The sequence below is a fragment of the Halolamina litorea genome (assembly GCF_026616205.1).
Classification (GTDB): domain Archaea; phylum Halobacteriota; class Halobacteria; order Halobacteriales; family Haloferacaceae; genus Halolamina; species Halolamina litorea.
Map to the genome: position 1 here is coordinate 1,883,469 of NZ_JANHGR010000001.1, position 110,751 is coordinate 1,994,219.

At 68.8% G+C, this 110,751-nt stretch carries 117 protein-coding genes and 3 tRNA genes (1 of these 120 cut by a window edge); 86 read left to right on the plus strand and 34 right to left on the minus strand.

The features are described 5' to 3' along the window. The 17 genes from NO998_RS09715 to NO998_RS09795 form a co-directional block, all read left to right on the plus strand. Window positions 1-296, plus strand: partial view of a 30S ribosomal protein S4e gene (locus NO998_RS09715; protein WP_267646924.1) — the final stretch only. 409 nt of this gene lie to the left of the window's left edge; only the last 296 of its 705 coding nucleotides appear in the window; the start codon falls outside the window, past its left edge; its stop codon occupies window positions 294-296. Further along, window positions 289-810: a 50S ribosomal protein L5 gene (locus tag NO998_RS09720; RefSeq protein WP_267646926.1), complete on the plus strand. Its 522-nt coding sequence runs from the start codon at window positions 289-291 to the stop codon at window positions 808-810. Before NO998_RS09715 ends, NO998_RS09720 begins: the two co-directional genes overlap by 8 nt. Next, on the plus strand, window positions 807-998 hold the full coding sequence (locus NO998_RS09725; protein ID WP_209491791.1) for a 30S ribosomal protein S14: 192 nt from the start codon (window positions 807-809) through the stop codon (window positions 996-998). The genes NO998_RS09720 and NO998_RS09725 overlap by 4 nt, the downstream gene beginning before the upstream one ends. Window positions 999-1,000: 2 nt before the next feature. Further along, on the plus strand, window positions 1,001-1,393 hold the full coding sequence (locus NO998_RS09730; protein WP_267646927.1) for a 30S ribosomal protein S8: 393 nt from the start codon (window positions 1,001-1,003) through the stop codon (window positions 1,391-1,393). Next, on the plus strand, window positions 1,393-1,929 hold the full coding sequence (locus NO998_RS09735; RefSeq protein WP_267646928.1) for a 50S ribosomal protein L6: 537 nt from the start codon (window positions 1,393-1,395) through the stop codon (window positions 1,927-1,929). The genes NO998_RS09730 and NO998_RS09735 overlap by 1 nt, the downstream gene beginning before the upstream one ends. After that, window positions 1,929-2,633 (plus strand): 50S ribosomal protein L32e, encoded by a 705-nt coding sequence (locus NO998_RS09740; protein WP_267646929.1) that lies wholly within the window; start codon window positions 1,929-1,931, stop codon window positions 2,631-2,633. Before NO998_RS09735 ends, NO998_RS09740 begins: the two co-directional genes overlap by 1 nt. Continuing rightward, on the plus strand, window positions 2,630-3,097 hold the full coding sequence (locus tag NO998_RS09745) for a 50S ribosomal protein L19e (RefSeq protein WP_267646930.1): 468 nt from the start codon (window positions 2,630-2,632) through the stop codon (window positions 3,095-3,097). Before NO998_RS09740 ends, NO998_RS09745 begins: the two co-directional genes overlap by 4 nt. Then, entirely contained in the window at window positions 3,097-3,654 is a 558-nt protein-coding gene (locus tag NO998_RS09750; RefSeq protein ID WP_267646931.1) for a 50S ribosomal protein L18, read from the plus strand. The genes NO998_RS09745 and NO998_RS09750 overlap by 1 nt, the downstream gene beginning before the upstream one ends. Next, window positions 3,651-4,298 (plus strand): 30S ribosomal protein S5, encoded by a 648-nt coding sequence (locus tag NO998_RS09755; RefSeq protein WP_267646932.1) that lies wholly within the window; start codon window positions 3,651-3,653, stop codon window positions 4,296-4,298. The genes NO998_RS09750 and NO998_RS09755 overlap by 4 nt, the downstream gene beginning before the upstream one ends. Then, complete coding sequence (locus tag NO998_RS09760) at window positions 4,298-4,756, plus strand: 50S ribosomal protein L30 (RefSeq protein ID WP_267646933.1); 459 nt, start codon at window positions 4,298-4,300, stop codon at window positions 4,754-4,756. The genes NO998_RS09755 and NO998_RS09760 overlap by 1 nt, the downstream gene beginning before the upstream one ends. Continuing rightward, a complete protein-coding gene (locus NO998_RS09765; protein ID WP_267647205.1) occupies window positions 4,753-5,256 on the plus strand; it encodes an uL15m family ribosomal protein in 504 nt (167 codons plus the stop codon). The genes NO998_RS09760 and NO998_RS09765 overlap by 4 nt, the downstream gene beginning before the upstream one ends. Window positions 5,257-5,258: 2 nt before the next feature. Next, window positions 5,259-6,743 carry a preprotein translocase subunit SecY gene (secY, locus tag NO998_RS09770; protein ID WP_267646934.1) on the plus strand — a complete coding sequence of 495 codons (1,485 nt, stop codon included), beginning with the start codon at window positions 5,259-5,261 and terminating at the stop codon, window positions 6,741-6,743. Window positions 6,744-7,061: 318 nt separating this feature from the next. Next, window positions 7,062-7,298, plus strand: coding sequence for a UPF0058 family protein (locus NO998_RS09775; RefSeq protein ID WP_267646935.1), 237 nt, complete (start codon window positions 7,062-7,064; stop codon window positions 7,296-7,298). A gap of 159 nt (window positions 7,299-7,457) precedes the next feature. Beyond that, the gene (locus NO998_RS09780) at window positions 7,458-7,643 is read left to right on the plus strand and encodes a hypothetical protein (protein WP_267646936.1); all 186 of its coding nucleotides are present in this window, start codon (window positions 7,458-7,460) and stop codon (window positions 7,641-7,643) included. 59 nt (window positions 7,644-7,702) lie between these two features. After that, the gene (locus tag NO998_RS09785; RefSeq protein ID WP_267646937.1) at window positions 7,703-9,979 is read left to right on the plus strand and encodes an APC family permease; all 2,277 of its coding nucleotides are present in this window, start codon (window positions 7,703-7,705) and stop codon (window positions 9,977-9,979) included. Window positions 9,980-10,037: 58 nt separating this feature from the next. Beyond that, window positions 10,038-10,463: a universal stress protein gene (locus NO998_RS09790; protein ID WP_267646938.1), complete on the plus strand. Its 426-nt coding sequence runs from the start codon at window positions 10,038-10,040 to the stop codon at window positions 10,461-10,463. Next, window positions 10,460-12,694 carry an amino acid permease gene (locus NO998_RS09795; protein ID WP_267646939.1) on the plus strand — a complete coding sequence of 745 codons (2,235 nt, stop codon included), beginning with the start codon at window positions 10,460-10,462 and terminating at the stop codon, window positions 12,692-12,694. The genes NO998_RS09790 and NO998_RS09795 overlap by 4 nt, the downstream gene beginning before the upstream one ends. Here NO998_RS09795 and NO998_RS09800 read toward each other — a convergent pair whose 3' ends face one another. Further along, window positions 12,695-13,585, minus strand: coding sequence for a winged helix-turn-helix domain-containing protein (locus NO998_RS09800; RefSeq protein WP_267646940.1), 891 nt, complete (start codon window positions 13,583-13,585; stop codon window positions 12,695-12,697). It abuts the gene before it with no gap. A gap of 343 nt (window positions 13,586-13,928) precedes the next feature. Here NO998_RS09800 and NO998_RS09805 point away from each other — a divergent pair, with 343 nt between their 5' ends. The 3 genes from NO998_RS09805 to NO998_RS09815 are packed head-to-tail and all read left to right on the plus strand — an operon-like array spanning window position 13,929 to window position 16,246. Next, window positions 13,929-14,870 carry an alpha/beta hydrolase family protein gene (locus NO998_RS09805; RefSeq protein WP_267646941.1) on the plus strand — a complete coding sequence of 314 codons (942 nt, stop codon included), beginning with the start codon at window positions 13,929-13,931 and terminating at the stop codon, window positions 14,868-14,870. A 21-nt stretch (window positions 14,871-14,891) separates the two neighbouring features. Continuing rightward, window positions 14,892-15,896 (plus strand): DUF7490 domain-containing protein, encoded by a 1,005-nt coding sequence (locus NO998_RS09810; RefSeq protein WP_267646942.1) that lies wholly within the window; start codon window positions 14,892-14,894, stop codon window positions 15,894-15,896. Next, window positions 15,893-16,246 carry a DUF8060 family membrane protein gene (locus tag NO998_RS09815; RefSeq protein ID WP_267646944.1) on the plus strand — a complete coding sequence of 118 codons (354 nt, stop codon included), beginning with the start codon at window positions 15,893-15,895 and terminating at the stop codon, window positions 16,244-16,246. The genes NO998_RS09810 and NO998_RS09815 overlap by 4 nt, the downstream gene beginning before the upstream one ends. Before the next feature lie 24 nt (window positions 16,247-16,270). Here NO998_RS09815 and NO998_RS09820 read toward each other — a convergent pair whose 3' ends face one another. Further along, window positions 16,271-17,125 carry a ZIP family metal transporter gene (locus tag NO998_RS09820; protein WP_267646945.1) on the minus strand — a complete coding sequence of 285 codons (855 nt, stop codon included), beginning with the start codon at window positions 17,123-17,125 and terminating at the stop codon, window positions 16,271-16,273. Window positions 17,126-17,176: 51 nt separating this feature from the next. Next, window positions 17,177-18,409 carry a hypothetical protein gene (locus NO998_RS09825; protein ID WP_267646946.1) on the minus strand — a complete coding sequence of 411 codons (1,233 nt, stop codon included), beginning with the start codon at window positions 18,407-18,409 and terminating at the stop codon, window positions 17,177-17,179. An 84-nt stretch (window positions 18,410-18,493) separates the two neighbouring features. On the opposite strand from NO998_RS09825, the gene NO998_RS09830 reads away from it, so the two are divergent. Together NO998_RS09830 and udk are read left to right on the plus strand one after the other, a co-directional pair. Next, on the plus strand, window positions 18,494-19,756 hold the full coding sequence (locus tag NO998_RS09830; RefSeq protein WP_267646947.1) for a geranylgeranylglyceryl/heptaprenylglyceryl phosphate synthase: 1,263 nt from the start codon (window positions 18,494-18,496) through the stop codon (window positions 19,754-19,756). 200 nt (window positions 19,757-19,956) lie between these two features. Continuing rightward, complete coding sequence (udk, locus tag NO998_RS09835; protein ID WP_267646949.1) at window positions 19,957-20,646, plus strand: uridine kinase; 690 nt, start codon at window positions 19,957-19,959, stop codon at window positions 20,644-20,646. 42 nt (window positions 20,647-20,688) lie between these two features. Here udk and NO998_RS09840 read toward each other — a convergent pair whose 3' ends face one another. The 4 genes from NO998_RS09840 to NO998_RS09855 form a co-directional block, all read right to left on the minus strand. After that, complete coding sequence (locus tag NO998_RS09840) at window positions 20,689-20,991, minus strand: DUF7552 domain-containing protein (RefSeq protein WP_267646950.1); 303 nt, start codon at window positions 20,989-20,991, stop codon at window positions 20,689-20,691. Window positions 20,992-21,211: 220 nt separating this feature from the next. Continuing rightward, window positions 21,212-21,535, minus strand: a complete 324-nt coding sequence (locus tag NO998_RS09845) for a DUF5785 family protein (protein ID WP_267646951.1) — start codon at window positions 21,533-21,535, stop codon at window positions 21,212-21,214. Between the two features lie 88 nt (window positions 21,536-21,623). Continuing rightward, a tRNA-Ser gene (locus NO998_RS09850) sits at window positions 21,624-21,705 on the minus strand. Between the two features lie 53 nt (window positions 21,706-21,758). Continuing rightward, a complete protein-coding gene (locus NO998_RS09855) occupies window positions 21,759-22,508 on the minus strand; it encodes a hypothetical protein (protein ID WP_267646952.1) in 750 nt (249 codons plus the stop codon). A 138-nt stretch (window positions 22,509-22,646) separates the two neighbouring features. On the opposite strand from NO998_RS09855, the gene NO998_RS09860 reads away from it, so the two are divergent. After that, window positions 22,647-22,850 carry a hypothetical protein gene (locus tag NO998_RS09860; RefSeq protein ID WP_267646954.1) on the plus strand — a complete coding sequence of 68 codons (204 nt, stop codon included), beginning with the start codon at window positions 22,647-22,649 and terminating at the stop codon, window positions 22,848-22,850. On the opposite strand, the gene NO998_RS09865 is transcribed toward NO998_RS09860, so the two are convergent. Genes NO998_RS09865 through NO998_RS09880 form a run of 4 tightly spaced genes read right to left on the minus strand, consistent with a single transcriptional unit; the run spans window position 22,851 to window position 25,117 of the window. After that, window positions 22,851-23,087, minus strand: a complete 237-nt coding sequence (locus NO998_RS09865; RefSeq protein ID WP_267646955.1) for a hypothetical protein — start codon at window positions 23,085-23,087, stop codon at window positions 22,851-22,853. Between the two features lie 5 nt (window positions 23,088-23,092). Then, on the minus strand, window positions 23,093-23,728 hold the full coding sequence (locus NO998_RS09870; RefSeq protein ID WP_379822062.1) for a uracil-DNA glycosylase: 636 nt from the start codon (window positions 23,726-23,728) through the stop codon (window positions 23,093-23,095). A 44-nt stretch (window positions 23,729-23,772) separates the two neighbouring features. Then, complete coding sequence (locus tag NO998_RS09875; protein WP_267646956.1) at window positions 23,773-24,084, minus strand: DUF7976 family protein; 312 nt, start codon at window positions 24,082-24,084, stop codon at window positions 23,773-23,775. Beyond that, window positions 24,074-25,117 carry an Mrp/NBP35 family ATP-binding protein gene (locus NO998_RS09880; RefSeq protein ID WP_303648168.1) on the minus strand — a complete coding sequence of 348 codons (1,044 nt, stop codon included), beginning with the start codon at window positions 25,115-25,117 and terminating at the stop codon, window positions 24,074-24,076. The genes NO998_RS09875 and NO998_RS09880 overlap by 11 nt, the downstream gene beginning before the upstream one ends. Window positions 25,118-25,357: 240 nt before the next feature. On the opposite strand from NO998_RS09880, the gene moaA reads away from it, so the two are divergent. Next, the gene (gene moaA / locus NO998_RS09890) at window positions 25,358-26,392 is read left to right on the plus strand and encodes a GTP 3',8-cyclase MoaA (RefSeq protein WP_379822059.1); all 1,035 of its coding nucleotides are present in this window, start codon (window positions 25,358-25,360) and stop codon (window positions 26,390-26,392) included. A gap of 3 nt (window positions 26,393-26,395) precedes the next feature. Here moaA and NO998_RS09895 read toward each other — a convergent pair whose 3' ends face one another. Further along, a complete protein-coding gene (locus NO998_RS09895; RefSeq protein WP_267646957.1) occupies window positions 26,396-27,934 on the minus strand; it encodes a lipopolysaccharide biosynthesis protein in 1,539 nt (512 codons plus the stop codon). A gap of 199 nt (window positions 27,935-28,133) precedes the next feature. Here NO998_RS09895 and NO998_RS09900 point away from each other — a divergent pair, with 199 nt between their 5' ends. The 28 genes from NO998_RS09900 (at window position 28,134) to NO998_RS10035 (ending at window position 48,601) form a co-directional block, all read left to right on the plus strand. Continuing rightward, a complete protein-coding gene (locus NO998_RS09900; RefSeq protein WP_267646958.1) occupies window positions 28,134-28,397 on the plus strand; it encodes a hypothetical protein in 264 nt (87 codons plus the stop codon). After that, window positions 28,394-29,230 carry a beta-keto acid cleavage family enzyme gene (locus NO998_RS09905; RefSeq protein ID WP_267646959.1) on the plus strand — a complete coding sequence of 279 codons (837 nt, stop codon included), beginning with the start codon at window positions 28,394-28,396 and terminating at the stop codon, window positions 29,228-29,230. Before NO998_RS09900 ends, NO998_RS09905 begins: the two co-directional genes overlap by 4 nt. 210 nt (window positions 29,231-29,440) lie before the next feature. Then, window positions 29,441-29,525, plus strand: a tRNA-Ser gene (locus NO998_RS09910). A gap of 22 nt (window positions 29,526-29,547) precedes the next feature. Further along, the gene (locus NO998_RS09915) at window positions 29,548-30,060 is read left to right on the plus strand and encodes a 30S ribosomal protein S13 (protein WP_267646960.1); all 513 of its coding nucleotides are present in this window, start codon (window positions 29,548-29,550) and stop codon (window positions 30,058-30,060) included. After that, window positions 30,060-30,587 carry a 30S ribosomal protein S4 gene (locus NO998_RS09920; protein ID WP_267646961.1) on the plus strand — a complete coding sequence of 176 codons (528 nt, stop codon included), beginning with the start codon at window positions 30,060-30,062 and terminating at the stop codon, window positions 30,585-30,587. Before NO998_RS09915 ends, NO998_RS09920 begins: the two co-directional genes overlap by 1 nt. Next, window positions 30,584-30,985, plus strand: a complete 402-nt coding sequence (locus NO998_RS09925) for a 30S ribosomal protein S11 (RefSeq protein WP_267646962.1) — start codon at window positions 30,584-30,586, stop codon at window positions 30,983-30,985. Before NO998_RS09920 ends, NO998_RS09925 begins: the two co-directional genes overlap by 4 nt. A 3-nt stretch (window positions 30,986-30,988) precedes the next feature. Then, a complete protein-coding gene (locus NO998_RS09930; protein ID WP_267646963.1) occupies window positions 30,989-31,750 on the plus strand; it encodes a DNA-directed RNA polymerase subunit D in 762 nt (253 codons plus the stop codon). Between the two features lie 117 nt (window positions 31,751-31,867). Further along, a tRNA-Leu gene (locus NO998_RS09935) sits at window positions 31,868-31,952 on the plus strand. Beyond that, entirely contained in the window at window positions 31,941-32,351 is a 411-nt protein-coding gene (locus NO998_RS09940) for a 50S ribosomal protein L18e (protein WP_345781131.1), read from the plus strand. Before NO998_RS09935 ends, NO998_RS09940 begins: the two co-directional genes overlap by 12 nt. After that, window positions 32,348-32,785, plus strand: coding sequence for a 50S ribosomal protein L13 (locus tag NO998_RS09945; protein WP_267646965.1), 438 nt, complete (start codon window positions 32,348-32,350; stop codon window positions 32,783-32,785). The genes NO998_RS09940 and NO998_RS09945 overlap by 4 nt, the downstream gene beginning before the upstream one ends. Beyond that, window positions 32,779-33,177: a 30S ribosomal protein S9 gene (locus tag NO998_RS09950; protein ID WP_267646966.1), complete on the plus strand. Its 399-nt coding sequence runs from the start codon at window positions 32,779-32,781 to the stop codon at window positions 33,175-33,177. The genes NO998_RS09945 and NO998_RS09950 overlap by 7 nt, the downstream gene beginning before the upstream one ends. A 12-nt stretch (window positions 33,178-33,189) precedes the next feature. Continuing rightward, window positions 33,190-33,384, plus strand: a complete 195-nt coding sequence (locus tag NO998_RS09955) for a DNA-directed RNA polymerase subunit N (protein ID WP_267646967.1) — start codon at window positions 33,190-33,192, stop codon at window positions 33,382-33,384. Next, complete coding sequence (locus NO998_RS09960) at window positions 33,381-33,557, plus strand: DNA-directed RNA polymerase subunit K (protein WP_267646968.1); 177 nt, start codon at window positions 33,381-33,383, stop codon at window positions 33,555-33,557. The genes NO998_RS09955 and NO998_RS09960 overlap by 4 nt, the downstream gene beginning before the upstream one ends. Beyond that, window positions 33,554-34,753 carry a phosphopyruvate hydratase gene (eno, locus tag NO998_RS09965; protein WP_267646969.1) on the plus strand — a complete coding sequence of 400 codons (1,200 nt, stop codon included), beginning with the start codon at window positions 33,554-33,556 and terminating at the stop codon, window positions 34,751-34,753. The genes NO998_RS09960 and eno overlap by 4 nt, the downstream gene beginning before the upstream one ends. After that, window positions 34,750-35,481 (plus strand): 30S ribosomal protein S2, encoded by a 732-nt coding sequence (gene rpsB / locus NO998_RS09970; protein WP_267646970.1) that lies wholly within the window; start codon window positions 34,750-34,752, stop codon window positions 35,479-35,481. Before eno ends, rpsB begins: the two co-directional genes overlap by 4 nt. A 109-nt stretch (window positions 35,482-35,590) precedes the next feature. After that, window positions 35,591-35,968: a cupin domain-containing protein gene (locus NO998_RS09975; protein WP_267646971.1), complete on the plus strand. Its 378-nt coding sequence runs from the start codon at window positions 35,591-35,593 to the stop codon at window positions 35,966-35,968. A 41-nt stretch (window positions 35,969-36,009) separates the two neighbouring features. Continuing rightward, window positions 36,010-37,020 carry a mevalonate kinase gene (gene mvk / locus NO998_RS09980; protein WP_267646973.1) on the plus strand — a complete coding sequence of 337 codons (1,011 nt, stop codon included), beginning with the start codon at window positions 36,010-36,012 and terminating at the stop codon, window positions 37,018-37,020. Further along, window positions 37,017-37,778, plus strand: coding sequence for an isopentenyl phosphate kinase (locus tag NO998_RS09985; protein ID WP_267646975.1), 762 nt, complete (start codon window positions 37,017-37,019; stop codon window positions 37,776-37,778). The genes mvk and NO998_RS09985 overlap by 4 nt, the downstream gene beginning before the upstream one ends. A gap of 213 nt (window positions 37,779-37,991) precedes the next feature. Further along, on the plus strand, window positions 37,992-39,035 hold the full coding sequence (locus NO998_RS09990) for an ATP-binding protein (protein WP_267646977.1): 1,044 nt from the start codon (window positions 37,992-37,994) through the stop codon (window positions 39,033-39,035). Between the two features lie 73 nt (window positions 39,036-39,108). Continuing rightward, window positions 39,109-39,696 carry a thymidine kinase gene (locus NO998_RS09995; RefSeq protein WP_267646978.1) on the plus strand — a complete coding sequence of 196 codons (588 nt, stop codon included), beginning with the start codon at window positions 39,109-39,111 and terminating at the stop codon, window positions 39,694-39,696. A gap of 31 nt (window positions 39,697-39,727) precedes the next feature. Next, window positions 39,728-40,330 carry a YIP1 family protein gene (locus NO998_RS10000; protein WP_267646979.1) on the plus strand — a complete coding sequence of 201 codons (603 nt, stop codon included), beginning with the start codon at window positions 39,728-39,730 and terminating at the stop codon, window positions 40,328-40,330. A 57-nt stretch (window positions 40,331-40,387) separates the two neighbouring features. After that, window positions 40,388-42,556, plus strand: coding sequence for a DHH family phosphoesterase (locus NO998_RS10005; RefSeq protein WP_267646980.1), 2,169 nt, complete (start codon window positions 40,388-40,390; stop codon window positions 42,554-42,556). A 513-nt stretch (window positions 42,557-43,069) separates the two neighbouring features. Continuing rightward, window positions 43,070-44,740 (plus strand): tRNA uridine(34) 5-carboxymethylaminomethyl modification radical SAM/GNAT enzyme Elp3, encoded by a 1,671-nt coding sequence (locus NO998_RS10010; protein ID WP_267646981.1) that lies wholly within the window; start codon window positions 43,070-43,072, stop codon window positions 44,738-44,740. Window positions 44,741-44,780: 40 nt separating this feature from the next. Continuing rightward, complete coding sequence (locus NO998_RS10015; protein WP_267646982.1) at window positions 44,781-45,224, plus strand: SHOCT domain-containing protein; 444 nt, start codon at window positions 44,781-44,783, stop codon at window positions 45,222-45,224. A gap of 200 nt (window positions 45,225-45,424) precedes the next feature. After that, a complete protein-coding gene (locus NO998_RS10020; protein ID WP_267646983.1) occupies window positions 45,425-45,553 on the plus strand; it encodes a hypothetical protein in 129 nt (42 codons plus the stop codon). A gap of 130 nt (window positions 45,554-45,683) precedes the next feature. Continuing rightward, entirely contained in the window at window positions 45,684-46,121 is a 438-nt protein-coding gene (locus NO998_RS10025) for a hypothetical protein (RefSeq protein ID WP_267646984.1), read from the plus strand. 87 nt (window positions 46,122-46,208) lie between these two features. Then, complete coding sequence (rqcH, locus tag NO998_RS10030; protein ID WP_267646985.1) at window positions 46,209-48,362, plus strand: ribosome rescue protein RqcH; 2,154 nt, start codon at window positions 46,209-46,211, stop codon at window positions 48,360-48,362. A gap of 62 nt (window positions 48,363-48,424) precedes the next feature. Then, a complete protein-coding gene (locus NO998_RS10035; RefSeq protein ID WP_267646986.1) occupies window positions 48,425-48,601 on the plus strand; it encodes a hypothetical protein in 177 nt (58 codons plus the stop codon). On the opposite strand, the gene NO998_RS10040 is transcribed toward NO998_RS10035, so the two are convergent. Then, a complete protein-coding gene (locus NO998_RS10040) occupies window positions 48,602-49,279 on the minus strand; it encodes a 6-hydroxymethylpterin diphosphokinase MptE-like protein (protein WP_267646987.1) in 678 nt (225 codons plus the stop codon). Window positions 49,280-49,525: 246 nt separating this feature from the next. Between NO998_RS10040 and NO998_RS10045 the strand changes: the two genes are divergently transcribed. The 6 genes from NO998_RS10045 (at window position 49,526) to NO998_RS10070 (ending at window position 59,023) form a co-directional block, all read left to right on the plus strand. Then, the gene (locus NO998_RS10045; protein WP_267646989.1) at window positions 49,526-50,680 is read left to right on the plus strand and encodes a hypothetical protein; all 1,155 of its coding nucleotides are present in this window, start codon (window positions 49,526-49,528) and stop codon (window positions 50,678-50,680) included. 80 nt (window positions 50,681-50,760) lie between these two features. Continuing rightward, complete coding sequence (locus tag NO998_RS10050; protein WP_267646990.1) at window positions 50,761-51,831, plus strand: mRNA surveillance protein pelota; 1,071 nt, start codon at window positions 50,761-50,763, stop codon at window positions 51,829-51,831. Window positions 51,832-51,906: 75 nt separating this feature from the next. Further along, the gene (locus NO998_RS10055) at window positions 51,907-54,309 is read left to right on the plus strand and encodes a penicillin acylase family protein (RefSeq protein ID WP_267646991.1); all 2,403 of its coding nucleotides are present in this window, start codon (window positions 51,907-51,909) and stop codon (window positions 54,307-54,309) included. Beyond that, window positions 54,306-54,641: a hypothetical protein gene (locus NO998_RS10060; protein ID WP_267646993.1), complete on the plus strand. Its 336-nt coding sequence runs from the start codon at window positions 54,306-54,308 to the stop codon at window positions 54,639-54,641. Before NO998_RS10055 ends, NO998_RS10060 begins: the two co-directional genes overlap by 4 nt. Window positions 54,642-54,684: 43 nt before the next feature. Further along, window positions 54,685-58,035 carry a PAS domain S-box protein gene (locus NO998_RS10065; RefSeq protein WP_267646994.1) on the plus strand — a complete coding sequence of 1,117 codons (3,351 nt, stop codon included), beginning with the start codon at window positions 54,685-54,687 and terminating at the stop codon, window positions 58,033-58,035. Window positions 58,036-58,084: 49 nt separating this feature from the next. Continuing rightward, entirely contained in the window at window positions 58,085-59,023 is a 939-nt protein-coding gene (locus NO998_RS10070; RefSeq protein ID WP_267646995.1) for an HFX_2341 family transcriptional regulator, read from the plus strand. Here NO998_RS10070 and NO998_RS15785 read toward each other — a convergent pair. From NO998_RS15785 to NO998_RS10095, 5 genes are all read right to left on the minus strand, one after another. Beyond that, a complete protein-coding gene (locus NO998_RS15785; protein ID WP_267646997.1) occupies window positions 59,020-60,372 on the minus strand; it encodes a S8 family serine peptidase in 1,353 nt (450 codons plus the stop codon). The genes NO998_RS10070 and NO998_RS15785 overlap by 4 nt on opposite strands. 26 nt (window positions 60,373-60,398) lie before the next feature. Next, entirely contained in the window at window positions 60,399-61,004 is a 606-nt protein-coding gene (locus NO998_RS10080; RefSeq protein ID WP_267646998.1) for an ArsR/SmtB family transcription factor, read from the minus strand. A 66-nt stretch (window positions 61,005-61,070) separates the two neighbouring features. Then, window positions 61,071-63,293, minus strand: coding sequence for a transglutaminase TgpA family protein (locus NO998_RS10085; RefSeq protein ID WP_267646999.1), 2,223 nt, complete (start codon window positions 63,291-63,293; stop codon window positions 61,071-61,073). Next, window positions 63,290-64,360 carry a DUF58 domain-containing protein gene (locus tag NO998_RS10090; protein ID WP_267647000.1) on the minus strand — a complete coding sequence of 357 codons (1,071 nt, stop codon included), beginning with the start codon at window positions 64,358-64,360 and terminating at the stop codon, window positions 63,290-63,292. The genes NO998_RS10085 and NO998_RS10090 overlap by 4 nt, the downstream gene beginning before the upstream one ends. Further along, window positions 64,360-65,364, minus strand: a complete 1,005-nt coding sequence (locus NO998_RS10095; RefSeq protein ID WP_267647001.1) for an AAA family ATPase — start codon at window positions 65,362-65,364, stop codon at window positions 64,360-64,362. Before NO998_RS10095 ends, NO998_RS10090 begins: the two co-directional genes overlap by 1 nt. Before the next feature lie 159 nt (window positions 65,365-65,523). Here NO998_RS10095 and NO998_RS10100 point away from each other — a divergent pair, with 159 nt between their 5' ends. From NO998_RS10100 to NO998_RS10120, 5 genes are all read left to right on the plus strand, one after another. After that, window positions 65,524-67,923 carry an Eco57I restriction-modification methylase domain-containing protein gene (locus tag NO998_RS10100; protein ID WP_267647002.1) on the plus strand — a complete coding sequence of 800 codons (2,400 nt, stop codon included), beginning with the start codon at window positions 65,524-65,526 and terminating at the stop codon, window positions 67,921-67,923. Window positions 67,924-67,980: 57 nt separating this feature from the next. Continuing rightward, a complete protein-coding gene (locus tag NO998_RS10105) occupies window positions 67,981-69,195 on the plus strand; it encodes a threonine synthase (RefSeq protein ID WP_267647003.1) in 1,215 nt (404 codons plus the stop codon). Between the two features lie 69 nt (window positions 69,196-69,264). Next, window positions 69,265-70,497: an HD domain-containing protein gene (locus tag NO998_RS10110; protein WP_267647004.1), complete on the plus strand. Its 1,233-nt coding sequence runs from the start codon at window positions 69,265-69,267 to the stop codon at window positions 70,495-70,497. A gap of 60 nt (window positions 70,498-70,557) precedes the next feature. Further along, window positions 70,558-71,031 (plus strand): MOSC domain-containing protein, encoded by a 474-nt coding sequence (locus NO998_RS10115; protein WP_267647005.1) that lies wholly within the window; start codon window positions 70,558-70,560, stop codon window positions 71,029-71,031. Beyond that, window positions 71,028-71,216 carry a DUF7987 family protein gene (locus tag NO998_RS10120; RefSeq protein ID WP_267647006.1) on the plus strand — a complete coding sequence of 63 codons (189 nt, stop codon included), beginning with the start codon at window positions 71,028-71,030 and terminating at the stop codon, window positions 71,214-71,216. Before NO998_RS10115 ends, NO998_RS10120 begins: the two co-directional genes overlap by 4 nt. Here the strand turns inward: NO998_RS10120 and NO998_RS15740 are convergent. Together NO998_RS15740 and NO998_RS10130 are read right to left on the minus strand one after the other, a co-directional pair. Next, on the minus strand, window positions 71,213-71,548 hold the full coding sequence (locus NO998_RS15740; RefSeq protein ID WP_303648169.1) for a DUF8022 family protein: 336 nt from the start codon (window positions 71,546-71,548) through the stop codon (window positions 71,213-71,215). The two genes, NO998_RS10120 and NO998_RS15740, sit on opposite strands and share 4 nt — an antisense overlap. Continuing rightward, entirely contained in the window at window positions 71,545-73,089 is a 1,545-nt protein-coding gene (locus tag NO998_RS10130) for an acyl-CoA carboxylase subunit beta (protein ID WP_267647007.1), read from the minus strand. The genes NO998_RS15740 and NO998_RS10130 overlap by 4 nt, the downstream gene beginning before the upstream one ends. Before the next feature lie 210 nt (window positions 73,090-73,299). On the opposite strand from NO998_RS10130, the gene NO998_RS10135 reads away from it, so the two are divergent. Then, window positions 73,300-74,244 carry a biotin--[acetyl-CoA-carboxylase] ligase gene (locus NO998_RS10135; RefSeq protein WP_267647008.1) on the plus strand — a complete coding sequence of 315 codons (945 nt, stop codon included), beginning with the start codon at window positions 73,300-73,302 and terminating at the stop codon, window positions 74,242-74,244. A 6-nt stretch (window positions 74,245-74,250) separates the two neighbouring features. Here the strand turns inward: NO998_RS10135 and NO998_RS10140 are convergent, their stop codons facing one another. Continuing rightward, window positions 74,251-74,400 (minus strand): hypothetical protein, encoded by a 150-nt coding sequence (locus tag NO998_RS10140; protein WP_267647010.1) that lies wholly within the window; start codon window positions 74,398-74,400, stop codon window positions 74,251-74,253. Window positions 74,401-74,527: 127 nt separating this feature from the next. Here NO998_RS10140 and hemE point away from each other — a divergent pair, with 127 nt between their 5' ends. Then, complete coding sequence (hemE, locus tag NO998_RS10145) at window positions 74,528-75,538, plus strand: uroporphyrinogen decarboxylase (RefSeq protein ID WP_267647011.1); 1,011 nt, start codon at window positions 74,528-74,530, stop codon at window positions 75,536-75,538. Window positions 75,539-75,558: 20 nt separating this feature from the next. On the opposite strand, the gene hemG is transcribed toward hemE, so the two are convergent. The 5 genes from hemG to NO998_RS10170 form a co-directional block, all read right to left on the minus strand. Next, window positions 75,559-76,887, minus strand: coding sequence for a protoporphyrinogen oxidase (hemG, locus tag NO998_RS10150; protein ID WP_267647012.1), 1,329 nt, complete (start codon window positions 76,885-76,887; stop codon window positions 75,559-75,561). Then, entirely contained in the window at window positions 76,884-77,930 is a 1,047-nt protein-coding gene (gene hemH / locus NO998_RS10155; protein ID WP_267647013.1) for a ferrochelatase, read from the minus strand. The genes hemG and hemH overlap by 4 nt, the downstream gene beginning before the upstream one ends. A gap of 61 nt (window positions 77,931-77,991) precedes the next feature. Further along, window positions 77,992-79,017 carry a mechanosensitive ion channel family protein gene (locus NO998_RS10160; protein WP_267647014.1) on the minus strand — a complete coding sequence of 342 codons (1,026 nt, stop codon included), beginning with the start codon at window positions 79,015-79,017 and terminating at the stop codon, window positions 77,992-77,994. Window positions 79,018-79,067: 50 nt separating this feature from the next. Next, window positions 79,068-79,448 carry a DUF7993 family protein gene (locus NO998_RS10165; RefSeq protein ID WP_267647015.1) on the minus strand — a complete coding sequence of 127 codons (381 nt, stop codon included), beginning with the start codon at window positions 79,446-79,448 and terminating at the stop codon, window positions 79,068-79,070. Next, window positions 79,445-79,894 (minus strand): DUF2240 family protein, encoded by a 450-nt coding sequence (locus NO998_RS10170; protein ID WP_267647016.1) that lies wholly within the window; start codon window positions 79,892-79,894, stop codon window positions 79,445-79,447. Before NO998_RS10170 ends, NO998_RS10165 begins: the two co-directional genes overlap by 4 nt. Before the next feature lie 211 nt (window positions 79,895-80,105). Here NO998_RS10170 and NO998_RS10175 point away from each other — a divergent pair, with 211 nt between their 5' ends. Beyond that, window positions 80,106-80,480 (plus strand): 30S ribosomal protein S8e, encoded by a 375-nt coding sequence (locus NO998_RS10175; RefSeq protein WP_267647017.1) that lies wholly within the window; start codon window positions 80,106-80,108, stop codon window positions 80,478-80,480. An 82-nt stretch (window positions 80,481-80,562) separates the two neighbouring features. Here the strand turns inward: NO998_RS10175 and NO998_RS10180 are convergent, their stop codons facing one another. Together NO998_RS10180 and NO998_RS10185 are read right to left on the minus strand one after the other, a co-directional pair. Continuing rightward, the gene (locus tag NO998_RS10180; protein WP_379822030.1) at window positions 80,563-80,781 is read right to left on the minus strand and encodes a twin-arginine translocase TatA/TatE family subunit; all 219 of its coding nucleotides are present in this window, start codon (window positions 80,779-80,781) and stop codon (window positions 80,563-80,565) included. Between the two features lie 75 nt (window positions 80,782-80,856). Then, a complete protein-coding gene (locus NO998_RS10185) occupies window positions 80,857-81,474 on the minus strand; it encodes a DUF7344 domain-containing protein (RefSeq protein ID WP_267647018.1) in 618 nt (205 codons plus the stop codon). A 225-nt stretch (window positions 81,475-81,699) separates the two neighbouring features. Between NO998_RS10185 and NO998_RS10190 the strand changes: the two genes are divergently transcribed. Continuing rightward, window positions 81,700-82,587 (plus strand): DUF8054 domain-containing protein, encoded by an 888-nt coding sequence (locus tag NO998_RS10190; RefSeq protein WP_267647019.1) that lies wholly within the window; start codon window positions 81,700-81,702, stop codon window positions 82,585-82,587. A gap of 198 nt (window positions 82,588-82,785) precedes the next feature. On the opposite strand, the gene NO998_RS10195 is transcribed toward NO998_RS10190, so the two are convergent. Beyond that, on the minus strand, window positions 82,786-83,337 hold the full coding sequence (locus tag NO998_RS10195; protein WP_425601456.1) for a DUF7344 domain-containing protein: 552 nt from the start codon (window positions 83,335-83,337) through the stop codon (window positions 82,786-82,788). A gap of 376 nt (window positions 83,338-83,713) precedes the next feature. Here NO998_RS10195 and NO998_RS10200 point away from each other — a divergent pair, with 376 nt between their 5' ends. The 7 genes from NO998_RS10200 (at window position 83,714) to NO998_RS10230 (ending at window position 92,603) form a co-directional block, all read left to right on the plus strand. Beyond that, window positions 83,714-85,165: a vWA domain-containing protein gene (locus tag NO998_RS10200; protein ID WP_267647021.1), complete on the plus strand. Its 1,452-nt coding sequence runs from the start codon at window positions 83,714-83,716 to the stop codon at window positions 85,163-85,165. 136 nt (window positions 85,166-85,301) lie between these two features. Beyond that, entirely contained in the window at window positions 85,302-86,834 is a 1,533-nt protein-coding gene (locus NO998_RS10205; protein ID WP_267647022.1) for a vWA domain-containing protein, read from the plus strand. Window positions 86,835-87,066: 232 nt separating this feature from the next. Next, on the plus strand, window positions 87,067-87,873 hold the full coding sequence (locus NO998_RS10210) for a hypothetical protein (protein WP_267647023.1): 807 nt from the start codon (window positions 87,067-87,069) through the stop codon (window positions 87,871-87,873). Beyond that, window positions 87,870-89,021, plus strand: coding sequence for a hypothetical protein (locus tag NO998_RS10215; protein ID WP_267647024.1), 1,152 nt, complete (start codon window positions 87,870-87,872; stop codon window positions 89,019-89,021). The genes NO998_RS10210 and NO998_RS10215 overlap by 4 nt, the downstream gene beginning before the upstream one ends. Next, window positions 89,018-90,097, plus strand: a complete 1,080-nt coding sequence (locus tag NO998_RS10220; protein WP_267647026.1) for a signal peptidase I — start codon at window positions 89,018-89,020, stop codon at window positions 90,095-90,097. Before NO998_RS10215 ends, NO998_RS10220 begins: the two co-directional genes overlap by 4 nt. After that, a complete protein-coding gene (locus NO998_RS10225) occupies window positions 90,087-91,019 on the plus strand; it encodes a putative sodium/potassium/calcium exchanger (protein WP_267647027.1) in 933 nt (310 codons plus the stop codon). Before NO998_RS10220 ends, NO998_RS10225 begins: the two co-directional genes overlap by 11 nt. A 162-nt stretch (window positions 91,020-91,181) precedes the next feature. Further along, window positions 91,182-92,603, plus strand: coding sequence for a SipW-dependent-type signal peptide-containing protein (locus NO998_RS10230; protein WP_267647028.1), 1,422 nt, complete (start codon window positions 91,182-91,184; stop codon window positions 92,601-92,603). Between the two features lie 121 nt (window positions 92,604-92,724). Here the strand turns inward: NO998_RS10230 and NO998_RS10235 are convergent, their stop codons facing one another. Continuing rightward, window positions 92,725-93,726: a phosphate signaling complex PhoU family protein gene (locus NO998_RS10235; protein ID WP_267647029.1), complete on the minus strand. Its 1,002-nt coding sequence runs from the start codon at window positions 93,724-93,726 to the stop codon at window positions 92,725-92,727. Between the two features lie 283 nt (window positions 93,727-94,009). On the opposite strand from NO998_RS10235, the gene NO998_RS10240 reads away from it, so the two are divergent. The 5 genes from NO998_RS10240 (at window position 94,010) to phoU (ending at window position 99,332) form a co-directional block, all read left to right on the plus strand. Beyond that, window positions 94,010-95,005: a PstS family phosphate ABC transporter substrate-binding protein gene (locus tag NO998_RS10240; protein WP_267647030.1), complete on the plus strand. Its 996-nt coding sequence runs from the start codon at window positions 94,010-94,012 to the stop codon at window positions 95,003-95,005. A 61-nt stretch (window positions 95,006-95,066) separates the two neighbouring features. Continuing rightward, window positions 95,067-96,056 (plus strand): phosphate ABC transporter permease subunit PstC, encoded by a 990-nt coding sequence (gene pstC / locus NO998_RS10245; protein ID WP_267647031.1) that lies wholly within the window; start codon window positions 95,067-95,069, stop codon window positions 96,054-96,056. After that, entirely contained in the window at window positions 96,053-97,642 is a 1,590-nt protein-coding gene (gene pstA / locus NO998_RS10250) for a phosphate ABC transporter permease PstA (protein ID WP_267647032.1), read from the plus strand. The genes pstC and pstA overlap by 4 nt, the downstream gene beginning before the upstream one ends. After that, entirely contained in the window at window positions 97,629-98,489 is an 861-nt protein-coding gene (pstB, locus tag NO998_RS10255; RefSeq protein ID WP_379822018.1) for a phosphate ABC transporter ATP-binding protein PstB, read from the plus strand. Before pstA ends, pstB begins: the two co-directional genes overlap by 14 nt. Before the next feature lie 171 nt (window positions 98,490-98,660). Continuing rightward, on the plus strand, window positions 98,661-99,332 hold the full coding sequence (gene phoU, locus NO998_RS10260; protein ID WP_267647034.1) for a phosphate signaling complex protein PhoU: 672 nt from the start codon (window positions 98,661-98,663) through the stop codon (window positions 99,330-99,332). 15 nt (window positions 99,333-99,347) lie between these two features. Here phoU and NO998_RS10265 read toward each other — a convergent pair whose 3' ends face one another. Beyond that, window positions 99,348-100,184, minus strand: a complete 837-nt coding sequence (locus NO998_RS10265) for an aldo/keto reductase (RefSeq protein ID WP_267647035.1) — start codon at window positions 100,182-100,184, stop codon at window positions 99,348-99,350. Window positions 100,185-100,283: 99 nt separating this feature from the next. After that, window positions 100,284-102,506, minus strand: a complete 2,223-nt coding sequence (locus NO998_RS10270; protein WP_267647036.1) for a CDC48 family AAA ATPase — start codon at window positions 102,504-102,506, stop codon at window positions 100,284-100,286. Between the two features lie 240 nt (window positions 102,507-102,746). On the opposite strand from NO998_RS10270, the gene radB reads away from it, so the two are divergent. Next, the gene (radB, locus tag NO998_RS10275; protein ID WP_267647037.1) at window positions 102,747-103,442 is read left to right on the plus strand and encodes a DNA repair and recombination protein RadB; all 696 of its coding nucleotides are present in this window, start codon (window positions 102,747-102,749) and stop codon (window positions 103,440-103,442) included. A 123-nt stretch (window positions 103,443-103,565) separates the two neighbouring features. Here radB and NO998_RS10280 read toward each other — a convergent pair whose 3' ends face one another. Next, window positions 103,566-104,726 carry a CBS domain-containing protein gene (locus NO998_RS10280; protein ID WP_267647038.1) on the minus strand — a complete coding sequence of 387 codons (1,161 nt, stop codon included), beginning with the start codon at window positions 104,724-104,726 and terminating at the stop codon, window positions 103,566-103,568. A 395-nt stretch (window positions 104,727-105,121) separates the two neighbouring features. Between NO998_RS10280 and NO998_RS10285 the strand changes: the two genes are divergently transcribed. From NO998_RS10285 to NO998_RS10305, 5 genes are all read left to right on the plus strand, one after another. After that, on the plus strand, window positions 105,122-105,994 hold the full coding sequence (locus NO998_RS10285) for a DUF2182 domain-containing protein (protein ID WP_267647039.1): 873 nt from the start codon (window positions 105,122-105,124) through the stop codon (window positions 105,992-105,994). Window positions 105,995-106,191: 197 nt separating this feature from the next. Beyond that, complete coding sequence (locus NO998_RS10290) at window positions 106,192-107,055, plus strand: copper chaperone (RefSeq protein ID WP_267647040.1); 864 nt, start codon at window positions 106,192-106,194, stop codon at window positions 107,053-107,055. Window positions 107,056-107,101: 46 nt separating this feature from the next. Continuing rightward, the gene (locus NO998_RS10295; RefSeq protein ID WP_267647041.1) at window positions 107,102-107,692 is read left to right on the plus strand and encodes a winged helix-turn-helix transcriptional regulator; all 591 of its coding nucleotides are present in this window, start codon (window positions 107,102-107,104) and stop codon (window positions 107,690-107,692) included. 108 nt (window positions 107,693-107,800) lie between these two features. Then, a complete protein-coding gene (locus tag NO998_RS10300; RefSeq protein WP_267647042.1) occupies window positions 107,801-108,601 on the plus strand; it encodes an inositol monophosphatase family protein in 801 nt (266 codons plus the stop codon). 59 nt (window positions 108,602-108,660) lie between these two features. After that, the gene (locus NO998_RS10305; protein ID WP_267647043.1) at window positions 108,661-109,110 is read left to right on the plus strand and encodes an Lrp/AsnC family transcriptional regulator; all 450 of its coding nucleotides are present in this window, start codon (window positions 108,661-108,663) and stop codon (window positions 109,108-109,110) included. Between the two features lie 24 nt (window positions 109,111-109,134). On the opposite strand, the gene NO998_RS10310 is transcribed toward NO998_RS10305, so the two are convergent. Then, entirely contained in the window at window positions 109,135-109,512 is a 378-nt protein-coding gene (locus NO998_RS10310) for a hypothetical protein (protein WP_267647044.1), read from the minus strand. 90 nt (window positions 109,513-109,602) lie between these two features. Between NO998_RS10310 and NO998_RS10315 the strand changes: the two genes are divergently transcribed. Further along, window positions 109,603-110,697, plus strand: a complete 1,095-nt coding sequence (locus tag NO998_RS10315; protein WP_267647045.1) for a DUF63 family protein — start codon at window positions 109,603-109,605, stop codon at window positions 110,695-110,697. Window positions 110,698-110,751: the final 54 nt, after the last annotated feature.

Here is a 110,751-nt window from a genome sequence, read left to right on the forward strand (position 1 = left end):
ACGACGGCTCCACGATCCAGATCGAGGACGCCGACGAGTACAGCGTCGGCGACTCGCTCGTGGTCGACAACGAGGACAAGGAGATCGTCGCGCACTTCGAGTACGGCGAGGGCGCCCTCGTCACCGCCGTCGACGGTCAGCACGCCGGCGAGATCGGCGAGGTCGACGAGATCCTCGTCACCCCCGGCTCCGGCCGCAACTCGGTCACCGTCACGACCGACGACGGCGCCTTCGAGACCGTCGAGGAGTACGTCGTCACCATCGACGAGAACTTCGTGGGTGATGACGATGAGTGAGGCCGCCGAGTTCCACCCGATGCGCGAACCGCGCATCGAGAAGGTCGTCGTCCACATGGGCGTCGGCCAGGGTGGCCGCGACCTCGGGAACGCCGAGAACATCATCGAGGAGATCACGGGCCAGGAGTCGGTCCGAACGAGCGCCAAGCGCACCGTGCAGGCGTTCGACATCCGCGAGGGCGACCCGATCGGCACGAAGGTCACGCTGCGTGAGGACGACGCCGAGGAGTTCCTCGCGACGGCGCTGCCCCTCGCCGACATCTCGGGTTCGCAGTTCGACGACGCCGGCAACGTCAGCTTCGGCGTCGACGAACACACCGCGTTCCCCAGCCAGGAGTACGACCCCAACACCGGGATCTACGGGCTCGACGTGACCGTCACGCTCGTCCGACCGGGCTACCGCGTCGCCAAGCGCGACCAGGTGACCCGATCGATCCCGGACGGACACCGAATGACCGCCGAGGACGCCATCACGTTCCTCGAGAACGAGTTCGACGTGGAGATCGACGAATGAGTGAACTAGACGGCGAACACACCGGCAACGAAGAAACCGGCGAGCACGCCACCCAAGGGAGCACGCAGGAGCGGGAGTGCCGACGCTGCGAGCGCACCGAGGGCCTGGTGAGCAAGTACGGGGTCTTCGTCTGTCGACAGTGTTTCCGAGAGATCGCCCGCAGCATGGGCTTCCGGAAGTATCGATAACTATGGCAGGAAACGACCCACTGGTGAGTGCCCTCTCCGGCATCGACAACGCCGAGAGCGTCGGGCACCTTGACCACACGGTAGCACCCGCCTCGAACGTGATCGGCAGTATCCTCGAGGTCTTCTACGACCGCGGGTACATCGGCGGCTTCGAGTTCGTCGAGGACGGCCGAGCAGGCAAGTTCGAGGTCGAACTGAGCGGCGCCATCAACGACTGCGGGGCGGTCAAGCCCCGTTACTCGGTCGGCGCTGACGAGTACGAGCAGTGGGAGAAGCGGTTCCTCCCGGCCCGAGACTACGGGTCGCTCATCGTCACGACCAGCCACGGCGTCATGAGCCACTACGAGGCCCGCGAACAGGGCATCGGTGGCCAAGTCATCGCATACGTCTACTGATGAGCAGGACTGAACTCACAATCCCGGACGACGTCTCCGCGGAGATCGACCACCTCGACCTGACCGTCGAAGGGCCCAACGGGACCGTCACGCGACGGCTCTGGTACCCCAACGTGACTGTCACCGTCGAGGACGGCAACGTGGTCATCGAAGCGCCCGAGGACTCGGACGCAAAGACCCGTGCCACGGTCGGCACCTTCGAGAGTCACATCCGGAACATGTTCCACGGCGTGACCGAGGGATGGACCTACGAGATGGAGGTCTTTTACGCTCACTTCCCGATGCAGGTGGAAGTACAGGGCGAGGAGCTCGTCATCGAGAACTTCCTCGGCGAGCGTGCCCCCCGACGGACGCCGATTCGGGGCGACACGCAGGTCGAAGTCGACGGCGAAGAGCTCACGCTTTCGGGCTCGGACAAGGAGGCCGTCGGTCAGACCGCAGCGGACATCGAACAGCTCACGCGGGTCAGCGACAAGGACAACCGCGTGTTCCAGGACGGCGTGTACATCACGCAGAAGCCCACGGGTGATGCCTGATGGCTGACGACGCCCCCGAAGAGATCGAGGACATCAGCGGTGTCGGCCCGTCGAAGGCCGAGACCCTGAGCGAGGCCGGCTACGACTCCATCGAGGACCTCAAGGCCGCTTCGCAGTCCGAGCTCGCGGACGTCGAAGGCATCGGTAACGCGCTCGCGGCCCGAATCAAGGCGGACGTCGGTGGCCTCGAAGTCGAAGAGGAGACCGAAGCCGAGATCGAGGACGAGAGCGAGGAGGAGGCCGAGGAAGAGGAGGAGGTCGAGACCGAACTCCAGCCTCGCGGCCACACCGAGAAGACGCCGACCCTCGACGACGACACCGCGGCCGCACTCGCACAGAAGCACCGCGAGGGCAAGCCGCAGTTCAACCGTCAGGACTACCACAAGAAAAAGCGCGTCCCCACCTCGTGGCGGCGACCACGCGGCGGCCTGTCGAAGCAGCGCCGCGGCATCAAGGGTAAGGGCGACACGGTCGAGGCGGGCTTCCGCTCGCCGAAGGCCGCCCGTGGCCTGCACCCCAGCGGCTTCGAGGAAGTGCGCGTCCACAACGTCGACGACCTCGACGGCGTCGACGGCGACACCGAGGCGGTCCGTATCGCCTCGAAGGTCGGCGCCCGCAAGCGCGAGCGCATCGAGGAGGAGTGTGAGGACGCGGAGATCCGCGTTCTCAACCCCACCTACGTCGAAGTGGAGGTAGAGGAATGACGGACCTGAGCGCACAGAAGCGACTCGCCGCCGACGAACTCGACGTTGGCGAGGATCGCGTTTGGTTCGACCCGGAGGCACAGAGCGAGCTCGCGGAGGCGATCACCCGCGAGGACATCCGCGACCTGATCGCGGACGGAACGATCCGCACGGAGGACGCTCAGTCCAACTCCCGTGGCCGCGCCCGCGAACGAGACGCCAAGCGCGACTACGGTCACCGCACCGGCGCCGGCTCCCGCAAAGGGAAGGCTGGCGCCCGGCGGAACAAGAAGGACGAGTGGGTCAGCCGGATCCGCGCCCAGCGCTCCCGGCTGAAGGAGCTTCGCGACGACGAAGAGGTCCTCGACCGGACCCAGTACCGCGAGCTCTACAACAAGGCCAGCGGCGGCGAGTTCGACAGCGTCGCCCGACTCGAGGCCTTCGCGGAGAACAACTACGACGTCGACATCGGAGGCGACGACTAATGGCAACAGGACCACGATACAAAGTGCCGATGCGTCGTCGCCGTGAGGTCCGGACGGACTACCATCAGCGGTTGCGCCTGCTGAAATCCGGCAAGCCTCGCCTGGTCGCCCGGGTGAGCAACAAGCACGTCAGGGCGCAGCTGACCAGTCCCGGACCCAACGGCGACGAGATCCACGCCGCAGCGTCCAGCGAGGACCTGTCGGAGTACGGCTGGGAAGCCCCCACGGGCAACCTCCCGAGCGCGTACCTGACGGGGTACCTCGTCGGCCTGCGGGCCCTCGAAGCCGGCCTCGACGAGGCCGTGCTCGACCTGGGTCTCAACACGGCGACGCCCGGCAACAAGGTGTTCGCAGTACAGGAAGGTGCAATCGACGCAGGGCTCGAAATCCCCCACAGCGAGAGCGTGCTGGCGGACTGGTCGCGTAACCGCGGCGAGCACATCGCCGAGTACGCAGAGCAGGTAGAGGGTGACCTCTACAGCGGGGAGTTCGACGCCACGGAGCTGCCCGCCCACTTCGACGAAGTGCGTGAGGCGCTCCAGGAGGACTACGAATGAGCCACAACGACGGCTGGGAGCCGGTGACCCGGCTCGGCAAGAAGGTACAGGAAGGCGAGATCACCTCGATGGAGGAGGCCCTGCAGTCGGGCCTGCCCCTGAAGGAACACGAGATCGTGGACCAGCTCCTCCCCGGCATGGAGGACGAGGTGCTCGACATCAACATGGTCCAGCGGATGACCGACTCCGGCCGGCGGGTGAAGTTCCGCTGTGTCTGTGTGGTCGGCAACCGCGACGGCTACCTCGGCTACGCCGAGGGTCGTGACGACCAGGTCGGCGGCGCCATCCAGAAGGCCATCGAGGTCGCCAAGCTGAACGTCATCAGCGTCGACCGCGGCTCGGGCTCCTGGGAGGACCAGGCCGGCGGCCTGAACTCCCTGACCCGGAAGGCCGAGGGGAAGGCCGGCTCGGTTACCGTCGACGTCATCCCGGCCCCCCAGGGGCTCGGGCTGGCCGGCGCGGAGACCGTTCGGAACATCCTCGAACTCGCGGGCGTCCAGGACGCGTGGACCCGTTCTGACGGGAACACGCGTACCACGGTCAACCTCGCGAAGGCGACGTTCAACGCACTCGAGAACGCCTCGCAGGCACGAACGCCGGACCGCGCGAAGCGTGTCCAGCGAGAAGCCGAGGGTGGTCACTGATGCGGGCGATCGTTCAGCTGCGCGGTGAGGTCGACATGACCTCCGGCCAGCGCGACACGCTCGACATGCTCAACATCGGCCGCGTCAACCACGCGGCACTCGTCCCCGAGACCGACACCTACAACGGGATGGTCGCGAAGGTCAACGACTTCGTGGCCCACGGCGAGCCGTCCGCGGAGACGCTGGCGCTCGTCCTCGAGAAGCGCGCGGAAGCGCTCGAGAGTCAGGAGAACGTCGACGAGGAGTACCTCGCCGAGGAGACCGACTACGAGAGCTTCGAGGCACTGGCGGAGGCACTGATCGACGAGGAGACGACGCTGCGAGAGCAGGGTCTCTCCCCGACGCTCCGCCTGCACGCGCCCCGTGGCGGTCACGACGGCATCAAGCACCCCGACAGCACCGGCGGCGAACTCGGTCCCCACGAGGACATCGATCCGCTCCTGGAGGCGATGCGATAATGTCCAAGAAACGACGACAGCGCGGGTCCCGAACCCACGGCGGCGGGAGCCACAAGAACCGGCGCGGTGCCGGGCACCGTGGCGGCCGCGGCAAGGCCGGGAGTCGCAAACACGAGATGCACCACTACGGGCCGTGGGCGAAGCACGGCTTCACCCAGCCCGAGGAGGCACAGGACAGCGTCGCGGAGGTCCGTGTCCAGAAGATCGACGAGGACGCCGCGCTGCTGGCGGCTGAGGACCTCGCCGAGAACGACGACGGCGCGTACACCATCGACGCACGCGACGTCGCCGAGGACGGCTGGGAGGTCGACGTGGTGAAGGTGCTCGGTAACGGGCAGGTCCGTCAGGAACTGCACGTCACCGCCGACGCCTTCAGCGACTCGGCCACCGAGCTCATCGAGGACGCTGGCGGTTCGACGACCGTCTCCGAGCGCGCCCAGGAGCGCGCCGAGCGTGAGGCCGAGCAGGCCGCGGAAGCCGAAGAAGCTAGCGAGGACTGACAATGGGTTGGAAGGAGACCGCCGAACCGGTGCTCACGCGGATGCCCACGGTCGCGCGGCCGGAGGGCCACGTCTCGTTCAGGCGAAAGCTGACGTGGACTGCCGGCATCCTCGTGATGTACTTCTTCCTGACGAACGTCACCCTCTACGGGCTTCGAACGGGTCAGGGTGACTTCTACGGGCAGTTCCGATCGATCCTCGCCGGTTCGTCCGGGTCGATCCTCCAACTGGGGATCGGGCCGATCGTGACGGCGTCGATCGTGCTCCAACTGCTGGGCGGGGCGGACCTGCTCGGGCTGGACACCGAGAACGACCCGCGCGACCAGGTCCTCTATCAGGGGCTCCAGAAGCTGCTGGTGGGCGTGATGATCGTCCTGACCGGCGCGCCGATGGTCTTCGCGAGCCCGATCCTGAGTGCCGACCCGGCGGTCGTGCAGTCGCTCGGGATCGGCGTCCGCGGGGTCGAGGCGCTGCTGTTCGTCCAGATCGCGATCGGTGGGATCCTCCTGCTGTTCATGGACGAGATCGTGAGCAAGTGGGGGGTCGGTTCCGGGGTGGGGCTGTTCATCATCGCCGGCGTGAGCCAGCGACTGGTGGGTGGCCTGTTCTCCTGGAGCGGCCTGACCAGCGGCTCCAGTGACGGCTTCTTCGCCGTCTGGATCGGGATCCTCACCGGCAGCCAGCCGCTCTCGAGCTCGCCGCTCACCAGCGAGGGGCTCTCGACGATCTTCCTCGGCCGCGGGATGATCCTCGCGATGATCACGACGGTGCTGATCTTCGTCGTGGTCGTCTACGCCGAGAGCGTTCGGATCGAGATCCCGCTCTCACACGCCCGCGTGAAGGGCGCCCGCGGGAAGTTCCCCGTGAAGCTCATCTACGCGAGCGTCCTGCCGATGATCCTCGTTCGGGCGCTGCAGGCGAACCTGCAGTTCCTCGGACAGATCCTCCACAGCCAGTGGGCCGGCATGCCCGCGATGCTGGGGGAGTACAACGATCAGGGGCAGGTCACCGAGGGGTTCTTCTGGCTCATCAAGCCGATCCAGAGTCCCCAGGAGTGGATGTGGTTCACCGGCGCGACGGTCACCCAGGATTGGTACTTGGTGCTCGCCCGGATCGGGATCGACCTGACGTTCATGATCCTCGGCGGGGCCGTGTTCGCGATCTTCTGGGTGGAAACCACCGGGATGGGCCCGGAGGCGACCGCAAAGCAGATCCAGAACTCCGGGATGCAGATCCCCGGCTTCCGTCGAAACCCGCAGGTGATCGAGAAGGTGATGGAGCGGTACATCCCGCAGGTCACCGTCATCGGAGGTGCCCTCGTCGGGCTGCTCGCCGTCATGGCGAACATGCTCGGCACCATCGGCCAAGTCTCCGGAACGGGGCTGCTGCTGACGGTCTCCATTACGTACAAGCTGTACGAGGAGATCGCCGAGGAGCAACTCATGGAGATGCACCCGATGATGCGCCAGATGTTCGGTTCGGAGTAACACGGTAGTCCGCGCCCGGCCCGCCGGGCGTCCCCTTCTCGCGTCGGAACCGTCCGACGGCTACGGGCGGTACCGTAGACTCCTTCCATTCTCTCGTGACTCGACGAACAACGCGCCGGCCGCCGCGGCGCCGACGCCGATAGAGACTGAACCAGCGGCGTCACTACCACCGGGTTCCAGCCGAGTTGAGTCAACTAGACATCACGAGTCGGCCGGAGAGACGAAAGAGACCGTCAACGCTGTGACAGCAGGCCTCAGACCTTGGTACACCGACTCAGAGTAAGGTTATAACCCTCCAGGCGATACAGTCGTTGTCCCATGAAGAAGCAGGAGCTCATCCACCTGCACGGTCTTCTCGCCGAACTCCAGAGCCAGTTCGACGCCGCGGGAGAGACCGTCTCCGAGGAGTACCGAGAGCTCGGTGTCCAGCCGACGTCCATTCACCGTTCGAAGACCGACCACAAAGCCGCCGTGTTCGCGCTGATCCACGGGGTTACCGACGAACTCGAAGGCGAGGAAGCGGAGGCCGAAGCGGTCGCCGCCACAGCCGACTGACTCCTCGACGCGCAGCTCTGTGACGACTGTCCTCACGACTGCCAGCGACGCGTCCCGGCGGGGCGAACGTGTCCGGTCCCCGACTGAAGCGTTTATCCGTCTCTCTTCCGTATCGGGAAATAAGGCGCGCCGGGCAACCGCGCTGGGGAACGGGAAACAATGAGTGTACGTCAGTCACATCCGGGCGACCTGCTGGAATCGTACCCCGACTTCGGGCTGAGCTGCCTGTATGACGACGAGGACGACCCCTCGGAAGTCACGGTGTTCCCTGGGGAGGAAGCATCGACCACCGAGTGGGTCACCGCCGACGTGGAGAACGCGGTGGCACTCGACGACGTGCGGTAGTCGGGGCTCCTTTCTCGGTCACGTCCTACCATTAAGTGCCGCGGTCGTGTTACGACGACATGACTGCGACCGAACTCGACCGCGACGTCGGTCTCGGGGGCGCCGTCGCCCTCGGAGTCGGCACGATGATCGCAGCCGGCATCTTCGTACTCTCGGGGGTCGCGGTGGGAACCGTCGGCGCCATGGCGGTCGCCGCGTTCCTCCTCGCGGCGATCACGGCCGGCCTGACCGCGTTGGCGTACGCGGAGTTCGCCGGGCGCTACCCCGAGAGCGGCGGCGGGTACGCCTACGTCGCCAACGTGTTCGACAGCGACCTCACGTACGTCGTCGGCTGGGCGATGGCGCTCGGCTACCCGGCGACGGCCGCGTTCTACCTCGCCTCGTTCTCCGAGTGGGCCGATCGCTTCCTCGTCCCCGCCCTCTCGCTGTCCAGCGGGGTCCCCTACTGGGCGTTCGGACTGGCGGTCCTCGGCGGGCTGCTCTGGCTGAACCTCCTCGGCACCCGCGAGAGCGCGCTGTTCCAACTCGCGGTGGTCCTGCTCAAACTGGCCGCGATCGGCGCGTTCCTCTACGGCGCACTCAGCGCCGTCGATCCGGCCGTCGTCGCCGACTCGGTACGGGCGAACGCCGGGACGCTGGCGGAGTTCCGCGGGCTGTTGTTCACCAGCGGACTGGTGTTCGTGACCTTCTTCGGCTTCGAGACGATCGCCGCCACCGCCGAGGAGGTCGAACGGCCCGAGCGAACCGTCCCGCGAGCCATCTTCATCTCGCTCGGGCTGGTCGTGGCGGTGTACGCCCTCGTCGTCCTCGGGATGGTGGCGGCCGTCGAGAACCCGGAGTTCGTCGCCTACCTCACGACGGAACTCGGTCTCACCAGCGCCGACGCCGCGCGGGCGTTCGTTGCCGACAGCGGGGCGGTGACGATGGGCTACGCCGCCCAGTTCGTCCTCGACTCGATCGGCGACTGGGCGTACCTCGCGGTCGTGGCCGGCGCGCTACTGTCGATGGTGTCGGCGGCCAACGCCACCGTCATGGCCGGGAGCCGCGTGAAGCTGGCGATGGCACGCCGCGGCCACCTGCCCGAGTGGGTCGGACGACTCCACCCGCGGGCGGATACTCCGTACGCCGCGGTACTGCTCACCGGCGGGGCCATCGTCACGTTCGTCGTGTCGTTCACCGTGCTCTTCGGCGGCCGTGTCGGTGCCGAAGCGGGGCCGCTGGGACTGACGACGCTTGCGGGCGTCGCGAACGTGATGCTACTCCTCGGACTCTCCGCCGTCAACGTCGCCCTGGTCGCCTCCCGGTGGAAGGCGCCAGACGCGGATCGAGCGTTTCGCGTGCCGTTGGTGCCGCTGGTTCCGGTTCTCGCCGTCCTCCTGAACCTCCTGCTCCTGGTGGGGTTGCAGATCGAAGCGACGCTGTTGGGGGTCGGGACCCTGACGGCGGCGACGGTCGTCGGCTGGCCCCTCCTCGACCCGGACTCGCCGTCGACGACGCCGTCCGAGCAGCCCCCGGCCGGCGACGAGGACGTGACGGTGTTGGCCCCGGTCCGGGACGAGTCAGACCGATCGCTCGTGACCGTCGGCGGCGCGCTCGCTGCCGGGACCGGCGGCCAGGTGATGCCGGTGAGCGTCGTCGAGGTCCCGGCACAGACTCCACCGAGTGCGGCTGAACGCCGTGCCGAGCAGGAGCACGAACTGCTCGAACGGGTCTCGACCGGCGTCAGCGACGAGTACGTCGAGGGCCGGGTGCGTGCCACCCACGACTTCGGCCACGCGGTCCGGGCGGCCGCCGAGGAGCACGACCCCGACGTGTTGTTGCTCTCCCCGGCGGACGCCGTCGAGGTGTGTCTGTTCGGCGGCGGGCGCACCCTGCTGTCGAGCTTAGAGGAGACCTTCGAGTGTGACGTTGGCGTCTATCGGCCGGGGTCGCTCCGGGAGATCGATTCGGTGTTCGTCGGCGCCGCCGACGGCCCGCACGCCGAAACGGCCATCGCCGCCTCCGCGGCCATCGCCCGCGCCACGGGCGCTCGACTCGACCTCTACCGTGCAGTCCCCTCGGGGACGAGCGACGAGGCACTCAGGACCGCCCACGAGGAACTGGAGGCGAACGCGGGGTCGCTCCGGGACGTGGACACGCGAACGCTGGTCGAGCCGACCGCCGAACCACAGCAGGCGTTCCTCGACCGCTCCGAGTCGGCCGACCTCGTGGTTCTCGGGTCGACCGACGGTCGGGACCAGGACGTGAGCGTCGCCGGCGCTCTGCTCCGGGAGCGCGACGACCCGACGCTGGTGATCCAGTCGGGTGAGGGGGAGGTCCACCTCCCTCTGTTCTGAGCGCCGGGCGCTCTCCACAGAAGGTAGGGTTAAACGGGTGGCGGCAGTACGCCACTCCATGAGCGACGAATCGTCAGCATCCCTTATCACACATCTGCTCGTTCCGGTTGCGACAGAAAAGGACGCCCGCGAGACGGCGGCCGCACTGGCGCCGTACGCCCCCGAACGGGTGACGGTCGTCCACGTCGTCGAGAAGGGTGACGGCGTGCCCGACAAGACCCCCGTCGAACAGTCCGAATCGGTCGCCGAGGCCGCCTTCGAGGCGTTCCGCGAGCGGTTCCCCGACGTCGAGACCGAGACGGCCTACCGGCGGAACGTCGTCGACGGGATCACCGACGTAGCCGCCACCATCGGCGTCAGCGCCATCGCGTTCCAGCCCCGGAAGGGGAGTCGCCTCGAACAGTTCCTCTCCGGTGACCGTACGCTCCGCCTCGTGACGGAAGCCGATCGCCCCGTGATCACGCTGCCCGGTCGCACCGAATGAGCGACGAAGAACTCGCCAAGGACCTCGGCCCGCTGGCCGCACTGACCATCGGGGTCGGGACGATGATCGGTGCCGGGATCTTCGTGCTGCCCGGCGACGCCATCGAGGGGGCCGGCTCGTTCGCGGTTCTCTCGTTCCTGATCGGCGGCGCGATCGCGCTGCTGACCGCGCTGTCGGCCAGCGAACTCGGGACGGCGATGCCCCGTTCCGGCGGCGCGTACTTCTACGTTAACAAGGCGCTTGGGCCGCTGTTCGGCAGCGTCGCCGGGTGGGCGAACTGGCTCGGTCTCGCCTTCGCCAGCGCGTTCTACATGGTCGGCTTCGGCGACTACGTCGTCAACATCGCGGGGCTGCCCGACGGCTTCGTCGTCGCCGGCTTCACCGTGCCCTGGATCAAGTTCATCGCCTTCCTCGGCGCGTCGCTGTTCATCCTCATCAACTACGTCGGCGCCAAGGAGACCGGAAAGCTCCAGAACGTGATCGTGGCCCTGCTCGTGGCGATCCTCGCGGTGTTCACGGTGTTCGGGCTGACGGAGGCCCAGCCTGCGAACATCCCCGCCTCACAGGGGCTGACGGCGACCCTCGAGACGACCGGGCTGATCTTCGTCTCCTACCTCGGGTTCGTTCAGATCACGAGCGTCGCCGAGGAGATCAAGGAGCCGGGGAAGAACCTCCCCCGCGCGGTCATCGGCTCGGTCGTGATCGTGACGCTCATCTACGCGCTGGTGTTGCTGGTCATGAGCGCGGCGGTGCCGGAGGGGTTCATCGCCGAGCAGTCGGCGATGGACCGGATCGCCATCGTCGAGGTCGCCCGGCTGGTGATGGGGCCGGCGGGCGCGGTGGCGATGCTCTTTGCGGGGCTGCTGGCGACGGCGTCGTCGGCGAACGCGTCGATCCTCGCCTCCTCGCGAATCAACTTCGCGATGGGTCGTGAGCGGATCGTCACGCCCGACCTGAACGAGATCCACCCCCGGTTCGGCACGCCGTACCGTTCGATCGCCCTGACGGGCGCGTTCATCCTCGTGTTCATCGTCGCGATCTCGAACATCACGACGCTGTCGGACATCGCCAGCTTCCTCCACCTCGTGATCTACGGGCTGCTCAACGTCGCGCTGGTCGTGATGCGTGAAACCGACGCCACCGAGTACGAGCCCGACTTCGAGGTACCGCTGTACCCGATCACGCCGATCGTCGGCGGGATCCTCTCGTTCGCGCTGATCTACTACATCCCCGGGCTTGCACAGCTCATCGGCGCCGTTATCGTGCTCTTCGCCGCCGTCTGGTACCTGCTCTACGCCCGCAGCCGTACCGATCAGCAAGGGATGTTGAGCGAGTACATCCTCGAACGGCCCGACGAGATGCCCGACGCCGCCGTCGACGCCGCCGAGAGCGTCCAGCCGACCGGCGATAACGAGTACCGCGTGATGGTGCCGCTGGCCAACCCCGCCCACGAGAAGGAACTGATCACCCTCGCCAGCGCGATCGCGAAACAGCGTGGCGGCAAACTCGATGCCGTTCACGTCATCACCGTCCCCGATCAGACCTCGCTGAGCTACGCCGCCGAGCACGTGAACACGCTGGAGGAGAACCACCACTCCGTGCTCGACGACGCGAAGGCCGACGCCGAGACGTTCGGCGTCGACGTGGACACCCACACCATCATCTCCCATCGCGGGATCGAGGAGGTGTTCGACGCCGCCGCCGACTACGGCGCTGACCTCGTCGTGATGGGCTGGGGCCCCGACAGCGGGAGCCGCGTCGAAGGCGCCGTCGGCGAGCTCACGGGCGACCTGCCCTGTGACTTCCTCATGCTCAAAGACCGGGGCTTCGACGCCGAGCGCGTCCTGATCCCGACGGCGGGCGGTCCCGACTCGGAGCTCTCCGTCGAGGTCGGGAAGCTCCTCCAGGCGGAGTTCGGCGCCGAACTCACGCTGCTGCACGTCGCCGACGACGAGGCCGAGGGGCGGGCGTTCCTCGAGTCGTGGGCCGACGAACAGGACGTGGACGCGGAACTCCGCGTCGAGACCGGTGACCCCGAGACGGCCATCGAGCGCGCGGCCGGCGACGCCTCGCTGCTGATCCTCGGGGCTAGCGAACGTGGCCTGATCTCGCGGCTCCTGACCGGCTCGCTGGTTCCGAGCATCGTCGACGACGTGGAGTGTTCGGTGCTGATGGCCGAACGAAAACGGAGTCGCGGGGTGCTCGAACGGCTCCGCGGGCTCCTGCGGTAGTCAGCGCTGCGGAGCCGCGAGCAGTTCCGTCTCGACGACCCGCACGTCGTCGTCGACGACCAGCCGGAGCACGTCGCCGTCGATCCGGCAGCGCACTTCGACGCGCCACGGATCGCGGTCGAGAACCTCGTCCTCGGCGTACTGGTAGATCGACCACGGGTGTCGCTCGAAGATGGCCTCGCCGTGGTCCTCGAAGAAGCCGATCACCGCGGGCTCGGTGTTCATTGCGAAGGGAACCCCCGAGTGCATCGACCAGCCACAGCGCTCGCAGACGAACTTCGCGACCGCGGAGTAGACCCGTTCGTTGAACTCCTCGATCTCGCCGCCCTCCTCGATGAGTTCGCGTTCGATCTGTCCCGCACAGTACGGACAGATCCCCTGACGCGTGGACACCTGGTCGCGGAGGATGTAAGCGCCGCCGGCCCGGAGCAGCGACTCGGGGTCGTCGCGGTCGAAGCTGGCCGGCGGGATGATGTAGCGGATGACGAGGTTGTCACAGGCGCTACAGCCGAGGTGGAAGCGGCTGTCGTCGTACCACGCTGCCGCCTCGGCGCCGCAGTACGGGCAGTGTTCGCCCTCGACGGGGACCGGGTCGGTTCCGCGGTCGTCCGTGTACAGCCCGGAAACGATGGCCTGATAGATGTGGGTCCCGGGTGGTTTGAGTTCGTAACCCCCCTCGCGCTTGGCGACCAGTTGGCCGGTCAGCTCCGAGAGGTGGTAGTTGAACCGCCCGTTGTCCTCGACGCCGACGCGTCGCTGGAGTTCGGTGAACGTGAGCGGCAACTCGTCGTCGCCGGCCATCGCCTCACCCAGCGTTCGGAGGATGTCCAACCGAACCTCGTTCGACAGGAGGTCGAACGCCTCGATCGACCCGTCGGCGTCGTCGCTCATCCGGACAGAACGGTGAGCGCAACGGGTTTATAGCTTCTGTCGTCGAGCCGATGTTAGTGAACGGCAACGAACGATCGCTGTTCAGTCCCGACTCGTTACAGCGATTTCCCTAGGCGAAGTTAGTGAAGTGGGTTTCACCGAGTGCTTTTGGGAGCGTGGCGCGAACAGTAAATCGCGTGCGAGTGGGTGCCACTGCCTCTGACAATCTACCCCCCGCACGAGAGGCCCTTCACACTCCTTCCCGTGAAGGGCCACCGGATCACGGGAACGCTTTACTCCCCGCCAGCGCAAGCGCCCCCATGCACCGAACTCGTTCCGACCGGCAGCGCCGACGAAGGCGGCCGTGACGGGGAGCCATGCGCGTCGCGGGAAGCCGACACGGTATGATTTCTCGACCCGCAGTATCGGCTTCGATGACCGCCGAGGCCACCTGTTCGTCCCGGACCGGCCCGCCGACGCTCCGGTCGTCGTGCTCGCGCCCGGGGCGGGCCTGCAGTGGCGACCGACCCTCGAAGCCACCGCCGAGCGACTCGCGGCGCGGGGCTACGCCGTCGTCGTGTTCGACCACCGCGGCTTCGAGACCATCGACGGCGACGGACTGCTCTCGCCCAGTCGCCAGCGCGCCGACCTCGACGCGGCCATCGAGGCTGCTCGTGACGCCCCCGAGGTCGACGGCGACCGACTGGCGCTCTGGGGAATGGACCTCTCTGCGGGCACCGCCCTCGCGGCGGCGGCGGAGACGTTCCACGTCGACGCTGTGGTCGCCAGGTTCCCCGTACTGACCGGGAAGGCACTCCTGCCAGCGTGGGTTCGCCCCCGACTCGCCGGACTGGCCCGCGGGTTCGTCGACTACCCCGTCTCGCTGATCGATCGGATTCGGGGCGTCGAGGAGTCCGACCGTGGACTGCGCGTTCCGCTGTTCGGCGAACCGGGGGAGGTAGCCGCCATCGCCGCCCCCGGCGCCGAGCGCGGAATGCGGGCCGTGACTGGGCGCGAATCCCGGACCACGCCGGCCCGCTCGCTCGTGAAACTCTCCCGCCACGACCGACACGATGTCCTCGGAGAGCTGACGTGTCCGACGCTGTTCGTCGCCGGCGCCGACGACGAACTGGCACCGCCGGAGACGGTCGCTGCCGCCAGCGAGCAGGTGGCCGACGCTTCGCTCGTGCGCGTGCCGACCGACCACTACGGTGCCCTCGATGGCGAGGGGCTCGAACGGACCCTCAACCACGAACTCGCCTTCCTCGACGCCGAACTCGGCGACCGCGACACAAAGCTCTTGTAGACTGTCCGAGAGTTGTCCGGTATGGACAGCAAACGAGTCCTCGCCGGCGGCGCCGTCGTCGTCGTCGTCGTCGCCCTCCTCGCGGCGGTCGCGGTCCCCGAGGCCGTCGCGTCGCCGCGCGACGATCGGCCGGTCAGACCCGGGCCGGTGAACGTCGTCGACGCCGACATCGCCACCGGGGAGATCACTGGACAGACCGCCGAACTGGAACTGTTCGCCACGCTCGACCACCGCGGGAACCCCGCGGAGAACGTCACCGTCCTGTTCAAGGCGACCGACGCCGAGTCGGGTCTGCTCGAAGCCGAACGGGAGGTGGCCGTCGGGGACCTGACCGCCGAGGGCGAGCGACGCGTCTCGACGGTACTACGGGTCCCCCGTGAGGGTGGCTACCGACTGGAGGGGATCGTCTACCGGAACGACACGCGCGTGGACCGCTTCACCCGCGAGGTCAGCGGCGTCGAGGCGCTCACCCCCGCGTACGCCCGGGCGAACGTGAGCTTCGTTGAGGACCCCGTGCTCGAACCGGTGTCGGTTGCCATCACCGACGCCGGCGAGAACCGGACGACGCTCGAACTGGGGGGCTGGCTCACCGCGACCGGGCCCACCGAGGCCGACTCGCTCTCGGTAACGTTCATCCTCCGGCAGGCCGAGTCGAACGTCGTCGCCGCCCGCACGACCGTCGACGCCGGGAGCCTGCGTGAGGGACGCAGCGAGACCGTCAGCGCCGACGTGGCGGTGCCCAGCGAGTACAACTACTACGTCGACGCGGTGCTCACCCGCGACGGCGTAATCATCGACACCGCCGGCGGCGTGGTCAACCTCGACCCCAGCGAGACCATCGACCGCAACGAGACCCGCCGGGAAGTCGAGTTCGACGCCAGCGACTTCGAGGGCGACGACGGTGAGCGCCCAGATCGACCGGAGACGACCGACGCGGAGACGGCCGTCTCCCAGCCCGGATTCGGGCCGGTGGTCGCCATCGCCGCGCTTCTCGGCGCGGGCCTACTTGCACGGAGGCGACGATGAGCGACGACGGACACGGCGAGCGCGAGAGGGAACACGAGGACGACCGACCCCAGACGGAGGCCACCATGACCGAGCAACCGACGACCGACACCGACCCGACCGAGGACCGCACCGACGACCGGACCGACGACGGCAGCGACCTCCGGCGGACGCTCAACTACGTCCTGTTGGGTGGGCTGGCGCTGCTTGGCCTGATCGCCACGATCCAACTGTATCTCAACGTCTCCTCGGCGATCAACCAGTGGATCACCTACGAGTACCGCTCGCTGTTCCAGGCCGCGTTCAACCTCGTGGTGCTGTTGCTGGTGGGCGTGGGGATGCTCTGGCAGGTACAGCGGCTACGGGACTGAGGAACTGCCCCCTTTTCGTCCGGGTTAGACGCCGGGGCTGGCGAACCACCACGCGAGGAACACCACGACCCCGCCGAGTACCGTCGAGGCCACCGCGTGGAGTCGGAGGCGGTCGAGCGTCTCGTGGGCGTCGGCGTCGACGCTCAACGCATCGTGAACCTCGCTCCCGAGTTCACAGCGCGGGAGAAAGTCCATCGCCACGTGGAGGAACACGCCGGTGGCGAAGCCGAACACGACCCCGTTGATCCGCGGGTCCGCCGGTAGCGTGACCGTGCTCGCGAGCACCGCGACGACGCCGACGCCCGCCGCAGGGAGCAACACAGGGAACCACGAACGGCCGTTGCGGGTCAGTCGGTCGGCCGCCGCGTAGCCCGCCGGCCCCTTGTGGGAGACGATTGCGATGCCGAGTAGCAGCCCCACGTCGGGCATGTTGCCGTAGACGATGCCGATGATCGCACCCGCCGCGGCCGCGTGGGCGGTCAGCTGTGCGACCGTCGAGTCCATCGGCATGTCGACGTGGGAGAGCCGGTGGCCGATCGTGTGGGCACCGAAGCCGACGATGATCCCCAGAGCGACTCCGAGCCCGCCGAACCGGAGGTGGTGACCGAGCGCGTCGGGAAGGAGGAAGAGGCCGACGCTGGTCACCATCGCGCCGCTGGCGAGCCCCCCGCCCCAGACGAGCGCGCCCGCTTGCTCGTTCGTCCGAAGTGCCAGCCAGACCCCGCCGGTCATCGCGGCGAAGGCGACCCAGCCGATCTGGATCGGCTTCCACGCCCCCGTCACGGCCGCGATTCCGGTGGCCGCGACCAGCAACAGCACGCCCGCGGCCCCGACCAGCCGCTCCCCGCGGAGTGGCTGCTGCGATACCTGAGTAGCCATCTATTGTGAAGTAGCTGTTTCGCGTTAATAAGTCCTCGCAGTCGGTCCGACTCAGCGCGGGAGCTTCTCCGGCTCGCCGTCCTGTCGGATGTACTCGACGGCGATCCCCGTGATCGGCGCGTCGGAGGCCATCGCCGCCTCGCGGGCGGCGTCGAGGTACGCCTCCGTGATCGAGACCGTCGCGTCGTAGGCCGCGGCGTCGGTGTCGGCGAGCAGGTACTCGGCGGTAACGGGAGTGAGTTGGCCCTCGCGTACGTCGGCCGCAAAGTCGTCCACGTCGTCGAGCCAGATCTGGGCGCCGATGATCGAGAGCACCACCGCACGCTCGAACTCCGCGGAGAGGGGGACGCCCGCCTCGCGGAACATCTCGACCATCCCGTGGTAGATGACGCCGACCCGGCCGTACTGGGTGAGCAGGTACGGGAGGTCGAGTTCGGCCGTCTCGAACAGCGCCGGCGGGTCCTCGAAGGCGGGGTGTTTGTACTCCTCGCGGAGCGCGTCGCGGGCGGCCTCGGCGTCGACCTCGTCGGTGTCGGCCCCGTTCCGGAGGTCGGCGACTGTGTCGGCCTCGGCGGCGGCGACGGCCTCGCTCATGAGCTCGCGGAAGCGCGGGTCCCGGTCCTGGTGGGCCTCCGAGCGCTCGACGGCGGCGTCGTAGGCCGCCCGGACCGAGTCGGGGAACGCGGCGAACTGCTCCTGTACCGCGGCCTGCAGCACCTCCTGTGCGATCCCGGCGACGCGGGCGCGATCCCCGGACGCCAGTTCGAAGTCGACGGCGAAGTCCTCGTACTCGCCGTCGTTGATGGCGTCGCGCATGTCGCCGTCGAGCAGGGCGACGACGACCAACTCAGCCACCTCGCAGGCGCGGCGGGTCTCGCGGACGAGGTCGGCGGCGTCGACGTCGCTGTCGGCGCGTCGGCGGCGGAGTTTCGCGATCGGATCGGTCGCGCGCCGCCCCGAGACGGGATCGACGCCGGGGGGTGCTGCGGCCGTGGCTCGGCGGTAGACGTGTGCGAGCGTCAGTTCGACCGGGAGGGTCAGCTTGGTGTCGTAGGCGAACTCGACCGACTCGCGACCGAACTCGTCGGCCAGGGCGGCCTCGACGTCGGTGTAGGCGTCGTCGACGATCCCCTCGATCTCGGCTTCGACGCGGCGCTGGAGGCGGATCGCGGCCAGTTCGAGCGAGCCGCCCGCGCCGTAGTGACTGAACACCGCACGGGCGGGCGTCGGCAGGGCGTCGACGCTCGCGAGGCTGTCGGCGAACCCGCGGAGCGGTCCGGACATGGCTTTCGGTGGGCCGACCAGCGGTTTGAAGCTGTCCATCCCCGAACCGACCGGGTTTTTGCTACCCGGCAGCGAGGAGTCTGTATGCGACGGCATCTCGCGGCGCGGGGCGAGCGGGTCGCCGACCTCGCTCGGCTGCTCGCCCGGAGTGCGCTCGACACCAACCCGGTTCCCGACTGGGATCACGTGACGAAAGTCGACCCCGAGGGGGCGAAGAAGCTCCCGCTGCTGTACCCGCTCTGGCTCGCGGAGACCGACGCCGTCTCCGTCGGCGGCTCCGCCGACGTGACGCCCGAAAACACCGCGGCGGCGTTCGACCTGTTGACCCCGCTGTCGACGCCGGTCTGTCACGAACCCAGCGGCGCCGACCACGTCACTGAGGAGAGCCACGACGCCGCCGACCTGTTGCTCGTACCGGAAGTGCTCAACGGCGACAGCGAGGCGCTCGTCGGCACCCTCGGCGCCGCCGTCGAGAGCGTCCGCGAACGACTGGCCCCGGACCTGATCGCGCGGAAGGCGCCGTGGCTCCCCGACCGGGTCGCCGACTGGCTGGCGAGCGTGGCGACCTCGGTGATGCTCTCCGACGCCGCCTTCGAGGCGTACATCGTCCAGAACCCCGACAGCGCCGCCGCTCGGGAGTCCGGCGTCGGCCCCGACGACGTGCTCGACGCGCGGGAAGCCAAACGGCGGGCGATGGCCGCCGACCGGCATCTGGAGTCCGAGATCCTCTATCTGGAGTACTCCGGAACGTTCGGCGGCGACGAGGCCGTCGAGGCACTCGAACTCATCGACGGGGCGATGGAACGCTCGCGGGTCTGGTACGGCGGCGGCCTCGCCGACCGTGAGGACGTCCGGACCGTCCGCGAGGCGGGGGCCGACACCGTCGTCGTCGGCGACGCGTTCCACCGCGTGGCCGAACGGGAGGCCGAGATCCTGCAGGCGGCGGAGGCCGACCTCGACCCCGACACCGATCCGGAGCGAATCCGGGAGTGGGTCGCCGACCGCGTCGGCGCCGACGGCCCCGGTGCCCGGTACCTCTCGACGGTGCCGGGCGTCGACGACCCGCTCGGACTGGCGCGGGAGTACACCGGCGCGACAGTCCGGTCGTGGCTCGAACTCCGTGCACGGCGTGAGCGGGCACGGGAACGCGGCGAGGGGGTGCCGGTGATCGACATACAGCGGACCGCGCTGCGCGCGGCGCTCGCGCCGGTGGTCGAGGACCCCGATACGGTGGCGGCGACGGTCGCTCGGGCCGCCCTCTCGGGGCGGGGCGCGGGCAACGGCGACGGCTCCCACGGCTCCGAACAGCTCAGCCTCTCGCTGTTCGCCGACGGGACGGCAAACTAAGTTCTTGCCGGCCTCTGAACACGGGTATTGTGGATACGTTCGAAGCCGGTGATCGCGTTCTGGCCGACGGTTCTCACCCTCGGGACCGCCACCGTGTTCCTGTCGATCGAAGAACGGTAACCACCGGGCTGACCCCTCCGAGCGGGCGGCGAAGACCCAAAACAGCAGTTTGAAACGCGGCGCTCTCCTCGGATCGTCCGATGACCATCCCCTCGTTCGTGGTCGGCATCGCCGGCGGCACCGGCGCCGGCAAGACGACGGTCTCCCGCCTCATCACCGAGAGCGTCGGGGAGTCCGTGACCCGGATCCCCATCGACAACTACTACGAGGACCTGAGCCACCTCGACATGGCCGAGCGCCAGGAGGTCAACTACGACCACCCACAGGCGTTCGAGTGGGACCTCCTGCGTGAGCACCTCCGACAGCTCTCGGAGGGGCAGGTAGTGGAGATGCCCCAGTACGACTTCGAGCGACACAACCGCAAGGACGAACCCATGACCGTCGCGCCGACGGACGTGATCATCGTCGAGGGCATCCTCGCGCTGTACGACGAGGAGATCAACGGGATGCTCGACCTGCGGCTGTACGTCGAGACCGACGCCGACGTGCGGATCCTCCGCCGGATCAAGCGGGACGTGATCCAGCGCGGCCGGGAACTCGAGGACGTGATCGACCAGTACCTCTCGACGGTGAAGCCGATGCACGAACAGTTCATCGAGCCGAGCAAGAAACACGCCGACCTGATCATCCCCGAGGGGGCCAACTCGGTGGCGGTCAATCTGCTCGAAGAGAAGATCCAGGCCGAGGTCGAGGGCGAGGGGACTCGGACGTGGGAGCGCGGTGCGATCGAACAGCAGGTCGGCGAGCGGATGTCCTTAGAGGAGGAGTAGCGGCGTCGCGCCCGGGGTCGACACAGCCACCGTCTGCCGTGCTCACCGCTCCGCTTCTGCTGTCGAGCCGTCGCCGCCCGATCGGGACCCCACAGTCCCGAACTCGGGCGTCCGTCGGACGACGATGTCGTACCGTGGAAGCTCGGGGTCGTACCCCCGGAGCACCGCGCGGTACTCCTCGGTCAGTCGGGCCGCCTCACAGGCCGTCGAGCGGTTCTCGAAGCGACAGCCGGCAGCCGGTACCGGGCGGTCCCCGTAGCGCCCACAGACGAGGTAGTACTCCCCGCGCTCGGACGCGAGGGCCTCGATCCGCTCGCGGAGCGGGCAGAGCTTCCCGTCGGTCATCGATCACCACCGCTCCGCCGTCGGAGCCCTTCCACGCCCCGTTCACGGCTGGATCGACGCCAGATGTCCGCCGCCAGTCCGAAACCAGTGCCAGCGTGTCGCACATCCTTTAGGCCGGCCTAAAACCATATAGTCGTTTCGGCGTTTGGGCTCACGGACACCGGCCGCCAGCGAGCCGCGGGGCTGGTGGGGTGGGAACAACCGGAGGGTGGACGCCTGCTCAGGCGTCGACGAACTGCTCGGATCCCTCGTAGAACCAGTAGCCGTTCTCACGCATCGCCGCCCCGAGGACGCGGTGGAACTCGACGAAGTCCGCGAACTCCTCGTGGTCGACGCTCTCGAAGATCTCCGCGACCGAGACGACCTGCTCGTAGCTGATCCGAACGGGGTCGTCGCCGTACTCCGCCACGTACTCGGCGGCCGAGAGCGGGAAGTCCTCCTCCTCGTCGATCTTCTTTGCGAGTATCGCGTGGCCGTACTTGCGCCGGCCTTCGCTGCCGTGCTCGCCGTCCGGGTCGTGGGGCCAGTCCTCGGCGTCGCTCATTAGTCAGGGGTTCGCCCGACCGGCCCAAAGCCTTTGCGTTCGACGCGATGATGCGGGACGCGTCGCTCCGACGGGCGGGTACGAAAGGCGGTGGGACTGGGATTCGAACCCAGGAGGCTGACGCCACCGGTTTTCAAGACCGGCGCAATAGGCCACTCTGCCATCCCACCGCTACGCCCGCACCTACTTGCCGGGGTGGGTTGAAGCTACCGCTCTGTGGCGATCAGTCGTTCCGGACCAGCCCCTCCTCGCCGTCGACGATCAGGCTGAACTCCTCGATCAGCGCGGCGGTGAACTGCGGGACGACACGGCCGGCGGCGACGCGGGCGCGGACCTCTGCGACCACGCTCGCGAGGTCGTCGCCGGTCCGGACGGTCGGTTGGGTCGGGATGAACTCGGTGTCGTGGCCGGCGCCGCGGGCCAGTTCTGCGAGCGTGTTGAGTACGGGTGGGGCCATCGCGTCGGTGAAGTCGACGGTGTCGGTGAAGCCGGCGAAGTACACCGAGCCACCGGCGCCCGGGCCGAGGACGACCTCGTTGCTCCGGAGCTTCATCGCCGAGGAGTCGATCCCCGTCCGGGTGATGAATGGGGTGTTCCCGGGCAGCACCACGACCGATCCTGCCTCCTCGTCGCGCAGCAGGTGCGTGACCGTGTTCCCGACGCGGGCACTCGGGGTGGAGCCGACCTGGGGCTCGAAGCGAACGCTCCCAACGTCCTCGACGGCGTCGGCGGCGAGGGCGCGGACCTCGGCCTCGGGCGACACGCCAGTGCGGTGTTCCTCCGCGAGCAGGTCGTCGGGGAGGTAGTTCACCAGCAGGCTCGCCCCGGATCGCTCGACGGCCCGCATGGCGTCCTTGTCCATCGCGGCAGCGAGTTCGGCGACCTCGCCTTCGTTCAGCGGGCTGGTCGCCGGGAGTTCGGGGAAGCGGACGCCGGGACGTGGGGGGTGAGCCAACAGGGCGACGACTGTCATCGTCGACCATCGGCCCGCGGCGCGCTTGAATCCGGCGAGTCGGGCTTGGCGGGTCGGTGGGTCCGAGTCGATCGGCCCGGGTCGTGCCCGCGCCGTCCGAGCGCCGCGCTTAAGCGCCGCCCGCCCGACCGCTCGGGTATGTTCGGCTCCCGCACCGCGCTCCTCGTCGCCGGCGTCGTCTCCGCGATCTCTCTCGGCGGGCTGGCGACGTTCCTCCGACTGCTCCCCGACTCGACGTCGATGGTCCCGAGCGCGGCGACGTTCGCACTCGTCGTGGCCACCGTCGCGGTCGGCGTCGTCGTCGGCAGCCGGGGCGTCCCGGACGAGACGAGCTACTGGTAGTCACTCCTCCCGATCGAGCCCGTAGTCGGCAGGGTCGTACGCGTCGGTGACGCTGAGAAGGATCAACACCAGCGACGACGCGATGACGAGCCAGTAGGCGTCGACGCGGAGCGGCCCGAGCACCACGTCGTGCGTCCCCGGTTCGCCGAGAACGACCGCCGCGAGGAGCATGCCGATGCCGACGACCGGGTAGTGGTAGTGGTGGAACCGAGTCAAGCGCGCGAGCCAGTCACCCACGGCGCTCACCGGCTCCGGCGGCCCTTCGTCTGGCGGTAGTCCCGCGGGAAGACGTTCTCCGTCAGGTGTTCGACGAACGCGGTCTCCTGTTCGTCAGTCTGTTCCTCAGGGAGAAGCATCGGCACCAGTTCGAACCCGCGACCGCGCACCGTCGTCGCGTGTTCGTCGGCGGCGTCGAAGCTCTCTGGGGCACGGGTAGTGTACTCGATGGCCAACTCCCGGAGGGCTCTGGTGCCGACCGGGACGATGATCTCGGGGTTGATCATCCGCAGTTCGGCGTTGAGGAACGGCTCGCAGGTGCGCACTTCCTCGTCGGTCGCGTCCCGGTCGGGGTGGCGACAGCGCGAGAGGTAGGTCAGATAGACGTTCTGGAGGTCGGGCTCCGGCGAATCGGCCGGCGAACGCGAGAAGCCGAGTTCGCCGAGGATGCGCTGAACGCGCTCACCCGCCGGGTCGCCGGTGAAGGGGACGCCGGTCGCTTCGGCGCCCGCCGAGGGACCCTCGCCGACGAAGACGAACTCCGCGCCCGCGTCGCCGTAGCCGTGGACGACGCGCTCGCGGCAGTCGGCCAGCGCCGGACAGTTCCGGCAGTCCTCGTCCATGTTGAACGGGTTGGTGAGCGTCTCTTGGTGCGCGGTCACGGTTGCCGAAAGGTGGGTGTCGGCGAGGAAAACGGTTCGGGTCGCTACTCGTCGCGGCCGCGGTTCAGCCCGCCCTGGGCCTTGATGTCCATGATGTGGCGCATGTTCAGGTAGATCTCCGCGGGCGAGGTCTCCTCGCCTTCCTTGTAGAGGTCAGAGACCCGGTAGAGGAACGCCGAGACCTGCGACGCCTCCGAGGAGTCGTCGCGGGCACGGACCTCCTCGGCGACCTCGCGGAGCAGTTCGCGCTTCTCGGCGTCCTCGGGGAACGTCGAGTCGCTGTCGGGTGCCATCTGCCAGTCCGGTTCGTCCCCGGCGCTCGACCCGTCGCCGCCCTCGTCGTCCTCACCGGCCATGCTGCTGGACACCCTGTCGGCGGATCACGCCGATGTTGTTGGCGACGTTCTCGGTCAGCACGCGGAACGCGTCGGCCGTCTCGCCCTCCGTGAGTACGACCGGCTTCCCCTCGTCGCCGCCGGCGCGGATCTCGGGGTCGAGCGGAACGCCGCCGAGGAAGGGGAGGTCGCTCTCGTCGGCGAGTTCGCGGCCGCCGCCCTCGCCGAATATCTCGTGTTGGCTCCCGCAGTCCGGACAGCGGAACGAGGACATGTTCTCGGCGATGCCAAGCACCGGCGTCTCGTGTTTGCCGAACATCCGCAGCCCCTTTCGGGCGTCGTCGACGGCGACGCCCTGCGGCGTCGTGACGATGACGGAGCCGGTGAGCGGGAGCGTCTGGAGGATAGTCAGCTGGGTGTCGCCCGTCCCCGGCGGGAGGTCGAGCACCATGTAGTCGAGTTCGCCCCACTCCACGTCCTCGACCAACTGGGTCAGGAGCTTGTGGACCATCGGGCCACGCCAGATGACGGGGTCGTCCTCGCCGGAGAGGAACGCCATCGACATCAGCTTCACGCCGAACTTCTCCGGCGGGATGATGGTGTCCTGCTCGGTGGCCCGTGGCGCCTCGTCGGCGTCGAGCATCCGGGGGACGTTCGGCCCGTACACGTCGGCGTCGAACAGGCCGACGCGGGCGCCCAGCTTCGAGAGCCCGGCGGCGATGTTGACCGCCATCGTCGACTTCCCGACACCGCCCTTCCCGGAGGCGACGGCGATGATGTTCTTCACGCCCGGAAGGACCTGGTCCTCCTCGGCGGTGTCGTTGGGGATGTTGGCCGAGAGGTCGACCTCCAGGCCGGCGTCGTTGAGCGTCTCCCGGACCTCGGCGGCGATGGCCGACTCGTGGGGGGCGTAGGGTGCCCCCAGCGCGAGCGAGACCCGAGCGGTCCCGTCCTCGACCTCGATCGCGTTGACCAGTCCGAGCGAGACGAGGTCGTCGCCCAACGCCGGGTCCTCGACCTCCGCGAGCAGGTCGCGTACGGCGGCTTCGTCCATAGCTTACGGAGACGCGTTTCGCTAATAGGGGTTTTGAAGGCGCGATAGAGCGGGGCTGCCTTCGGGAGTCACTCCGTCCCAGTCCCGCCGGGCGTCGGCACCGGCACGGCCGGGGAACTGGAAAAGTCGGACGGCCGACCGATATGCCCTTGTCGACATATCCAACGAAACCGTATTCGGTTTCGTGTTGCGGTAGTTGTACCCGCCAATTTAAGCCCATCCGGTCACTTTACACTGGAAATGACGCTCTCGGACGACTTCGGCCGCGAGGTAACTGGCGTCCGGGTCTCCCTCACCGACCGGTGCAACTTCGACTGCGTGTACTGTCACAACGAGGGGCTCGGCGACACCCGTGGCCCGATGGAGCCCGGCGACGACGAGATGGACACCGACGACGTGGTGCGCTTTTTGGAGGTCGTCTCGGAGTACGGCGTCGACTCCGTGAAGCTCACCGGCGGCGAACCGATGCTCCGACAGGACTTAGAGGAGATCATCCGCCGAACCCCGGACTCGATGGAGGTGTCGATGACCACCAACGGGACGTTCCTCCCCGGGCGCGCCGAGGACCTGAAGGAAACCGGGCTCGACCGCGTGAACGTCTCACAGGACGCCCTCGACCCCGACGAGTTCGCCGAGATCACGAAGTCCGGCGCCTACGACAAGGTGATGGAGGGCGTGCAGGCCGCCGTCGACGCCGGGCTGGCGCCGGTGAAGCTCAACATGGTCGTCTTCGAGCACACCGCGGGCTACGTCGAGGGCATGGTCGAGCACGTCGCCGAGAACGAGGGGCTCCAGCTCCAGCTGATCGAGTACATGCCCGAACTGACCGGGAAACCGGAGTGGAACATCGACATCCAGCGCGTCCACGACTGGCTCGCGGACATCGCCGAGCACGTCGAACACCGCGAGATGCACGACCGCAAGCGCTACTACGTCAACCCCGAGGCCGCCGAGTCCGTCGCTGCCACGCCCGAGCCCGCCGACATCGAGGAGTTCCAGGGCGGGATGGTCGAGATCGTCGACCCCGTCGAGAACGCCGACTTCTGTGCCAACTGCGGCCGGGTCCGCGTGACCCACGAGGGCTACCTCAAGGGCTGTCTCAACCGCAACGACGACCTGAAGTCGATGGGGGAGATGAGCCGCGAGGAGATCGCCGAAGCGTTCGAGGAAGTCGTCGCCGAACGGGTGCCCTACTACGGCGAGTACCTCGTGGAGAACGAGCGCGGCGAGTACGAGATCAACGACGAGTACATCTCGACCGGCACCGCGGACTGAGGCTCACCGACCCGGTACCAACTCACCGTACCGCTCGACCAACGTTGACGCCAGCCGGCGCTCCACCGGCGTGAACCCCAGCAGCTTCATCGTCGCCGCGAACACGGCCAGCCCCAGCAGCGTCCCCACGACGGCGCCGACGACGCCCGGCGCGAGCACGTAGGCGCCGAGCGCGACGGCGGCGTAGGGTACCGCCGCGATGAGGGGGTAGCTGTGCCGCTTCGTGAACGGCTGGAGCCCTTCGAGGTGGTAGAGCACCGCCACCTCGATCCCGTTGTTGAGCGTGAGCATCAGCAGGTAGGTCCAGACCACGCCCGCGAGACCGTACTGGACCGTGAGCGGGACGGCGACGGCCGCGAGCACCGTGGTGATCACGACGTTGGTCACGAGCAGCGCCTGCTGGTGGTCGGTCATGCGCAGGAGGATCCCCACGCTACCGGCGGCACACGCCGCGATCTGGGCGAACACGAAGAGAGTCAACAGCGGCGCGTACTCGGTGAACGTCGGGCCGAAGGCCGCCATCACCGTCTCCCGATAAACGACGACCGGCACCGCGGCGGCGACGACGCCGACGAGGACGAGGCGGCTGGTGACGTGGTAGAGCCGCGAGAGGGCGTCCTCGTGGCCCTCCTCGTTGAGCGCGGCGGCGACCGGCGGGATGAACTGGTTGATCGCCATCAGCGGCAGCCGGACGAGTTGGGAGACCAGCACGCCGACCGAGAACACGCCGCCGGCGACGCCCGAGAGGAAGACGGCGATCAGGGGGTAGAACCCCAGTCGCTGGGTCGTGGTGGCGATCCCGCCGAGGAACAGCGGGACGGTGTAGCCGAGGTAGCGCCGTCGGAGCGCCGCGAGCCCCTCCCCGCGGATTCGCGGGCGGAAGCCACGGGCGCGGACGATCCAGACCGCGGCGCCGACGCCGGTGAGCCCCATCACCGCCAGCACGCCGCCGGCGACGAACGCGATATCGCCGACGACGAACGCGCCGACGGCGCCCACGGCCAACTGGGCGGCTGGGTAGAGCAGCCGCAGCGTGAGGTTCAGCGGGGCGACCTCCTCGATCCCGCGGAGCACCTCGGTGACGGTAAACAGCCAGACGCTCGCCGGCATCCCCAGCGCGAACACGCGGAGCAGCGTCTCGAAGCGCTGGCTCTGGTCGGCGAAGGCGGTGATCCGCGGTGCGAGAAGGAACAAGCCCGCTCCGAAGACGGTGGCGACGCCGAGCAACAGCAGCGCGGCGAAGGTGGCGAGGGCGTCGCGTTCCTCCTGATCGGCGGTCGGGAGGAAGCGGCTCAGCCCGTTCCGGAAGCCGAGGACGATCCGCGAGAGGAACCGTTGGGTGCGGCGCGCGAGCGCGAACAGGCCGTAGGGTGCGGCGCCGAGCCCGTTGGTCAGCGCGGCGGTGAAGGCGACGGTGAGGGCACGCTGGAGCAGGATGCTCGGCACCGAGACGGCGGCGCCGTGGGCGACGCGCTCCAGCGCGTCGTCGAGCCGACGAGTCACCTCGTCGACGGCTTCGCCCTCGGGCGGATCGTCGGACACGTCGCCGGCTACCCGGAACGCGTGAATAAGCCCGGCGGTCCGTCGTCGCCGGCCAAGGCTTCGCTTGCCAGTTCGCCGTCGACGTGGGTGGGCATGAGCGTCGATGCCGCGCGGGGGCGGGTAACACCATCTCTCGGGTACCGATGGGGGAGAATGACGGCGAGGGTAGCTTGATGGGCGCCCGCGGCGACTGGTCGGTATGAGCGACGCCTGTGAGTTCCTGGAGCGACGGTCCGTCGGCGACGATGGGGAGTCGTTCGAGCACGAGCGACCGTACTGCACCGCCGTCGAGGCGTTCGTCCAGCCGATGCGGGCCGACATCTGTGCGAAACGGTACGGCCTCGACCCGGAGACCGACTGCGAACACTACCGCGAGGCGAAGGGCCTGGGGTCGGTGACGGGGCTCGACGGCGACGCCGTGGACGACGGGGCGTCGACGCCGACGGGGGGTGACGAGTCGTGAGCTACAACGACTACCGCGCGGGTAAGCCGCTGATCGTCACCGCGGCGCTGACCGGCGGCGTCCACGGGAAGGAGTCGAACCCGAACGTTCCCGAGACCCCCTCGGAGGTTGCCGAGGCCGCGGCGGCCGCCGAAGACGCCGGTGCGAGCATCCTCCACCTGCACGCCCGCGAGGACTCCGGGGAGCGCGCGTTCTCGACCGAGCGGTTCCAGGAACTCACTGACGCGGTTCGGGAGGCGACTGACGACGTGATCATCCAGCACTCGACCGGCGGAACCGCGGCGTCCGACGCGCTCCGGGCCGAACCGCTCCGGACCGACCCCGCCCCCGAGATGGCGTCGCTGGATATGGGGCCGCTGAATCGCTACCAGCACCTCACCAGCGAGAACACCCGAGCGCTGGTCGACGCACTCCACGAGGAGATGCAGGCCCGCGGGATCAAGCCCGAACTGGAGGTGTTCAACGGCGGTCACGTCAACGAGGCGCTGCGGATCTGGGACGACCTCGACACGCCGCCGTACGTGAACCTCGTCTTCGGCGGCGGGACGACGACGATTCCCTCGCCGCGCAATCTGCTCAACATGGTGGCGGACCTCCCCGACGGCACGGAGTTCAACGTCCTCGCGTTCGGCCCGCACCAACTCCCGCTGACGACGATGGGGATCATCATGGGCGGGCACGTCCGCGTGGGGCTGGAGGACAACCTCTACTACCGGAAAGGCGAGCCGGCGACGAGCAACGCCCAGTTGGTCGAGCGGACGGTCCGCATCGCCGAGGAACTCGGTCGCCCCGTGGCGTCGACGGCCGAGGCACGGGAGATACTGGAGTTGTAGGCGTCGGCGGCGACGATCGGGGCGCCGTGACCGTGGGCGGGGGCGACGACGGCGACCCCACGAGGTCGGCGCCCTCCCCGGTGTTTCCCTCTCACACACCCACCCCCGTTCCGTGATGTTTAAGTACGTAGTGCCGGAAGCGATGAGTGTAGTGAACTGTAGGGGCGCCGGGTCCCGAGTCCGACGACGGGCGACGATACCAGCACGCGGGTTGCGGTAGCCTAGCCTGGCCCAAGGCGCAGGGTTGCTAACTCTGTGGCGCACAGCCTCCGGGGTTCAAATCCCCGCCGCAACGCTCGCACCGACACCAACCAGATATGAGTGCAGAAGAACCAGCGGACGGCGAGACGGAGGACGAAGACCTCCAGTATTTCGTCCGGATCGGGCAGACCGACCTGGACGGGACCAAATCCGTCGAGCGGTCCCTCAGTGAACTCAAAGGAATCGGCAAGCGCATGGCGCGCATCGTCGCCGACAAGGCCGACGTAGATCGGCAGGCGACGTTCGGGCGTCTCGACGACGACGACATCGAGAGTGTCGTCGACGTCGTCGAGAACCTCGAGAGCTACATCCCGACGTGGATGGCCAACCGGCAGAACGACTTCTTCACCGGCGATACCACCCACGTGACCGGGAGTGACCTCGAGGAGTCCCGGCGCCACGACATCAACCGAATGCAGATGATCAGCTCCTACAAGGGCGTCCGCCACGAGCGCGGGAAGAAGGTCCGCGGACAGCGGACCAAGTCCACGGGTCGAACCGAGGGGACCATCGGGGTCAACATCGAGGAGATCCGCGAGGAGATGGAAGAAGACGCTGGTGAGGAATAATGACGACCGGAAACGCAACCAAACGCTACGAGACGCCGAACCACCCCTTCCAGGGCGAGCGTATCGCCGAGGAAGCCGGGCTGGTCGACCGATACGGACTCGAGAGCAAAGAGGAGCTCTGGCGTGCACAGTCGCGTCTGCGTGACTTCCGACGCGAGGCTCGACGACTGCTCGGCGCCGCACAGGGTGACGTCGAGGAAGCCGGCGAGATGGGCGCGGAGTTCGTCGCTCGCCTCCAGAAGATCGGCATCCTCAACGAGGCCGACGACATCTCGGAGGTCCTGACCCTCGACGAGACCGACGTGCTGGAACGCCGCTTCCAGACCGTCGTCTACCGACAGGGGCTGGCGGCAACCCCCCAGCAGGCTCGACAGTTCCTCGTCCACGGCCACGTTACCGTCGACGGCGCACGCGTCACCGCGCCGTCGAAGTTCGTGACCGTCGACGAGGAGGACAGCATCGAGTTCGACGAGAACTCCGTGCTGGCAGACGAGCTCCACCCCGCACGCGCGGAGGATCAAGAATGAGCGAGAGCGAGACCACAGCCAACGGCGAGAAGTGGGGCATCGCACACGTGTTCGCGTCGTTCAACAACACGCTGATCACCGTGACCGACGCGACGGGCGCCGAAACCGTCGCCAAGTCCTCCGGTGGGACCGTCGTGAAGCAGAACCGCGACGAGGCGTCGCCCTACGCGGCCATGCAGATGGCCGAGGCCGTCGTCGACGACGTGAAGGCCGCCGGCATCGGCGGCGTCCACGTCCGCGTCCGCGGTCCGGGCGGCAACGACACCAAGTCCCCCGGCCCCGGTGCGCAGGCAACCATTCGCGCGCTGGCCCGAGCAGGGCTGGAGATCGGCCGTATCGAGGACGTGACCCCGCTCCCGCACGACGGGACGCGCGCACCCAAGAAGAACCGACTGTAACACATGGCAGACGAATTCGACGTCGAGTTCATCCGCGGCGACGACCGCGAGGCGCGGATCCTCGTCCGCGGGCTGACCCCAGCGTTCGCCAACGGGCTGCGCCGGGCGATGATCGCCGACGTGCCCACGCTGAGTATCGACACCGTCCGGATGGTGGAGAACTCCTCGGTGATGTTCGACGAGATGATCGGGCTCCGACTCGGGCTCGTCCCGCTGACGACGCCCGACGACTTCGAGTACGGTGACACCGTCACCCTCGCGCTCGACGTCGAAGGGCCCGGCACGGCGTACTCGGGGGACCTCGAGTCCTCGGACCCGGACGTACAGCCGGCCGACGAGAACATTCCGATCATCGAACTCAAGGAGAACCCCGGTGGGGAGAACCAGCGTATCGAGCTCGAAGCCGATGCAGTGCTCGACGACGCGAAAACCCACGCCAAGCAGTCCGGGGGCGTCGCGGTCGGCTACCGCCACCTGCAGAAGGTGACGGTCGTCGGCGACCGCGGCGAGTTCGACGACGAGGAGACCAACATCCTCCGCGGGGTCATCGAGACCGAGGAGGGTGAGCTCGTCCACACCGACGAGTTCGACAACGACCTGACCGAGCGCTACCCCGGCAAGGAACTCGAAGTCGAGGACGTTCCGGGGGCGTTCGTCTTCCACGTGGAGACGGACGGCTCGATGACGGTCGAGGAACTGATGCTCCGCGGTATCGACTCGATCGAGTCGCGCGCGGACGAACTGCAGGAGAAAGTCGCAGTCTGATGACCCGAAACCCACGACACCCCGACGCCAGCCCCCGATCCGGGAGCGCCGGCGCCGCCGGTTCGTGGGGGCGGACCGAAACCGCTTTCAAGGGACATCGAGTACACGAGAGTGCAGGCAGGGATAGCCAAGTCAGGCCAACGGCGCAGCGTTCAGGGCGCTGTCCTGTAGAGGTCCGCAGGTTCAAATCCTGCTCCCTGCACTCTCAGCTTTTCGGAGGCAACTCCACTCAAGAGGTCAATCCATGAGTAGCAACAAGACGAACCCGAGACTAGGGAGCCTCATCGCCGAGCTCAAGTCGGTCTCGCGTGACGTCGGTGCCAACGTCTGGTCCGACGTGGCGGAACGGCTCGAGAAGCCGCGCCGCACCCACGCAGAGGTCAACCTGGGCCGCATCGAGCGCTACGCGCAGGAAGACGAGACCGTTATCGTGCCGGGCAAGGTGCTCGGTAGCGGTGTGCTCCAGAAGGATGTCACCGTCGCCGCCGTGAGCTTCTCCGGAACCGCCCGGAAGAAGATCGACCAGGTCGGCGAGGCGGTGCAGCTCGAACAGATACTCGAAGACAACCCCGAAGGTAGCAACGTGCGGGTGATCCGATGAGCGTCGCCGAGTGGGAGGCCGACCTCGTCGTCGACGCCCGCGACTGCATCATGGGACGAGTCGCCAGCGAGGTCGCCCAGCGCGCCCTCGCCGGTGACCGCGTCGCCATCATCAACGCCGAGGACGCCGTCATCACCGGCAACGAGGAGTCCACGATGGACACCTACCGCAAGCGAGCGGACCTCGGCTCGGACTCGGGGCCCTACTACCCCAAGCGTCCGGACCGCATCTTCAAGCGCTCCGTGCGCGGGATGCTGCCGTACAAGCAGGACCGTGGCCGCCAGGCCTTCGAGAGCGTGCGGGTCTACGTGGGCAACCCCCACGACCGCGAGGGTGAGGTGCTCGAGGGCACTTCGCTCGACCGACTCTCGAACATCAAGTTCACCTCGCTCGGTGAGATCTCCGAGACCCTCGGCGCCAACAAGACATGGTAACGAACACGTCCGGTAAGAAGAAGACGGCCGTCGCCCGCGCCACCGTGAGCGAAGGCGAGGGTCGCGTTCGCATCAACTCCCAGCCCGTCGAGCTGGTCGAACCCGAACTCTCCCGGCTGAAGATGCTGGAGCCGTTCCGCATCGCCGGCGACGACCTCCGCGAGCAGGTCGACATCGACGTGTCGATCTCCGGCGGTGGGTTCGCCGGGCAGGCTGACGCCGCCCGCACCGCCATCGCGCGTGGGCTGGTCCAGCACCTGCAGGACGCCGAGCTCCGCGATGCCTACATGGAGTTCGACCGCTCGCTGCTGGTCAACGACTCCCGGCAGTCCGAGCCGAAGAAGTGGGGCGGGCCCGGCGCGCGTGCTCGCTACCAGAAGTCCTACCGCTGAGGTGATCCACCCATGATGATACCCGTCCGGTGTTTCACGTGCGGCAACGTCATCGGTGAACACTGGGAAGAGTTCCAGGAACGCGGTCGTGAGGGCGACGAGGACCCCGCAGAGGTCCTCGACGAACTCGGCGTCACCCGCCACTGCTGCCGGCGGATGATGATCAGCCACCGCGATCTGGTGGACGTGGTCTCCCCCTACCAATGAGCACGGAGTTCAATCGGTACGAGAAGGCCCGCATCATCGGCGCCCGAGCGCTGCAGTTGTCCTACGGCGCGCCGGTGCTGGTGGAGACAGGGACGACCGAGCCGTACCTCATCGCGGCTGAGGAGTACGACGCGGGCGTCCTGCCCTTCACCGTTCGACGGGAGGGCAAATGACGCGAATCAGCGGCGTCTCGCTCCGGCGCGTGCTCGACTCCCGTGGCAACCCCACGGTCGAGGCCGACGTGCTGACGGCGTCGGGCGGCTTCGGCCGCGCGGCAGCCCCATCCGGGGCCAGTACCGGCGAGCACGAGGCCATCGAGCTCCCACCCGGCGAAGCGATCGCCGCGGCCCGGAAGCACGCGGTCCCCCGACTCGTGGAGACGGCCCACGCGGGGAACCAGCGCGAGGTCGACGCCGCGCTCCGCGGTGCCGACGGCACCGAGAACTTCTCGGAGATCGGCGCCAACAGCGCGGTCGCCATCTCGATGGCCGCCGCCAAGGCCGGCGCCGACGTGCTCGGGGCGCCGCTGTATCAACACCTCGGCGGCGCGTTCCGCGGGGAGAACTTCCCCGTGCCGCTGGGTAACGTCGTGGGCGGCGGCGAACACGCCGCCGACGCGACCCACATTCAGGAGTTCCTCGCAGCACCCGTGGGGGCGCCCTCCGTGTCGGAGGCCGTCTTCGCCAACGCCGCGGTCCACGAGACCGTCGGCGAGATCCTCACCGAGCGTGGCATCCCCGCCGCCAAAGGTGACGAGGGCGCGTGGGCGCCGGCGATCGACGACGCGGAAGCGTTCGAGATCGTTGCGGCCGCCTGCGAACGGGTCGCCGAGGACGTCGGGTTCGATATCCAGTTCGGTCTCGACATCGCCGCCTCGGAGCTCTGGGACGGCGACGCCTACCAGTACGGCGAGACGAGCCGAACGCCCGAGGAACAGATCGACTACGTGGCTGAGTTGGTCCGCGAGTACGATCTGGCCTACGTCGAGGACCCCGTCGAGGAGAACGACTTCGACGGGTTCGCGGCGCTGACCGAGCGTGTGGGTAGCGAGACGCTGCTGTGTGGCGACGACCTGTTCGTCACCAACACCGAGCGACTCGAAACGGGCATCGAGCAGGGCGCTGGCAACAGCATCCTGATCAAGCCCAACCAGATCGGGACGCTCTCGCTGGCGGTCGACGCCATCGAGACCGCGACCCGCAACGGGTTCACGCCCGTGATCTCCCACCGCTCGGGGGAGACCGAGGACACGACGATCGCACACCTCGCCGTCGCGACGGGGGCCCCGTTCATCAAGACGGGCACCGTCGGGGGCGAGCGAACCGCCAAACTCAACGAACTCATCCGCATCGCGGAGGACGCTGTATGAGCGAAAGCGAGAACGACGAGACAGAACCCGCCGAGGAGGAGGTGGCCGCCGAGGCCGCCGAGTCCGAGGCGGCGGCAGAGACCGCCTCGGACGACGAGGCAGAAACAGAATCCCGGTTCGACGAGAACGTCATGCCCGAGGGCGAGGAGGCCGACCTCCTCATCCCCGTGGAGGACTACCTCTCGGCTGGGGTCCACATCGGGACCCAGCAGAAGACCGCGGACATGGAGCGGTTCATCCACCGCGTCCGTGACGACGGCCTCTACGTGCTCGACGTGAGCCAGACGGACGGCCGCATCCGAACGGCTGCGGAGTTCCTCTCCAACTACGACCCCGAGCAGGTGCTCGTCACCTCCTCGCGGCAGTACGGTCGGTTCCCGGCCGAGAAGTTCGCGGACGCCATCGGCGCCCGCGCACGCACCGGTCGGTTCATCCCGGGCACCCTGACGAACCCCAAGTACGACGGCTACATCGAGCCGGACGTCGTGGTCGTCACGGACCCGATCGGCGACGCACAGGCGGTGAAGGAGGCCATCACGGTCGGCATCCCCGTCATCGCCATGTGTGACTCGAACAACGCCGTCTCGAACGTCGACCTGGTCATCCCGACCAACAACAAGGGTCGACGTGCGCTGTCGGTCGTCTACTGGCTGCTGGCCAACGAGACGCTCGACAACCGCGGCGCCGAGCCCACCTACGCCCTCGACGACTTCGAGGCGGGGCTCTAGAGTCGCTGATCCGTTTCCGTACTACTTTCTAACGCCCGATAGCGGCGGCTCTCCCGTGGCGATGAGCCACCGGCGACGAGCTTTTGCACACGGTGGGTAAGTGGCCCGTATGGGCTACCGAACCGTCAGGACCGAGGACGTGGAGCCGACACCGGACCGACCCTGTGAACTCCGCCGACTGACCGAGGCCGCGGGGCTGGAACACGTCGCCGTCAACCGCTACAGCGCCGACCCCGGCGAGACCATCCCGCTCCGGTACCACTACCACGAGGAACAGGAGGAGGCGTTCTACGTCATCTCGGGGGCGATGGCGGTCGAGACGCCGGAAGAGACGTTCACCGTCGGCGCCGACGAACTGTTCGCCGCCGACGCCGAGAGCCCCCACCGGGCGTACTGCCCCGAGGACGCCGAGGGGACCGTCGAGGTGTTGGCCATCGGCGCGCCGCAGGTCAGCGGCGACGCGCGGGCGTACGACGCCGACGAGTAGCAGTCGGAACGACTGTAACCATCGAGGGCGAGCGTTCGGCCATGACGACTTCGAGCGCTCCCGGGAAGGTGTACCTGTTCGGGGAGCACGCCGTGGTGTACGGCGAGCCGGCGGTCCCGTGTGCCATCGAGCGCCGGGCGCGGGTGACCGCCGAGCCGCGGGACGACCACCGCGTTCGTGTGGAGTCCGACGACCTCACCCTCGACGGCTTCACCGTCGAGTGGGGCGCCGACACCGACGACCACCCCAACGTGGACGTGCCCTCGAACCTCGTGGCTGCGGCGACGGGCTACGTCGACGAGGCACTGGCACAGGCCCGCGACGCGCTCGGCGATCCCGAGGCCGGCTTCGACGTGACTATCGAGAGCGACATCCCGCTCGGCGGGGGGCTTGGCTCCTCGGCGGCGGTCGTCGTCGCCGCCATCGACGCCGCGGTCCGCTCCCGCGGCGAGTCGATCGAACCCGAGGAGCTGGCCGACCGTGCCTACCAGGCCGAGGCAGCCGTCCAGGACGGCGAGGCCTCCCGCGCAGACACCTACTGCTCGGCGATGGGCGGCGCCGTCCGCGTCGAGGGCGACGACACCCGACCGATCGGGGCCCCCGAACTCCCGCTGGTGATCGGCTACGACGGCGGCGCCGGCGACACGGGGAAGCTCGTGGCCGGCGTGCGGGCACTGAAGGAGGAGTACGAGTTCGCCGCTGACACCGTCGAGACCATCGGCGACCTCACCCGGGAGGGCGAGCGACTGCTCGCCGACGCCGAGCCGGGGGGTGAGCCGGGCGACGAACTCCTCGAGGAACTCGGCGACCTGATGGACTTCAACCACGGCCTGCTGTCGGCGCTGGGCGTCTCCGCGCGCTCGCTGGACCGGATGGTCTGGACCGCGCGGGAGGCCGAGGCCACGGGCGCGAAGCTGACCGGCGCCGGCGGCGGGGGCTGTATCGTGGCGCTCGACCCGAGCGAGGCCACCGAGCGCGCGCTGGCGTACTCCCCCGGCTGTGAGGAGAGCTTCCGTGCCGAACTCGCGACCGAAGGGGTGCGGGCCGAATGAACCCGACGATCCTCAAACTCGGCGGCTCGGTGATCACCGACAAGGACCGCGCGGAGACCTTAGACGGCGACGCGCTCGACGCGGCGGCCGACGCTATCGCCGACGCGATGGAGAACGGCAGCGTCTCCGGGTTGGTCGTGGTCCACGGCGGCGGGAGTTTCGGCCACCACCACGCCAGCGAGGCGGGTGTGAGCACTACCGAGGGGACCACCGACGCCGCCGATGCCATCGCCATTCACGGCGCGATGAAGACGCTCAACCAGTTCGTGCTCTCCCGACTCCACGAGCGTGGCGTGCCTGCGCTCCCCGTCAACCCGCTCTCTGCGGGCGCCCGGGACGCCGAGGGGGACCTCGACATGCCGACGGGACAGGTGGCGACGATGCTCGGGGAGGGGTTCGTCCCGGTCCTCCACGGCGACGTGATCGCGACCGAGGGGAAGGGCATCACGGTCCTCTCGGGCGACGAGATCGTGACGACGGCCGCCGAACAGCTTTCGGCGGGCCGCGTGGGGCTCTGTTCGACGGTGCCGGGCGTGCTCGACACCGACGGCGACGTGATCCCCGAGATCACGGCCTTCGCCGACGCCGCCGGCGCCCTCGGCGGCAGCGACGCCGACGCCGACGTGACCGGCGGGATGGCGGCGAAGGTTCGGGAACTGCTCGACCTCGGCGCACCGGCGTCGGTGTTCGGCCCCGACGACATCGGGGCGTTCTTGGACGGCGACACGCCGGGGACGACGATCCGGGGCGGCGACTGACAGCCGCCACGGACGATGATCCGCGGACGGTGACCGTCAACCGTCCCGGTGCGACGATCCGTTGTCCGCACCGGTCGAGCGTGCTAGGGAGTAGTTCGCCGTGGAGGACATTTAGTTAAGCCGAACGCGAGTTCTTTCGAGACAGTGAACCGCCATCAGGAAAGAGTTGCCCGTTTACTGGTTTATATGCGGTTTTTCGCTCACTACATCGGTATGGACGATGGTGGGGTCGATCTCCCCGATCTGGTGACGGACCTAGACATCAACGTGGTCGTCCACGATCCGGAATCCGGGAGGATCGTCGACGTAGACCGCTCCGCTGCGGAGCTCTACGGACGCCCACGGCAGCGGCTTCGAGGGATGTCGATCGGGGACTTGACACCCCCGTCGACGCGGTTCACACAGCAGGACGCAGTCTCGCGTGTCCGGACGGCGGCCACGGGCGAGTCCGGCAGCTTCGAGTGGCAGATCCAACGGGCCAACGGGGAGCTACGCTGGATTCGGGTCCACCTCGGCGCGACAACCATCGACGGGGTCGAGTACGTCGTCGCCGAGATCGAGGACATCACCGAGTACCGAGCCCGCGAGCAGCGGCTCCGACTTCTGAGCAGGATCGTCCGACACAACCTCCGGAACCGGGCGAACGTGCTGATGGGCTACGCCGACAGGATCAGCCGGGCCATCGAGGACGAAGCGCTCGAAGAGGAGATCGAGACGATCATGGACGTCACCACCGAGGTCGGGACGCTGAGCGACTCGGTTCGCCAACTGGAGGAGATCGCCGAGCCCGACGCAACCGAACGAACGATCGTCGACCTCGGAGAGCTGGTGGCGCCGGTGGTCGCCGATTTCAGAGAGGAGTACCCCGAGGTCGACCTCAGCTACGAGGCGTCGCCGGGCGTCCACGTCGTCGCCGACCAAGGACTCGAGTACGCGATCGAACACGCCATCGAGAACGCGATCGTCCACAACGATCAGGCCACCCCGACCGTGTCGGTGAGCGTGAGCGAGGACACCGGTCGAAAGAACGGGAAGGTCCAGGTCCGGGACAACGGGCCGCCGATCCCCGAGAGCGAGATCAGGGTCCTCGAGGCCGACGTGGAGTCGAGCAGCACGTACCACGGCTCGGGCGTCGGGCTCTGGATCATCCAGTGGTGTGTCGACTCGCTGGGCGGCGAGCTCAGGTTCGGGGAGAACGAGCCCCGGGGAAACGTCCTCGACGTGTTCCTGCCGAGGAGCGACGCGGTGAGCGGGTAACGGCTACGCCCCCCGCCCGGCGGATCGCCGGCGCTTCAGCAACCCTTTAGCCTTCCCCTGCCCCGGTTGGACCATGCACGAGATCACCGGGAGCGGCTTCGTCGAGGTCGTGGCCGGGTCGATGTTCTCGGGGAAGACCGAGGAGCTGCTCCGGCGACTTCGCCGGGCCGAGATCGCGGGACAGGACGTGGCAGCGTTCACGCCAGCCATCGACGACCGCTACGGCGAGACCACCATCGGCTCCCACGAGGGCCGTCAGTGGGAGGCACAGGTGATCGACAACGTCGGCGAGGGCGTCTGGGACATCCAGGACCACCTCAACGGCGAGGAGGTCGTCGCCATCGACGAGGCGAACTTCTTCGATAAGGACCTCGTCAACGTCTGTAACGTCCTCGCCAACGACGGCCGGCGCGTTATCGTCTCGGGGACGGACATCACGTTCCGCGGCGAGCCGTTCACGCCGCTGCCGGAGCTGATGGCCATCGCCGAGTACGTCGATAAGCTCCGGGCGATCTGTACGGAGTGTGGCGAGCCGGCGACCCGGAACCAACGGCTGGTCGACGGTGAGCCGGCACACATCGACGACCCGACCATCGTCGTCGGCGCCGAGGAGTCTTACGAGGCACGGTGTCGGAACTGTCACACCCTCCGGACCGACTGATGATGGCCACGGAAACGCCGGAGGACCGCCGATGACGACGTGGGTGGAGAACCCAGAGGGGGGGCGCGACCGCGGGCCGCGGGCGCTCGCCCGGGCGTGGGCGGAGGTGATCGTCCGACCGCGGCGGTTCTTCCGGAACGGGATCGCGCCGGCCGATCAGGCGCCCGGGCTGGTGTTCGGCGTACTCGTCGCCCTGGGTGCGGTCGGCGGGCGCCTGGCGACGGGCGACCTCCCGAGCTTCGAGACCGTCGACGCCATCCCGCCGTTCGTCCCCGAGACGGGGCCGGTTCGAGTGCTGTTGGTCCTCATGGGCGTCGGCCTGTTTCTCGCCCCGGCGACGTTCCACCTCGCGGCGGCGGTCGAGACGGTCGGGCTGTCGCTGCTGGCCCCGGACCGGGCGGGCGTGAGCGAGACGGTGCAGATCATCGCCTATGCGACCGCCCCGTGTCTGCTGACCGCGGTGCCGTGGGCGCCGCTCCGGGTGGCGTGCTGTCTGTACGGTGCGGGGCTGTTGGTCGTCGGGACCGCGGTCCGGCACCGAACGACGCTGCCGCGGGCGGCGATGGCGGCGGCGGTCCCGGCCGCGTTGGTGTTCGGCTACGGCTTCGGCGGGTTCGCGGCCGCCGGGCTCTGAGTCCGGATACGGGCGTTTCGACAACACCTTTAGGGCGGACCGTGTGGGTTCTCACAAATGGGTAACTGCATTATCTGTGGCGCCGATACCCAGGGCCACATCTGTCAGTCGCACGAGGAAGACGTGGTGTTCGAGTTCCGGGGCGACAGCCCGGACCAGCTCGTCGAGAACCGATTCTACCGCGGCGTCGTCGACGGCTACGCCGACTTCGGCGTGTTCATCGACCTCTCGCCGAGCGTGACCGGCCTGCTCCACCGTTCGGAGCTCGACGGTCGCCTCGAGAGCCTCGATTGGGAGCCGGGAGACACCGTGTTCGTCCAAGTCAAGAACGTCCGTGACAACGGCAACATCGACCTGACCTCCTCGATCCGGCAGGCCGAACGCGAGTTCCGCGGGATGCTGATCCAGGACGGCACCGAGGAACAGCTGCCGGAGGACGACGAGGGAAACGGGAGTGAGGAGGTCGAAGCGGGAAACGGACGTGAGCGGAACGGCGAGTCCGTAGCCGCGACGACCTCCGAGGAGGAGTCGACGGACGAGGCCACCGAAACGGACGAGCCCGCGGCGGAAACGGCCGACGACGAGTCGGTGACCGACGCTGCGGAGCCCGAAGAAGCGAGCGAGGAGGACGAGCCCGAGGCCAAGGCTGAATCCGAGCCCGAAACGGAAGCTGAGCCCGAGTCCGAACCCGAAGCCGAGGACGTGACCCGCCGCGAGATCGGCGACCTCTCCGACCGCGTCGGCGAGGAAGTCCGTATCGAGGGCGAGGTCGTGAGTGTCCGCCAGACCGGCGGCCCGACCGTGTTCGAACTCCGTGACGAGAGCGGCGTCGTCGACTGTGCGGCGTTCGTCGAGGCGGGCGTCCGCGCCTACCCCGAGATCGAGGTCGGTGACATCGTCCGACTGGACGGTGAGGTCGAACTCCGCCACGACGAACTGCAGGTCGAGACCGAGGCGCTGGTCGCCCTGGAGGGCGAGGAGGCCGAGGAAGTCGAACGGCGACTCGCCGACGCGATGACCGAGCGCGCCCGCCCCGACGAGGCGACGCTGGTGGCCGAAGACGACGCCGTCGCGGCCGCGAGCGAGGAACTGCTCGACGCCGCAGAGGCGATCCGCCGCGCCGTGCTCGAGTCCCGACCGATCGTCGTCCGACACGCCGCGACCGCCGACGGCTACGTCGCCGGTGTGGCGCTCGAACGCGCGATCCTCCCGATGGTCCGCGAGGAGCACGCCGAGAGCGACGCCGAGTACCACTACGTGACCCGGCGCCCGCTCGAGGAGTCGGTGTACGGCATGAACGACGCGACCAACGACGTGACCCGGATGCTGCAGGACCGGGACCGTCACGACGAGAAGCTGCCGCTGGTCGTGCTCGCCGGCACCGCCTCCACGGTCGAGAGCGAGGACGGCCTGGAGATGCTGGGCATCTACGGGGCACAGCGCGTCGTCGTCGACGCCGCGCCCGCCGACCCCGAGATCGCCGACGCGGCCGAGGTGCTGGTCAACCCGGCCGCCGACGGCCTCTCGACGGGCGCGCTCGCCTCGTCGCTGGCCTCGACGGTCACCCCCGAGGTCCGCGAGGAGATCGCCCACCTGCCGGCGGTCAGCTACTGGCAGGACACCCCCGAGGCCTACGTCGACGCCGCCAGCGAGGCCGGCTTCGACGCCGAGGCCGTGACGGAACTCCGTGAGGCCGTCGCACTGGAGGCGTTCTACCAGTCCTACGACGAGAAGCGCGAACTGGTCGGCGACCTGCTGTTCGGCGAGTCCGTCGAGGCCATCGCCGCCGGCGCGCCGGAGGACGCCGCCGAGTCCGAGACGCTCGCAGGTCACATCGCCACCCAGTTCCGCGAGAAGATGGATACCGAGGTCGAGACCGCCGAGGCGAACTTCGAGACCAGCGAGACCGACGGGATCGAGGTCGCCGTGCTCGATACGGATTCGTACACCCACAAGTACGACTTCCCGCCGAGTTCGCTCCTACTGGACGAACTCCACCGCCGCGGCGACGCGAGCGTGACGATCGGCGTCGCGATGGACGAACTTTGGGTCCGCGCGGACGCGGACATCGACCTGCGCGAGGTCGCCCGCGAGGCGGCCTCGAACGCGCCGGGCGCCGGCCTCACGGCCGCGGGCCTGCGCGAGGGGCGCATCGAGTTCCTCTCGGGTGCCCGCGAGGAAGTCGAGATCGCCGTCGTCGGCGCCGTCGTCGAGCAGTTCGACTGAGACGCCGACCCCTGCGTGCCGGTTTCTGCGGTTTTCGTCCGCTCGGTAGTTGCTTCTGGGTTCAGCTACTGAGACTGCGATAGCGCCGCGATCGGTGACGACTGCAACAGCAACAGCGCCTCGATGCGTGACCTCTTGGACCGCAAAGCGCCGGATACGCGGGTCCGGCGCTGGAAAAGAGTCCCCGCTACTCCCCCCGCGCTCGCCGACCGCTTGCGAGCGCGAGGCGTCCACCGCCACCGCAACGGCGGTGGCGCGAAGCGCGAGCGGCTCCGGCCGCGAAGGAGCGCGAGGGGCGAGGGACTGTAGGGAGCGAGCCGGTTGGGGAGGGTGTGGCCGTTGTCCGGTAGCTGTGGGGCCACAAGTGCTCATGCTCGCTCCGCGGTCCTGTCCGCTTAGCAGTCACCGACGAGTCGCACGCGACGTTTCCCTACCGAGGCGGTTTCCACTCACTGTCGGTCGGGTTTCCCCGCCTCGCAACCCTTAACCCCAAAAACCACCCAACCAACACCAATGAGCACGGACGCCGCCACCGACGGCGACCCCCCGGCCTTCGCCGACGCCTGTGAGGAACTCTGCCGCCGCATCATCGAGGACGGCCTCGAACGCGACGACCTCGAAGCCGCCAAACGGGAGGTCTGCAGCGACACCGGCGCGCCGAAGGTGCCCACCAACGGCGACATCCTGAGCTACGCTCCCGACGACCGACGGGACGACGTGAAGGAGGTCGTCCGACGCAAGCCCGTCCGGACCGCGTCGGGCGTCTCGCCCATCGCCATCATGACCTCGCCGCACCTCTGTCCCCACGGGAAGTGTCTCTACTGTCCCGGCGGGCCGGCCTCGGAGTTCTCCTCGGCGCAGTCCTACACCGGCCACGAGCCGGCGGCGGCCCGCGGCGAGCAGAACGACTACGACCCCTACGGACAGGTCACCCTCCGCCTCGAACAGCTCCGCGCGATCGGCCACCCCGTCGACAAGGCCGAACTGATCCTGATGGGCGGCACCATGACCGCCCGGAGCCACGACTATCAGGAGTGGTTCGTCAAGCGCGCGCTGCAGGCCATGAACGAGTACGACCTCGATTCGGACCCGAACCCCAGCCAGACGGAAAGCTTCGCCGAGCCCCGCGACGACCAGTCCTTCGAGTACCTCGAGGACGTGATCGCCCGGAACGAGACCGGCGACATCCGCGTGACGGGGATCACCTTCGAGACCAAGCCCGACTGGTGCGATCCCGAGCAGATCGACCGCATGCTCGATTTGGGCGGCACGAAGGTCGAGGTCGGGGTCCAGACGACCTACGAGCGGATCAACCGCGAGATGCACCGCGGCCACGGCACACAGGCCTCCATCGACGCCAACCGCCGCCTGCGGGACTCGGCGTTCAAGGTCGGCTTCCACATGATGCCCGGCCAGCCCGGCATGAGCCAGGAGATGTGCCGCGAGGACTTCCGCCAGCTGTTCGACTCGCCGCAGTGGCGCCCGGACTACCTCAAGATCTACCCCACGCTCGTCGTCGAGGGCACCCGGGTGTACGACATGTGGAAGCGGGAGGACTTCGACCCGCTCGACAACGAGACCGCCGCCGACGTGGTCGCCGACGCGATGAACGAGATCCCGAAGTACTGCCGGCTCCAGCGCGTCCAGCGGGACATCCCCGCGGACTTCATCGAGGGCGGCGTCTGGAAGTCGAACCTCCGGCAGCTCGCCCAACAGCGCGCCGAGGAGAAGGGCTACCAGATACGGGACATCCGTGCCCGCGAGGTCGGCCACAACGACGAGGACCCGGATCCCGCCGAGATCACCCTGGACACTATGGAGTACGAGGCCGGCGGGGGCACCGAGCGCTTCATCTCCTTCGAGGACCCCGTTCGGGACCTGCTGATCGGCTTCTGCCGGCTGCGGTTCCCCAACGACCCGGTGCGCCGGGAGCTGCAGGACGCCGCCCTCGTGCGGGAACTGCACGTCTACGGCTCTGAGGCGACGTTCGACGGCGACGCCGACGGCGGGAAGGAGTGGCAGCACCGCGGCTACGGCAAGCGCCTCGTCCGGGAGGCCGAGCGGCAAGCCAACGAGGCCGGCTACGGGAAGCTGAGCATCATCTCGGGGATCGGCGTCCGGGAGTACTACCGCGAGAAGCTGGGCTACCACCAGGACGGTCCCTACGTCTCGAAGCGACTCTGATCGGGGGTGTTTTTTGCCCGGGTAGCGCCAACGACTGGGCATGAGCGATTCGCGTGCGGGCGAGAGCGACTCGGTAGCCCAGCGGTTCCGGGAGAACGCCGTCGGTATCGTGAGCACGCTCGTCACTACGGTCTGGCTCGGCGCCATGTTCACCGGGCAGGACTGGTGGCTGGCGGCGCTGCTCGTCGGCTACGTGGCGATCGTCCCGATCACGGCGATGCTGTTCGGCGACGACGAGGACGACCTCGACGAGTGGGTGGGCGAGAACTGGGGGCGTGAGCGCGCCGAGCAGTCGGCTGGCGCCGACGACGGCGACGGCGACGGCGACGGCGAGACCGCGCTGGAAGCGCTCCGCCGGCGCTACGCCGAGGGGGAGTTGACCGACGAGCAGTTCGAGCGCAAACTGGAGCGACTGCTCTCGACGGAGACGTTAGAGGACGTCGAGGACCGATCGAGGGAGCGGTCGGTCGAGCGCGAGCGGTAGTTCGCCGGAGGGCGTCGACTACGCTGCGTACCTACTACAGGCCGCGGAAACCGCACTAGATGCCGTCCGGTCGGCCGAGAACGTCCTCGAGATCCCTCTCCGGCGGTGATCGAGGGGGAGTTCTGCGACTCCGCGGTCGTCCTTCGGTTCCGGTTCTGGATCGACAACCCCTCGGCGCGCCGGAATGGGGGACCCGCGCGGTGGTCATCAGCGCCCTGAAGCGCGCGTTCGACGACGCGGGCATCGACATCCCGTTCCCCCAGCGGGAGGTCGCCGGCGACGCGGGGGCGACGCTCCGTCGGGAAGCGACGGCCGGGCCGGGTGACTGACCGATCAGGCGATCGCCGGGCGGGTCGGGCGACTGGTCGATCCGGCGATGGAGGCGCGCATCGGACGACTGCTCCGACGGCGTCGGCCGCTCCGAAACGCCTAACCTTCGGCCGGGCGCAGTCGACGATCATGCCACCGCGCGACGAGGTCGATCGGCTCCTGTTCGGCCGCGACCCCGTGCTGTCGACTCGACTGCTCCGTGTCGCCGGCGGACTGTTCGTGCTCGCCCTGTTGGCGTACCTCCCCGTTCGGTACATGGGGACGGTCTCGCTGACCGGACCCGTCGTCACGGCCGGCCTCGCCGTCGCCATGTTCGGCGTGGCGGCGGCCGCCGCCTACGTCAACGATGGGCTGTTCGTCTCGGTCGCGCTCTCCTCGGGGGTCGGCGTCGGCTTCTACGCGCCCGCCATCGCCTTCGAGCTACAGGACCCCGGCGACGCCGCGCTGTGGGTGCTCGCCGCCGGCCCGTTCTCCTCGCTTGCGGTCGGGGTCGTCGGCTTCGCCGCCGGTGCGGGGCTGGCTCGGCTGCGGTCGTCGCGTCGCCGAGCGGGGGCGGATCGGCGGTGACCGTCAACCGCCGAGCGGGGGCGGATCGGCGGTGACCGTCAACCGCCGAGCGGAACGCCCTTCCCGATCGGCCGAGAAATCCGGCGCATGGAGCCGAAACGCGAACTGTCGAGCGTCGACCTCGCGGCGCTCGCAACCGAGCTCTCCCGCTACGAGGGGGCCAAGCTCGACAAGGCGTATCTCTACGACGAGGATCTGCTGCGGCTGAAACTCCGGGACTTCGACCGGGGTCGCGTCGAACTCCTGATCGAGGTGGGCGAGTACAAACAGGCCCACGTCGCCGACCCCGCGCGCGTGCCTGACGCGCCGGGGCGGCCCCCGGAGTTCGCGATGATGCTTCGCGGGCGCTTGGAGAGCGCAGACCTCGTCTCCGTCGAGCAGTACGAGTTCGACCGCATCCTCGTCTTCGAGTTCGAGCGGCCGGACCAGAACACCACCCTCGTCGTCGAACTGTTCGGCGACGGCAACGTCGCCGTCCTCGACGAGAACGGCGAGGTCGTCCGGTCGATGGAGACGGTGCGGCTGAAGTCACGCACCGTCGCCCCGGGAAGCCAGTACGAGTTCCCCCAGTCCCGGCTGAACCCGCTGGAAGTGAGCTACGAGGCGTTCGAGGCCCGCATGGAGCAGTCCGACACCGACGTGGTGCGGACGGTGGCGACCCAACTCAACCTCGGCGGCTTCTGGGGCGAGGAGCTCTGTCGCCGCGCGGGCGTCGAGAAGGCCATGCCCATCGGCGACGCCGGCGAGGAGGAGTACCGCGCGATCCACCGCGAGCTAATGGACCTCGCCGACGCGCTCCGGAGCGGCCAGTTCGACCCGCGCGTCTACGTCGAGCCCGACGGCGACGGCGCCACCGACGAGGACGACGACCGACCGCTCACGGCCCGCGAGAGGGTCGTCGACGTGAGCCCGGTCGCCTTGGAGGAGCGCTCTGACCTCCCCAGCCGGGCGTTCGACTCGTTCAACGCCGCGCTGGAGGAGTACTTCTTCCGGCTCAAGGCACAGGAGCGCCGCGAGGACGAGGGAGGCGGGCGCGAGCGCCCCGACTTCGAGGCCGAAATCGAGAAGCAGAAACGCATCATCGAACAGCAGGAGGGCGCCATCCAGGGGTTCGAGGAGGAGGCCGAGGAACTCCGCAGCAAAGCCGAGATCTGTTACGCCCGCTACGACCTGATCGACGAGGTGCTCTCGACGGTACAGGGCGCCCGCGAGCAGGGGACCTCGTGGGCCGACATCCAGGAGACGCTGGAAGCCGGCGCCGAACAGGGCATCCCGGCCGCCGAGGCCGTCGTCGACGTGGACGGCGCCGAGGGGACCGTGACCGTCGAGGTGGACGACGAGCGGATCACCCTCGACGCGACGACGGGCGTCGAGAAGAACGCCGACCGCCTCTATCAGGAGGCAAAGCGCGTCGAGGGCAAGAAGGAGGGCGCCCGCGAGGCCATCTCCGACACCCGCGAGCGCTTGGAGGCCGCGAAGGCTCGTCGCGAGGAGTGGGAGGAAGAACCCGAACCCGAGCCGGAACCGGAGGAAGGCAAACAGGAGGACATCGACTGGCTGACCCGGGAGAACATCCCGATCCGCCAGCCCGAACACTGGTACGAGGAGTTCCGGTGGTTCCACACCAGCGACGGCTACCTCGTCATCGGCGGGCGCAACGCCGACCAGAACGAGGCGCTGGTGAAGAAGTACCTCAACAAGCACGACCGCTTCTTCCACACGCAGGCCCACGGCGGCCCGGTGACGGTGCTCAAAGCCAGCGGCCCCTCCGAACCCTCCAGCCCGGTCGACTGGCCGGAGTCGAGCCTGAACGAGGCCGCACAGTTCGCCGTCGCGTACTCCTCGGTCTGGAAGGACGGCCGCGGCGCCGGCGACGCCTACATGGTCGAGCCTGATCAGGTGAGCAAGACCCCCGAGTCGGGGGAGTATCTGGAGAAGGGTGGGTTCGCCATCCGGGGCGACCGGGAGTACTTCCGCGACATGGCCTGCCGGGTCGCGGTGGGGATCACCTGCGAGGACGAGACCCGCGTGATCGGCGGCCCGCCGAGCGCGATCGAGCCGAACGCCGAGACGACGATCACGCTCGAACCCGGGAAGTTCGCCCAGAACGACGCCGCCGTGAAGTGTTACCGCGAGTTCAAGGACCGATTCGTCGACGAGTCGTTCGTCCGCAAGATCGCCAGCGCCGACCGCATTCAGGAGTTCCTGCCACCGGGCGGGAGCGACCTGCTGGACGCCTGATCGGCGACGGACGACCGCCGACGGCCGCGGGACTGAAGCCCCAGCCGCCCCTTCTTCGAACCATGTCCGTCCCGCCGCCGACCGACGACGAACTGGCCGACGTGCCCGAGGACGCCGAGTTCGACGAGGAGTTCTGGCGCGACTACGCGGTATCGGTCGCCGGCTACCGCGAGGAGTGGGTCGAGGACTGCATCGCCGATGGGGGCGTCGCCGCGCTCGTCGCCGAACTGGACCCGTAGCTACGGCAGTTCGAGCCTTTCTCGCCGGCCGTCGAGCACGCCGAAGCGTTCCTCGCGTCTGGTCTCTAGCCAGTAGAGCAGTCGCTCGGCCCAGCGGAGCTTCCTGGCCTTCATCTCCCCCACGTCGGGGTCGTCAAAGCTCCAGCCCGGAAAGGTGAGCCGCTCGGCGCCCAGCGCGTCGGCGAGAAAGGCCGCCCGGTCGCCGTCGGTGAAGCCGCCGAAGTTCCGCACCGCCCCGGTCGGCTCGGCCTGTGTCGTCGGTAACAGGCGCTCGCCGGCGATCTCGGGCACCCAGCGCTCCAGCGCGTCGAGGTTGTCGCCGTGGGCGTGGACCGCCACCGGAAGCCCCTCGTGGCTCATCGCCGCGACCCGTTCGGGCGTGCCGTCCAAATCCGTCACCGCGAGGTCCACGTCGACGCCGGCGTCGTGAAGCGTGGCTGTCGCGCTGGACGCCGCGACGACGAAGTCGGCGCCGGCGGCACGCTCGGCTTCCCCAGCGAGGGTCGGGCCGGCACCGGCGACGGCGACGGTCGCCCCGTCGAAGTCGGGGAGGGTATCGAACTCGAACGGCTCGACCATCGACGCCAGCCGGTCGCGTGCGCGCTCGTCGGCCGCCCGGTCGAAGCCGAAGTCCGCGAGGATTCGCTCGTAGACCGGCTCCCAGACGTGGAACTCCATGGGGGATAGGCGTCGCTGGGGGACGTGAATACTGCGAAGATGAGTGGGCCGGCGTGGCACCGAAGTACCCCTACCCAGGCGCCGTGCCGGCGTCCACCTGCCCGTACCTGCGGGCTCGGTATAAGCTTTCTTGTCGGCTTCGGCGGATTCCGGCTCGGAAGTAGGCCGGTTATACTCGCCAGTAGGCTCCTCGTACCGCCGTAGTCGCTGCGTAACCTTCACGTGGTCGCTGGCTGTGTGTTGCCCATGAACCTCTATCGCACCAGCGAGTCGGGACTCGTGGCGGTACAGCCACTCGAACCCGGGGAGACCGAGGGGCTGGCGGGCGCCCTGCTCCGCGGACCCGGGGGGGAACTGGGCGCCGAAGACGTGTTCTTCGTGACCAGCAAAGTCGGCGACGGCACCGCGACGGCGCTGGCCCTCGACGCCGCGGGGACGGCCGTGGTCCTCGGCGCCGCCGACGGCGAAGTGGGCAGCGGGGTCGTCACCGACGCGCTCCAGCGCGCCAGCGCGGTCGCCGACCGGGGCTACGACGAACTCGACGCCGAGTTCGACGGCGAGGGCCTCCGTGAGGCCCACGCCGACTACTTCGGCCGGGAGCCGCTCGCGCCCGGATCGTTCAACGACGACCAGCGGGTGCGCCTGCTCGGCGGCCGCTTCGCCGACGACGCGCTGGACCTGGCCGCCTTCCTCAGCGACCGGGAACTGTCGGTTGATCCGGTCCACGTCGAGGCGTTCGGCGACCCGACAAGCGGGGAGTTCCTCGTGCGGTTCGAGGGCGACGACGACACCGACGACGGCGTCGAGACTGCGGCCGACGGGACCGGAACTGAACAGTGGGTCGCGGGCGCGAGCGCGGCGTCGACCGCCGACGACCACGAGACGCCCGCGGCGTCCGAACCGGCCGACACGGACGAGGGGGGCGACGGGGACGCGGGGAGTAAGGAGGCGGCCACAGCCGACGACGAGCCGATCGAACTCCCGGAACTGCTCTCGGCGGTCGCCGACGGCGTGAGCGAGCGCCTCGTCGGGACGTTCGAGACCGATCCCGGCGACCTCGTCTCCGTCGAGCGGGGGAACGAACTGTTGGTCCGGCCCGACGAATCGGCCTACGCCGGCGGCGTGCTGCGCTACCGGCTCCGGGTCGAGTCCGACGGGACCGTCGGCTTCGAAGTGAACATCTACGGCGGGAGCGAGGCCGAGAAAGAGCGCATGCGGGCGCTGATCCGGGAGAACGAGGGGGCCATCGAGACAGAACTCGGCTACGAGGTCTCCCCCACCTACGACGGCTTCGAGGCGGTCCACCAGTTCGACACGTTCGACCGCGGCACCGTCGCCGCGGTCGTCGACGAGTTCGACCGGCTGGTTCGCTTCTTCCACCCGCGCGTGAGCCGAGCCTGATCGGCGCGCTCTCCCCGCGCCGCGTCGGCGCCGGCGGTCCAGAGGGAAAGAGACGTGACCCCCGCGGCCCCAGACCGGGTATGCGAATCGTCCAGCGCGGTCACGGGATGGAGGGCCGTGACCGGGTGACTCTCGTCCCCGAGACCGTCGACGACCTCTGGCACCTCTCACACGTCCTCGAACCGGGAGACCTGGTCGAGGGCGACACCACCCGCCGGATCCAGCGCAACGACGACCAGATGCGCGACACCGGCGGCGAGCGCGAACACCTCCACGTCACCCTCGAAGTCGAGGACGTGGAGTTCGCCCGGTTCGCCAACCGACTCCGGGTCGGCGGCGTGATCGAGGACTGTTCGATGGAGGACCAGATCGGCCTCCACCACACGATCAACGTCGAGACCCACGAGGAACTGACGATCGAGAAGTACCTCAAGCCCGACCAGCGCGACCGGATCGAGGAGGCCGCCGAGGCAACCGACGCGCCCGACGTCGCCATCGTCACCGTCGAGGAGGGCGAAGCCTACGTTCACACCGTCCAGCAGTACGGCACCGACGAGTACGTCTCCCTGACGGCGCCGACCGGGAAGGGCGAGTACGCCCAGCCCCGGGACCGACTGTTCGAGGAACTCGGCTCGGCGCTCCAGCACGTCGACGCCGAGGCGATCATCATGGCGGGCCCGGGCTTCACCAAGCGCGACGCCCTCGACTACTTGGAGGAGGAGTACCCCGACGTGGCCGAGAAGATCACGACCACCGTCGACACCTCCGGCGCCGGCGACCGTGGCGTCCACGAGGTGCTCAAGCGCGGCGCCGTGGAGGACGTGCAGGACCAGACCCGGATCGCCCGCGAGAGCGAACTGATCGACGAACTCACCGAGCGGATGGCGACCGGCGCGGAGGCGACCTACGGCGTCGAGGAGACCTACGAGGCCGCGGAGTTCGGCGCCGTCGAGACGCTGCTGGTCGTCGACGAACGGCTCCGCTCGGAGCGACAGGACGAGGGCGACTGGGAGCGAGACGCCAACGAGATCATCGAGACCGTCGAACAGAAGGGCGGCGACGTGGTGGTGTTCTCCTCGGAGTTCGCCCCCGGCGAACAGCTCTCGAACCTCGGCGGCATCGCGGCGCTGCTGCGCTACCGCATCCAGTAGCCGCCGATCCCCGGCCGGCCCGAGCAGTCAGTTCTCGGACAAACTTTACGAGGGTCCCCGCGTTCTGTACGGCTTATGGTTGAGGAGACGACACGGCGGGCGGTGCTCTCCGCGGTCCTCGGGGCCGGCGTCGGCGGGATGGCGCTGACGGAGGCGCGGTCGTACTTACGGCGGTTCGCCCCGGGCTCCGGGTCGGTTTGGGGCGCTGCGACCGGGAGCGTCCCCGACGAGCTATCGAGCCCGTACGGGCCGGCGACGGTGCGCTACGACGACTACGGCGTCCCGCACGTCGAGAGCGACGACGAGCGGGCAGCGTACTACGCCGTCGGCTACTGCCACGGCGCCGACCGCTTCTTCCAGATGGACCTCTACCGGCGGCTGATGGCCGGCCGGCTCTCGGCGGTCGTCGGCGCCTCGACGGTGGACTCGGACACGTTCCACCGACAGATGGACTTCGAAGCCGCCGCCGAGGCGACGTGGGAACGCGCCGAGGGAACCGAGACCGGCGACGCCGTCGAGGCCTACGTCGACGGCGTCGAGGCCGCCCGTGTGGCCGAACCGACGCCGGTGGAGTACGGCCTGCTGGAGTTCGACCCCGAGCCCTGGACACCCACGGCGACGATGCTCGTCGAGAAACAGATCTCGTGGTCGCTCACGGGGTCGTTCCGGACGCTCCGGCGCGCGCTCGCCCGGGACCGACTGGGTGAGGGCGCGGCCGAAACGCTCTACCCGCGGATACTGGATCACGACACGCCGATCGTTCGGAACGGCGGCGGGGCGTCGACGCCCTCGATGGACGGGCCCGACGCCACAGCGCCGGCCCCCGGCCTCGTCTCATGGCTCGACGCCTTCGAGTCCGAACCCGGGATCGGGTCGAACTCGTGGGTGGTCTCGGGCGAGCACACCGCCTCGGGCGACCCGATCGTCGCGAACGACCCGCACCTCCAGCTATCGGTGCCGCCGGTCTGGTACGAACAGCACGTCGCCACGCCGGCGTCGGACGCCCGCGGCGTCTCGTTCCCGGGCGTCCCCTTCGTCATCATCGGGCAGAACGCGGCCGGGGCGTGGGGGTTCACCAACGCCGGCGCGGACGTGATCGACTTCTACAGCTACGAGACGAGCGACGGGGGGTCGAGCTACCGGTACGGCGAGGGGACCCGGGAGTTCGAGAGCAGCACCGAGACGGTCGAAGTCGCCGGCGGCGAGGACCGCGAAATCGAGGTCAAGCGCTCGGTCCACGGCGCCGTCCTGACGGGCTACCCCGACGGCGACGGCTTCGAGAGCGCCGACGAACTCGGGGTAGCGTGGACTGGACTCTCGGCCACCCGGACCGTCGAGGCGGTCCACGACCTGAACCGCTCGGGCGGCGTTGACGACGCCGAAGCGGCCATCCGGACGTTCGACGAGCCGACCCAGTGTTTCGTCTACGCCGACCGGGACGGGAACACCTACTACTGGGTCACGGGCCAGATCCCGATCCGCACCACCGACGGGGAGCCAGTTGCGGGAACTCGGGTGTTCGACGGCTCGGCCCGCGAGGGCGAGTGGGGGCCGGGCTACAGCCCCTACGGCGAGTCCTCGTGGGAGGGGTTCGTCCCCTTCGAGGAGAAACCCGGCGTGCGGAACCCCGACTACCTCGCCACGGCGAACCAACGGATCACGGACGACCCGGAACACTACCTCTCGGGGGGGTACGCGCCGCCGTTCCGCGGGACGCGAATCTACGACCGCCTCGACGCCCGTGCTGAGAGCGGCGAGCCGATGGACGCCGCGTTCAACCGCGACCTGCAGTTGGACACCGTCGACGGGCGCTACGACCTGTTCCGACCGATCATCGCGGACGCCGTTGAGGCGGGCGCGGACGGCAGCGGGGAGGACCTCGACGCGCCGACCGCCGCGTCGCTGCTGGAGTGGGACGGCGAGACCCGTCCCGGCGACGCCGAACCGCTGCTGTTCGACCAGTGGCTCCGCGATTTCCGCGAACGGACGTTCGGCGAGGCGTTCGAGGACGCGGGGCTGCCGGCGGGGTTCTCCCGCCCGAACGACTGGGTGCTCGGGAGCCTGCCACCCGACAGCGAGTGGTTCGACGGCGACCGGGGCGCCGCCGCGGCCGACGCGATGGCCAAGAGCCGCGCCCGCATCGACGCCGAGGGCTGGGAGCGCTACGGCGACTGGAACCGGGTCCGGTTCGCCCACCCGTTCGACCAGCCGTTCCTCAACTACGAACAGCTCCCGACCGCCGGCTCCGCGGGGTCGGTTCGGAACTTCCACAGCGAGGCCTCGACCGGCTCGAGTTGGCGGATGGTCGCGACGTTCGACGGCGACTCCCGGGCGGTGCTCCCCGGCGGCAACTCGGGGGCGTACTTCTCGCCGCACTACGACGATCAGCTGTCGCTCTGGGCCGACGGCGAGTACAAGCCGATGACGCGGACGGCGCCGGACGGCGTCGACCTGCGGTTCACGGGGGCGGACCGATGACGCCGACGTTCCTCGCCGAACTCCGGGCGGACGACCGCCGGCGCCTCGCGGCGACCGCGCTCGCGGCCGTCGTCGGCCTCGCGCTCGCGCTCGGCCACTGGGCGGGGCTGCTGGTCGCCGGGGCGCTGGTCGCACTCCCTCAGCGGTCAGTTGTGCGGGGGGTCGTCGCGGGTCTCGCGCTGGGCTCGGTAGCCGTCGGTGGCTTCCTCGCCGCGTTCGCGCTCGCGGGGACGCTCGGGCCGGCGCTCTCGATGGGCCAGCCACTCTGGCTCGCGCTGGCCATCGGGCTGTTCCTCCCGCCGTTCGGCTCGCTGCTGCGAGGCGTCGTCTGATACCGCGGAGCGTTTATCGGGTTCCAGTACTAGTCATCCACGTATGAGCGACCCGGTAGATCCCGGGAGCGAGCCAGCCGAGCCATCCGACGACAACCGATCGAACTCGCCACTCCTCGAGGCGGTCGGTGACGGGATATATCGTGCCGACGACGACGGGCGACTCGTCGAGAGCAACGACGCCTTCGCGTCGCTCGTCGGGACTACCAGCGAGCGACTGCGTGGTACCGATCTCTCCACGCTGTTCGGTGAGACCGACCGTGAGCGGATCGAGGCCGCGAGTGTCGGGATCGGTGGAACCCTGGTAAGTGCCGGGTTAGAGACCGAGGACGGGACCGTCCCCTGTGAGGTACACCCGACGCCGACGGCTGACGGCCACGTCGGCGTCGTACGCGAGGTGTCGGGAGCCGACCGGGCATCGATGGACGCCGACCTGACGCCGCCCGACTCCATCACCGACGTGATCGACGAGGCCGACATCGGCGTGTTCGTCCTCGACGAGAACCACCGAGTGGTCTGGGCCGACAGCACCGTGAACCGCTACTTCGGCCTCGACCCCGAGCGCCTGATCGGCCGGGACAAACGCGAGGTCGTCGAGAAGCAGATGGCCGAGCGCGTCGACGACGGTGAGGAGTTCGTCGAGACGATGCTCGCGGCCTACGACGACGACGACGGCCTCGAGGAGTTCGAGTGGCACGTCACCGCGGGCGACGGCCGCGAGGAGCGCTGGGTCGAACAGCACAGCAAGCCGATCACCTCGGGTCAGTACGCCGGCGGCCGCGTCGAACTGTACTACGACATCACCGATCGCAAGCGCTCTGAGGGAAGCCTCCGGGACGCCGAGGAGCAGTTCCGCTCGCTCGTCGACGCCGTCGGGGAGTACGCCATCTTCCGACTCGACCCGGACGGACGGATCGTCAGTTGGAACGAGGGCGCCCGCGAGATCAAGGGCTACGAGTCCGCCGAGGTCCTCGGGGAGTCCATCGAGCGGTTCTACACCGAGGCGGACCGCGAGGCCGGGGTTCCCGAACAGAACCTCGAACGGGCGACGCGACAGGGGTCCATCGAGGAGGAGGGCTGGCGCGTGCGAAAGGACGGCAGCCGGTTCTGGGCGAACGTCACGATCACCGCCGTTCGCGACGACGACGGCACCCATCGTGGCTACCTCAAGGTCACCCGGGACATGACCGACCGGCACCGCCGGAAGCGGGAACTGGAGACGGAACTCGAACGCATCACGGGGCGGATCTCCGACGCGTTCTACGCGGTCGACGAGTCGTTCCGGTTCACCCACGTCAACGAGCGAGCCGAACAACTGCTCGGCTACTCGCGGGGGGAGTTGGAGGGGACGGCCATGTGGCGGGTGCTGCCCGACGCAACCGAACTCTACGAGGAGTTCCAACACGCCCTGTCGAGTCAGGAGCCGGCCTCGTTCGAGCACTACTTCGAACCCCTCGGGATCTGGGCGGAGGTGAACGTCTACCCCTCCGAGACGGGGCTGTCGGTCTACCTGCTCGACGTGACCGAGCGCAAGGAGCGCGAGCGCGAACTCCGGAAGTCCGAACAGCGCTACCGGACGATGGCCGAGCAGTTCCCCAACGGCATCGTCACCCTGTTCGACGACGAGAAGCGCTACGAACTCGCGGCCGGGCAGGCCTTCGAACGGCTGGACGTCAGCGACGAGGAGGTCGAGGGGGCTCGGCTCCACGACGTGTGGCCGCCCGACACGGTCGCCGAACTCGAACCGGCGTTCGATGCCGCCCTCCGCGGGGAGGAACGCTCGGTCGAACTGGAGTACGCCGGCCGTGAGTGGGTGGTACGGGTAGTGCCCATCGCCGACGAGCGGGGGGAGGTGTTCGCCGGCATGACGATGGCACAGGACATCACCGAGCGCAAGGAGCGCGAACGCTACCTCGAGGACGTGAAGTCCCGCCTCGAGGCCGCGACCGAGGCCGGCGCCGTGGGGACGTGGGAGTGGAACGTCCCCGACGACGAGATGATCGTCAGCGAGTCGTTCGCGCGGACCTACGACGTCGACCCCGAGCGCGCCCGCGAGGGGGTCTCGATCGATAACTTCCTCGAGGCGATCCACGAGGACGACCGCGAACGCGTCCAACACGAGATCGAACGGGCCGTCGAGACGGGCGGGGAGGTACACCTCGAGTACCGGGTCGAGAACGCCGACGGGGAGTACCGCTGGGTCGTCGCCCGCGGCCACGTGGAGTACGAGGACGGGGAGCCCGTCCGGTTCCCGGGTGCCCTGACCGACATCACCGAGCGCAAGCGGGCCGAACTCGAACTCAGGCGGAGCAACGAACAGTTGGAGGCGCTGTTCGAGGTGCTCCCGGTCGGCGTCGTCGTCGCCGACACCGACGCCCAGATACGCTCGGCCAACGATACCGCCGGGGAGCTGCTGGGTATCGACATCAGCGGCGTCGAGGGCCTACGACCCGACGGTGAGTACGAGGTCTACTGGGCCGACAGCGGAGAGCACGTCGCCACGACGGAGACGACCCTCTCGCGAGTCATCGACGGCGAAACGGTGACCGAGCCCGACGTGTTCGAGGTCGTGGCCGCCGACGGCACGCGCCGCACCCTCGAGATCGAGGGGCGGCCGATCTTCGAGGACGGCGAGGTGGCCCGGGGCGTCGTCACGATGAGCGACGTGACCGAACGGCGAGAGTACGAACGGAAGCTCAAGGAGTCCAACGAGCGCCTCGAACAGTTCGCCTACTCCGCCTCACACGACCTGCAGGAGCCCCTGCGGATGGTCTCCTCGTACCTCCAACTGATCGAGAACCGCTACGACGACGTGCTCGACGACGACGGACGGGAGTTCCTCGACTACGCTGTCGACGGCGCCGAGCGGATGAAGGCGATGATCGACGGCCTGCTGGCGTACTCCCGGGTCGAAACCCGGGGGAACCCACTCGAGCCGACCGACCTCGGGTCCGTGCTCGCGGACGTGCGAACCGACCTCCAACTCCGGATCGAGGAAAGCGGCGCGGCGATCACCACCGACCCGCTGCCGACGGTGGCCGGCGACGAGGGCCAACTCCGGCAAGTGCTGCAGAACCTCGTGGAGAACGCCATCGACTACAGCGGGGAGGACCGCCCGGAGATCCACGTCGCCGCCGAGCGCTGTGGCGATCAGTGGCGCATCGACGTCATCGACGAGGGCATCGGCATCGATCCGGACGACCAGGACCGTATCTTCGAGGTGTTCCAGCGCCTCCACGCGCGCAACGCCAACCAGGGGACCGGGATCGGCCTCTCGCTGGTCGAGCGGATCGTCGAGCGCCACGGCGGCGAGATATGGGTGGAGTCCGAACCCGGCGAAGGGGCGACGTTCTCGTTCACGCTGCCGGCCGTCGACGACGGCGACGACGCCTGAGCCGTCCCCGAACTGTCCCTTTTTACCGAGCCCCGCCCCAGCCACGGGTATGGGCACCCACATCGTCCCGGTCGGGTTCGACTACGACCGGCTGATCGCGCCGCTGATCCGCGACCAGTTCGACGTCGACCGCGTGGTGCTGCTCGAGGGGGCCGTCGGGAGCGAGGCCAACGTCGAGTACTCCCGGAACATCGCGGGGAAACTGGAGGCCGACTTCCGTAGCCTGCTGGGCGCCGACACCGAGCGGGTCGCGTTGACCGACGTGTACGACTACGACGCCGCCTTCGAACGCGCCTACGACCTCATCAACGAACACCTCGACGCCGACGACGAGGTCTGGGTGAACATCTCCTCGATGCCCCGGCCGGTGAGTTTCGCCTTCGCCACCGCCGCCCACTCGATCACGCTCGAACGGCCCGAGGACCGCCACCGGATCCACACCTACTACACCGCCCCCGAGAAGTACCTCGAGACCGAGTTGGCAGAGGAACTCCGCGCGGCCCGGGACCTGCTCTCCTCGGTGGGCGGCGGCGAGCGCGACGGTACGGCGCCGCGGGGGGACACCGACGACACCGCCGCGGCCGTCGCCGACCGCCTCGACAGCATCGACGACCTGCTCTCGGAGTTCGACGAGCGAGGCACCACCATCGGCGCCAAGAAGATCGGCGACAACCACATCGTCGAACTGCCGGTAGCGGCCTTTTCGAACGTCAAACCGTTCGAGGAGGTGATCCTCTACACGCTCGGGGAGTACGGCGAGTTCGAGAGCGTGAGCGAACTCGCAAAGACCCTCGCGGCGGACATGGGCGAGGAGTACACCGACAGCTTCCGCTCGAAGGTGATCTACACCGTCGACCGACTCGGGCCCGGCGGGAAAGCCTACGTCGAACAGGAGGCCCACGGCAACTCACACCGGACCTCCCTCTCGCGGATCGGCGAACTCTGGGTGCGTGCCCACGCCGACGACGAGCCGGCGGCCCTCGATTAGTCCCCGGTTCGGGTGGCGTTGGCCCGGTCCCGGACGTGGTCCATCGGCGCCGCCGGGTCCACCGCCCGGACCGCACTCGGCGCGTCGAGGTAGAGCCGCCCGTTCGAGCGGGCGGCAGTCCCGCGCAGGGCCCGCTGGGCTGCCGCGGGCGTGAGGCTCTCGTTCTGTGCGACCATCAGCGTGAGCGTGCCCGCGACGAGCGGCGCGGCCGCGGAACTCCCGTAGAACTCCCCCGCGGCGGCCGTGGCCGCCCCGTCGGGCGCGGAGATGTCGAGTGCCGGGCCCGAAGAGCTGTAGGGTCGCGGCTCGCCGGTCACCGCGTCGACGGCGCCGACGGCGACCACGCCCTCGGCGGTCGAGGGCGCGGCCATCCCGCCGGTTTCGGTAGAGATCGAGAGGTCGTGGCGAGAGGAGAACAGTTCGACCGGCGTGCCGCCGGCTTCGGGGCCGCCCTCGACCGCGACGTAGTACTGTGCCGAGGGGAGCGACGCGTCGATGGCCTCCGTGTGGCGGCCGCCGCCGCTCACGTTCGCGGCGGATTTCGCGACCAGCGTGTCCTCGCCGGCGTCGGCGCGGTAGAGGTAGAGGTCGTAGTCGGCGTCACCCCACCAGTAGAGCCGGAGCGAGACCTGCCCGCTGACGGGTCCCTCGCCGAGCGCGTTGTATCGAGTGTCGTTCTCGAAGGCGAGCCAACCCGACTCGCCGACCCCGCGCCAGTGGCGGTCGGCGTAGTTACCCGCGGAGGTGACGAACGCCGTGCCGTTTTCGGTCGCGGCGGCCGCGGTCTCGTCGAACCGCTCCCAGCCCTCGGCGCTCGCGGGGAAGTAGCTCCCGGCGTCGACGACCACGTCGGCGCCGCGTTCCCGGAGCCACGAGACCGCGGCCGCGTACTCGTCAGGGCCGCCGTCGCGCCCGATGCCCGCCAGCAGGAGTTCGGCGTCCGGCGCGGAGCGGTGGACGATCTCAGCGACCGCCGTGTCGTGGCTCGTGTCGGCCAACAGCCCCGGATCGTCGGCCGCGAACCGCCGGCTGTCGACCACGGCGTCGGTGAGTTGGCCACCCCCCGTGGCGAACCCGGTTCCCACGACCCCCACACGGACGCCCTCACCGGTGATGCCCGACTCGTGGACCGGTTCGAAGCCGGCGAGCGGGCCGGGATCCGTGGCCGTCGGGTCGGCGCCGGGGCGAGTGGGACCGGGAGCGCCGGCGTCGCCGAACGCGCCGACGGGGCGTTCGCGGGCCACGTCGGCGGTCTCGAAGCTGTCGCTTGAGTCGACCGGCACCGCAAAGGAGAGGCTACTGAGGACGAGGACGGCGACCAACAGCACTGCCGCCGAGTTGGCTCTCACTGCCGATCACCGGAGTTGGGGAACCATCAGTTCGTGTATCGGTAGGTCGCGGCGACCGCCACGAGCGCGACCAGTCCGCCGGCGAGAAACAGGAACGCCGGGGGGACCGCGCCGAAGAGCGCGCTCGTGCCGATGGAGTCGGCGACGCGGGGGCCACTCGGGCCGGAGACCGACGGGGTCCACCCGGCGACGGTAGCGTGGACCAGCAGTGCGCCGACGGCGACGGCGGCGCCGGCGCCGATGTAGCGCCGCAGCGAGTCGAGCAGCCCCGAGCGTTCGGCCTCGTTGCCCACACAGACCACCAGCGAGTCGTCCACGGGGGCGTACACCTTCATCTCGCGGCCCTTCACCGAGTAGCGCGTCTCGGCGACTTCGACCAGGTCGGCGTCCTGGAGGTTGCCGAGGTGGTGCCGGGCGTTCTGGAGCGACGTGTCCACGGTGTCGGCGAGTTCGGAGGCGGTCCGTGGCTCCTCGTGGAGCGCCGTCAACAACGAGCGTGCAGTGTCCGAGGAGAGCGACCCGATCAACGGCTCGACCTCCTCGTCGTCGAGCCAGAGCAGACGGGGGCCGCCCTCGTCGCTCGCCTCGTTGGCGGCGACGCCGTCTGACTCGGACGGCAGCAGACCGGACATGGGCACGACTATCACACCCAGTAACAAAACGCTTCGGACCCGCCACAGCGGCGGGCACGGACGGCCTCAGCGGAACCGTCCGAGCAGGGGCGTCGTCTCCGCGACGATAGCGTCGGCCGTCTCGACGGCCTCGTCGGCGGCCGTCTCGTCGGCCACACCGCCGTAGTGGGCCCGCTCGTACAGGGCTGCGACCCGGCGGATCCGCGCGTCGGCGACGCCGAGACTGTCGAGGTACGACCCGACGGTCTCACCCGGGTGGCGGGGGCGCCGCCGGTCCCCGAGCAGCGTCTCCACGCGGTCGTACGCGCGCTCCACGTCCGCGACCGGGTCGGCGCGGGGCTGGTAGCGCAGCCAGACGAAGCGGTAGAGCCGGCCGTCGAGGCCGAGGCGACGGCTCGCGGCGACCCCGGCCAGCAACACGACGGCGCCGTAGCCGACTTCCTCGGGGGTGGGCAGCGATCGGTCGCTACCGCCGCCGGTCCCGCCGGGGGTGAACGACCCCAAGCCTCCCGCGTCCGGCGTGCCGCGGTTGTCGGCGATCTGTGCCAGGTCCGGCGTCTCGACCTGCCCGTCGGTGCCGTTGGTCGTCTCGTCGGGTTCGGGCGTGGGCGTCGGCGTCGGCGTCCACTCGCCGCCACCGGTTCGGTCCGTGTCGACACCCGACTCGCCGGCTTCGCGGGCCTGTGAGACGCGGGACTCACCCGCCGCCTCGCGCGGCCCCGACGGCGTCGGGTCGAAGGTGACCCAGCCGACTTCGGGGAAGTAGACCTCGACCCACGCGTGGGCGTTCAGCCCGCGGACGACCCACTCGTCCTCGCTGACGCGCTGGCCGGCGGTGTAGCCGGTGGCCATCCGCGCGGGGATACCCTGCGTGCGCAGCATCACGGCCATCGTCGTCGCGTAGTACGTACAGTAGCCGGCGTCCATCTCGAACAGGAACGCGTCGGCGACGCTCCCGCGCGGGCGCTCGACGTTCAGCGAGTAGTCCTTCGTCGACTCGAGGTACTCCTCGACGGCTACCGCGGTGGCGTAGGGGGTCGTCGCGTTCGCGCGCTCGACGATGGCCGCGGTGCGCTCGCCCACCCGATCGGGCGTGCTGTCGGGCAGTCCGAGGTAGCGGTCGGTGACGGCGTCGGGGTAGTCGGTGCCGGCACGCTGGAGCGTCCCGGTCGAGTAGACCGGCCGCTCGCTGATGACCGAGTAGGACTCCCCGGGCGCGATCGAGGCCGCCGCCCGGAGTCCGTCCTCCTCGGTTACCTGCGTCGCCCGCTGGACGTTGCCGCTGACACGGACGGGCTTCCAGAGTGCGGGCATCGAGTCGAGCGTGGTCTCGGCGGTGACCGTCTGCTCGACGGTGACGCTCCCGCCGGGTGGCGGGTCGAGGCGGCCGTCGTACGCGGTGACCTCGCCAGTACGCACCCACGAGCCACCCGTGTATCGGTCGTAGGCACCCACCCGCCAGTAGCCCGGCTGTTCGGACTGGACGGTGAAGCGCACGCTCGGCGAGAGTCGGATGGCGCCGACGATCCCCACGCTGTCGGCGTTGGCGACGACGTTGCCCTCGAGCGTGGGCTGGGCGGTCCCGCCCAGTATCGGCCGGCTGTCGCCGCCGGGGACGACCGAGACGGTCGTCGAGAGCACCACCATCAGCGTGAGGACGAGCACGACCGTGTCCCAGTGAGCCCCGAGCGCTCGCCGCGGGACGAGTTCGCCGAGGCCGACGGCGAGTCCGGCACCGACGACGCCCGCGAGCGTGGCGAGGACGCCGGCGTCCCCGGTCAGGACGAACAGGCCGAGCGCGCTCCCCCCGACCGCGGCACTCAGCGGGAACTCCCCGCGGAGGGCAAGCAGCCACGATCCGAACAATGGTGCCGGAAGCACCGCGAGCGCCCAGATTTCCGCCTGCACCAGCCGGAACACCGAGAGGCCGCTGAGCAGCGCCGCGAAGTCACGCAGCGCCGACCCGGCGTCGATGAGCGCCCGCTGACTCGCCGGGATCGAGAAGTAGTAGCCGGCCAGCCCGGCGGCCAGCACGAGGCCGGTTCCCAGCAACGCCGTCCGGGCGTCGACTCGCGAGGCGAGAGCCGTCGCCCCGATGAGGACGAGCACGGCTTCCGTCAGGAGGAGGCCGGTGCCGCCGACCACGTCGGTGATGCCGACCAACTCCCGGAGGTACGCCGCCGTCAGCAGCGCGATGCCGAGCATCGCCGGGTGGGTGAGCGCGTCGAACAGGTCCCAGTCGGGGTCGGGCGCCACCAGCGACTGGATGCGGCCGGTCGCGGTACTCATGCGGCCACCCCCGTCGGCACCTCGGCGGCGTCGTCACCGACTGACCCGCCGGCGACCAGTTCAGAGAACCGGTACTGGCTCCCGCGCACGTCGACGGTCGCGTCCTCGGCCGTTCCCTTGATGACCACGTCCGCCTCGCCGTCCGGCACGGGGCCGGCGGCGACCGTCGCGAGCGTCCGGAGCATCGCCCGTTCGCCGCCGTACTCCGGGCCGACTCGGAGTTCGCCACGGGGCAAACTGAGTTCGACTGGCACCCCGTCGGCGACCAGCGAGGAGACGACGCTCGCGACGGCTTCCGCCATCATATCCGCCCCCTCGGAGTTCGCGCCGGCAGCGACGGAGACCGCCTCCACGTCGGTTTCGGCGGCGAACTCGGTGACGATCAGTTCGTCACGCTTGGCGGTGGTCTTCCAGTTGATGTCCCGGAGCGGGTCGCCGGCGACGTACTCCCGGAGCTCGGCGAACTCCCCCCGACGGTCGCTGCGGCCGAAGTCGGCCAAGCGACCGAGGGACCGCCGGCCGACCGGGCTGAGCCGTCGGACCCGCGGGTACGCGAGCACGGCGTCGGTGCCGCGGAGTTCGGTCTCGCGGGCGAACAGCCCGAACGCGTCGGTCGCGGTCACCGTCGCCGGGCCGAGGGTGTGGCGCCCCCGGGTCTCGTAGCACACGTCGTAGTGGACCGGCCCCGAGCCGACCGCCGTCTCGACGCTGATTTCGGTGTCGCCGTCGGCCCGCTGGGCCACGGTGCCGCCGTCCTCGGCGGGGATCGGACGGACGCCACCGGCGACCAGTTCCGTCACGTCGCCCGGGAACGGCCGGTCGATCAGTTCGCCGTCCCGCCGGGCGAAGGTGAGTTCGACACGGCGGGTCTCGCCGACGTGAGCGTCCTCCGAGGGAGTGCGTTCGGCGACCACCTCGGGCGTCGTCGCCACTTGGACGTAGCCCGCCGCCAGCACGACCACTGCCGGGGCGACAACGGCGTTGAGCGAGCGCTCGCCGAACGTCAGTGCGAGCAGGACCGCGGCGCCGGCGACGCCGACGACGGCGCGGCCGCGGCGGGTCAACATCACTCCACCGCGACGTTCGAGAGCGCCGCCGACACCACGTCGTCGCCGCTCTCGCTGCCGGTTCGCGGGCGGATACGGTGGGCGAGCACCGTCGGCGCCTCGGCCTGCACGTCGTCGGGGGTGACGTACTCGCGGCCGTCGAGCAGCGCCCGGACCTGTGAGGTACGGGCGAGTGCGATGCTCCCCCGGGGGCTCACGCCGAGTTGGGCGTGGTTCCGGGTGTACTCGGCCAACCGGCTGATGTAGTTCCGAACCGGCTCGCCGAGTCGGATCTCGCCGGCGGTCTCGCGGGCGCGCCGGAGCGTCTCGCCGTCGGTAACCGGCGTGAGTTCCTCGATGGGGTGGTGGCCCGCGGTGCGGCCGATGATCTCCGTTTCCTGCTCGCTGTCGGGATAGCCCAGTCGGAGCTTCTTCGCGAAGCGATCTATCTCGGCCATCGGCAGTTCGTAGGTGCGGCCGGTCTCGACGTCGTTCTGGGTGGCGATCACCGCGAACGGTTCGGGGAGCGCTCGGGTGTCGCCGTCGACGGTCACCTGCCGCTCCTCCATCGCCTCCAACAGCGCGCTCTGGGTCTTCGGCGGCGCCCGATTGATCTCGTCGGCGAGGACGACGTTGGCGAAGACGGGGCCGGGTTGGAACTCGAACTCGCCGGTCTTCTGGTTGAACACGTTGACGCCGGTCACGTCGGAGGGCAACAGGTCGGGCGTGAACTGGACACGGCGGAAGGAGGCGTCGACGGAGGTGGCGACGGCCCGGGCGAGCATCGTCTTCCCGGTGCCGGGCACGTCTTCGAGTAGCACGTGGCCGCGGGCGAGTGTGGCCACGACGATGTGCTCGATGGCGTCGCGCTTGCCGACGATGACCCGTTCGACGTTGTCGACCACGTCGTCGATCAGGGCGGCGGCTCGGTCGATCGGCAACGGCTCGAACGCCGGCCCACCGGTCTCGCCAGCCGCCTCGACCGTCGTATCGCCGCCGTCAGAACGGGCGTCCTCGGCGGTCATCGGTCCTTCCCACCCGTGGGAGCGGAACGGTCGTACACGGGGAGTATGTGTGTCTGTATCTACCTAACTCTGCCGCCAGCGGCGGGCGGCCGTCGGGCCCGGCCGACCCGCGAGATTAAGGCATTCGGCTGCGTGGCTCCCACAAGCCTTGGGGAGGACATGACTGGGACACGGACACGCGGGGGGTTCGTCTTCCGGGCCATCGAGGGGGTCCGGAAGCTGTTCGACGACCCGCCCACCGGGGAGGCCGCCGACTACGTGCCGGCGCTGACCCGCCGGCTGTTCGACGGCGTTCTCGGCTACGACGATATCGCGTACAGCCAGCGGGACGACTGGGGGTCGGTCACGTTCGTCGACGACGACGGCCGCCCAGCCGTCCTGCTCGCCGCGACGGCGGCCGGCGAGGACATCCGGGCGGCCCGTCGCCGTGCCGTCGCCGCCCTCGACGACGAGCCGACCGCCCGCTACGCCGTCGCCACCAACCGCGACCGACTGGCCGTGCTCGCACGCTGTTCGCCCGGCCACCACGACGCGACCGAACGCGCCGGCGTCACCGTCCGTGAACTGACAGAGATAGACCTGCGTGCGGCCATCGAACGCTCCGACGAGCGCTCGCTGGCCGAGGCGCTCACGCCCGACCAGCAGCTCGCCTTCGCCAAACTCACTGCGCTCCAGCGGGAGGCCGTTTCGGCGGCGCTCGACGACCCGAACGCGGTCGGCGCCGAACCGACGCTCGGCGACCTGACCGCGTCACGACCCGGCCCCGACCCGACCCCGGAGACGCTCGCAACCGCGCTCACCGAAACCCTCGAAGGCGTACTGCTTCCGGCCGTCTCGGAGGCGTTCGACCGCCTCACCCACCGTATCCAGGCGTTCGCGGACCGGGAGGCCGCCATCGAGGACCGCATCGACGAGGCGAAAGCCGCCGGCGACGAGATGGCGGTGACCGACCTCCGTGCGGACCTGTTCGACCTCCGCGAGGAGTACGCCACCGCCCGCCGGCTGGAAGCCGGGTTCGCCCGCTGGCGCCGGGTCGTCGCCGACGGCAGCGAGGCCGACGCCGCACGCGCCTTCGAGGCCGAGTCCGCGGCGGTCGCTCTCGACACGCTGCTGCTCGCCCGGGTCGCCGCCGACCGCGGCCTCGCCGGCGACTTGGGAGCCTACCGGGAGTTCTGGAACGATCAGGCCGAACACGCCGAGCGCGACGCCGCCGACATGGTGCGAGCGGTCCGTGAGGAGCTTTCCGGCGTGAGCGAGGACGCCACCGACGACGGAACGTTCGGCTGGGTGTTCGAAGCCGGCATCGCCGACGCGTTCGCCGAGGCCGTCGCGGCGCTGGACGCCGTCGACGTTGCCGAACTCGACGCCCGGGAACTCACCGACGCGTTCGACGCCCACCTCAGCGACGACGTGCGACCGGTCCGTGGGGCGACCCGGCCCTCGACCGCCGGCTTGCTCCTCGACCGGGCGGGCTACACACCCGACGCGCTCCTCGACGACCCCGGGGCGGACCTGCTCGACCCCGCGTGTGGCGACGGGAGCCTACTCGTCGGCGCGGCCGACCGACTGTTGACCCGCCTCGACCGAACCGACGCGACCCCCTCCGAGACGCTCGAAACCGTCCGGGACCGACTGCACGGCTTCGACGTACACCCCTACGCGGTCCACCTCGCCGAGAGCCGCCTGCTGCTCCGGACCGTCGACGTCCACGCCGACGCCGCGGTGGTCGACAGGGAGTTCTCGCTGGGACGCTTCGGCGTCCACCGGACCGACGCGCTCAAAGCAGAGGATACCGGCCGTTTCGCCGGCGCCGCCGGGGGCAAACGCGCGCGCCGCCGCGAGGCTGCTGCGGCCGTGAAGTCTCGCGAGGGGTTCGGGTTCGTCGTGACCGACGCGCCGACGGGCCGGCTGTCCGACCCACCCGAGGCGTACGACCGCTACCGGAACGCAGCGCCGGGGTACGACCGCTCGGCGCTGTTCCTCGAACGAGCGGCCGACTGGCTGAGCGAGGGCGGCCGACTCTCGATGGCCGTCGACGGGAGCCTGCTGGGCGAGGACAGGGACGACCCCGCCGCCGACGCGCGCTCGGGGCTGGCGAGGCGCTTCCGGCTCCGGGAACTGATCGAGTTCGACACCGGGAGCGGCGCGGCGCCGCTGTTCGTCGCGGCCGAGCGTACCGACGACGACCCGGAGGGCGCGGCGTTCACCTACGCCCGCGTGACGCCGACGTTCCTGGAACTGGTCCGGGAGGGACTGATCCGGCCCGGCGGCGAGGAGACGACGCCCGCGGAACTGGTCTCTCGCAGTCTGCCCGGGACCGCCGGCGGCGACCCGCCGTCGATGACGACGGTGGTGGTCGAACTCGGCCTCGTCTGTGACGCGACCGTCGAGGGGCCGATGCCCGTCGAGGTGCGCTCTGTCGACTGCGCCGAACTGGACGACGGCGCGTGGGCGTTCACCGACGACGCGCCGGTCTCGGAGCCGGGCGTCTCGCCCCTCGACGGCCGCGCGACCGACGAACCCGATGTCGGGAGCCCCCGCTCACGGATCGAGCGGTAGGGCGCGGGCCTTGCCGCATCGAACACACCATTAGCCGTGGGACGATGACCCGTGGGTATGGAGACCACGGAGGCGTTCGTCGGCCTCGACTGTATCGACTGCGGGGAGCGCTTCGACGCCGAAACCGCGACCCACCGCTGTCCGGACTGCGGGGGCATTCTCGATCCGGCCTACGACTACGACGCCGTCGACGTGAGCCGCGAGGGCTTCGAGGCCGAGCCGTTCGACTCGCTCTGGCGCTACGACGCCCTGCTTCCGTTCCACCGCGAGTCGGCCGTCTCGCTCGGGGAGGGCGGGACGCCGCTGGTCGAGTGTCCGACGCTGGCCGACGCGATGGGGGTCGACGAACTCTACATCAAGGACGAGGGGCTGAACCCCACGGGGACGTTCAAGGACCGCGGCCAGACCGGCGCGCTGACCGCCGCCGCCCAGCACGGCGCCGACACAGTCGCGCTCAACACCGCCGGGAACGCCGGGCAAGCCGCGGCGGCCTACGCCGCCCGAGCGGGGATGGACGCCCACGTTTGGCTGGCTGAGCGAGCAGGCTACACCCAGAAGGCGATGATCGAGGTCCACGGCGGCGACCTCCACGTCGTCGAGGGGGAGATAACCGACGCCGGCGCGGCCTACGCAGAACGGATGGAAGAGGAGGACTGGTACTCCACGAAGACGTTCGTCACGCCGTACCGCCACGAGACGAAGAAGACGATGCTCTACGAGACCGTCGAACAGCTCGACTGGGAGGTCCCCGACGCGGTCGTCTACCCGACCGGCGGCGGCGTCGGCCTCGTCGGCATGCACAAGGGTGCAAAGGAGTTCCGCGACCTCGGGCTCACCGACGACCTCCCGGGGATGTACGCCGCTCAAGCCGCCGGCTGTGCGCCCGTCGTGAGGGCGTGGGAGGAAGGGAAGTCGATCCACGAGGCGTGGGGCGACGAGAACATCACGACAGTCCTGAACGGCATCGCGGTCCCCGACCCCGGCGCGAGCCCGATGATCCTCGACGCGCTGGAAGAGAGCGGCGGCGGCGCCGTCGCCGCCGAGGACGACGACATCCTCGACACCGCCGTCGAGATCGCCCGGGCCGAGGGCGTGGAGATGGGGGCGACCTGCGCGGCGGCGGCCGCCGGCGCCTTCCAACTGGTCGATGACGGGGAACTCGGCGCCGACGACACCGTCGTCCTGCTCAACACCGGCGCGGGCAACAAGGACGTGGACACGCTGCGCAGCCACCTCGGCGAGCGGGAGTTCGAAGCCGAGACGGCGGAGTAGCGGCGTCGACGCCGGCACAGACGGGACCGTCTGCGGCCATTTTTAACCGATGGCGCCGAAGTCGGCCGTATGACGACGATCAAGGACTCCGTCCACGACCACATCGAGGTGGGCGGGGTCGCCGCCGACCTGCTCGATACGCCCGCGGTCCAGCGGCTCCGACACATCAAGCAGTTGGGGACGGTGCAGTTGGCCTACCCCTCCGCGAACCACACGCGCTTCGAGCACTCGCTGGGCGTCTACCACCTCGCCGAGCAGGCACTCGACCAGATGGAGGTCGACGGGATCGACGCCGAGCGGGTGCGTGCGGCGGCGATGCTCCACGACGTGGGCCACGGCCCCTTCTCCCACAACATCGAGTCGTTGACCCACCGCGAGACGGGGAAGTATCACGACGACGTGGGCGAACTGCTCGCGCGGGGGCAGGTGGGAGAGACCCTGCGGAACAACGGCCTCGACCCCGAACGCGTCGCCGGCCTCGTCGCCGGCGAGGGGAAGTACGGGCAGTTGGTCTCGGGTGAACTCGACGTGGACCGGATGGACTACCTCGTCCGTGACGCCCACCACACCGGCGTCCCCTACGGCACCATCGACCCCGGACGGTTGGTCCGGGCGCTGCGGTTCGTCGACGGCGAACTCGTGCTCGCGCCGGGCAACGTCCAGAGCGCCGAGTCGCTGCTGGTCGCGCGGGCGCTGATGAACCCGACCGTCTACTCCCACCACGTCGCCCGGATCAGCAAGGCGATGCTGCGCGGCGCCGCCGAGCGCCTCCTGCGGAGCGACCCCGACCTGACCGCCGAGGAACTCCGTCGGATGGACGACCACGGCCTGCTCGTTGCCCTTCGGCTCTGTGAGGAGACCGCCGAGTTCGCCCGGCGCTACGCCGAGCGGGACCTCTACAAGCGGGCGGTCTGGGCGGAGTTGGGCGGCGTCCCCGACTGGCTGCTCGACGCCGGCCACGAGGCGACCCACGAGGTCGAAGCCGACATCGCCGAGGCCTGTGGGCTCGATCCCCGGGAGGTGATCGTCGACGTGCCGAGCGAGCCGTCGATGACCGAATCGACCAGTCGGGTGATGGTCAGCGACGAGATCCGCGAGCTCGGCCGGCAGTCCCCGCTGGTGAAGGCGCTCCGGACCGCGCAGTATCAGCAGTGGCGCCTCGGCGTCTACACCGTCCCCGAGGCGACCGACCGCGTCGGCCGGGAGGCCGTCGAGGCACTCGGCCTCGAGATCGGCGACGCGCTCGTGAGCGAGCGCCGCGGCCGGCCAGCGACGCTGGACGAGTTCGCCGACGCCGAGTAGGCTGGGCCGGGCGTCGCCCCTATCCGCGCGTTTATTTGGCGGCGGCGCCCACGGGAGGGCATGACCGGAACCGTCGAGGCCGTCCACATCGCCGGCGAGGCGGGCGCCCCGCCCGAACAGCGCGAGGCCGTCGAGGCCGTCGTCGGCAAGGGCCTGCAGGGCGACCGCTACTTCGAGAACGAGGGCACGTTCTCGAGCGATGACGAGGACCGCAAACGCGACCTGACCCTGATCGAAGCCGAGGCCGTCGAGCAGGCCGAGTTGAAGTACGGCGTCGAGTTCGAGTCCGGCGCTCACCGCCGGAACCTCACCGTTCGCGGGATCGGACTGAACCGCCTGCTCGGGGAGCGCTTCCGCGTCGGCGACGCCGTCGTCGAGGGCACCGAACTCTGTGAGCCCTGCACCTACCTCGAACGCAAACTCGAGGAGAAAGGGGTACAGGAGGCGATGGTCCACCGTGGCGGTCTACGCTGTGCGATCGTCGAGGGTGGCGAGATAGCCGTCGGCGACGACGTGGAGGCAGGGGCAGAATGAGCGAAGCGGAGAACCAACTCGCCTCCAGCCGGGAGATCAAGGTCAGACTCGCCTTCGCCGGCGTCGCGGCGATCCTCGGCGTCGGCCTCGCGACGTTCACGGACGTCTCCCAGTGGCTCGCCTTCGGGACCGTGATCGTGCTGGGGATCATCGTCCCGCGGGCGCTGCTCTACCTCGAAGACTAGAGCCGGTCGGCCCGCCCGGCCGCGCTCCACGCGTCGGTCGGCGTGCCGTCGCGGACGCGGACTGTTCTGCGCTGCAGCGACTCCACGCGGCCCGCGAACCCCCAGCGTTTGCCGTCCCAACTGTCGCCCTCGGTTTCGGCAGCGGCTGCCGCAGCCGCCGCCTCCTGATCTCGCATGTGGGCGGAGACGGCGGCGGCGATGGCCGCGGCCTCCGTCGCGTCGGCGTCGTCGGGGAGCGTGAGGCGGTCGGCGACGCTCGCCGCCGTCTCCGGTGGGTCGTCAGCGGCCGTCGCCTTCTCGTTCGGTTCGCTCACGCTCTCGGCGTCGCTCATATCGGGATGTTCCCGTGTTTCTTCTGGGGCGTCTGCTCGCGCTTGCCCTGCAGCATCTCCAGATCGGAGATCAGCCGCTGGCGGGTCTGTGGCGGCTCGATAACGTCGTCGACGTAGCCCCGGTCGGCGGCGGTGTAGGGGTTGGCGAACTCAGCGCGGTACTCGTCGATGAGCTCCTGCCGGCGCGCCTCGGGGTCGTCGGCCTCCTCGAGTTCGTCGCGGTAGAGGATGTTGACCGCGCCTTGTGGCCCCATGACCGCGATCTCGGCGCTCGGCCACGCGTAGTTCACGTCGGCGCCGACGTGGCTGGAGGCCATCACGTCGTAGGCGCCGCCGTAGGCCTTCCGGGTGATCGTCGTCAGCAGCGGCACCGAGGCCTCACAGTAGGCGTACAGCAGCTTCGCGCCGTGGCGGATGATCCCCTCGTGTTCCTGATCGGTGCCGGGCATGAACCCGGGCACGTCGACGAACGTGAGGACGGGGATGTTGAAGGCGTCGCAGGTCCGGATGAAGCGGGCGCCCTTCTCGCTGGCCTCGATGTCCAGCGTGCCGGCGTTGACCCGCGGCTGGTTCGCCAGCACGCCGACCGAGCGGCCGTCCATGCGGGCGAAGCCGACAACGAGGTTCTTGGCGAACTCCTCGTGGACCTCGAAGAAGGAGTTCTCGTCGACGACCGAGTCGAGCACGTCGTGGACGTCGTAGGGCTTTCGCGGCTCGTCGGGTACGACCTGATTGAGCGACTCGTCGGCGCGCTCGGGGTCGTCCCACGGCTCGACGCGGGGCGGGTCCTCGACGTTGTTCTGCGGGAGGTACGAGAGCAGGCGGGCGATGTGGTCGAGCGCGTCCTCCTCGCTCTCCTCGGCGAAGTGGGCGACCCCGGAGGTGGAGGCGTGGGTGACGGCGCCGCCGAGTTCCTCGAAGCTTACCTCCTCCCCGGTGACGGTCTCGACCACGTCGGGGCCGGTGATGAACATGTGGCTGGTGTCTTTCACCATGAAGGTGAAGTCCGTCAGCGCCGGGGAGTAGACCGCACCGCCGGCACACGGCCCCATGATCGCCGATATCTGCGGGACGACGCCGGAGGCCTCCTGATTGCGCCGGAAGATCTCGGCGAACCCGCCCAGCGCGTCGACGCCCTCCTGGATCCGAGCGCCGGCGGAGTCGTTGAGCCCGACGACGGGCGCCCCGACCTGTACGGCTTTGTCCATGAGCTTGGTGACCTTCTCGGCGAACACCTCGCCGAGCGAGCCGCCGAGGACGGTGAAGTCGTGAGCGAAGACGAACACCTTGCGGCCGTTGACCTCGCCGTAGCCCGTGACGACGCCGTCGCCGTAGTACTGTTTCTCCTCCATCCCGAACTTGTGGTTGCGGTGGGTCCGGAACTGGTCGAACTCGGAGAACGTCCCCTCGTCGAGGAAGTAGTCGATCCGCTCGCGGGCGGTCATCTTCCCCTTCTCGTGTTGGCGCTCGATTCGCTCCTCGCCGCCGCCTTTCAGAGCCTCGGCGCGGCGCTCGCGGAGTTCCTCGATGCGGTCCTCCATCGTCACCGTGGACCACCTGCAGTCATTACCGGCACGTCGCCCACGCAGCGCAAAAGGATTCCGGACACGCGAGGCGGGTAAACGCCGAACGAAGTGAGTCGGCAAACGGCCTCGGTGACGTGAGCGAGAAAGAACGGAACGGTATCCGTCGTCTGTCGAGCCAACGGGCGGACCGCGACCACTTTACCCTCGCCGGCCGACCCGCCGAGCATGAGCGATACGCGCCGCGCGCTGCTCGCGGCACTCGAAGGCGGCCCCGTCGCCGGGCCCGCGCTGGCGGATGAACTGGGCGTCTCCCGCGCGGCCGTCTGGAAACAGGTCGAGGGGCTCCGCGAGGCTGGCTGGGGGATCGAGAGCACCGACGACGGCTACCGCGTGACCGACGTTCCCGACTTCGGCGGCGACGCCATCGAGTTCGGCCTCGACGCGCCGGTCGAAGTCGAGTACCACGACAGCATCGGTTCGACCAACGAGCGCGCCCGCGAACTGGCCGATGAGGGCCGGACGGACCTCGCGGTCGTCGCCGACGAACAGACCGCCGGGAGAGGGAGGCTCGATCGCGGATGGTCGGGTCCCTCCGGCGGGATCTACTGCTCGCTGTTGATCCGCCCCGACGCGCCGCCGGCCCACGCGCCCGTCTACACGCTCGCGGCTGCGGTCGCGGTGACGACGGCCGCCCGGGAGGGCGGCGTCGACGCCTCGATCAAGTGGCCGAACGACGTTCTGGTCGGGGAGTCGGGCGAGCGCGGCGGGAAGAAGCTCTGTGGCATCCTCACCGAGATGGAGGGCGAGGCCGACCGCGTGAAGTGGCTGATCGTCGGGATCGGGATCAACGCGAACGTTGACACCGATATGTTGCCGGAAGGCGCCACCTCGCTACAGGCGGAGCGTGGCGAACCATTCGACCGTCGGCGCTTCACCCAGCGCCTGCTGGAGACGTTCGACGGCCTCCGGAGCGACCCCGACTCGATCCTCGACGCGTGGCGCGAGCACGCGGCGACGATCGGCCAGCGCGTGCGGGTGGACACGCCCGGCGGCGAGATCGTCGGCGAGGCCGTCGACGTCGAGTTCCCCGGGGCGCTGATCGTCGAGACCGACGACGGCGAACGCCGGCGGGTGACGGCCGGGGACTGTGAGCACCTGCGGCCGGTCTGAAACGCCTCACCACTCGTGGCCGCCGATGCTGAGGATCGCCCCACAGCGACGGCACTCCGTGACCTGAAGGGGGTCCGTTGCGTGGGTCAGCTGTCGGTCGACGGTTGCGTCCCTCGCGCCACAGCGGTTACAGGTCGGTACATCTGTCGTGGACATGTTCTTGGAGGGTACGACAGGGAGGGACCTAGTACGTCAGTTCCTACCAGTTTGAACGCCCGGACTGTCGCGTTCGGTGCCACGAACGAACGAAAACGCACTAACGCTCGCCGCCCGACGGTGAACTATGACCGATCCGCTGCTCGTCCGCGCCGCCCGCGGCGAGCGCACCGAGCGCCCGCCCGTCTGGCTGATGCGACAGGCCGGCCGACACCTGCCAGAGTACCGTGAACTCCGGGAGAACTACACGTTCCGTGAGGCCATCGAGACCCCCGAGATCGCCGAGGAGATCACCCTCCAGCCCTACGAGCGCTACGGCGTCGACGGCGTCGTGATGTTCTCGGACATCCTCACCTGTCTGGAGCCGCTGGGCTTCGACTACCACATCGAGTCCGGCGTCGGCCCCGTGATCGAGAACCCCGTCGAGGGGCCGGACGACGTGGCGCGACGCCGCGGCGACGTGCGCGAGGAACTCTCCTTCGTCGCCGACCTGCTCGACCGCCTCGACGAGAGCGTCGCCGACGAGGACGCCGTGTTGGGCTTCGCGGGCGGGCCGTTCACGCTCGCCTCCTACGTCGTCGCCGGCGGGCCCGACCGCGGGCGCAAGGAGGTCCGGAAGTTCCGCGCACAGCACCCCGAGGCGTTCCTCGAACTGATGGAGCGCTTCACCGGTGTCGTCGCCGAGTACCTCCGGATGCAGGCCGACCACGGCGCCGACGCGGTCCAACTGTTCGACACCTACGCCGGCGTGCTGCCGCCCGCCGACTACGAGCGCTACGTGCTCCCGCTCCACCGCGAGATCATCGACAGCGTCGACCTCCCGACCGTGGAGTTCGTTCGGAACATGGGCGGCCGTCTGGAGAGTCTGGAGGCCACCGGCGCCGACGCCGTCGCGCTCGACTGGACCGTCGACATGAGCGTCGCTCGCTCGCAACTGGGCGACACCCCCGTTCAGGGGAACCTCGACCCGACGCTGTTGTACGCCGATCCCGAGACGGTCCGCGAGCGAACCGCGGAGATCATCGAAGCCGCCGGGCCGGAGGGTCACATCCTGAACCTCGGCCACGGCGTCAACCGCGACACCCCCATCGAGGGCGTCGAAGCGTTCGTCGAAACCGCGAAGAACTGGGAGTGGTAGGGTTACTCGGTGCGGGCTCGCTACTCGCTCGCCGATAGCTCGCCGGCGAGGCGGCGTCCCTCACGGACCCGGGAGGGAAGCCCCATCCGGCCCGTGTAGTTCGTCGCCAGCGTGAGCCCCTCGGGGAGGTCGACGCGCTCGGCGGCGTCCCACGAGTCGTCCCACGCGGGGAACGCCCGCGGCATGCGCTCGACGTTGAGCACCTCGGCGTCGGCTCCCATGACGCGGCGGAACTCCGTGACCGCCGTCTGGCCGAGTTCCGCCTCGCTCCGGTCGACGGCGCCGGGGTCGTGCATCCCGCCGAGGAAGACGGTGTAGACCCCGTCGCGGTCGAACAGGCTTGGGTTCCACGTCACGCCCAGCGTCCGCATCGGCTCGGTCCGGCGGACCTGGTAGCCGAAGCCGTCCGCCCGGGCCGAACTCTCCAGGTGGACGAGCACGAGCGGGTTGTAGTTGAACGAGCGGAGCGCCGCGGCGCTGTCGGGGTCGACGCCCTCGACGATGTCGGCGGTGGCGTCGGCGGGCGTCGTGATCACCACGTGCTCGAAGCGCCGGCTGCCGTCGGCGGTGTGGACGATCCACTCGGGGTCGTCGCCGCTCCCGGCGCGCTCGATTCTGGTCACCGGCGTCTCGCGTTCGATCCGGTCGGCGTGGGCCTCGGCCAACGCCTCGGGGAGCCGCTGGAGTCCGCTCTCGAAGCTTGCCGGCGGCGGCGTCTCGCTCTCGGAGAACACGAGCCGCGAGAGCGCCGCCCGCAGCAGGCTCCCCTCCTTCTTCTCCAACCCCATGATGGGCTCGAGCGCGTGTTTCGCGGGCATGTCCGCGGGGTCCGAGCCGTACGTCCCGCCGAAGATCGGTGCGATGAGGTTCGTGTACGTCTCGGTACCGAACTTCCGGACGAAGGCGTCCCGTGCGGACTCCTCGGGGTCGATCGGGTCGGTCAGCGGTTCGGCCAGCAGCCGGAGCTTCGCGCCCGCCGAGAGGAGGTCCGTCCGTCGGAACGCGGCGAGCGAGCGGGGTACCTCCCGGAGCTTCCCGTCGGCGTAGACGAACAGCGGCAGGTCGTCGTCGGCCGTAATGACCTCGTCGGCGAGATCCAGGTCGGTGACCATCGCGCTGATGGCGTCGGTCATCCGGAGGCGCTGGGGACCGACTTCGACGACCTTCCCCTCCATCTCGCGGCTCCGGACGACGCCGCCGACCTCGTCGGTCGCCTCGTAGACCACCGACCCAACCCCGCGCTCCTCGAGGGCGTGCAGCGTCGAGAGGCCGGTCATCCCGCCACCGACCACCGCGACGCGGGCGTCCGTGCCGGCGCCGTCGCCGGCGTCGGTGTCGGCGTCGCTCATTCGTTGCGTCGGGCGTTCAGGCACATGGCGTCCGGCTCCGGGCGGCACTTACACTGCTGGAGGCCGTAGTAGTCCGGATCGAAATCGGCGATGAACGGCTCCGTGAGGTCGGCCAGCAGGCCGACGAAGCGCTCGTCGTCGTACGGGACGGGCACACGAGTGAAGCCGAGTCCCGCCTCCTCCGCCTCCTCTCGGAGCTCCACGTCGAGCTCCGAGAGCGTCTCGCTCTGTTCGTGCATGAAGCTGGTCGGGTCGACGACGACGCGCTCGGCGTCGATGTTCTCGACCACGTCCTCGACGTCGGGCTGGGTCCACTCCACGTCGCGGTTGGCGTGGTTCTGGTAGCCCAGTTCGTAGTCGGGGTTGCCGAGCATCCCCGCGACCATCTTCGTGTGTTCCTCGACGTACTGGACGTAGCGGCTCCCCTCGTCGAGGTAGTAGGTGGGGGTCCCGTGGGCGGAGAAGATCAGCCGGGTGTCGGAATCCAGGGTGAGCCCCTCGCGGTCGAGGGTCCGCCGGATGTTGTCGGCGCGCAGTCGAGCGTAGGCCGAGTGGGTGTGGTAGCCCGTGATCTCGTGGTAGGGAACGTCCCAGTCGAGGTCGTCGACGGCGTCGGCGAGCTTTTCGAGGGACTGCACGGTCGTCGAGGGGCCACACAGCGGGTAGACGGGCAGGCCGATCAGGCGGTCGACGCCGTCGGCGTGGGCGGCCTCGGCGGCGTCTCCGATGAACGGCTCCATGAACTGGTAGCCGACGTAGGTCTCGACGTCGTAGCCCCGCTCGCGGAGTTCGGTCTCCACGAGGTCGGCCTGTCGGCTCGCGTGGGCGTTCAGCGGCGAGCCGCCGATCTCGCCGTACTCCTCCATCAGGCCGGGCGCACGGCGCTCGGCCAGCGAGCGGGCACGCTCGCGGGCGGCCTCCTCGGTGGTCTCGCCCTCGATGTCCATGTTGGCGAGGAAGATTCGCTCGAGGTAGTCCACGACGGCGTCGCGGTCGGCCGAAGCCGGCTCTCCGAAGTTGAGCACGGCGATCCCTGTGGTCATGGCTCGGGCTTGGAGCCTGGCGGGTCAAAAGCTGTCGGTTCAGGCGCGCGGGCGCGCGTGATCAGCCGTCGGTCCCGTCGGCGTCCGCCGGGGCGTCGGCGGACCGATCGCTGAGTGCGGCGGACTCCACGGGGCGGGCCTCGCCCTCGGCGGCCTCGCGGGTAGCGACACGGGCCTCGCCGCTGGTGTCGTCGAAGACGAGGTGGCGGTGCGGGTAGGCCATCTCCACGTCGGCGTCGGACTCCCCGAACCGGTCCCAGATCGCCGTCTGGACCCGGGAGCGGGCGGTGAGCTGCTTGTACGGGCGGTCGACCCAGTACCGCAGGGTCAGGATCACCGCGCTGTCGCCGAACTCGTCGATGTAGCAGGTGGGCCGGGCCGGGTAGCGCGCGGAGCCGATCCGGATGTCCGGACCGCCCTCGATGACCCCCTCGGCGCTCCGGCCGGCGGCCTCGATGAGGTTCCGGGCGGCGTCGATGTCGCTCTCGTAGGTGACCGCGACCGAGAGCGAGAGGCGAGCGCGCTCGTCCTCCGCCGAGAGGTTCGTCACCTGATCGTCCCGGATCACGTCGTTCGGGAGCACGATGAACGTGTTGTCGACGGTGAAGATCTTCGTGTAGCGGATCGTGATGTCGTCGACGAACCCGCGGGTGCCGTCGCCCAGTTCGACCATGTCGCCGATCTCGTAGGGCTCGTCGGCCAGCAGGAACAGCCCGTTCACCACCGACCCCACCAACGGCGCGAGCACGATACCGATGACGGCGGAGAACACCGTCACCGAGAGCACGATGTTGCCCAGTTCGAGGTCGACGAGGCCGGCGCCGATCAGGAGGAAGAACAGCGTGATTGCGGCCCGGATCAGCCGGAGCACCTGCTGGGCGACGCTCTGACGGCGGAACCGCTTGGCGACGGGGCGCCCGAGCAGCCGGACGGCGTAGCGCGAGAGGGTGTAACCGAGCGCCGTGATCAGCGCCAACAGCAGGAAGCTCAGCGCCGGGGAGCTCCCCCAATCGGGGAACAGCGGGGCGAGTCGCTCCACGAGCGACTGGATCATCCGTATCGGGTTGGGGAACTGGCCGGGCTGCACACCACCCACTCCTCCGGCCGACGAAAAAGTGTTGTCGACGAGACTGTCCCTCACTCCTCGTTCCCGACCGCCGCCGCGAACGCCGGGAGCACCCACTTGACGTGGGCGCCGTCCTCGACGAACACGATCGTTCCCGGGGGCTGGGCGGCCTTCGGTCGGACCCGCAGGCCGGCGTCTTCGGCGGCGTCGGCGACGGCGGCGGGCGAGACGGCGAACTCCACGCGGGCCCGGTCCGGCTGGACGTAGACGCTGGCGATGGTCCGTCCCTCGTCGCCGGCGCGGACCCGATAGGCAAGTGCCCCCTCGGGCGTCGGCTCCACCTCCGGATCGGCGTCGGTCACCGCGAGGGCGTCGGGGGTCGCCCCGCTCTCCAGTTCGGAGGCGAGCAACTGTGCGATCCGGTGACCGTCACGGACGCGGTCGGCACTCATTCGTCCACCACCGACTGCCGGGCCGCGACGGCTGCCTCACCCACGTCGACGCCCTCGCGGCGGGCGTAGACCACGGCGGCGGCCTCGATTGTCAGCCCGAGTTCCCGCTGGAGTTCGTTGATCCCCGCGACCGCGGCCTGTTTCTCGACGCCGGCGTCGGTCAGCCGGTCGAGCACCTTCTCGAAGGCGCTCTGCTCGCGCAGGATCGACGCGTCGGGGACGAACTCCTCGGGCACGTCGACGGATTCCGGGTCGAAATCCGCCCGCAGTTCCCCGTCCTCGCGGGTGAGCAGCCCCCGACCGAGCGCCACGTCGATCACCCGTTTGGCCTGGTCCGGGGAGAACCAGTCCCGGTCGAGCGAGAGCGCGACGACGAACTCGCCGTCGCCGAGCCGTTCCCGGCCCTCCTGCCGGAACGGGACCGCGACGGTGGCCTCCAAAGTCATGTTCCAGACGCGAGGGCGGCCGGGCCTAAGCGTTGCGGAGCGGGCGACGGCTACCCGGTCGCGATGGTGGGTAGTGTGCGGTCGCTGACGGACCGGGAGTCGAACGGGGCGAGCGGTGCTCGCTGGCTCGACGCTCGACGCTCGGCTCACGGTGTTCGCCGATGGACCGAGAGTCGAACGCTTCAAGTATTCCCTCGCCGTTTCCGGAGGTATGCAAGACCAGGGCCCCTCCCAGCGCAAGCGCACTGGGGGTCGACTCGTCCGATCGCGGAAGAAGAAGCGCCACCAGCTCGGCAACGAGCCCACCGAGACCATCGTCGGCGAGCCGCGGTTCCGGACCGTCGACGCCCGCGGGAACGAGCAGAAGATCCGTGCGCTCTCGACGAACGTCGCGCAGGTCGCCGACGGCGAGGAGACCGTCGAGGCCGAGATCGAGGACGTGAGCGACAACCCCGCGAACGTCAACTACGTCCGACGGAACATCATCACGAAGGGCGCCATCATCGAGACGAGCGCCGGCACGGCGCGGGTCACCTCGCGTCCCGGCCAGTCCGGCCAGGTCAGCGCCGTCGTCATCGAGGAGTAACGCACGACCGCGGCATCGGCGGTTCTCTCGGCAGCAAAACACGGAGCGTAAGCGCCAGCGGGCGCCGTCGCCCATCAGTAACTCAGTTCGTCGCGGCTTCGGTCGTCGCCGTCTCGGGCTCCTCCTCGACGCCGCTCCGGAGCTCCTGCTCCAGTTCCTCGCGGCCGCGCTTGAACTCACCCATCGCCTGTCCGCTGGATCGGGCGAGCTTCGGGAGCCGGTCGGCCCCGAACAGTAAGACGAGGACGAGCAGCACGATCATCAACTCAGGACCGCCGGGTAATGCAAACAGTGGAACCATGGGAGTCAGGACGCGCGCTCAGGTATTAAGCAGGCACCTGCTGTCGAGAAGTATGGACGCCCGGCCGGCACACGATCACTCGTCGGGGTCGTAGCCGATGTCGTTCTCGCGGGCGTTGCGGTCGCGGCGCGTCGGTCGGTAGCGAATGTACTCGGCCAGCATCACGATCGCGAACGCGAGCGAGACGACGCCGGCCAGTTGATACCCACCCAACATCGCGAACGGCGAGACGCCCAGCCAGGACAACACCGCGACCACGATCCCGGAGGCGGCGGCGATCGTACCGGTTCGGAGGGTCGTATCGGGCTCGATCGGACGCCAGAGGTAGGGACGGAACTCTTTGCCCCGCTCCGTCAGGACGACCGTACCGCGGTTGGCGTCGTAGTCGACGATCCCGTGTTTGGCGAGCTTGGGGATGTGACTCTGCCGGAGTGCGGTGTACGCGCGCTTGCGCTCCTTCGAACTGATGGTCGCGGGGTGTTTGTTCGTCTCCCACGCGGCGAGCTGGCGGGCCAGATCACCGACCGTCGAGGCCCCGTCGGCCTCGTACAACGCGTGGAGCACGTTTCGGCGTCGGCGACTACTCAGAAGGGTGTACGCGACGTCACGCTCCAGCAGCGATTCGTCTTCGGTAGGGACAGCCTTCGACTCGTGCACGCTGACGCTGTTGGGTGTGGGTTGTGTGTCGTTCATCGTTTACCTCCGGGTAGTAGTCGCCGATAAGTCACCATCGCCGACAGGAGTACGGTAGCATTCGTGTATAATAAATCATTCGGCGAAAATGGCGTTTTTCGAAGATACAGGCCCTCTGTGGAGCATTTTGCCGCTTCCCGCTATTGGTTTTCGTGCGTGGTAGGCACATCCACGTCGGCCATTAGCCGGTTCCTGTTCAAGCCACCCCCCCACGTACGGGAGCCTATGAGTAATACCCCACAACGCGAGCAGACCATCGAGACCCCCCGAAACGACCTGACTCACTCGACGCCGGCGTGGAACGGGATCAGCACGGCAGCCTCGCGGCTCCGCAACCCGGCGTACACCGGAGCGAACCGGTGTCTGCCCTGTACGGGGGTCAACGTCGGTCTGACAGTCGCGGCGGCGCTCGCCGTCGGGACGGTGTCCCGACCGGCCGGGGCGCTCGTCGGTGCCGGCGGGCTACTGGCGACGTGGCTCCGGGGCTACGTCGTCCCCGGAACGCCCGAACTCACCAAGCGCTATCTCCCTGACCGGGTACTTGCGTGGTTCGATAAGGCGCCCACAGGTGACGCACTCGGCGGGATCAACCCCGAAGCGTACCTCCGTGGGGCCGGCGTCGTCGTCGACCGGCCCGACGGGGATCTGGCGGTGAAGCCGTCGATCCACGCGGCACTCGCCGACCGTGTGGACACGTTCGAGACCGACGACGACCTCGCACGCGCGCTCGCGGAGGTCCTGTCTCTGAATCCCGACGACGTGACCGTCGGCCCACAGGGTGTGGGCTACGCCGCTCGCGTGGGTGGACAGCCCGGCGGCACCTGGGAGTCACGACTCGCCCTGGCGACGGACCTCGCCGCCCACGACCTCTTCGCCGAGCGCGTCGGTGGCTGGCGGGCCCTCCCCGCCGACACGCGGGCCAGCCTCCTCGGGGCGTTCCGGCTGTCGCTGGATCGCTGTCCCGGCTGTGACGGCGTCGTCTCGCTCGGCAGCGACACGGCCGAGTCGTGCTGCCGGAGCTACGAGGTACTCGTCGCGGAGTGTGAGGCCTGCAACAGCCGCCTCTTCGAGGTGGACGCGTCGTTCGCCCCCGACGACAACGACGACGACTGATCGGTCCGACGGTCCCGGCTGACGCTGTTCGAGTGACGGCTGTCCCTTTTGACTGATACTGTTCGAGCGCGCGACCCTCCCAGTCCGGACTATGGCTGGACGTTGGGCCGTTCGAGCCTTCGACCGTTCGAGCGTGCAGACTGCCCCGTGGCTGGCGCTACTCGGATACGCGACTGTTCGAGAAAATCCGTCGGGCCGTCAGCCCTGCGTGGGTCGCCATTCGTCGTCGAGAGCGCCACGGCGTCGGGGCGAGCGCGTGCTGCGGGGGTAGAGCGTCCAAGTGTGGTACCCCGAGAGGGCCGCGTACGCCACCAGCGAGAGTACCGCCGGCACCAGCGGATCGAGGGCGGCCAGGAACGGGACGCCTGCAAGCACCGCGACCACGCTACAGAGTCCGACCAGCCCGACGAGGCGGTACTGCTCGCTCCAGCGCAGGCCCAACGGTCCGGTGTCGCGGATGCGTCGGACGACCCGCTTTGCGGCGGGAGTCGCACTGATCCCCGCGTCACCCGTCGTCACCAGCCCGTGGGTCTCGAGGGTGGGCAGGTGGGTCTGTCGGAGCGACGTAGCGACGCTCTCCCGAACCCCGCGGGGTGCGGGGTCGGTGCCGGCTTCGACTGCGGCCACGGCGTCGGCGATCTCGCCGGTCGTCCGCGGCGCGGCGACGTCCCAGAGGTACTCGAGCGCCACGCGACGGCGTTGGCAGCTCAGGACGCGATAGAACTCCGTATCTGATAATGTGTGGCTCATGGGTTCCGCGGCGTGGCGCCGCTTACTACGGGTAGGCACGGGGGGGACTAAGTCACGGACAGCCAGCCACCCGGCGAGGGGTGGGCTTCCACGCGGCACGCACTCCCTGTCGCCGAGCGCGGGAGCGGTACGGTCGCCATGTAGGTCTCCCAGACAGGGGTAGGGAGTGCGTGTCAAGCGGTACTAACTCCCATACCGTCGGTCCTCCTCGGCGAACCGCCCGTTCCTCGGCGACGTGGCGGTCCATGAGTAAGTCACCCCCATTCCCTCAGTAGAGTGTCTCTCGGGGTCGAACCCCGGGAACGCAGCGATCCCCCGGCTCCGGGCTCGGGTGGCGCACGTACCGCCAAAGACGAACAACCAACCCACGAAACCAATGGACGACAACTCAAAACTGTACAACACGACCCGCCGCCAGATCCTGGCCGGGATGGGCGCCGTCGGTCTCGCCTCCGCGGGGGCGGGCCTCGGCACGACAGCGTACTTCAGCGACACCGAATCCTTCAGCGGCAACACCCTGCAGGCCGGTGAGCTCGACCTCAAGCTCGACTACAAGTCCACGTACATGGGCGGCGCGGGCCGTCTCGACCACGTGCAGGCGATGGGCTACCCCGACGCCGAGGACCTCGGGGAGGGACGCTACCTCCTCGGCCAGGCGCCGACGCCCGAAGACGAGATCGAGTGGGAGAACCTGGTCCAGAGCAACGAGTTCGACTTCTGTTCGCCCGAGGCCGACCAGTACCTCGTCAACGGTGACGAGATCCCGGTCTTCACCCTCGACGACATCAAGCCGGGCGACTCCGGCGAAGTGACGATCAGCCTCCACATCTGTGACAACCCCGCGTGGGTGAAGATGAACGGCTCGCTCTACGACAACCTCGAGAACGGCATGTCCGAGCCCGAGATGGAGGCCGACGACCTGAACCCCGGCGAAATCGGGGAACTGGCCGACGAGATCCAAGTCTGCGTCTGGTACGACGAGGACTGTGACAACGTCTACGAGGCCACCGGCACCGGCCAGCAGCAGGAACTGGAAGTCGCGCTCGTCAGCGACACCTCCGGCTCGATGAGCGGCGCGAACCTCACCGCCCTGAAGAACGCCGCCACCAGCTTCGTCGGCAACCTCTCCTCGCCCGACGAGGCCGCCGCGATCTCGTTCAGCAGCGGCACCTCGCTCGACCAGCAGCTGACGACGAACTACTCGGCGGTCCAGAACGCGATCAACAACTACACCGCAAGCGGCAGCACCAACGTCGCGGGCGGTATCTCCGTCGCGGAGAACGAACTCCTCAACGGGGCGAACGCGACTGCCGGCGCCTCGAAGGTCATGATCGTCCTGACCGACGGCTTCGAGAACATCGGCGACGCCCGCGATGCGGCCCAGCAGGCCAAGGACGCCGGCATCCGGATCTTCGGTATCGGCCTGGGTACCAGCGTCGACACCGCGCTGGTGACCGACATCTCGTCGTCGCCCGGCGATGCCTTCTTCGCGCCCGACCCTGCGGACCTCGACACCGTCTACAGCGAGATCGCACAGGTCGTACTGGAGGGCGAACAGAAGATCGCCAGCGGCACGATGGCGGAAGTGTTCGAACTCCTCGCCGAGGGGATCGACCTCGACGGCGACCGACAGGAGGAGGGTATCCAGTGTTACCCCGGTGCGACGACCCAGTGTATCGGCTTCGAGTGGGAACTCCCCGCGGAAGTCGGGAACCAGGTCCAGACCGACAGCCTCGCCTTCGACATCGGCTTCGAGGCCGAGCAGTGCCGCCACAACGAGGACGGCTTCGAGACTCCCACGGAAACCGAGACGGAGACCCCAGCCTGACCCCTCGCTGCTGACTCTACCTCTTCGGAGCCGGACCGGCCGGCAGCCGACGACGGCGGTGCGACGCCGCCGTAGAGGTGTATCCCGCCGACGTGCGGGATCCGAACCGTTCGAAAAACGAACGACTATCCACACCATGAGCCAAGACAAGAAACTCTACAACACGACCCGCCGGCAGCTACTCGCCGGCATGGGTGCCGTCGGTCTCGCCTCCGCAGGGGCGGGCCTCGGCACGACCGCATACTTCAGCGACACCGAATCCTTCAGTGGCAACACCCTCCAGGCCGGGAGCCTCGACCTCAAGCTCGACTACAAGGCGAGCTACGACGGCCCCAACGGCATGGAACTGATCGGGCAGGCCCCGACCGAACAACAGCTGATCGACCAGTACGGCGAAGTGATCGAGGGGCCCCTGACCTGGGAGGAGCGCGCCGACCTCGGCTTCGCCTGTGACACCGAGGGCCTGATCGACGGCGAGGCGATGCCCGTCTTCGATCTCGACGACGTGAAGCCCGGCGACTACGGCGAGGTGACGATGAGCTTCCACATCTGTGACAACCCGGCGCACGTCTACTTCCGGGGCAACGTCTACGAGGACATGGAGAACGGGCTGACCGAGCCCGAAGCCGAGGTCGACTCGACGGCCGACGTGGGCGAACTCTCCGACGTCATCGACGTGCGGATGTGGTACGACGAGAACTGCTCGAACACCTACGACGAACGCTCGGGCCGGGCCGACGTGCTGGTCGTCCAGGACATCTCCGGCTCGATGGAGTACGCCGGCAACGGCGGCGTCATCTCCGACGGCCAGGGTGGCTCGACCACGAAGCTCGAGGTGGCGAAGGACGCTATCGAGGCGTTCGGCGACACCGTCTTCGCCGACCCGTCCGACGTGGCCGTCGGCCTGTTCACCTTCGGTAACGAGGACTACATCGGCGACGACACCCCCGCCGGCGACGACGTGGGTATCGAACTCGCCCCCACGACCGACGAGTCCACCCTCGACACCCAGGCGGCCAACATCCAGGCCGCCGCCGAAGGTGTCGGCGGGACCGCACTCGGACTCGCAGTGCAGGATGCCAACGACTTCCTGCAGGCGAACCTCCGCAGCAACGCCCAGCCCGTGATGATCGTCCTGACCGACGGCGAGCAGTTCGACTCGAACATCGACGAACTCGCCGCGGCCAACACCGCGAAGTCCGAGGGCACCCGGATCGTCATGATCGACGTCAACGACGTGGGCGACGGCGAGCCCCAGCTCCTCCGGGACATGGCCGGCTCGACCCCCACGACCGCCGGCGACGGCGACGGGACCGACTACTACCAGAGCGCCGACAGCGACTTCGCGGACGCCGCGGTGGACATCTTCGACTCCATCCTCCAGACCATCGTGGTCGCGGAGGGCGTGGTGTTCGAGGGGACCCTCGCGGAGTTCCGCGACGCCTTCGCCGACGGCGTGGCCCTCGACCCCGCGCCGCTGCTGGGCTCCTCGGCGACCAACGAGATCTGCTTCACCCCCGGGACCCACTGTGTGGCGTTCGAGTGGTCGATCGACCCCGAGATCGGCAACGAGATCCAGACCGACTCGGTCAGCTTCGACTTCGACTTCGCGGCTGTCCAGTGCCGCCACAACGCGGAGCCGGTCAACCCCTTCGCGTCGTCGGCCTGATCTCCCGCGACCCCCCCGTTTCCTTTCGTCCGGTCCGTTTCCTCGCTTCCGGAGCGATCGCTCCCGTGAAACCCGAAAAGCGACGACGGAGCGGCCGGGCAGGGGCTCCGTACCCCCCGGAGTGGGGTGCCGTACCGTTCCCGCGCGTGGCCGCACGCGGTCCGTACTAACGTCCCCCCGATTCCACTGTTCTTCTAACGTGCCCGTACGGGCGCGAGACACAACAATGACCATGACCCACCTAACGCGGCGAGGCGTCCTCACGGCGCTCGGGGGCGTTGGGCTCGGCACCGTCGCCGGGTCCCGCCTCCTCGCCGGCGAGCGCCCGCCGTTCACACGCTATACGCTCGCACAGACCGCGGACGGGGACGGCTCCCTCCGCGTCTCGTGGTACGAGCGCTACAACGGGAGCACCGTCGAGGCGACGGGCGGCACCAACGAGAGTGCCGTCGATACGCTCGACCCCGAGACACAGCCCACCTACGTCGACGACGCCGCCGTTGCGGTGATCTCGTTCGACAACGTCCTGCCGGACGACAGCGGGTCGCTCGTCGTCGGCCTCGAGGCCGTCGACGCGGACCTGAACGTCTGGTTCCGGCCGCGGATCACCGCCGACGCCGAGAACGGGCAGAACGAGCCCGAACTGCTGGCGGAAGGCCCCGATACCGACGGCGACGGCGAACTCGACGTCCTGAGTGACGTGAGCTACTGGCACGACAACGGCGTCGTATTCGGCGACTGCAACGGCCGGCAGGGGCTGTTCGAGCCCCAGTTGGTCACCGCCGACGGCAGCGCCGCCGCCGGCTCGCTCCGTGACGTGACCGACGCCTTCGGTGACGGCGTCCGCCTCCCCTTCGACGGCGGGGACGGCTGCCCCGACGCGCTCCCGGCCGGCGGGAACCGCTGTGTCGGCTTCAACTGGGCGCTCCCCGAATGGGTGGGCAACGAAGTCCAGAGCGACAGGCTGTCGTTCGAACTGGAGTTCGTGGCCGTCGCCTGTGGCGACGACCAGAACCCCTTCCTGGAGGTGGCGGAGTGACGCCCATCAGCCGCCGCCAACTGCTGGTGGGGATCACCGCCGCCGGTGCCGCCGGGACGATCTCGGGTGTCGGCACCGCGGCGCTGCTGACCGACCGGGAGACGCTGGCCGCGGAGATCCGTGGCGGACGCGTCGAGCTTCGCGTCGACGCCGGGGACGGCTCGACCGACGGCCCGGTCGAACTCCCCTTCCCCACGCTCGAAGCCGGTGACACCGGGTCGGTCGAGTTCGCGTTCGACGTGCCCGACGAGGATGGGGTCAACCCCGTCTACCTCTGGCTCCGCGTCGGCTGTGCCGGCGCCAGCGGGCTGGGGGATTTCCTCCGGGTCACGCTCTCGCGGCGCGACGACGCGGGCGAGGTACTGTTCGAGGGGACCCTCGCCGAGATGTTCGACGCACTCGGCGACGGCATCCGACTCGACCCGAGTAGCGGCGCCGGCGACCAGGGCTGTTTCCAGCCCGGTTCGACGGTCCCGCTCTCGCTCGCGTACGAACTCTCGCCGGCCTACATCGGCTCGGACGCGACCAGCCTGCTGGTCGAGGGCGTCGCGGTGCAGTGCCGTGGCGTCGACGCCAGCCAGCGCCCGCCCGAGTTCGACGCACCCCTCGGTGCGGCCGACTGCACCACGGTCGAGTGCCCGTGCTGCACGCTGGTCGGGAAGTACGAGAGCACCCTCACCGCGGGGGTTCTCCCCTTCGACGAGGGGAGCGACGACTACCGCCTGTCCGTCTCGGACATCGAGACCAACGACGACGGCGAGGCGATGGCGGCCCGATTCCGGGTCGTCCTGGCCGACGACCCGACGACGGAGGTCGAAGTCTGCCGCGTCCTGATCAAGTCCGGCCGCGGGCCGGACGCGAGCACGGACCTGTTCGTCTACGAGGACGAGGAGGTCGACGGCGTGATCGGTACCGACCGGTACGCCATCAGCCACGTCACCGTCGGGATCTGCACCCCCACGGTCGACGGCGAGTGCCCGCCCGACCTGGTGACAGAACAGCGTCCCCAGGGCGGGAACGGTAACAACGGCAATAACGGCAATAACGGCAACAGCGGCAACAACGGCAACAGCGGCAACAACGGCAACAGCGGCAACAACGGCAACAGCGGCAACAGCGGCAACACCGTCGCAGGAGGCGACCGATGAGCCGGTTCGGCGAGGGCTCGGCCCGGCACGTCGTCGGCTTCATCGTCCTCCTGCTGGTGATCGCCCCGTTCGCGGCCTACGCCGCGCCGGCGCTGGTCGGTGCCGACGAGAGCTACATCGTCCTCACCGGAAGCATGCGCCCCGGGATCGACCCGGGTGACGTGGTGTTCGTCAGCGCGACCTCGGCGGCCTCGATCGGCGTCGACGACGTGATCACGTACACTCGCCCGGGCAGCAACACGCCGACGACCCACCGCGTGGTGGAAGTGGTCGAGCGTGACGGCGACCGGCTGTTCCGCACGCAGGGGGATGCCAACGAGGACCCCGACAGTGCGCTCATCGCACCCGAACAGGTGGTCGGCGTGGTGACCCTGACGATCCCGTTCATCGGGACCGTCATCGGGCTTGCCGACAGCCAGTACGGCTTCCTCGCGCTCGTGGTGCTGCCGTTCGGCCTCCTCGTGCTCGACTTGGGCTACTCGGCCGTGAGTCGCAGAGTGGGCCGACCCGGCGGCGCGTCCGAGGAGGACGCCGACGTTCCGGTGGTGTACGACCCGGTCCGAGCGGCCGAAGCGTACTACGACGCCGCCGAGCGTCGCCTCAGCGAGGCCGAACGGACGGCCACGCCGGGGGTCAGCGCTCGGGACATGAGCGCCTCGATGCTGCTGGCGGCGGGGCTGGCGATCTACGCCGGCTGGAACGCCTACTGGCAGTTCACCAGCTTCGGCGCCCCGCGCGCGGAGACGATGTCCGTGCTCTCGGGCGCGCTGGTCTGTCTAGCGTTCCTCGGCTACCTACGCGTGACGAACGGCGGGTCGGACGAACCGGCCCCCGCCACGGCACCCGGAACGCCCGGCGTGGCCGAGGTCGCGCCCGTGGGAGCCGCCCCGAGCGTAGCCCGACCGCAGGCAGCCCAGCACCCCGCAGGGGTGGAGGCGGCCCACGGCGTGGCTCCCGGTGCCACCGCGGCGCCCGAACCTCGCGTGGAGACCAACGGCCACGGCTACCCCGTGTGGTACGCCGACGGCGGCTACGAACAGGCCTCGGAGGCCAGGGAGGGCGCTGATGCGCAGTAAGGCGATCAGCGCGATGGTGGTGGCGGCGTTCGTCATCACCGCGGCTGCGGCGGGGGGCGTCACGGTCGCCCTCCTCTCGGACGGCGAGACGGCGATCGTCCCGGTGGCCGCCACCGGGGCGGCGCCGACGCCGAGCGACGACGACGACACCGAGCCGCTCACGCTCCTCGGAGCGGGTGGGAACGGCTCGACGCTCGACGCGTCTGCGGCCGGCAACGAGACCCTCGGTAACGAAACCGCGGGCAACGAGACCGTCGGCAACGAAACGATCGGTAACGAAACCGCCGGCAACGAAACGATCGGTGACGGCGGCAACGAAACCGTCGGCAACGAGACTGCAGCCGACGGCGGCAACGAAACTTCCGGCGACACCGACGGCACCGTCTCGATCGGTAACGAGACCGCCGGCGACGGCGGCAACGAAACCGCTGGCGACGGCGGCAATGTGACCGTCGGCAACGAAACGATCGGTGACGGCGGCAACGAAACCGTCGGCAACGAGACTGCAGCCGACGGCGGCAACGAAACTTCCGGCGACACCGACGGCACCGTCTCGATCGGTAACGAGACCGCCGGCGACGGCGGCAACGAAACCACGACCGGTGGCAACGAGACCGGTGAACCGGACGACGAGCAGCTCCCGTCCGGCAACGAATCGTCCGGCAACGACACCGCGTCGGGGACGAACGAGACGGTGACCAACGGGACCACGCCCGAGGGGACCGCACCCGCGACCGGTGAGTCCACCGGAGACGGTGACGACGCCGGCGAGGGTGCCGGCGACGACGGCCCGGACGCGACGGCCTCGAACGACGACGAATCGCTCGACGATTCCCCCGAGGAGCCGTCCGGTGATGCCGACGACGAGACCGAACCCTCCGGCGACGACGCCGAGGGCGACGACGACCCGTCAGACCCCTGAGCGGCCGTTTTTCAGCGTTCTCTCGGTGACCGTACCGTTCGGTACGAACCCCGTACCGTTCGGTCATCCGGGGGAAACCGGCCGTTCGTCCGGAGGAAGCCCCGGTTCGCCGAGTGCGTGGCTGTTCGTACATAGGACCCCTGCCAGCCATGGGGAGGATGTATGAGCGACAAACAACTCATCCCCACAACCCGACGCAACGTACTCATCGGACTCGGCAGCATCGGCATCGCCTCCGCGGGGGCAGGCCTCGGTACGACAGCCTACTTCAGCGACACCGAATCGTTCAGCGGAAACGTCCTCGAAGCCGGGCAGTTCGACCTCCGTGTGCGCTACGTCGGCCAGTACAACGAGTTCGGCGAACCCATGTTCGGGCAGGCATCCGGCATCATCGACGGCGTGAACTCCACGGTCGGCGGGACCACCGTCGGCGAGGCGGACTTCGGCTTCACCGTCGACGACCTCAAGCCCGGCGACACCGGGGTCGGTGAGTTCTGCTTCCAGATCATCGACAACCCCGGCTACGTCTGGATGTCGGGTGAAGTGACCCAGAACGACGAGAACGGCTACACCGAGCCGGAGCCGACGACGGCAGCCGGGGGCGACATCAACACCCCCGGCGACGCCGACGGCGAGGGTGAACTGCTCGACGCGCTGCAGGTGTACGTCTCCTACTCCGACGGGGCCTACAGCGACACCAGCAGCGGATCGCCCCCGACGGTCCTACCCGGGACCGCACGCGGTGACGTGTTCAGCGGGACGCTCCGTGAGTTCTTCATGGGCGAGTACCTCATCGACGCCGACCCCACGACCGCCGTGGTCGACCCCGTTCCCGGCACCGACGACGAGGCGGAGTTCGCCGAGCCGTGCCTGCTGTTCGAGTTCGAGGTGCCCACCACCGCGGGCAACGAACTCCAGACCGACGTGCTGGGCTTCGACATCACGTTCAACGCGGTGCAGGCCCGCCACAACGTCGTCCGAACCGCCGAAACCGGGACCGGCTTCGTCGACGTGAGCGAGGCGACCAACACCGGCGGCGGCTACGGTGACGACGGCGAGGACTTCGCGTCGAAGACCATCACCGGCCGCGCCCGCTACGGTGACAGCGGCGGCGCGGCGACCTACGAACTGGCGACCGGGACGTCCACCCCCGGCGGCGACCAGCAACAGATCGACTGGACGCCGTTCCTCGGGACCGCGACGGACTTCACGTTCACCTACGACGCCAACGCGGCCACCGCGACGTTCGCCCTCGCAAACGGCGCCGTCTCCTCGACGGTGACTGGCGTGAGCGCACCCGCGGGCCGGATCGGCCTGCAGGGCAAGGCCGACGAGTCCACCGTGGCCATCGACAACGTTGCGCTGACCGCCGACGGCACCGCAGTGACCGTGGTCGGTCCCGACGGCGTCACGGCGACCAACGACGACGACGGCGCGGGCCGCGACATCAGCTACCTCGTGTTGAACACCAGCGCCGCCGACCTCGCGAACGGCTTCGAGATCACGGGCGACGTGACCATCGACGCACAGGGCGACTTCGCGGGCGCGATGGAGGGCATCGCGTTCGACATCGTCGTCGAGTGATCGAACCGGAAAACGAACCGCGCCGGCTCCGACCCCGGCGCACCGACCCAGTGTCGCTGTGGGCGACACCGGAACCCCGACCCGCGCCGGCCCCCCGGGCCGACGGACCGTCCGTCGCCGATCAGGGCGTCGGCGCCGCTTTCTGCAGTGCCGTTTCGGCGACGTTCCCCCCGTAGTCCGCCGACCGCGAGAGCGAGTCCACGATCAGCCCGAGCAGTTGGGCCCGCGCGGGGTCGAAGTCACGCAACAGTTCGTCGATCTCGCGGGCGCTGCCGTCGATGTCCTGGACCTGCTCGCGGGCGCGGTTGGCCAGCCGGATCGCCTCGTCGTTCTCGTCGGCGAACAGCGCGGCCATCGCGTTGTCGATGACCTCGGCGGCGGCCTCGTGAAGCTCCCGGAGGGAGTCGACGACCTCCTCGGGCGGGGCCGTCTCGATCTCCAAGGAGAGGTGAGCGATCTTGGTCGCGTGGTCCGCGACGCGCTCCAACTGCCGGGCGCTGGAGTGGTAGTCGAAACAGACCTCGCGGGGGAGCCCCAACTCCTCGGCGGCGGTGGGGCTCCGCAGCGTCGCCCGGAAGATACGGGAGACGACCATGTAGAGCCGGTCCACGTCGTCGTCGCGCTGGATCACGTCCTCCGCGAGGTCGGCGTCGTCGGTGGCGAGCGCCTCGACGGCGTCGCCGAGCATCGAGGAGGCGATCAGGCGCATCCGGTCGACGGCGTTGTGGATCGACAGCTCCGAGGAGTCGAGGAGGTCACGCACGACCACGCGGTCGCCGGTCTCCTCCAGTACCTCCAGGCCGACGAGGCTCTGGGTCGCCTGCCGGATCGTCCGACGCTGGTCGGTCGTGATCCGGTCGGCCTGCAGCGAGATCACGTCGAACCCGGAGACGTACATCGTCATCACCGCGCGACGGAGCTCCTCGCCCTGGAGGCCACTGACCTCGAGACTCCCCTCGGTTCGCTCCTCGTCGGAGACGGGGGTGAGGACCAGTGAGTCTTCCTCTGGATGGAACACGACGCGGCTGCCCGCTTCCACGTCGTTGTCCGTCGCCCAGTCCTTGGGGATGGAGACCGTGAACGTCGATCCGCCGGTCACCTGCACCTTCCGGGTCTCGGCCATGCGAGTACGTAGTGAAGGCGTCGGTGATAAGCGTTCCTCAAAACTATATATCAACTGAAGAACTACCCCTACAGCTCAGGTTCGATGCGGCCCCTACGGACTGCCCACGGGCCGTAATGATTCACCACCCAGCACCCAGAACGCCATTAAGTAACCTCTAGAGCCGTATTTGGTCGGATTTCTTGGTTCGCGCTCGCTGCCGATAGTGAGAACAACCCGCATATTGTGATCTATATAGTTTTCATAGTAGTGTATTTACCCCTGAGTGCGCTCCGGATAGGTAATGGCACGACAGACCGACGGTGTATCCCGGCGATCGTTCCTGGCTGGCGTCGCAACCACTGGTGCGGTAGCTGCCGCCGGCTGTACGAGCAACACCGGTACCGAGGGCGAGGGCGGGCTCTCGGGGGACATCCGGATCACCGGGAGTTCGACCGTGTTCCCGCTCGCGTCGGCGTTACGCGAGGAGTTCATCGGCGAGCACGAGAACGTGGACATCTCGCTCAGCTCCGACGGGAGCGGTGGCGGCTTCACGAACTACTTCTGTACGGGCGATTCGGACTTCAACAACGCCTCGCGACCCATCGCGCCCGAGGAGGAGAGTCAGTGTTCGGACAACGACGTGACGCCGGTCGAGCTCAAGGTCGCGACCGACGCCCTGACCGTCGTCGTCAACCCCGACGCCGACTGGTTCGGCGCCGACGGCGAGGAGTGTGTGACCGTCGAGGAACTCAAGCAGATCTGGTCGGCCGAGAGCCAGCCGACGACCTGGAGCGACGTGAACTCCGACTGGCCCGACGAGGAGATCCAGCTCTACGGCCCGACCGACGCCTCCGGGACGTTCGACTACTTCAACGAGGTCATCATCGGCGAGGAGACCGACCACCGGACGGACTACCAGTCGACCGAGCAGGACAACCAGATCATCAACGGCGTCGCCGACAGCGAGTACGCGATCGGCTACATGGGCTTTGCCTACTACTCCCAGAGCGGTGAGGGTGTCACCGCACTCGGGATCGACAACGGTGACGGCTGCGTGAAGCCGACGCTCGAAACCGCACGGAGCGGCGAGTACCAGCCGCTCTCGCGGCCGCTGTTCACCTACCCCTCCCAGTCGTCGCTGGGCGAGGAGCACGTCGCCGAGTTCGCCCGCTACTGGATGGAACAGAGCACCAGCGAGTCGCTCGTCGCCGACGAGGTCGGCTACGTCCCCAACACGGAGGCGGACCGCGACGAGATGCTCGACCGGCTCGAGTCCGCCATCGAAGCGGCCGAGTAACTCCGGCCGTGAGCGACACAACGAAGCGTTTTTTCGCGGATACGCCGATGGGTGATTCAGCATGAGCGGGGATCGGGCGACCGAGACGCTGACGCGCCGGACCCAGAACTCCTCGCGGGAGCTGCTCGCCAAGGCGTTCTTCTTCGGCTGCGCGGTGCTTTCGGTTGCGACGACGGTGAGTATTGTTGGACTACTGACTTTCGAAGCGTCGAAGTTCTTCACCCTCACGGCGCCGCTCGTCGGCGTCGAGGGGGCGACGGCGACGTTCACGGAGTTCTTCACCGGCAGCGAGTGGGGGCTGCAGGGGCCGAACCTCGGCGTCATGTCGCTGGTGTCGGTGACGCTGATGGTGACGATCGGGTCGGGTCTGATCGCGATCCCGCTCGGGGTGGCGACGGCGCTCTACCTCAGCGAGTACGCGAGCGAGCGTGCTCGCTCCTACCTCAAGCCCGCACTCGAAGTGCTGGCGGGCGTCCCGTCGATCATCTACGGGATCTTCGCGGTGGCGTACATCACGCCCGCCATCGACGCCGTAGTCGGCGTCCAGGGCCTGTTCAACATCGCCTCTGCCTGTATCGTCGTCGGCATCATGATCCTCCCGATGGTCGCCTCCGTCAGCGAGGACGCGATGCAGGCCGTGCCGGACGACCTCCGGCAGGCCGGCTACGGGATGGGCGCGACCAAATACGACGTGTCGACGAACATCGTCGTCCCGGCGGCGGCATCGGGCATCTTCTCGTCGTTCATCCTCGCGCTCTCGCGGGCCATCGGGGAGACGATGGCGGTCACCCTCGCGGGTGGCTCGCTCGCGCGGAACTTCGACCCGACGAAGCTCTCCTCGTACTTCCAGCTACTCAACCCCGAGTCGTACCTCGAACCGGGGATGACGATGACGGCGGCGATGATCCAACTCCTGACCGGCGACGTGACCGGCGGGGGGCTGGCCTACCGCAGCCTGTTCGCGGTGGGGCTGGTGCTGTTCGTCATCACGCTCGGGATGAACGTGCTGAGTGACCTGATCGCCCGCCGCTACCAGGAGGACTACCAATGAGTACCGAAACGACCGACGGGTTCGGTCACGTCAGCCGCCGGGTCGGCCAACTGTTCCGCTACGTGTTGTTCGCGTCGACGCTCGTGGGCATCCTGACGCTCGCGGTGTTGTTGGTGTACGTCGCCAACGACGCCTTCCGGCCGCTGACGGCCGACCCCGGCTGGCACCTCGTCTTCTTCCTCACACTCGTCGTCCCCACGGTCGGGGTCGGCTGGTGGAGCTACCGACGGAGTTACCGGACCCTCACGACCGGGCTGCTCGGACTCGTGTTGCCCGGGATCGCGGCGCTGTACGCCGGCGGCCTCGCCGCGCTGTTCATCGACGTGATCCCGACGCTGGTCTGGCTCTCGTTCGTCGTCGCCCTCGCGGTGCCGGGCGCCGTCGTCGTCGCACTGAGCCGGACCAACCGCGACGTGCCGTTCCTCGCACAGATCGCCGCCGTGTTGGTCTCCGCGGTCGGCTCGCTGCTGGTGATCCCGGGACTCATCCAGAGCTTCCCGACGGTCCCCGCCGACTGGATGGTGCTCGTGCTGACCATCGGCGTCCCCGAGGGGGCGCTGCTGGCCCGCTGGGCCGACGGCCGCTGGGGTCGCCGTGACGGACTGATCGCCGGCGTCGGGACGGTCATCGGCAGCGCCCTCGCGGGCGTCGCCGGGATCGCCACCGGGATCGGCGCGGTGCCGGGCGTCGCACTCGCGCTCTTTGCCGGCGTGCCGACGGCCATCTACGTCGCCGTCGTCGTCAGCGAACGGCCCGAACAACGGATCGGCCTGCTGCTCCCGGCCACGATCATCGTCGGCGCACTGGTCGGCGAACTGGTCGTGGGCACGCTCGGCTTCGCCGGGCCCGAGTCGTGGGTCGACTGGGGGTTCCTGACGGGGACGACCCAGAGCGGTGACCCGCGCTCGGTCGGGATCTACTCCGGCGTCGTCGGGACGATCCTGCTGATGTTCACCGTCGCGGCCATCGCCATCCCGACCGGCGTCGGCGCGGCGGTGTACTTGGAGGAGTACGCCCCCGACACGCGACTGACCCGGATCATCGACGTGAACATCAGCAACCTCGCCGGCGTCCCCAGCGTGGTGTACGGGCTGCTCGGACTCGGGCTGTTCGTGCGCTACGCCGGGGCGAAGACGGGGACGCTGATCGTCGGCGGCGCGACGCTCGCCCTGCTCGTCTTCCCCATCGTGATCATCTCCTCGCGGGAGGCGATCCGGGCGGTGCCCGATTCGGCCCGGCAGGCCTCCTACGGGATGGGGGCGACGCGCTGGCAGACGGTGAAGAACGTCGTGCTCCCGCGGGCGTTCCCGGGGATCCTCACGGGAACGATCCTCGCGCTCTCGCGAGCCATCGGCGAGACGGCGCCGCTGCTGGTGATCGGCGCCGCGCAGGTGTTCGGGGTCCCCGACGCGTGGGACTCGACCATCGGCGCGATGCCGCTCCAGCTCTACGTCTGGGCGTCGACCTACGCCAGCCCGGAGTTCTACACGACCGTCCTCGCGGCGGGGATCGTGGTGCTCCTGACCGCGATGTTGAGCATGAACTCGATCGCAATCTACGTACGCAACCACTATGAGCAACGCTAACCAGCAAACCGACATGGAGGACGGATCGACCGGCGACGAGTACGCGGTGAGCGTCCCCGAGGGCCGGGGACGGGACAGCGACGCCCGCGGCGAGGCGTCGACCATCATCGAGAGCCGTGACCTGAGCGTCTGGTACAACGACGACCAAGCGCTCCAGTCGGTGAGCATGGAGATCCCCGAGAAGCGCGTCACCGCGATGGTCGGGCCATCCGGCTGCGGGAAGTCGACGTTCCTCCGGAGCATCAACCGGATGAACGACCTGATCGACGCCGCCCGCGTCGAGGGGGAGATGCTGTTCAAGGGCAAGAACGTCTACGACGACGACGTCGACCCGGTGGCGCTCCGGCGCCGCATCGGGATGGTGTTCCAGCAGCCCAACCCCTTCCCCAAGAGCATCTACGACAACGTCGCCTACGGCCTGCGCCTGCAGGACCGCACCGAGAACCTCGACGAGAAAGTCGAGGACGCGCTCCGGAAGGCCGCCCTCTGGGACGAGGTCAAGGACAAACTCGACGAGTCCGGGCTGGACCTCTCCGGCGGGCAACAACAGCGACTCTGTATCGCCCGCGCCATCGCCGTCGACCCCGAAGTGGTGCTGATGGACGAACCGGCGTCGGCGCTCGACCCCGTCGCCACCTCGAAGATCGAGGACCTGATCGACGAGATGGCCGAGGAGTACACCGTCGTCATCGTCACGCACAACATGCAGCAGGCCGCCCGCATCTCCGACAAGACCGCGGTGTTCCTCACCGGCGGCGAACTCGTGGAGTTCGACGACACCGACAAGGTGTTCGAGAACCCCGAGAGCGACCGGGTCGAGGACTACATCACTGGGAAGTTCGGGTAGTCCGTCGGGTTCGCTGCTGGCCGGTCGATTTTCGGTCGTTCCCACCCGTGAGCCGCTGGCTCGCCCCGTCGGGGACGTTCCGAATTCGGGGGTGTCCCCGTGGCTACGTTCCTCACAGCAACCGCCGCGGAGTCTCGAACAGTTATCAACCCCCCGCCGTTACCCCCGCGTATGCCACGAGACGACTACCAACGACAGCTCGAATCGCTCCGGGAGGACGTCCTCTACATGGGCGAGGTCGTCGCCGAGCGCCTGCGGATGGGCCTCGACGCGCTGGAGGCACAGGACGACGAACTCGGCCAGGAGGTCATCGACCGCGACGACGAGGTCAACCAACTCTACCTCGAACTCGAACAGGACTGCATCGACCTGCTGGCGCTCCAACAGCCCGTCGCCGGCGACCTGCGCTTCATCGCCTCCTCGTTCAAGATCATCACCGACCTCGAACGGATCGCCGACTTGGCGACGAACCTCGGAGGGTACGCCGCCGAGGCCCGCTACGAGGTGTTCCCCGACGTGGACGTTCAGCGCATCGGCGACGAGACCCTGGAGATGCTCGCCATGGCGATGGCCGCCTACGAGGACGAGGACGCCGAGGGCTGTTTCGCCGTCGCCGAGCGCGACGACGACCTCGACGCGCTGTGTGAGAGCGCCTCCGAGATCATCGTCCGGGACCTGATCGAGAAGGAAGCCGGCGACCGCGAGGAGGTCGAGGACCTGATGGGCGACGTGTCCCGACTCCTCCTGACGGTGCGGGACCTCGAACGCGTCGGCGACCACGCGGTCAACGTCGCCGCCCGCACGCTGTACATGGTCGACAACTCCGACGAACTGATCTACTGACGCCGCTGCGCTGCGTTACTCGCTCAGTCGGGCGAGGTCGTCGTCGGTCAACTCGATCCCGCTCGCGGCGACGTTCTCCCGCAGGTGCTCGACGCTCGACGTGCCGGGGATCGGCAGCGTCACGTCGGAACTGGAGAGCAGCCACGCCAGCGCGACCTGGTAGCGCGAGGCGTCGTGGGCGTCGGCGACGGCGTCGACGGCCTCGGCCTTCTCGTCGAGGTCCCCGGCGCCGAGGGGGAAGTACGGGATGAAGCCGATGCCGGCGCCCTCACAGGCGTCGAGCACGTCCTGGTGCTCGCGGTTGACGAGGTTGTAGTTGTTCTGCACCGTCGCCACCTCGACGTGGTCGCGGGCGGTCTCCAACTGCTCGACGGAGACGTTGCTCAGGCCGACGTTGTCGACCAGCCCGGCGTCCTTGAGTTCCGCGAGCTTCGTCACCGACGCCTCGAAGTCGGTGTCGGGGTCGGGCCGGTGGAGCTGGTAGAGGTCGATACTGTCCACGCCGAGGCGGTCGATGGACGCCAGCGCGGCGTTCTCGAGGTAGTCGGGGTCGCCGTGGGGGAGCCAGTCGCCGTCGTGGCTGCGGAGCAGTCCACCCTTGGTGGCGACGAGCGCGTTGTCAACAACGCCGGCCTCGCGGAGCAGGCGCTCGCTCGTTCCGGGGCCGTAGGAGTCCGCCGTATCGATGAAGTCCACGCCGAGGTCGACCGCCTCGCGCGCGACGTCGCGGGCGGCCTCCTCGTCGTCTGGAGCGCCGATGATCCCCTCGCCACAGAGCCGCATCGCGCCGAAACCGAGTCGGTGGACGGTGTACTCGCCGATGTCGAACGTGTCGCTCTGGTTCGTGCCCATACCCGAATTAGCGGCTGCTCGTGGTTGGGTGTTGCCCTGGTGTCGAACGGCTCGCCGATGTCGGGGAGGGACGCTCTCCGCCGAGAAGGGGCGGTCGGGCTACTGGAAGCCCAAGCGGTTGCCGCCGCGGTCGACGGACGTGCTCGCGCTGCCACGGAACTCCTCTTCGACCTCCTCGTAGTAGCTGAGGAGGTCCTCGGTGATCGTCGGCCGCACCGACTCGATGGCCTGCCGGAAGTGGCTCATCTCGACCTCGTCGGCGTCGTCGTCGGCGCGGAGCGCCTCGATGGCGGCCTCCCGGCAGATCGACTCCAGGTCGGAGCCGACGTAGCCGTCGGTGATCTCCGCGATCTCCTTGAGGCTCACGTCGGGGGCAAGCGGCGTGTTCTGGGTGTGGATCTGGAGGATCTTCTCGCGACCCTCCTGGTCGGGCGAGCCGACCATCACGAGGCGGTCGAACCGGCCAGAGCGGATCAGCGCCGGGTCGATCATGTCCGGGCGGTTGGTGGCAGCGATCACCATCACCTCGCCCATCTCCTCCAGCCCGTCGAGTTCGGTCAGGAGCTGGTTCACGACGCGCTCGGAGACGTTCGTGCCCATGTCCTGTCCCCGACTCGGCGCGAGCGAGTCGAGTTCGTCGAAGAAGATGACGGTGGGCGAGACCTGCCGGGCCTTGCGGAACGTCTGGCGGATCGCCTTCTCGGACTCGCCGACCCACTTCGAGAGCAGTTGCGGGCCGCGGACCGAGATGAAGTTGGCGTTGGTCTCGTTGGCTACCGCCTTCGCCATCAGCGTCTTCCCGGTGCCGGGCGGGCCGTAGAGCATCACGCCCTTCGGCGCCTCGACGCCCATGCGATCGAACTTCTCGGGGCTGGACAGCGGCCACTCGACGGCCTCCTTGATCTGCTGTTTGGCGTCCTCGAGGCCGCCAACGTCCTCCCACGTGATCTTCGGCAGTTCGACCAGCACCTCCCGCATCGCGCTCGGTTCGACCTCGTTGAGCGCGCCGCGGAAGTCGCCCTCCTTGACGATCATGCGGTCGATCAGGCTCGGGGGCACCTCCTCCTCGTCGAGGTCGATCTCGGGGAGGTAGCGCCGCAGCGCCTTCATCGCGGCTTCCTTGCTCAGGCTCTCGATGTCGGCGCCGACGAAGCCGTGGGTCTCGTCGGCGAGGTGGTCGAGGTCCACGTCGTCCGAGAGGGGCATGCCGCGGCTGTGGATCTGGAGGATCTCCTTGCGGCCGGTCTCGTCGGGGACGCCGATCTCGATCTCGCGGTCGAAGCGGCCCGGGCGACGGAGCGCGGGGTCGACGCTGTCGACGCGGTTGGTGGCGCCGATGACGATGACCTGTCCGCGGGAGTCGAGCCCGTCCATCATCGTCAGTAGCTGGGCGACGACGCGGCGCTCGACCTCGCCGGTCACGTCCTCACGCTTGGGCGCGATGGAGTCGAGTTCGTCGATGAAGATGATCGACGGGCTGTCGTCCTTGGCGTCCTCGAAGATCTCACGGAGCTGCTGTTCGGACTCCCCGTAGTACTTCGAGATGATCTCCGGGCCGGCGATGGAGAAGAAACTCGCGGAGGTCTCGTTGGCGACGGCCTTCGCGAGCAGGGTCTTCCCGGTGCCGGGTGGCCCGTGGAGCAACACTCCCTGGGGCGGCTCGATGCCGAGCTTGTTGAAGATCTGGGGGTGCTTCATCGGGAGTTCGACCATCTCCCGGACGCGCTGGATCTCGTCCTCGAGGCCGCCGATGTCCTCGTAGGTGATCCCGCCGCCGGTCTTGTCGAACCCGGAGATCGGCTCCTCGCGGAGTTCGACCTCGGTCTCCTCGGTGACGAGACAGACGCCGTCGGGCTCGGTCTCGACGGCGATCAGGGGGATCGCCTGCCCGGGCGAGCGCATGAACGGGTGGTTCGTGCTGGACATCACGGGGACGATGTCGCGCTCGACCACCGGACGCTTGAGGATCTGGCGCTTGACCATGCCGGCGGCCTCGGAGCCGAACTGCACCGACGCGTCCTCGGGCGGCGCGAGGGTGAGCTTCTCGGCGGTTTCCGCCTCGGCCTTCCGGATGGTGACGCGCTCGCCGATGCTCACGTCGGCGTTCTGCCGGGTGAAGCCGTCGATGCGCACCGTGTCGGTGTTCCAGTCCTGCCGGTCGGCCCGCCAGACCTTCGCGGCGGTGGTCTCGGCACCCTCGATCTCGATGATGTCCCCGGGGGAGAGCTTCAGGTGCAGCAGGGTGTCGGGGTCGAGCCGAGCGATCCCACGGCCCGAGTCGTTCGGATACGCCTTCGCGACTTCCAGTTGGACTTCGTTCATGAGTAACCCGGAATGAGTTGTGCGAAGGTAGTCGGTCTCGGCGCATAAGTGTGGCGCTAGGGTGAGGTTTCGTACCACAATCGGGGTCACGAAACGTGGGAGAACGGCCGGAATCGTGCCGATCCGGCGGCACATACCGGCACCGGGCCGGGGACCTGCGCGCGGCCGCCGAGATCGTGGGGGTCGGCGGGGCTCGCCGACTTCCGAGCGCTTTCGTACCAGTACGCACAACCCCGGATCGTGAGTGATCCCGTCCCCATCGGCTGTGGCCCCGTCGACGACCTCCTCGGCGGCGGCTTCGAGCGCGGTACCGTCACGCAGCTCTACGGCGAGCCCGCGGCGGGGAAGACCAACCTCGCGCTCTCGGCGGCTGTCGAGGCCGCGGTCGACGGCGGTCGCGCGCTCTACATCGACACCGAGGGGCTCTCGATCGAACGCTTCCGACAGATCGTCGACGGCAAGACCGACGCGGCGTCGTTCGACGACGTCGCGGGCCGGGTCGTCGTCTCGGAGGCCTACGACTTCGACGAGCAGGCCGAAGCGGTGCGCGACGCCGAGGAGTTCGCCGAGTCGGTCGACCTGATCGTCCTCGACTCCGCGACGGGGTTCTACCGGCTGGAACGCGCCGGCGAGAGCTCCGGCGGCGAGACGCTGCGGAAGGTGGCAAGTCAGGTGACCCACCTGCTCTCGCTGGCCCGGAAACACGACGTGGCGGTCGTCGTCACCAATCAGGTGTTCCGCGACCCCGACGCCGACCGGACCCGCGGGCTGGGCGGCAACACGCTCGAACACTGGACCGGCGTCGTCCTTCGACTGGAGCGCTTCCGCGGCGGCAACCGCCGCGCCTCGCTGGAGAAACACCGCTCGAAGGCCACCGGCGACTCGGCGACGTTCCGGATCACCGGTGACGGCGTCGAGGCGACCGACGAGTTCTAAGCCGGCTCGACCCACCGCGAGCGAACGAAGTGAGCGAGCGGGCCGACGAGTGACCGGAGGGAACGAGGAGGCTTTTGGTCGAGCTTTTGCCAGGGCCCTCTGGGGCCCGCAGCAAAAGGTCGTTTAGAGTTCGTTCAGCTTCCGCATCAGCTGGCCGCGGTACTCCTCGTCGGCCTTGACGCCCTTGAGTTCGAGGACGTTGCGCTCCAGTCGGTCGAGGGCAACGTGGAACGCGTGGTCGGCGCCGTAGCCCTCGCCGGAGCCGGCGACCTGGCCCTGCGTGGTGCGGAGGCGGATCTGACAGCGGATCAGCGGAGTGCCACGGAGCTTCTCCTTGTGCTGGCTGAAGCGCACGTGGGCGTGGAGGACGTTCATCTCCTGGAACTTGTCGACGACGGCGGTGGTGTCGGCGACGATATCCTCGCGGGTGAGGTCGTCCAGCAGGTTCACGTTCGTGATCTGGACGTTCATCGACTCCTCCTCGGTCAGCGAGAGGGCACGCAGCACGTCGGTCTTGGTGATGACGCCGGCGATGTCGGCGCCGGAGGGCGTCGCCGTCACGACGAGCCCCGAGATGTCGTTCTCGAACATGACCGTGACGGCGTCGTCGACGGTCTCACCCGGCGTGATCGTCTGGACCGGGCTGGACATCAGGTCGTACACCGGGATGTCGAGCATCCGGTCGATCTCGCCGCGGCGGTCGCCCTCGCCCTGTCGCTCCTCGTCGCGCACGGCGAAGTTGACGATGTCGTTGGTCGTGATGATCCCCGTGAGTTCGCCGGTCTCGTTGACCACCGGCAGCCGGGAGATGCCGTTCTCGCGCAGGCGGTTGATGGCCTTGCCCACGTGGTCGTCCTCGGTGACGGTGACGACGGACTCCGACGCGATGTCCCCGACGGTGATCGCTTCGAGGTTCTCGTGGACCGTACGCAGGATGTCGTCGGCGGCGACGATGCCCCAGAGGTTCTCGCCCTCGTAGACCGGAGCGATCTTCACGTCGCCCTCGACGAGCACGCGGCAGACCTCGCGTACGTCGTCGTAGCGGGCGACCTTCGGGGGACTCCCGCCGCTCCGGGAGGACCGCACGATGGCCGACACCTTGGTGTCGTCCTCGACGTGGGACTGGATCAGTTGCTTCTCGCGAACGACGCCGATGCAGTCACCGTCCTCCATCACGACGATCCCTTTCGGGTTCTCCCGCTCGAAGAGCGACCGGACCTTCGCGACGCGGGTGTCGGCCTCGACTTCGGCGAACTCCTTGACAGCAATATCGGAGATATCCATAAGCACTCAACTACTTTCCCCGGAGATGCCTTGAAGCTTGCCGCCCCGAGCCGGTCGCCGACGAACCACCCGAGACGGTACCGACTGGCACGGTCAGGACACGACTATGGATGCCGAAAGCAGAAGGCGACGGAAGCTAACGAACCGAAGTCACGCGGCGATACGAACGACGAAACGCCCCGTAGAAGGGACCGATTACCGGGACAACCTTCGTCTGAAAGGAAACGATCCCATGATTCCGAACGATCGGAGGAACTCGGGTGGTGAAACCCACATCACGCGAACTTTTTTCACAGTCATTTGATTGGGTACCGGTAGCCAATGTGGCACTTCGAACCGAACCGTGATCGTGGGTGGGGTATCGACGAACCGGCGACCTGGGGGGGTCGCTGACCATGGCGTACGGAAGCGCACGCCGTGAGGAGACCGAAACCGAGACGGGGCTGTTCAGCCTCGGACTCACTCGTGGGCGGACGGCGGTGCTCGCGATGCTGGGCATCGACGCCGTGTTCTGGGTGATGATGTGGGAAGGGAGCGTGCCGATGCCGGGGATGAACTGGCTGATGGGCGAGCGTTCCATCCCGATGGCGGCGCCGGGCGCGATGGAACTCGGGACGTTCCACGCCGGCGGGACGGCGTTCGTCGGCTTCTTCGTGATGTGGGGGGTGATGATGTGGACGATGATGCACCCCGCGATGGCGCGGTTCACGCGGGACTACACCGCGGCCCACCAGGGGTCGGCCGTCCAAACCGCGCTCGCGGTCACGGCCTTCTTCGCCAGCTACCACATCATCTGGATGCTCTCGGCAACGTTCCCGCTCGGGTTCCACGCCGGGCTCTCGGCGCTCGGCTACGAGGGGATTTACGGCTTCGTCCGGTCCCATACCGTCGGCGTCGTCGGCACGATGCTGGTCCTGACGGGGCTCTACCAGCTCACGACGTTCAAACAGAACCTCCTGCGTGACTGCTGTGCGAACGTCAATCCCCACGAGGACGACATCCCGACGGCGTTCCGTGAGGGAGTCTGGCACGGCACCCGCTGTGTCGCCATCTGCTTCGGCTTCTTCTTCCTGCTCATGCCGTTCTTCGGGGAAATGAACTTCTTCTGGATGGTCGCACTGACCACGCTCGTGACGATCGAACGGCTCCCGATCTGGGGCGACGACATCGCCGTCTCGACGGGTATCATCAGCCTGCTGGCGGGGGTCGTCGTCCTCGTCGCCCAGCCCGATCTCGGCATCTCGTTTACGATGTCGATGGGGATGTAACGCCGCTGACTGCCGAAGGCGTCAGACAGTTCCGAACCGTGGCCTCCCCGTCGTTTACGGGAGATCGGCGCTGCGGCCCGGGGGTATTTTCGCTTACTCGACGGGCCACCGGCGGGTGTACGCTTTTTCACGCTGCTCTGTGTTTCGGGAACCAACATGGACTGGTGTGGGGGCCAAAACCGTCAGTGGGGGGAGCGATGAGCCTCCAGTACGATCCCGACCAACAGGACGGGCTGTTCGACCTGGATCACACCCGCGGGACGGCGGTGATCCTGGTCATGCTCGCGCTCGATGCGGTGTACTGGATATGGACCTACAACGGCGAGGTGCCGATGCCGGGGATGATGTGGCTGATGAACGAGCGGGGCATCCCGATGGCGGCGCCGGGCGCGATGGAACTCGGAACGTTCCACGTCGGGACCCTCGACGCCTACCTCGGCTACGTCGTGATGTGGGGCGTGATGATGTGGGCGATGATGATGCCTGCGATGACCCGCTTCGTCAGGGACTACGCCAACTCCCACCGCGGGTCAAGCCTCTCGGTGACCGGTTCCGTCGGCGGCTTCCTCGCGAGCTACCAGCTCGTCTGGCTGCTGACCGGCGTCATCCCGTTGGGAATGCATCTGGGCTTCACGCTCGCGGGCTTCGAGGGTATCTACGGCGCGGTCAAGAGCCACCCTCACGCGTTCGTCGGGACCGCGCTGATCCTGACCGGGCTCTACCAGTCGCTGTGGTTCAAAAACGGGCTGCTGCGTGACTGCTGTGCGAACGTCAACCCTCACAGCAACGACTTCTTCGACTCCTTCGGCCGGGGGCTGCGCCACGGCACGAAATGCGTGTTCATCACGTTCCCATTTTTCTTCTTCCTGATGCCGATATTCGGGGAGATGAACTTCTTCTGGATGGTCGGGCTGACCACGGTCGTCACCGTCGAGCGCCTGCCGTTCTGGGGCAACGAGGTGGCGACGGCGACGAGCCTGATCAGCCTCGCCGCGGGCGTCTACGTCCTCGTCATGCAGCCGAGCCTCGGACTCTCGTTCGCCATGTCGATGGGGATGTAGCGCCCGGGAGCGGGGATTCTTTACTCGCGGTCGTCTACGACGGTCTATGCGCGACCTCGACGAGACGGACATGACCATCCTCCGAATCCTCTCCGCGGACGCCAGAGCGTCCTACAGCGAGATCGGCGAGGAGGTCGACCTCTCCGCGCCGGCGGTCTCAGACCGGGTGAGCCGGCTGGAGGAAGCCGGCGTGATCAGGGGGTTCACGCTCGACCTCGACCGCTCGCAGCTACAGGGCGGCGTCCCCCTGCTCGTTACTGTCGACGTCGATCCGGGGCACACGAGCGCCGTCCGGGCGGCCGTCGACGACATCGAGGCGGCCGAGCACGTGTTCCAGACCGCCGACGGAGACGTGGTGTTTCACGCCCGGCTCTCAGAGTCGGAGGTCGAGGAGGTGCTGGCGGGTGTCGCGGGCGCCGGCGGCGTCGCCGACTTCGACGTGACGATGCTCACCGACGTGGACTGGACGCCGACGGTCAGCGGCTCCGGGTTCGCCCTCGAGTGTGCGGAGTGTGGCAACACCGTGGGGAGTGAGGGCCAAGCGAGCAAGATCGGCGACTCGGTCTATCACTTCTGCTGTCTCACCTGCAAGGGGCGGTTCGAACAGCGCCACGAGCGCTTGGAGAGCGGCGCCTGAGGCCGTCGTCGTCCGTGCCGCCGCGGTCCGCACGCCGCCGATGATCCACGGCAAACCCCGCCACCGGACCCGATGTTTCTTACTGTTGGCCGTCCGAGCGGATGGACCATGCACGAACACGGTTCGACCGGCCGCGCGGCGCTCGCTCGCCGTGCGGCGGTCGCCGGTGGCGAAGTCGCCGCGGAGTTCTTCCGCACCGGCGTCGCCGTGGAGACGAAAAACGGCAAGACCGACGTGGTGACGGAAGCCGACCGCGCCGCCCAACGCGAGGTCGAAGAGGTCATCCACGAGGAACACCGCGAGGAGCCGGTCGTCGGCGAGGAGGGCGACGCGCTGAAGTCGGTGCCGGAGCGCGGGCCGGCGTGGGTCGTCGACCCCATCGACGGTACGAACAGCTACGTCCGGGAGCTACCGACGTGGGCGACGGCCGTGGCGTGTGTCGAGGACGGTGAGCCGGTGGCGGCCTGCAACGCGCTGCCGGCGCTCGGGGACGTGTACACCGCGGACGGCGAGGCGGCGTACCGGAACGGCGCCGAGATCACCGTCTCGTCGGTCGACGACCCCGAACGGGCCGCGGTCGTCCCGACGGTCTGGTGGGAACAGGACCGCCGCGACGAGTACGCCCGGGCGTGTGGAGCCATCGTCAGGCGCTTCGCGGACCTCCGGCGACCCGGCAGCGCACAGGCCGCGCTGGCGATGCTCGCCGCCGGGTCGGTGGAGGGTGTGGTGACCAACGTGGACACGAAACCGTGGGACACGATCGCCGGGGTCCACCTCGTCCGACGGGCCGGGGGGACTGTGACCGACCTCCGGGGTCAGCCGTGGCACCACGGCGCCCGCGGGCTGGTGGCGTCGAACGGCGCGCTGCACGAGGACGTGCTCGCGGCGGCGCGGGAGATCGACGACTGAACGGGGACGGCGGCGCTGCCGGCCGGAACCACAAAGAGTCCGCACGCCTCAGCCCCGGTATGGAACTCGACGAGACCGACAAACAGATCCTCCGCATCCTCCAGGAGGACGCTCGGACCCCATTCAGCGAGGTCGCACGCCGGATCGACATGTCGAGTGCGACCGTCCACGACCGGGTGAACAGGATGGAGGAGGCCGGCGTCATCCAGGGCTACCACGCGAGCGTCGACGCGCGGTCGGTCGGCTACGGCGTCAGCGCGTTCGTCGGCCTCCGGACCGATCAGGGCCGCGAGGAGGAGGCGCTCGCCCACCTCGCCGGCCTGCCGGAAGTGAAGGAGGTCCACCTGACGACCGGCCAGTGGGACGTGATGGTTCGGGTCCACGCCGAGGACACCGACGCGCTCAGAGAGCTAATGTTCGACCACATCGCCGACACCGAGGGGTTCGCCCGCTCCCAGACGATGATCGTCCTCGGCACCGACTACGAGGCCGACGGCCTGCCGATCTAACCGTCGGCGCGACCCGAGCCCCGACTAGCCGGTGTACTGTGCCTCCGCGGAGTTTCGCTCGTGACCGAAGTCGACGATTTCGGCGTCGATCACGTCACCGACGTCGACGCTCTCGGGGACGCCCTCGACGAAGATGACGAACCCCTCCTGCTTACAGACCGCGACGCGCTCGCCGGAGTGGTGGCTCTTGAACTCCTTGACGCCGAGCGAGACGCTGTCGCCGACGGAGACGGGCGGCTCCCGCTCCATCGCGTCCTCGTGGGCCTCGCGTGACTCCTGGCGTTCGGCGCGCTGTTTCCCCACCACGACGCCGTCTGCCTTCCCCTTCCGATACCCCCCGTAGGCGGCGACACTCACGATGGCGGCGACGGCCGCGATCACGAGCGGCGACGGTGTGACCATACCCCGACTGGCGAGCGCGGCGTAGGTAACGATACCGGCCGGATGGGGGAGACCGCAACCCTGAAGCCTCACGCTGTGTGCCTTCGAGGTATGTCCTCCCTCCGCGAGCGCGTCGACGCCGAACCCGAGCGGCTCTGGGCGGCCGTAGTCGGGACACTGCTGGCCGTGCTGGTCGGGGGATCGCTGCTCGTTCCCGAAACCGTCTACGACGGCTTCGTCTGGCACTACTTCTGGGGGCCCGTCCAGGCCGACGCACACAACGCCGCGTGTGCGGTCCGCCCCGGCAACACCGTCGAGTACCTCTACAGCAGTACCGCCTGTGCGGCCGCCGAGGAGCCAGTCGCCGAACCGGGCTACACCATCGTGAGCGAGGTCGGCTACATGATCTCGCTACTGTTGACCATCTCCGGGGTCGTGTTCCTCCTCGAACGGCTGGGGATCGGCGAGGAGCGCGGGCTGTTCTGGGCGATGGTGCCGTTCATGCTGCTCGGGGGCGCGCTCCGGACCGTCGAGGACGCCCACAACGCGATGGGCGAGGGCTGGCTCGACTACCCGCTCAACACGCTGCTGATCAGTCCGATCATCTACTTCACCGTCTTCGCCGTCGCGCTGGCGAGCATCCTCGTGTCGATCTGGATCGTCCGCCGGGGGTACGCCGAGCGCTACGACCGGCCGCTCGCCGTGATCGGGACGGGCGCGTTCCTGCTCTCGATCGTCTACCTCTCGGTGCTCGCAGTGACCGAGGCAGAGGTAACGTTCTACCCGCTCGTGCTGATCGCGATGGTCGCGTTGGCTGCCGCCGCGACCGCCGTGACCTGGTACGCCATCGAGGCGTTCGCCCCAGGGATCAACGCGGGGACCGGGCTGGCCGGCGCGATGGTTCTCGTCGCCCACGCCGTCGACGGCGCCGCGAACGTGATCGGCCTCGACTACCTGATGGCGCTGGGCGTGCCGTACAACCTCTCCCCGAAACACCCGGCGAACCGCTTCATCGTCGAGTCATTCGGGGCGGCGTGGCCGTTCCTCGTGGTGAAGATGATCGCCGCGACGTTCGTCGTCTGGGTGTTCGAACCGGAACTCGCCGAGGAGAGCCCGCGGTACACCACGCTGTTGCTCATCGCGGTCGCCGCCGTCGGCCTCGGACCGGGGACGCGCGACCTGCTGCGGTCGGTCTTCGGCGTCTGAGGCGGCGACGGCCGCCCCACCCGCGGGAGGCTGCCGACCCGCGCCATTTTTACC

Excerpts from the sequence above, each read along its gene's own strand:
- NO998_RS10010 (WP_267646981.1), top strand. The coding sequence starts at position 43,070 with ATGAGCACGGACGCCGCCACCGACGGCGACCCCCCGGCCTTCGCCGAC.
- NO998_RS10190 (WP_267647019.1), top strand. The coding sequence starts at position 81,700 with ATGAGTAATACCCCACAACGCGAGCAGACCATCGAGACCCCCCGAAAC.
- pstA (WP_267647032.1), top strand. The coding sequence starts at position 96,053 with ATGAGTACCGAAACGACCGACGGGTTCGGTCACGTCAGCCGCCGGGTC.
- NO998_RS10070 (WP_267646995.1), top strand. The coding sequence starts at position 58,085 with ATGGGCACCCACATCGTCCCGGTCGGGTTCGACTACGACCGGCTGATC.
- hemE (WP_267647011.1), top strand. The coding sequence starts at position 74,528 with ATGACCGATCCGCTGCTCGTCCGCGCCGCCCGCGGCGAGCGCACCGAG.
- NO998_RS10305 (WP_267647043.1), top strand. The coding sequence starts at position 108,661 with ATGGAACTCGACGAGACCGACAAACAGATCCTCCGCATCCTCCAGGAG.
- NO998_RS09985 (WP_267646975.1), top strand. The coding sequence starts at position 37,017 with ATGAACCCGACGATCCTCAAACTCGGCGGCTCGGTGATCACCGACAAG.
- NO998_RS10045 (WP_267646989.1), top strand. The coding sequence starts at position 49,526 with ATGAACCTCTATCGCACCAGCGAGTCGGGACTCGTGGCGGTACAGCCA.
- NO998_RS10210 (WP_267647023.1), top strand. The coding sequence starts at position 87,067 with ATGACCCACCTAACGCGGCGAGGCGTCCTCACGGCGCTCGGGGGCGTT.
- NO998_RS10170 (WP_267647016.1), bottom strand. The coding sequence starts at position 79,894 with ATGACTTTGGAGGCCACCGTCGCGGTCCCGTTCCGGCAGGAGGGCCGG.
- NO998_RS10005 (WP_267646980.1), top strand. The coding sequence starts at position 40,388 with ATGGGTAACTGCATTATCTGTGGCGCCGATACCCAGGGCCACATCTGT.
- pstB (WP_379822018.1), top strand. The coding sequence starts at position 97,629 with ATGAGCAACGCTAACCAGCAAACCGACATGGAGGACGGATCGACCGGC.
- NO998_RS09990 (WP_267646977.1), top strand. The coding sequence starts at position 37,992 with ATGGACGATGGTGGGGTCGATCTCCCCGATCTGGTGACGGACCTAGAC.
- NO998_RS10130 (WP_267647007.1), bottom strand. The coding sequence starts at position 73,089 with ATGGAGGACCGCATCGAGGAACTCCGCGAGCGCCGCGCCGAGGCTCTG.
- rqcH (WP_267646985.1), top strand. The coding sequence starts at position 46,209 with ATGGAGCCGAAACGCGAACTGTCGAGCGTCGACCTCGCGGCGCTCGCA.
- NO998_RS09760 (WP_267646933.1), top strand. The coding sequence starts at position 4,298 with ATGCGGGCGATCGTTCAGCTGCGCGGTGAGGTCGACATGACCTCCGGC.
- NO998_RS09900 (WP_267646958.1), top strand. The coding sequence starts at position 28,134 with ATGAGCGACGCCTGTGAGTTCCTGGAGCGACGGTCCGTCGGCGACGAT.
- NO998_RS09845 (WP_267646951.1), bottom strand. The coding sequence starts at position 21,535 with ATGAGCGACGCCGAGGACTGGCCCCACGACCCGGACGGCGAGCACGGC.
- NO998_RS10165 (WP_267647015.1), bottom strand. The coding sequence starts at position 79,448 with ATGAGTGCCGACCGCGTCCGTGACGGTCACCGGATCGCACAGTTGCTC.
- NO998_RS09920 (WP_267646961.1), top strand. The coding sequence starts at position 30,060 with ATGACGACCGGAAACGCAACCAAACGCTACGAGACGCCGAACCACCCC.
- NO998_RS09925 (WP_267646962.1), top strand. The coding sequence starts at position 30,584 with ATGAGCGAGAGCGAGACCACAGCCAACGGCGAGAAGTGGGGCATCGCA.
- NO998_RS09875 (WP_267646956.1), bottom strand. The coding sequence starts at position 24,084 with ATGGCCGGTGAGGACGACGAGGGCGGCGACGGGTCGAGCGCCGGGGAC.
- NO998_RS10065 (WP_267646994.1), top strand. The coding sequence starts at position 54,685 with ATGAGCGACCCGGTAGATCCCGGGAGCGAGCCAGCCGAGCCATCCGAC.
- NO998_RS10195 (WP_425601456.1), bottom strand. The coding sequence starts at position 83,337 with ATGAGCCACACATTATCAGATACGGAGTTCTATCGCGTCCTGAGCTGC.
- NO998_RS15740 (WP_303648169.1), bottom strand. The coding sequence starts at position 71,548 with ATGAGCGACGCCGAGAGCGTGAGCGAACCGAACGAGAAGGCGACGGCC.
- NO998_RS10175 (WP_267647017.1), top strand. The coding sequence starts at position 80,106 with ATGCAAGACCAGGGCCCCTCCCAGCGCAAGCGCACTGGGGGTCGACTC.
- NO998_RS09745 (WP_267646930.1), top strand. The coding sequence starts at position 2,630 with ATGACGGACCTGAGCGCACAGAAGCGACTCGCCGCCGACGAACTCGAC.
- rpsB (WP_267646970.1), top strand. The coding sequence starts at position 34,750 with ATGAGCGAAAGCGAGAACGACGAGACAGAACCCGCCGAGGAGGAGGTG.
- NO998_RS10050 (WP_267646990.1), top strand. The coding sequence starts at position 50,761 with ATGCGAATCGTCCAGCGCGGTCACGGGATGGAGGGCCGTGACCGGGTG.
- NO998_RS10290 (WP_267647040.1), top strand. The coding sequence starts at position 106,192 with ATGAGCCTCCAGTACGATCCCGACCAACAGGACGGGCTGTTCGACCTG.
- NO998_RS09810 (WP_267646942.1), top strand. The coding sequence starts at position 14,892 with ATGGACAGCAAACGAGTCCTCGCCGGCGGCGCCGTCGTCGTCGTCGTC.
- NO998_RS09930 (WP_267646963.1), top strand. The coding sequence starts at position 30,989 with ATGGCAGACGAATTCGACGTCGAGTTCATCCGCGGCGACGACCGCGAG.
- NO998_RS09780 (WP_267646936.1), top strand. The coding sequence starts at position 7,458 with ATGAGTGTACGTCAGTCACATCCGGGCGACCTGCTGGAATCGTACCCC.
- NO998_RS10225 (WP_267647027.1), top strand. The coding sequence starts at position 90,087 with ATGCGCAGTAAGGCGATCAGCGCGATGGTGGTGGCGGCGTTCGTCATC.
- NO998_RS10240 (WP_267647030.1), top strand. The coding sequence starts at position 94,010 with ATGGCACGACAGACCGACGGTGTATCCCGGCGATCGTTCCTGGCTGGC.
- NO998_RS10140 (WP_267647010.1), bottom strand. The coding sequence starts at position 74,400 with ATGTCCACGACAGATGTACCGACCTGTAACCGCTGTGGCGCGAGGGAC.
- NO998_RS09860 (WP_267646954.1), top strand. The coding sequence starts at position 22,647 with ATGTTCGGCTCCCGCACCGCGCTCCTCGTCGCCGGCGTCGTCTCCGCG.
- NO998_RS10180 (WP_379822030.1), bottom strand. The coding sequence starts at position 80,781 with ATGGTTCCACTGTTTGCATTACCCGGCGGTCCTGAGTTGATGATCGTG.
- mvk (WP_267646973.1), top strand. The coding sequence starts at position 36,010 with ATGACGACTTCGAGCGCTCCCGGGAAGGTGTACCTGTTCGGGGAGCAC.
- pstC (WP_267647031.1), top strand. The coding sequence starts at position 95,067 with ATGAGCGGGGATCGGGCGACCGAGACGCTGACGCGCCGGACCCAGAAC.
- NO998_RS09725 (WP_209491791.1), top strand. The coding sequence starts at position 807 with ATGAGTGAACTAGACGGCGAACACACCGGCAACGAAGAAACCGGCGAG.
- NO998_RS10285 (WP_267647039.1), top strand. The coding sequence starts at position 105,122 with ATGGCGTACGGAAGCGCACGCCGTGAGGAGACCGAAACCGAGACGGGG.
- NO998_RS10120 (WP_267647006.1), top strand. The coding sequence starts at position 71,028 with ATGAGCGAAGCGGAGAACCAACTCGCCTCCAGCCGGGAGATCAAGGTC.
- NO998_RS10200 (WP_267647021.1), top strand. The coding sequence starts at position 83,714 with ATGGACGACAACTCAAAACTGTACAACACGACCCGCCGCCAGATCCTG.
- NO998_RS10055 (WP_267646991.1), top strand. The coding sequence starts at position 51,907 with ATGGTTGAGGAGACGACACGGCGGGCGGTGCTCTCCGCGGTCCTCGGG.
- NO998_RS10265 (WP_267647035.1), bottom strand. The coding sequence starts at position 100,184 with ATGGGCACGAACCAGAGCGACACGTTCGACATCGGCGAGTACACCGTC.
- NO998_RS10280 (WP_267647038.1), bottom strand. The coding sequence starts at position 104,726 with ATGGATATCTCCGATATTGCTGTCAAGGAGTTCGCCGAAGTCGAGGCC.
- NO998_RS10090 (WP_267647000.1), bottom strand. The coding sequence starts at position 64,360 with ATGTTGACCCGCCGCGGCCGCGCCGTCGTCGGCGTCGCCGGCGCCGCG.
- NO998_RS10135 (WP_267647008.1), top strand. The coding sequence starts at position 73,300 with ATGAGCGATACGCGCCGCGCGCTGCTCGCGGCACTCGAAGGCGGCCCC.
- NO998_RS10040 (WP_267646987.1), bottom strand. The coding sequence starts at position 49,279 with ATGGAGTTCCACGTCTGGGAGCCGGTCTACGAGCGAATCCTCGCGGAC.
- NO998_RS10310 (WP_267647044.1), bottom strand. The coding sequence starts at position 109,512 with ATGGTCACACCGTCGCCGCTCGTGATCGCGGCCGTCGCCGCCATCGTG.
- NO998_RS10025 (WP_267646984.1), top strand. The coding sequence starts at position 45,684 with ATGCCACCGCGCGACGAGGTCGATCGGCTCCTGTTCGGCCGCGACCCC.
- eno (WP_267646969.1), top strand. The coding sequence starts at position 33,554 with ATGACGCGAATCAGCGGCGTCTCGCTCCGGCGCGTGCTCGACTCCCGT.
- NO998_RS10230 (WP_267647028.1), top strand. The coding sequence starts at position 91,182 with ATGAGCGACAAACAACTCATCCCCACAACCCGACGCAACGTACTCATC.
- NO998_RS10060 (WP_267646993.1), top strand. The coding sequence starts at position 54,306 with ATGACGCCGACGTTCCTCGCCGAACTCCGGGCGGACGACCGCCGGCGC.
- NO998_RS09840 (WP_267646950.1), bottom strand. The coding sequence starts at position 20,991 with ATGACCGACGGGAAGCTCTGCCCGCTCCGCGAGCGGATCGAGGCCCTC.
- NO998_RS10295 (WP_267647041.1), top strand. The coding sequence starts at position 107,102 with ATGCGCGACCTCGACGAGACGGACATGACCATCCTCCGAATCCTCTCC.
- NO998_RS10205 (WP_267647022.1), top strand. The coding sequence starts at position 85,302 with ATGAGCCAAGACAAGAAACTCTACAACACGACCCGCCGGCAGCTACTC.
- NO998_RS09960 (WP_267646968.1), top strand. The coding sequence starts at position 33,381 with ATGAGCACGGAGTTCAATCGGTACGAGAAGGCCCGCATCATCGGCGCC.
- NO998_RS09830 (WP_267646947.1), top strand. The coding sequence starts at position 18,494 with ATGCGACGGCATCTCGCGGCGCGGGGCGAGCGGGTCGCCGACCTCGCT.
- NO998_RS10110 (WP_267647004.1), top strand. The coding sequence starts at position 69,265 with ATGACGACGATCAAGGACTCCGTCCACGACCACATCGAGGTGGGCGGG.
- NO998_RS10080 (WP_267646998.1), bottom strand. The coding sequence starts at position 61,004 with ATGTCCGGTCTGCTGCCGTCCGAGTCAGACGGCGTCGCCGCCAACGAG.
- NO998_RS09955 (WP_267646967.1), top strand. The coding sequence starts at position 33,190 with ATGATGATACCCGTCCGGTGTTTCACGTGCGGCAACGTCATCGGTGAA.
- NO998_RS09945 (WP_267646965.1), top strand. The coding sequence starts at position 32,348 with ATGAGCGTCGCCGAGTGGGAGGCCGACCTCGTCGTCGACGCCCGCGAC.
- NO998_RS10105 (WP_267647003.1), top strand. The coding sequence starts at position 67,981 with ATGGAGACCACGGAGGCGTTCGTCGGCCTCGACTGTATCGACTGCGGG.
- secY (WP_267646934.1), top strand. The coding sequence starts at position 5,259 with ATGGGTTGGAAGGAGACCGCCGAACCGGTGCTCACGCGGATGCCCACG.
- NO998_RS10015 (WP_267646982.1), top strand. The coding sequence starts at position 44,781 with ATGAGCGATTCGCGTGCGGGCGAGAGCGACTCGGTAGCCCAGCGGTTC.
- NO998_RS10220 (WP_267647026.1), top strand. The coding sequence starts at position 89,018 with ATGAGCCGGTTCGGCGAGGGCTCGGCCCGGCACGTCGTCGGCTTCATC.
- NO998_RS10315 (WP_267647045.1), top strand. The coding sequence starts at position 109,603 with ATGTCCTCCCTCCGCGAGCGCGTCGACGCCGAACCCGAGCGGCTCTGG.
- hemG (WP_267647012.1), bottom strand. The coding sequence starts at position 76,887 with ATGAGCGACGCCGACACCGACGCCGGCGACGGCGCCGGCACGGACGCC.
- phoU (WP_267647034.1), top strand. The coding sequence starts at position 98,661 with ATGCCACGAGACGACTACCAACGACAGCTCGAATCGCTCCGGGAGGAC.
- NO998_RS10115 (WP_267647005.1), top strand. The coding sequence starts at position 70,558 with ATGACCGGAACCGTCGAGGCCGTCCACATCGCCGGCGAGGCGGGCGCC.
- NO998_RS10300 (WP_267647042.1), top strand. The coding sequence starts at position 107,801 with ATGCACGAACACGGTTCGACCGGCCGCGCGGCGCTCGCTCGCCGTGCG.
- NO998_RS10095 (WP_267647001.1), bottom strand. The coding sequence starts at position 65,364 with ATGACCGCCGAGGACGCCCGTTCTGACGGCGGCGATACGACGGTCGAG.
- udk (WP_267646949.1), top strand. The coding sequence starts at position 19,957 with ATGACCATCCCCTCGTTCGTGGTCGGCATCGCCGGCGGCACCGGCGCC.
- NO998_RS10185 (WP_267647018.1), bottom strand. The coding sequence starts at position 81,474 with ATGAACGACACACAACCCACACCCAACAGCGTCAGCGTGCACGAGTCG.
- NO998_RS10085 (WP_267646999.1), bottom strand. The coding sequence starts at position 63,293 with ATGAGTACCGCGACCGGCCGCATCCAGTCGCTGGTGGCGCCCGACCCC.
- NO998_RS10100 (WP_267647002.1), top strand. The coding sequence starts at position 65,524 with ATGACTGGGACACGGACACGCGGGGGGTTCGTCTTCCGGGCCATCGAG.
- NO998_RS09750 (WP_267646931.1), top strand. The coding sequence starts at position 3,097 with ATGGCAACAGGACCACGATACAAAGTGCCGATGCGTCGTCGCCGTGAG.
- NO998_RS10270 (WP_267647036.1), bottom strand. The coding sequence starts at position 102,506 with ATGAACGAAGTCCAACTGGAAGTCGCGAAGGCGTATCCGAACGACTCG.
- NO998_RS09800 (WP_267646940.1), bottom strand. The coding sequence starts at position 13,585 with ATGAGCGACGACGCCGACGGGTCGATCGAGGCGTTCGACCTCCTGTCG.
- NO998_RS09950 (WP_267646966.1), top strand. The coding sequence starts at position 32,779 with ATGGTAACGAACACGTCCGGTAAGAAGAAGACGGCCGTCGCCCGCGCC.
- NO998_RS09740 (WP_267646929.1), top strand. The coding sequence starts at position 1,929 with ATGGCTGACGACGCCCCCGAAGAGATCGAGGACATCAGCGGTGTCGGC.
- hemH (WP_267647013.1), bottom strand. The coding sequence starts at position 77,930 with ATGACCACAGGGATCGCCGTGCTCAACTTCGGAGAGCCGGCTTCGGCC.
- NO998_RS09790 (WP_267646938.1), top strand. The coding sequence starts at position 10,038 with ATGAGCGACGAATCGTCAGCATCCCTTATCACACATCTGCTCGTTCCG.
- NO998_RS09855 (WP_267646952.1), bottom strand. The coding sequence starts at position 22,508 with ATGACAGTCGTCGCCCTGTTGGCTCACCCCCCACGTCCCGGCGTCCGC.
- NO998_RS09785 (WP_267646937.1), top strand. The coding sequence starts at position 7,703 with ATGACTGCGACCGAACTCGACCGCGACGTCGGTCTCGGGGGCGCCGTC.
- NO998_RS09815 (WP_267646944.1), top strand. The coding sequence starts at position 15,893 with ATGAGCGACGACGGACACGGCGAGCGCGAGAGGGAACACGAGGACGAC.
- NO998_RS10235 (WP_267647029.1), bottom strand. The coding sequence starts at position 93,726 with ATGGCCGAGACCCGGAAGGTGCAGGTGACCGGCGGATCGACGTTCACG.
- NO998_RS09755 (WP_267646932.1), top strand. The coding sequence starts at position 3,651 with ATGAGCCACAACGACGGCTGGGAGCCGGTGACCCGGCTCGGCAAGAAG.
- NO998_RS10035 (WP_267646986.1), top strand. The coding sequence starts at position 48,425 with ATGTCCGTCCCGCCGCCGACCGACGACGAACTGGCCGACGTGCCCGAG.
- NO998_RS09775 (WP_267646935.1), top strand. The coding sequence starts at position 7,062 with ATGAAGAAGCAGGAGCTCATCCACCTGCACGGTCTTCTCGCCGAACTC.
- NO998_RS09730 (WP_267646927.1), top strand. The coding sequence starts at position 1,001 with ATGGCAGGAAACGACCCACTGGTGAGTGCCCTCTCCGGCATCGACAAC.
- NO998_RS09735 (WP_267646928.1), top strand. The coding sequence starts at position 1,393 with ATGAGCAGGACTGAACTCACAATCCCGGACGACGTCTCCGCGGAGATC.
- NO998_RS10000 (WP_267646979.1), top strand. The coding sequence starts at position 39,728 with ATGACGACGTGGGTGGAGAACCCAGAGGGGGGGCGCGACCGCGGGCCG.
- NO998_RS09995 (WP_267646978.1), top strand. The coding sequence starts at position 39,109 with ATGCACGAGATCACCGGGAGCGGCTTCGTCGAGGTCGTGGCCGGGTCG.
- NO998_RS09720 (WP_267646926.1), top strand. The coding sequence starts at position 289 with ATGAGTGAGGCCGCCGAGTTCCACCCGATGCGCGAACCGCGCATCGAG.
- NO998_RS09795 (WP_267646939.1), top strand. The coding sequence starts at position 10,460 with ATGAGCGACGAAGAACTCGCCAAGGACCTCGGCCCGCTGGCCGCACTG.
- NO998_RS09915 (WP_267646960.1), top strand. The coding sequence starts at position 29,548 with ATGAGTGCAGAAGAACCAGCGGACGGCGAGACGGAGGACGAAGACCTC.
- NO998_RS09880 (WP_303648168.1), bottom strand. The coding sequence starts at position 25,117 with ATGGACGAAGCCGCCGTACGCGACCTGCTCGCGGAGGTCGAGGACCCG.
- moaA (WP_379822059.1), top strand. The coding sequence starts at position 25,358 with ATGACGCTCTCGGACGACTTCGGCCGCGAGGTAACTGGCGTCCGGGTC.
- NO998_RS09820 (WP_267646945.1), bottom strand. The coding sequence starts at position 17,125 with ATGGCTACTCAGGTATCGCAGCAGCCACTCCGCGGGGAGCGGCTGGTC.
- NO998_RS09825 (WP_267646946.1), bottom strand. The coding sequence starts at position 18,409 with ATGTCCGGACCGCTCCGCGGGTTCGCCGACAGCCTCGCGAGCGTCGAC.
- NO998_RS09975 (WP_267646971.1), top strand. The coding sequence starts at position 35,591 with ATGGGCTACCGAACCGTCAGGACCGAGGACGTGGAGCCGACACCGGAC.